This window comes from Nocardioides turkmenicus, from assembly GCF_011045035.1.
GTDB lineage: Bacteria > Actinomycetota > Actinomycetes > Propionibacteriales > Nocardioidaceae > Nocardioides > Nocardioides turkmenicus.
Map to the genome: position 1 here is coordinate 1 of NZ_JAALAA010000017.1, position 112,226 is coordinate 112,226.

The 112,226-nt window shown below is 70.5% G+C and carries 104 protein-coding genes and 1 pseudogene (1 of these 105 running past the window's edge); 46 read left to right on the forward strand and 59 right to left on the reverse strand.

What is annotated here, in order from left to right; genetic code table 11:
• The coding region (locus G5C66_RS18700; RefSeq protein WP_165112449.1) for a 2-oxo acid dehydrogenase subunit E2 at positions 1–781 on the forward strand (781 nt) is incomplete at its 5' end.
• 73 nt (positions 782–854) lie between these two features.
• Here G5C66_RS18700 and G5C66_RS18705 read toward each other — a convergent pair.
• The gene (locus G5C66_RS18705; RefSeq protein WP_165112450.1) at positions 855–1,595 is read right to left on the reverse strand and encodes a LolA-like protein; all 741 of its coding nucleotides are present in this window, start codon (positions 1,593–1,595) and stop codon (positions 855–857) included.
• A 122-nt stretch (positions 1,596–1,717) separates the two neighbouring features.
• On the opposite strand from G5C66_RS18705, the gene lipB reads away from it, so the two are divergent.
• The 3 genes from lipB (at position 1,718) to G5C66_RS18720 (ending at position 4,216) form a co-directional block, all read left to right on the forward strand.
• Entirely contained in the window at positions 1,718–2,455 is a 738-nt protein-coding gene (gene lipB / locus G5C66_RS18710; protein WP_165112451.1) for a lipoyl(octanoyl) transferase LipB, read from the forward strand.
• 78 nt (positions 2,456–2,533) lie between these two features.
• Positions 2,534–3,475: a lipoyl synthase gene (gene lipA / locus G5C66_RS18715; protein ID WP_165112452.1), complete on the forward strand. Its 942-nt coding sequence runs from the start codon at positions 2,534–2,536 to the stop codon at positions 3,473–3,475.
• Positions 3,476–3,505: 30 nt separating this feature from the next.
• Complete coding sequence (locus G5C66_RS18720) at positions 3,506–4,216, forward strand: DUF4191 domain-containing protein (RefSeq protein ID WP_165112453.1); 711 nt, start codon at positions 3,506–3,508, stop codon at positions 4,214–4,216.
• On the opposite strand, the gene G5C66_RS18725 is transcribed toward G5C66_RS18720, so the two are convergent.
• The 3 genes from G5C66_RS18725 to G5C66_RS18735 form a co-directional block, all read right to left on the reverse strand.
• Positions 4,217–5,059 carry a class I SAM-dependent methyltransferase gene (locus G5C66_RS18725; RefSeq protein WP_165112454.1) on the reverse strand — a complete coding sequence of 281 codons (843 nt, stop codon included), beginning with the start codon at positions 5,057–5,059 and terminating at the stop codon, positions 4,217–4,219.
• A gap of 91 nt (positions 5,060–5,150) precedes the next feature.
• Positions 5,151–5,933, reverse strand: a complete 783-nt coding sequence (locus G5C66_RS18730) for an SCO4651 family lipoprotein (RefSeq protein ID WP_165112455.1) — start codon at positions 5,931–5,933, stop codon at positions 5,151–5,153.
• Positions 5,934–5,995: 62 nt separating this feature from the next.
• Positions 5,996–6,469 (reverse strand): RDD family protein, encoded by a 474-nt coding sequence (locus tag G5C66_RS18735; protein ID WP_165112456.1) that lies wholly within the window; start codon positions 6,467–6,469, stop codon positions 5,996–5,998.
• A gap of 212 nt (positions 6,470–6,681) precedes the next feature.
• On the opposite strand from G5C66_RS18735, the gene glnA reads away from it, so the two are divergent.
• The gene (gene glnA, locus G5C66_RS18740) at positions 6,682–8,103 is read left to right on the forward strand and encodes a type I glutamate--ammonia ligase (RefSeq protein WP_165112457.1); all 1,422 of its coding nucleotides are present in this window, start codon (positions 6,682–6,684) and stop codon (positions 8,101–8,103) included.
• Here the strand turns inward: glnA and G5C66_RS27095 are convergent.
• The 3 genes from G5C66_RS27095 to G5C66_RS18755 are packed head-to-tail and all read right to left on the reverse strand — an operon-like array spanning position 7,994 to position 9,430.
• Positions 7,994–8,512 carry a nicotinate-nucleotide diphosphorylase gene (locus G5C66_RS27095; protein WP_420901747.1) on the reverse strand — a complete coding sequence of 173 codons (519 nt, stop codon included), beginning with the start codon at positions 8,510–8,512 and terminating at the stop codon, positions 7,994–7,996. The genes glnA and G5C66_RS27095 overlap by 110 nt on opposite strands.
• 23 nt (positions 8,513–8,535) lie before the next feature.
• Entirely contained in the window at positions 8,536–8,832 is a 297-nt protein-coding gene (locus G5C66_RS18750; protein ID WP_165112458.1) for a DUF1330 domain-containing protein, read from the reverse strand.
• A 34-nt stretch (positions 8,833–8,866) separates the two neighbouring features.
• The gene (locus G5C66_RS18755; RefSeq protein ID WP_165112459.1) at positions 8,867–9,430 is read right to left on the reverse strand and encodes a carboxymuconolactone decarboxylase family protein; all 564 of its coding nucleotides are present in this window, start codon (positions 9,428–9,430) and stop codon (positions 8,867–8,869) included.
• Between the two features lie 103 nt (positions 9,431–9,533).
• Here G5C66_RS18755 and G5C66_RS18760 point away from each other — a divergent pair, with 103 nt between their 5' ends.
• Positions 9,534–9,809: a winged helix-turn-helix transcriptional regulator gene (locus G5C66_RS18760; RefSeq protein ID WP_165112460.1), complete on the forward strand. Its 276-nt coding sequence runs from the start codon at positions 9,534–9,536 to the stop codon at positions 9,807–9,809.
• A gap of 126 nt (positions 9,810–9,935) precedes the next feature.
• The gene (locus G5C66_RS18765) at positions 9,936–10,538 is read left to right on the forward strand and encodes a hypothetical protein (RefSeq protein WP_165112461.1); all 603 of its coding nucleotides are present in this window, start codon (positions 9,936–9,938) and stop codon (positions 10,536–10,538) included.
• Positions 10,539–10,551: 13 nt separating this feature from the next.
• Here the strand turns inward: G5C66_RS18765 and G5C66_RS18770 are convergent, their stop codons facing one another.
• The 3 genes from G5C66_RS18770 to G5C66_RS18780 are packed head-to-tail and all read right to left on the reverse strand — an operon-like array spanning position 10,552 to position 12,697.
• Positions 10,552–11,163 carry a flavodoxin family protein gene (locus G5C66_RS18770; protein ID WP_165112462.1) on the reverse strand — a complete coding sequence of 204 codons (612 nt, stop codon included), beginning with the start codon at positions 11,161–11,163 and terminating at the stop codon, positions 10,552–10,554.
• 29 nt (positions 11,164–11,192) lie between these two features.
• Positions 11,193–11,675, reverse strand: a complete 483-nt coding sequence (locus G5C66_RS18775) for a hypothetical protein (RefSeq protein ID WP_165112463.1) — start codon at positions 11,673–11,675, stop codon at positions 11,193–11,195.
• A 20-nt stretch (positions 11,676–11,695) separates the two neighbouring features.
• Positions 11,696–12,697: an NAD-dependent epimerase/dehydratase family protein gene (locus G5C66_RS18780; RefSeq protein ID WP_165112545.1), complete on the reverse strand. Its 1,002-nt coding sequence runs from the start codon at positions 12,695–12,697 to the stop codon at positions 11,696–11,698.
• A gap of 114 nt (positions 12,698–12,811) precedes the next feature.
• On the opposite strand from G5C66_RS18780, the gene G5C66_RS18785 reads away from it, so the two are divergent.
• Positions 12,812–13,990, forward strand: coding sequence for an alcohol dehydrogenase catalytic domain-containing protein (locus G5C66_RS18785; RefSeq protein WP_165112464.1), 1,179 nt, complete (start codon positions 12,812–12,814; stop codon positions 13,988–13,990).
• Here the strand turns inward: G5C66_RS18785 and G5C66_RS18790 are convergent.
• The 5 genes from G5C66_RS18790 to G5C66_RS18810 all read right to left on the reverse strand — a co-directional run bounded on the left by G5C66_RS18790 (position 13,980) and on the right by G5C66_RS18810 (position 18,794).
• A complete protein-coding gene (locus G5C66_RS18790; protein ID WP_165112465.1) occupies positions 13,980–14,924 on the reverse strand; it encodes an ATP-binding protein in 945 nt (314 codons plus the stop codon). The two genes, G5C66_RS18785 and G5C66_RS18790, sit on opposite strands and share 11 nt — an antisense overlap.
• A 93-nt stretch (positions 14,925–15,017) precedes the next feature.
• The gene (locus G5C66_RS18795) at positions 15,018–15,158 is read right to left on the reverse strand and encodes a hypothetical protein (RefSeq protein WP_165112466.1); all 141 of its coding nucleotides are present in this window, start codon (positions 15,156–15,158) and stop codon (positions 15,018–15,020) included.
• A gap of 56 nt (positions 15,159–15,214) precedes the next feature.
• On the reverse strand, positions 15,215–16,570 hold the full coding sequence (locus tag G5C66_RS18800; protein ID WP_165112467.1) for an NAD(P)/FAD-dependent oxidoreductase: 1,356 nt from the start codon (positions 16,568–16,570) through the stop codon (positions 15,215–15,217).
• The gene (locus G5C66_RS18805; RefSeq protein WP_165112468.1) at positions 16,554–17,303 is read right to left on the reverse strand and encodes a transporter; all 750 of its coding nucleotides are present in this window, start codon (positions 17,301–17,303) and stop codon (positions 16,554–16,556) included. Before G5C66_RS18805 ends, G5C66_RS18800 begins: the two co-directional genes overlap by 17 nt.
• Before the next feature lie 33 nt (positions 17,304–17,336).
• Positions 17,337–18,794 carry an MFS transporter gene (locus G5C66_RS18810; RefSeq protein WP_165112469.1) on the reverse strand — a complete coding sequence of 486 codons (1,458 nt, stop codon included), beginning with the start codon at positions 18,792–18,794 and terminating at the stop codon, positions 17,337–17,339.
• Between the two features lie 193 nt (positions 18,795–18,987).
• On the opposite strand from G5C66_RS18810, the gene G5C66_RS18815 reads away from it, so the two are divergent.
• On the forward strand, positions 18,988–19,596 hold the full coding sequence (locus G5C66_RS18815) for a TetR/AcrR family transcriptional regulator (protein ID WP_165112470.1): 609 nt from the start codon (positions 18,988–18,990) through the stop codon (positions 19,594–19,596).
• An 18-nt stretch (positions 19,597–19,614) separates the two neighbouring features.
• Here the strand turns inward: G5C66_RS18815 and G5C66_RS18820 are convergent, their stop codons facing one another.
• The 6 genes from G5C66_RS18820 to G5C66_RS18850 are packed head-to-tail and all read right to left on the reverse strand — an operon-like array spanning position 19,615 to position 27,374.
• Positions 19,615–21,078 (reverse strand): aldehyde dehydrogenase family protein, encoded by a 1,464-nt coding sequence (locus G5C66_RS18820; protein ID WP_165112471.1) that lies wholly within the window; start codon positions 21,076–21,078, stop codon positions 19,615–19,617.
• Between the two features lie 25 nt (positions 21,079–21,103).
• Complete coding sequence (locus G5C66_RS18825) at positions 21,104–22,204, reverse strand: Zn-dependent alcohol dehydrogenase (RefSeq protein ID WP_165112472.1); 1,101 nt, start codon at positions 22,202–22,204, stop codon at positions 21,104–21,106.
• Positions 22,201–22,971: an enoyl-CoA hydratase/isomerase family protein gene (locus G5C66_RS18830; RefSeq protein WP_165112473.1), complete on the reverse strand. Its 771-nt coding sequence runs from the start codon at positions 22,969–22,971 to the stop codon at positions 22,201–22,203. The genes G5C66_RS18825 and G5C66_RS18830 overlap by 4 nt, the downstream gene beginning before the upstream one ends.
• A gap of 2 nt (positions 22,972–22,973) precedes the next feature.
• Positions 22,974–24,581 carry an AMP-binding protein gene (locus tag G5C66_RS18835; RefSeq protein ID WP_206444299.1) on the reverse strand — a complete coding sequence of 536 codons (1,608 nt, stop codon included), beginning with the start codon at positions 24,579–24,581 and terminating at the stop codon, positions 22,974–22,976.
• Complete coding sequence (locus G5C66_RS25615) at positions 24,578–26,731, reverse strand: gamma-glutamyl-gamma-aminobutyrate hydrolase family protein (RefSeq protein WP_206444300.1); 2,154 nt, start codon at positions 26,729–26,731, stop codon at positions 24,578–24,580. Before G5C66_RS25615 ends, G5C66_RS18835 begins: the two co-directional genes overlap by 4 nt.
• A complete protein-coding gene (locus G5C66_RS18850) occupies positions 26,724–27,374 on the reverse strand; it encodes a hypothetical protein (protein WP_165112474.1) in 651 nt (216 codons plus the stop codon). The genes G5C66_RS25615 and G5C66_RS18850 overlap by 8 nt, the downstream gene beginning before the upstream one ends.
• A 217-nt stretch (positions 27,375–27,591) precedes the next feature.
• Between G5C66_RS18850 and G5C66_RS18855 the strand changes: the two genes are divergently transcribed.
• The 7 genes and pseudogenes from G5C66_RS18855 (at position 27,592) to G5C66_RS18885 (ending at position 37,091) form a co-directional block, all read left to right on the forward strand.
• A complete protein-coding gene (locus G5C66_RS18855) occupies positions 27,592–29,115 on the forward strand; it encodes a flavin-containing monooxygenase (protein WP_165112475.1) in 1,524 nt (507 codons plus the stop codon).
• Positions 29,112–30,173, forward strand: coding sequence for an alpha/beta hydrolase (locus G5C66_RS18860; protein WP_165112476.1), 1,062 nt, complete (start codon positions 29,112–29,114; stop codon positions 30,171–30,173). Before G5C66_RS18855 ends, G5C66_RS18860 begins: the two co-directional genes overlap by 4 nt.
• A gap of 4 nt (positions 30,174–30,177) precedes the next feature.
• On the forward strand, positions 30,178–31,533 hold the full coding sequence (locus tag G5C66_RS18865) for a flavin monoamine oxidase family protein (protein WP_165112477.1): 1,356 nt from the start codon (positions 30,178–30,180) through the stop codon (positions 31,531–31,533).
• Positions 31,534–31,573: 40 nt separating this feature from the next.
• Positions 31,574–32,805 (forward strand): annotated as a pseudogene (locus tag G5C66_RS27100) (acyl-CoA dehydrogenase family protein).
• Entirely contained in the window at positions 32,802–33,656 is an 855-nt protein-coding gene (locus tag G5C66_RS18875) for an SDR family oxidoreductase (RefSeq protein WP_165112478.1), read from the forward strand. Before G5C66_RS27100 ends, G5C66_RS18875 begins: the two are co-directional and overlap by 4 nt.
• Positions 33,650–35,248: a long-chain-fatty-acid--CoA ligase gene (locus G5C66_RS18880; protein ID WP_165112479.1), complete on the forward strand. Its 1,599-nt coding sequence runs from the start codon at positions 33,650–33,652 to the stop codon at positions 35,246–35,248. The genes G5C66_RS18875 and G5C66_RS18880 overlap by 7 nt, the downstream gene beginning before the upstream one ends.
• Before the next feature lie 40 nt (positions 35,249–35,288).
• Positions 35,289–37,091 (forward strand): FAD-dependent oxidoreductase, encoded by a 1,803-nt coding sequence (locus G5C66_RS18885; protein WP_165112480.1) that lies wholly within the window; start codon positions 35,289–35,291, stop codon positions 37,089–37,091.
• A 58-nt stretch (positions 37,092–37,149) separates the two neighbouring features.
• Here G5C66_RS18885 and G5C66_RS18890 read toward each other — a convergent pair whose 3' ends face one another.
• Positions 37,150–37,926, reverse strand: coding sequence for a DinB family protein (locus G5C66_RS18890; protein ID WP_165112481.1), 777 nt, complete (start codon positions 37,924–37,926; stop codon positions 37,150–37,152).
• Positions 37,927–38,254: 328 nt separating this feature from the next.
• On the opposite strand from G5C66_RS18890, the gene G5C66_RS18895 reads away from it, so the two are divergent.
• Both G5C66_RS18895 and G5C66_RS18900 read left to right on the forward strand, forming a co-directional pair.
• Positions 38,255–38,914, forward strand: a complete 660-nt coding sequence (locus tag G5C66_RS18895) for a diguanylate cyclase domain-containing protein (protein WP_165112482.1) — start codon at positions 38,255–38,257, stop codon at positions 38,912–38,914.
• Between the two features lie 47 nt (positions 38,915–38,961).
• Entirely contained in the window at positions 38,962–39,108 is a 147-nt protein-coding gene (locus tag G5C66_RS18900) for a hypothetical protein (protein WP_165112483.1), read from the forward strand.
• A gap of 1 nt (position 39,109) precedes the next feature.
• Here the strand turns inward: G5C66_RS18900 and G5C66_RS18905 are convergent, their stop codons facing one another.
• Positions 39,110–39,568 (reverse strand): peroxiredoxin, encoded by a 459-nt coding sequence (locus G5C66_RS18905; protein WP_165112484.1) that lies wholly within the window; start codon positions 39,566–39,568, stop codon positions 39,110–39,112.
• A 5-nt stretch (positions 39,569–39,573) separates the two neighbouring features.
• The gene (locus G5C66_RS18910) at positions 39,574–40,326 is read right to left on the reverse strand and encodes an IclR family transcriptional regulator (RefSeq protein WP_165112485.1); all 753 of its coding nucleotides are present in this window, start codon (positions 40,324–40,326) and stop codon (positions 39,574–39,576) included.
• A gap of 79 nt (positions 40,327–40,405) precedes the next feature.
• Between G5C66_RS18910 and hutH the strand changes: the two genes are divergently transcribed.
• The 7 genes from hutH to G5C66_RS18945 are packed head-to-tail and all read left to right on the forward strand — an operon-like array spanning position 40,406 to position 50,089.
• Positions 40,406–41,953, forward strand: coding sequence for a histidine ammonia-lyase (gene hutH / locus G5C66_RS18915; RefSeq protein WP_165112486.1), 1,548 nt, complete (start codon positions 40,406–40,408; stop codon positions 41,951–41,953).
• On the forward strand, positions 41,950–43,620 hold the full coding sequence (gene hutU / locus G5C66_RS18920) for a urocanate hydratase (protein ID WP_165112487.1): 1,671 nt from the start codon (positions 41,950–41,952) through the stop codon (positions 43,618–43,620). Before hutH ends, hutU begins: the two co-directional genes overlap by 4 nt.
• 2 nt (positions 43,621–43,622) lie before the next feature.
• Entirely contained in the window at positions 43,623–44,834 is a 1,212-nt protein-coding gene (locus G5C66_RS18925) for an allantoate amidohydrolase (protein WP_338144226.1), read from the forward strand.
• A complete protein-coding gene (locus G5C66_RS18930; RefSeq protein ID WP_165112488.1) occupies positions 44,831–46,132 on the forward strand; it encodes a formimidoylglutamate deiminase in 1,302 nt (433 codons plus the stop codon). The genes G5C66_RS18925 and G5C66_RS18930 overlap by 4 nt, the downstream gene beginning before the upstream one ends.
• Positions 46,129–47,292 (forward strand): imidazolonepropionase, encoded by a 1,164-nt coding sequence (hutI, locus tag G5C66_RS18935; RefSeq protein ID WP_165112489.1) that lies wholly within the window; start codon positions 46,129–46,131, stop codon positions 47,290–47,292. The genes G5C66_RS18930 and hutI overlap by 4 nt, the downstream gene beginning before the upstream one ends.
• 29 nt (positions 47,293–47,321) lie before the next feature.
• A complete protein-coding gene (locus G5C66_RS18940) occupies positions 47,322–48,665 on the forward strand; it encodes an MFS transporter (RefSeq protein ID WP_241248658.1) in 1,344 nt (447 codons plus the stop codon).
• Positions 48,662–50,089, forward strand: a complete 1,428-nt coding sequence (locus G5C66_RS18945) for a pyridoxal phosphate-dependent decarboxylase family protein (protein WP_165112490.1) — start codon at positions 48,662–48,664, stop codon at positions 50,087–50,089. Before G5C66_RS18940 ends, G5C66_RS18945 begins: the two co-directional genes overlap by 4 nt.
• Here G5C66_RS18945 and G5C66_RS18950 read toward each other — a convergent pair.
• Genes G5C66_RS18950 through G5C66_RS18965 form a run of 4 tightly spaced genes read right to left on the reverse strand, consistent with a single transcriptional unit; the run spans position 50,076 to position 52,072 of the window.
• Positions 50,076–50,363, reverse strand: coding sequence for a DUF3618 domain-containing protein (locus tag G5C66_RS18950; RefSeq protein ID WP_165112491.1), 288 nt, complete (start codon positions 50,361–50,363; stop codon positions 50,076–50,078). The two genes, G5C66_RS18945 and G5C66_RS18950, sit on opposite strands and share 14 nt — an antisense overlap.
• A complete protein-coding gene (locus G5C66_RS18955) occupies positions 50,360–50,791 on the reverse strand; it encodes a phage holin family protein (RefSeq protein ID WP_338144227.1) in 432 nt (143 codons plus the stop codon). The genes G5C66_RS18950 and G5C66_RS18955 overlap by 4 nt, the downstream gene beginning before the upstream one ends.
• Complete coding sequence (locus G5C66_RS18960; protein WP_165112492.1) at positions 50,788–51,135, reverse strand: hypothetical protein; 348 nt, start codon at positions 51,133–51,135, stop codon at positions 50,788–50,790. The genes G5C66_RS18955 and G5C66_RS18960 overlap by 4 nt, the downstream gene beginning before the upstream one ends.
• A 58-nt stretch (positions 51,136–51,193) precedes the next feature.
• A complete protein-coding gene (locus tag G5C66_RS18965) occupies positions 51,194–52,072 on the reverse strand; it encodes a MurR/RpiR family transcriptional regulator (protein WP_165112493.1) in 879 nt (292 codons plus the stop codon).
• Positions 52,073–52,216: 144 nt separating this feature from the next.
• Here G5C66_RS18965 and G5C66_RS18970 point away from each other — a divergent pair, with 144 nt between their 5' ends.
• Genes G5C66_RS18970 through G5C66_RS19000 form a run of 7 tightly spaced genes read left to right on the forward strand, consistent with a single transcriptional unit; the run spans position 52,217 to position 60,445 of the window.
• Positions 52,217–53,758 carry an ABC transporter substrate-binding protein gene (locus G5C66_RS18970; RefSeq protein WP_165112494.1) on the forward strand — a complete coding sequence of 514 codons (1,542 nt, stop codon included), beginning with the start codon at positions 52,217–52,219 and terminating at the stop codon, positions 53,756–53,758.
• A complete protein-coding gene (locus G5C66_RS18975) occupies positions 53,737–54,753 on the forward strand; it encodes an ABC transporter permease subunit (protein ID WP_206444303.1) in 1,017 nt (338 codons plus the stop codon). Before G5C66_RS18970 ends, G5C66_RS18975 begins: the two co-directional genes overlap by 22 nt.
• A complete protein-coding gene (locus G5C66_RS18980) occupies positions 54,750–55,634 on the forward strand; it encodes an ABC transporter permease (protein ID WP_206444304.1) in 885 nt (294 codons plus the stop codon). The genes G5C66_RS18975 and G5C66_RS18980 overlap by 4 nt, the downstream gene beginning before the upstream one ends.
• A complete protein-coding gene (murQ, locus tag G5C66_RS18985) occupies positions 55,631–56,548 on the forward strand; it encodes an N-acetylmuramic acid 6-phosphate etherase (protein WP_165112495.1) in 918 nt (305 codons plus the stop codon). Before G5C66_RS18980 ends, murQ begins: the two co-directional genes overlap by 4 nt.
• On the forward strand, positions 56,548–57,717 hold the full coding sequence (locus G5C66_RS18990; RefSeq protein WP_165112496.1) for an anhydro-N-acetylmuramic acid kinase: 1,170 nt from the start codon (positions 56,548–56,550) through the stop codon (positions 57,715–57,717). The genes murQ and G5C66_RS18990 overlap by 1 nt, the downstream gene beginning before the upstream one ends.
• Positions 57,714–58,841 carry a serine hydrolase domain-containing protein gene (locus G5C66_RS18995; RefSeq protein WP_165112497.1) on the forward strand — a complete coding sequence of 376 codons (1,128 nt, stop codon included), beginning with the start codon at positions 57,714–57,716 and terminating at the stop codon, positions 58,839–58,841. Before G5C66_RS18990 ends, G5C66_RS18995 begins: the two co-directional genes overlap by 4 nt.
• A complete protein-coding gene (locus tag G5C66_RS19000; protein ID WP_165112498.1) occupies positions 58,838–60,445 on the forward strand; it encodes a dipeptide ABC transporter ATP-binding protein in 1,608 nt (535 codons plus the stop codon). The genes G5C66_RS18995 and G5C66_RS19000 overlap by 4 nt, the downstream gene beginning before the upstream one ends.
• 6 nt (positions 60,446–60,451) lie before the next feature.
• Here G5C66_RS19000 and G5C66_RS19005 read toward each other — a convergent pair whose 3' ends face one another.
• On the reverse strand, positions 60,452–60,979 hold the full coding sequence (locus G5C66_RS19005) for a GNAT family N-acetyltransferase (protein WP_165112499.1): 528 nt from the start codon (positions 60,977–60,979) through the stop codon (positions 60,452–60,454).
• Positions 60,980–61,043: 64 nt separating this feature from the next.
• Between G5C66_RS19005 and G5C66_RS19010 the strand changes: the two genes are divergently transcribed.
• Positions 61,044–61,514: a winged helix-turn-helix transcriptional regulator gene (locus G5C66_RS19010; RefSeq protein WP_165112500.1), complete on the forward strand. Its 471-nt coding sequence runs from the start codon at positions 61,044–61,046 to the stop codon at positions 61,512–61,514.
• Here the strand turns inward: G5C66_RS19010 and G5C66_RS19015 are convergent.
• Genes G5C66_RS19015 through G5C66_RS19030 form a run of 4 tightly spaced genes read right to left on the reverse strand, consistent with a single transcriptional unit; the run spans position 61,485 to position 67,199 of the window.
• Positions 61,485–62,960 carry a sodium:solute symporter family protein gene (locus tag G5C66_RS19015; protein ID WP_165112501.1) on the reverse strand — a complete coding sequence of 492 codons (1,476 nt, stop codon included), beginning with the start codon at positions 62,958–62,960 and terminating at the stop codon, positions 61,485–61,487. The genes G5C66_RS19010 and G5C66_RS19015 overlap by 30 nt on opposite strands.
• Before the next feature lie 28 nt (positions 62,961–62,988).
• Positions 62,989–64,611: a thiamine pyrophosphate-binding protein gene (locus G5C66_RS19020; RefSeq protein ID WP_206444305.1), complete on the reverse strand. Its 1,623-nt coding sequence runs from the start codon at positions 64,609–64,611 to the stop codon at positions 62,989–62,991.
• Complete coding sequence (gene speB, locus G5C66_RS19025; RefSeq protein WP_165112503.1) at positions 64,611–65,558, reverse strand: agmatinase; 948 nt, start codon at positions 65,556–65,558, stop codon at positions 64,611–64,613. Before speB (G5C66_RS19025) ends, G5C66_RS19020 begins: the two co-directional genes overlap by 1 nt.
• A 57-nt stretch (positions 65,559–65,615) precedes the next feature.
• Complete coding sequence (locus tag G5C66_RS19030; protein WP_338144228.1) at positions 65,616–67,199, reverse strand: purine-cytosine permease family protein; 1,584 nt, start codon at positions 67,197–67,199, stop codon at positions 65,616–65,618.
• A 193-nt stretch (positions 67,200–67,392) separates the two neighbouring features.
• Between G5C66_RS19030 and G5C66_RS19035 the strand changes: the two genes are divergently transcribed.
• On the forward strand, positions 67,393–68,322 hold the full coding sequence (locus G5C66_RS19035) for an Lrp/AsnC family transcriptional regulator (RefSeq protein WP_165112504.1): 930 nt from the start codon (positions 67,393–67,395) through the stop codon (positions 68,320–68,322).
• 31 nt (positions 68,323–68,353) lie between these two features.
• On the opposite strand, the gene G5C66_RS19040 is transcribed toward G5C66_RS19035, so the two are convergent.
• Both G5C66_RS19040 and G5C66_RS19045 read right to left on the reverse strand, forming a co-directional pair.
• Positions 68,354–68,713 (reverse strand): YciI family protein, encoded by a 360-nt coding sequence (locus G5C66_RS19040; RefSeq protein ID WP_165112505.1) that lies wholly within the window; start codon positions 68,711–68,713, stop codon positions 68,354–68,356.
• A gap of 130 nt (positions 68,714–68,843) precedes the next feature.
• Complete coding sequence (locus tag G5C66_RS19045) at positions 68,844–69,740, reverse strand: sulfite exporter TauE/SafE family protein (RefSeq protein ID WP_165112506.1); 897 nt, start codon at positions 69,738–69,740, stop codon at positions 68,844–68,846.
• A 499-nt stretch (positions 69,741–70,239) separates the two neighbouring features.
• Between G5C66_RS19045 and G5C66_RS19050 the strand changes: the two genes are divergently transcribed.
• The 4 genes from G5C66_RS19050 (at position 70,240) to G5C66_RS19065 (ending at position 73,591) form a co-directional block, all read left to right on the forward strand.
• Complete coding sequence (locus G5C66_RS19050) at positions 70,240–71,532, forward strand: HNH endonuclease (RefSeq protein WP_165112507.1); 1,293 nt, start codon at positions 70,240–70,242, stop codon at positions 71,530–71,532.
• A gap of 117 nt (positions 71,533–71,649) precedes the next feature.
• Positions 71,650–71,985, forward strand: a complete 336-nt coding sequence (locus tag G5C66_RS19055) for a DUF1048 domain-containing protein (protein WP_165112508.1) — start codon at positions 71,650–71,652, stop codon at positions 71,983–71,985.
• A gap of 172 nt (positions 71,986–72,157) precedes the next feature.
• Positions 72,158–73,045 carry a bile acid:sodium symporter gene (locus tag G5C66_RS19060; protein WP_165112509.1) on the forward strand — a complete coding sequence of 296 codons (888 nt, stop codon included), beginning with the start codon at positions 72,158–72,160 and terminating at the stop codon, positions 73,043–73,045.
• A gap of 54 nt (positions 73,046–73,099) precedes the next feature.
• Positions 73,100–73,591, forward strand: a complete 492-nt coding sequence (locus G5C66_RS19065) for a hypothetical protein (protein ID WP_165112510.1) — start codon at positions 73,100–73,102, stop codon at positions 73,589–73,591.
• A 13-nt stretch (positions 73,592–73,604) separates the two neighbouring features.
• Here G5C66_RS19065 and G5C66_RS26920 read toward each other — a convergent pair whose 3' ends face one another.
• The 5 genes from G5C66_RS26920 to gabT all read right to left on the reverse strand — a co-directional run bounded on the left by G5C66_RS26920 (position 73,605) and on the right by gabT (position 82,786).
• A complete protein-coding gene (locus G5C66_RS26920) occupies positions 73,605–74,870 on the reverse strand; it encodes a prolyl oligopeptidase family serine peptidase (RefSeq protein ID WP_165112511.1) in 1,266 nt (421 codons plus the stop codon).
• A gap of 222 nt (positions 74,871–75,092) precedes the next feature.
• On the reverse strand, positions 75,093–78,545 hold the full coding sequence (locus tag G5C66_RS19075) for an indolepyruvate ferredoxin oxidoreductase family protein (RefSeq protein ID WP_165112512.1): 3,453 nt from the start codon (positions 78,543–78,545) through the stop codon (positions 75,093–75,095).
• 166 nt (positions 78,546–78,711) lie between these two features.
• On the reverse strand, positions 78,712–80,172 hold the full coding sequence (locus G5C66_RS19080; protein WP_165112554.1) for an NAD-dependent succinate-semialdehyde dehydrogenase: 1,461 nt from the start codon (positions 80,170–80,172) through the stop codon (positions 78,712–78,714).
• A 5-nt stretch (positions 80,173–80,177) separates the two neighbouring features.
• Positions 80,178–81,452, reverse strand: coding sequence for a Glu/Leu/Phe/Val dehydrogenase dimerization domain-containing protein (locus G5C66_RS19085; protein WP_206444306.1), 1,275 nt, complete (start codon positions 81,450–81,452; stop codon positions 80,178–80,180).
• Positions 81,449–82,786 carry a 4-aminobutyrate--2-oxoglutarate transaminase gene (gabT, locus tag G5C66_RS19090; protein ID WP_165112513.1) on the reverse strand — a complete coding sequence of 446 codons (1,338 nt, stop codon included), beginning with the start codon at positions 82,784–82,786 and terminating at the stop codon, positions 81,449–81,451. Before gabT ends, G5C66_RS19085 begins: the two co-directional genes overlap by 4 nt.
• A 71-nt stretch (positions 82,787–82,857) precedes the next feature.
• Here gabT and G5C66_RS19095 point away from each other — a divergent pair, with 71 nt between their 5' ends.
• On the forward strand, positions 82,858–83,748 hold the full coding sequence (locus G5C66_RS19095) for a LysR family transcriptional regulator (RefSeq protein WP_165112556.1): 891 nt from the start codon (positions 82,858–82,860) through the stop codon (positions 83,746–83,748).
• Here the strand turns inward: G5C66_RS19095 and G5C66_RS19100 are convergent.
• From G5C66_RS19100 to G5C66_RS19115, 4 genes are all read right to left on the reverse strand, one after another.
• Positions 83,721–84,317 carry an adenylate kinase gene (locus G5C66_RS19100; RefSeq protein WP_165112514.1) on the reverse strand — a complete coding sequence of 199 codons (597 nt, stop codon included), beginning with the start codon at positions 84,315–84,317 and terminating at the stop codon, positions 83,721–83,723. The two genes, G5C66_RS19095 and G5C66_RS19100, sit on opposite strands and share 28 nt — an antisense overlap.
• A gap of 86 nt (positions 84,318–84,403) precedes the next feature.
• Positions 84,404–85,762, reverse strand: coding sequence for a flavin monoamine oxidase family protein (locus G5C66_RS19105; protein ID WP_165112515.1), 1,359 nt, complete (start codon positions 85,760–85,762; stop codon positions 84,404–84,406).
• A 1-nt stretch (position 85,763) separates the two neighbouring features.
• Positions 85,764–86,816, reverse strand: coding sequence for an agmatinase (speB, locus tag G5C66_RS19110; protein WP_165112516.1), 1,053 nt, complete (start codon positions 86,814–86,816; stop codon positions 85,764–85,766).
• Positions 86,817–86,863: 47 nt separating this feature from the next.
• Positions 86,864–88,249 carry an APC family permease gene (locus tag G5C66_RS19115; protein ID WP_165112517.1) on the reverse strand — a complete coding sequence of 462 codons (1,386 nt, stop codon included), beginning with the start codon at positions 88,247–88,249 and terminating at the stop codon, positions 86,864–86,866.
• A 147-nt stretch (positions 88,250–88,396) separates the two neighbouring features.
• Here G5C66_RS19115 and G5C66_RS19120 point away from each other — a divergent pair, with 147 nt between their 5' ends.
• Complete coding sequence (locus tag G5C66_RS19120; protein ID WP_165112518.1) at positions 88,397–88,993, forward strand: TetR family transcriptional regulator C-terminal domain-containing protein; 597 nt, start codon at positions 88,397–88,399, stop codon at positions 88,991–88,993.
• Between the two features lie 5 nt (positions 88,994–88,998).
• Positions 88,999–90,264 (forward strand): alpha-L-fucosidase, encoded by a 1,266-nt coding sequence (locus G5C66_RS19125; protein WP_165112519.1) that lies wholly within the window; start codon positions 88,999–89,001, stop codon positions 90,262–90,264.
• A gap of 21 nt (positions 90,265–90,285) precedes the next feature.
• On the opposite strand, the gene G5C66_RS19130 is transcribed toward G5C66_RS19125, so the two are convergent.
• The 6 genes from G5C66_RS19130 to G5C66_RS19155 form a co-directional block, all read right to left on the reverse strand.
• Positions 90,286–91,215 carry an ABC transporter substrate-binding protein gene (locus G5C66_RS19130; RefSeq protein ID WP_165112520.1) on the reverse strand — a complete coding sequence of 310 codons (930 nt, stop codon included), beginning with the start codon at positions 91,213–91,215 and terminating at the stop codon, positions 90,286–90,288.
• A 38-nt stretch (positions 91,216–91,253) separates the two neighbouring features.
• Positions 91,254–92,066 carry an ABC transporter ATP-binding protein gene (locus G5C66_RS19135; protein WP_165112521.1) on the reverse strand — a complete coding sequence of 271 codons (813 nt, stop codon included), beginning with the start codon at positions 92,064–92,066 and terminating at the stop codon, positions 91,254–91,256.
• Complete coding sequence (locus G5C66_RS19140) at positions 92,063–93,121, reverse strand: FecCD family ABC transporter permease (protein WP_338144230.1); 1,059 nt, start codon at positions 93,119–93,121, stop codon at positions 92,063–92,065. The genes G5C66_RS19135 and G5C66_RS19140 overlap by 4 nt, the downstream gene beginning before the upstream one ends.
• A complete protein-coding gene (locus G5C66_RS19145; protein ID WP_338144231.1) occupies positions 93,118–94,575 on the reverse strand; it encodes a FecCD family ABC transporter permease in 1,458 nt (485 codons plus the stop codon). The genes G5C66_RS19140 and G5C66_RS19145 overlap by 4 nt, the downstream gene beginning before the upstream one ends.
• A 10-nt stretch (positions 94,576–94,585) precedes the next feature.
• On the reverse strand, positions 94,586–95,551 hold the full coding sequence (locus G5C66_RS19150) for an ABC transporter substrate-binding protein (RefSeq protein ID WP_165112522.1): 966 nt from the start codon (positions 95,549–95,551) through the stop codon (positions 94,586–94,588).
• 85 nt (positions 95,552–95,636) lie between these two features.
• On the reverse strand, positions 95,637–96,128 hold the full coding sequence (locus G5C66_RS19155) for a MarR family winged helix-turn-helix transcriptional regulator (protein WP_338144232.1): 492 nt from the start codon (positions 96,126–96,128) through the stop codon (positions 95,637–95,639).
• 98 nt (positions 96,129–96,226) lie between these two features.
• Between G5C66_RS19155 and G5C66_RS19160 the strand changes: the two genes are divergently transcribed.
• A complete protein-coding gene (locus tag G5C66_RS19160) occupies positions 96,227–97,138 on the forward strand; it encodes a dioxygenase family protein (RefSeq protein ID WP_165112524.1) in 912 nt (303 codons plus the stop codon).
• On the opposite strand, the gene G5C66_RS19165 is transcribed toward G5C66_RS19160, so the two are convergent.
• From G5C66_RS19165 to G5C66_RS19180, 4 genes are all read right to left on the reverse strand, one after another.
• Positions 97,096–98,331: an AGE family epimerase/isomerase gene (locus tag G5C66_RS19165; RefSeq protein WP_165112525.1), complete on the reverse strand. Its 1,236-nt coding sequence runs from the start codon at positions 98,329–98,331 to the stop codon at positions 97,096–97,098. The two genes, G5C66_RS19160 and G5C66_RS19165, sit on opposite strands and share 43 nt — an antisense overlap.
• Positions 98,332–98,349: 18 nt before the next feature.
• On the reverse strand, positions 98,350–99,231 hold the full coding sequence (locus G5C66_RS19170) for a carbohydrate ABC transporter permease (RefSeq protein WP_165112526.1): 882 nt from the start codon (positions 99,229–99,231) through the stop codon (positions 98,350–98,352).
• Positions 99,228–100,166, reverse strand: coding sequence for a carbohydrate ABC transporter permease (locus G5C66_RS19175; protein WP_241248659.1), 939 nt, complete (start codon positions 100,164–100,166; stop codon positions 99,228–99,230). Before G5C66_RS19175 ends, G5C66_RS19170 begins: the two co-directional genes overlap by 4 nt.
• 83 nt (positions 100,167–100,249) lie before the next feature.
• The gene (locus G5C66_RS19180) at positions 100,250–101,521 is read right to left on the reverse strand and encodes an ABC transporter substrate-binding protein (RefSeq protein WP_165112527.1); all 1,272 of its coding nucleotides are present in this window, start codon (positions 101,519–101,521) and stop codon (positions 100,250–100,252) included.
• Between the two features lie 167 nt (positions 101,522–101,688).
• Here G5C66_RS19180 and G5C66_RS19185 point away from each other — a divergent pair, with 167 nt between their 5' ends.
• The 4 genes from G5C66_RS19185 (at position 101,689) to G5C66_RS19200 (ending at position 107,983) form a co-directional block, all read left to right on the forward strand.
• On the forward strand, positions 101,689–102,864 hold the full coding sequence (locus G5C66_RS19185) for an ROK family transcriptional regulator (RefSeq protein WP_165112528.1): 1,176 nt from the start codon (positions 101,689–101,691) through the stop codon (positions 102,862–102,864).
• Positions 102,865–102,887: 23 nt separating this feature from the next.
• The gene (nemA, locus tag G5C66_RS19190) at positions 102,888–103,979 is read left to right on the forward strand and encodes an N-ethylmaleimide reductase (RefSeq protein WP_165112529.1); all 1,092 of its coding nucleotides are present in this window, start codon (positions 102,888–102,890) and stop codon (positions 103,977–103,979) included.
• A 64-nt stretch (positions 103,980–104,043) separates the two neighbouring features.
• The gene (locus tag G5C66_RS19195) at positions 104,044–106,473 is read left to right on the forward strand and encodes a GH92 family glycosyl hydrolase (RefSeq protein WP_165112530.1); all 2,430 of its coding nucleotides are present in this window, start codon (positions 104,044–104,046) and stop codon (positions 106,471–106,473) included.
• A 40-nt stretch (positions 106,474–106,513) separates the two neighbouring features.
• Positions 106,514–107,983: an NCS2 family permease gene (locus G5C66_RS19200; protein WP_165112531.1), complete on the forward strand. Its 1,470-nt coding sequence runs from the start codon at positions 106,514–106,516 to the stop codon at positions 107,981–107,983.
• On the opposite strand, the gene G5C66_RS19205 is transcribed toward G5C66_RS19200, so the two are convergent.
• The 5 genes in view from G5C66_RS19205 to G5C66_RS19225 are tightly spaced (at most 15 nt apart) and all read right to left on the reverse strand, a layout consistent with a single transcriptional unit that may run on beyond the window.
• A complete protein-coding gene (locus G5C66_RS19205; protein WP_165112532.1) occupies positions 107,980–109,014 on the reverse strand; it encodes an Atu2307/SP_0267 family LLM class monooxygenase in 1,035 nt (344 codons plus the stop codon). The genes G5C66_RS19200 and G5C66_RS19205 overlap by 4 nt on opposite strands.
• A gap of 13 nt (positions 109,015–109,027) precedes the next feature.
• Positions 109,028–109,774, reverse strand: a complete 747-nt coding sequence (locus G5C66_RS19210) for an urease accessory protein UreD (protein WP_165112533.1) — start codon at positions 109,772–109,774, stop codon at positions 109,028–109,030.
• Positions 109,755–110,498: an urease accessory protein UreG gene (ureG, locus tag G5C66_RS19215; protein ID WP_165112534.1), complete on the reverse strand. Its 744-nt coding sequence runs from the start codon at positions 110,496–110,498 to the stop codon at positions 109,755–109,757. Before ureG ends, G5C66_RS19210 begins: the two co-directional genes overlap by 20 nt.
• A complete protein-coding gene (locus G5C66_RS19220) occupies positions 110,491–111,153 on the reverse strand; it encodes an urease accessory protein UreF (RefSeq protein ID WP_206444307.1) in 663 nt (220 codons plus the stop codon). The genes ureG and G5C66_RS19220 overlap by 8 nt, the downstream gene beginning before the upstream one ends.
• Positions 111,154–111,168: 15 nt before the next feature.
• Positions 111,169–112,226, reverse strand: partial view of an urease subunit alpha gene (locus tag G5C66_RS19225; protein ID WP_165112535.1) — the 3' portion only. It continues 637 nt past the right edge of the window; only the last 1,058 of its 1,695 coding nucleotides appear in the window; its start codon lies off the right edge, out of view; the stop codon is at positions 111,169–111,171.

The following is a 112,226-nucleotide window of genomic DNA, read 5'->3' on the forward strand; positions in this document are numbered from 1 at the left end:
CGCCGCCCCGGCGGCCGCTGCTCCGGCCCCCGCCTCCGCTCCTGCCGCGGCCCCCGCGGCCCCGTCGCCGCTGCGCGGCACCACCGAGAAGATCTCGCGCCTGCGCAAGGTGATCGCCGAGCGGATGACCGAGTCGCTCCACACCGCGGCGCAGCTGACCCAGGTCATGGAGGTCGATGTCACCAACATCGCCCGCCTCCGTGAGGCCAACAAGGCCGGGTTCCTGCAGCGTGAGGGCGTCAAGCTGACGTACCTGCCGTTCTTCGCCAAGGCCGCCATCGACGCGCTCAAGGTGCACCCGAAGCTCAACGCCGGGATCGACGTCGAGGCCGGCACGGTCACCTACTACGACCGCGAGAACATCGCGTTCGCCGTCGACACCGACCGTGGCCTGCTGACCCCGGTCGTCAAGGACGCCGGCGACCTGTCGATCGCGGGCATCGCGAAGAAGATCGCCGATGTCGCCGACCGCACGCGCAACAACAAGATCACCCCGGACGAGCTCTCCGGTGGCACCTTCACGATCACCAACCTGGGCTCCTTCGGTGCGCTCTTCGACACCCCGATCATCAACCAGCCGCAGGTCGCCATCCTCGGCCCGGGTGCGGTCGTGAAGCGCCCGGTCGTGATCGACGACCCCGACCTGGGCGAGACCATCGCGGTGCGCTACATGGTCAACCTCGCGCTGACCTACGACCACCGCCTGGTCGACGGCGCCGACGCCGGCCGCTTCCTCCAGGACGTCAAGAAGCGCCTCGAGGCCGGTCAGTTCGAAATCTGATGCACAATGAGGGACGCCCCGGAGCCAACCGGCTCCGGGGCGTCTCCCATTTCGACGTACGCGGACGTACGGCTCAGAGGCCTTCCATCAGCTCTTCGGCCTTCGGCTCGGTGACGGTGAGCTCCTCGCCGTGCTTGCTGAAGTCCATCTCGATCTTGTTGTCCTTCCCCATGGCCATGGTCATGCGGATCGGCCGCCCGTCCGCGTCGAACCAGCCGTCGAGAGTGCCGTCGCCCTCGCCGGTGACGTCCTCGTCGACGACGAACGCGTAGTGGGCGAGATCTGCGCCGTCGACCTCCTCCTGACCGACATAGGTGATCGTGTCGTCAGCCACCTCGCCGCTCAGGTCCTCGAACAGGGTGTAGGGGCTCGGCACCAACGCGGAGACCAACCCGCTGAACATGCCGTCGTCCTTCATCCACTCCTTCTCGTCGTCCATCCGCACGTAGGTCGTCTCGCCGATGGTGATGATCTCCATGACGGTCTGGCCCTCGGCCTCGTCCACCGTCAGCTTCGACTGGGAGACCACTGGCTCGCGCTGATAGTCACCGACGCTGGAGGCACTGACACTGGCGCCGTCCTCGACGGCCTCGACGCCCATCTCGACGTGGATCGTCGACATCGAGTCGGCCGCGGTGTCGATGAGCTTCGTCGCCTCGGACTCGGACAGCTTGGCGCCGGCCTCGAACCCCGGCCCCTCGGCGGCAGCATCGGCTGAATCCCCGGTCTCGTCCGAGCTCTCGCCGCACGCGACGAGGGAGAATGTCGCGCTGAGCGCGATCGCGGCCGCCGCGAGTCGGCGACCGTACTTCATGGTGCGCACTGTGTGCCTTTCAGAACCGAACCGATGAAACAGTCGCATTCTGTTCACAGGATCCCTACCCCCGTGGGGATATCGCCAAACCGTGATCAAGAGCCGGGGCGTACGATCTCGGTGTGACTGAGCTGCGCTTCGTTGAGGTCGGGACGATCGACTACCTGGACGCCTGGGAGATGCAGAAGCAGATCCACCAGCGCGTCGTGGACCGCGAGGAGCCCGACACCGTGCTGCTGCTCGAGCACCCGCCGACCTACACCGCCGGGAAGCGTACGAAGCCGGAGGACCGGCCCGCGGATCCCGGCGGGGCGCCGGTGATCGACGTCGACCGCGGCGGCGAGGTGACCTTCCACGGGCCCGGCCAGATCGTCGCCTACCCGATCGTGCGGCTGCCGGAGAAGGTCAAGGTCGTCGACTTCGTACGCCGCCTGGAGCAGGCGATGATCCGCACCTGCGCCGAGTTCGGCGTCACCGCCTACCGGGTCCCCGGCCGCAGCGGCGTGTGGCTGCCCGCGGGCGAGACCCCGGACGGCGTACGCCGCCTGGAGCGCAAGGTCGGGGCGATCGGGCTGCGAGTGAGCCAGCACGTGACGATGCACGGCATCGCGCTCAACTGCGACGTCGACCTGGGGTGGTACGAGCGGTTCGTGCCGTGCGGGATCTCAGACGCCGGGGTGACCACGCTCTCGGTCGAGGCCGGACGCACGATCGGCAGCGCCGAGGCGATGCCGGTGCTCCACGCCCAGATCGCCGAGATGCTCTCCTGGCGCGACTACGACCAGGGGCCGAGCCTCGACCCCAAGCCCGACCCGGCCAAGACTCCGCGGGTCCCGCTGCTCTCCCCGAGCCTCACCTGAGCCGAACCGGAACCGGAGTGACCGTCCAGTAACCGCCTGGCTTCGGGGTTCCGCCCTCCCCCGGCGTAGTCTGGTGGGGTGACTCAAGCTCCTGCCCCAGAAGGTCGCAAGCTCCTCCGCCTCGAGGTCCGTAACGCGCAGACTCCGATCGAACGCAAACCGGAGTGGATCAAGACCAAAGCGAAGATGGGGCCGGAATACAAGGAGCTCACCGCGCTGGTGAAGTCCGAGGGCCTGCACACCGTGTGCCAGGAGGCCGGCTGCCCCAACATCTTCGAGTGCTGGGAGGACCGCGAGGCCACCTTCCTCATCGGTGGCGACCAGTGCACCCGACGCTGCGACTTCTGCCAGATCGACACCGGCAAGCCGACCGACCTCGACCGCGACGAGCCGCGCCGGGTGGCCGAGTCCGTGCAGACCATGGGCCTGAAGTACGCCACGATCACCGGTGTCGCCCGCGACGACCTCGCCGACGGTGGCGCCTGGCTCTACGCCGAGACGGTCAAGCAGATCCACGAGCTCAACCCCGAGACCGGCGTGGAGAACCTCATCCCCGACTTCAACGGCATCCCGGAGCTCCTCCAGGAGGTCTTCGAGTCCCGCCCCGAGGTGCTCGCCCACAACGTCGAGACCGTCCCGCGGATCTTCAAGCGGATCCGTCCGGCCTTCCGCTACGAGCGGAGCCTCGACGTGATCACCCAGGCCCGCGACTTCGGCCTGGTCACCAAGTCCAACCTGATCCTCGGCATGGGCGAGACCCGCGACGAGGTCTCCGAGGCGCTGCGCGACCTGCACGAGGCCGGCTGCGAGCTGATCACCATCACGCAGTACCTGCGCCCGAGCGTGCGTCACCACCCGGTCGAGCGCTGGGTCAAGCCCGAGGAGTTCATCGAGCTCCAGGCCGAGGCCGAGGAGATCGGCTTCTCCGGTGTCATGTCCGGACCGCTCGTTCGTTCGTCCTACCGGGCCGGTCGGCTGTACCGTCAGGCGATCGAGGCGCGTGACGCCTCCGTGGCCTGAGTCCCTGCGTACGAAATCTGAAAGAGGAAGATGTCCCAGACCGATCCGAGCAGCATGAGTCGCCGCCAGCAGATGGTGGAGACCTACAAGCTCACCAAGCAGTCCGACCCCAAGATCGGCCTCATCCTGGCCGCGGTCTTCGTGGTCGTCGCCGCTGTCGCCGGCGTGATCTTCTGGCTCCTGCCCGGTGAGGGCGTCTTCTCCTGGATCTTCACGATCGTCGGTGCCCTGCTGGCCGGTCTCCTCGCCGCCATGGTGGTCTTCTCCCGGCGTGCGCAGAAGGTGATGTACTCCCGGCTCGAGGGCCAGATCGGTGGCGGGTACGCAGCCCTGACCATGCTCCGCCGGGGCTGGACCGTCACCCAGGCCGTCGGCGTCGAGCCGCGCAGCCAGACCCTCGTGCACCGCGTGGTCGGCCCTCCGGGAGTCGTCCTCGTCGGCGAGGGCAACAGCCCGAGCAAGGTCCGTTCGCTGCTGGCGAGCACCAAGCGCAGCCACGCCCGTGTCCTGGGTGAGGTGCCGATCACGACCGTCGTCGCCGGCAACGGCGAGGACGAGGTGCCGCTGCCGCAGCTGACCAAGCACGTCACCAAGCTGGGCCGTCAGGTCGCCGGTCCGGAGATCACCGACATCATCAACCGTCTCAAGGCCGTCGACGCCACCCGCGGCACCATGCCGATCCCGAAGGGGCCCGTCCCGACCTCGATGAAGGGCATGCGCGGCAACCTCCGCGGCCGCTGATCACACCGTACGGCGCGCCCGGATCGCGTAGAGAAGCGGGATCCGGGGCGCCTGCTCGGGCAGCCTGAACCAGCCGTCCTCCCCCACCACCATCGACGGGAACCGGGGCCACGGCAGCCGCTCGTCCTCGCGGACGAGCTCGATCTGCAGGCCCGCGCCCGCGAGAGCGGTGACGACCTCGCCGACCCCGTGACGCCATTCGTACGCCGTCGTGGCGGTGCTCAGCGCCGGGCCGTCGGTGTAGGTGTGGGTCGAGTCCTTCGTGATCGCGCCGCGGCCCGACAGATAGTCGTGGCGCAGCTCCAGGGAGTCCTCGCGGCCCGGCTCCGGCACCTCGCCGAGAGCGTCGAGGAGCGGGTGGAACTCGGCCAGATAGAGGAAACCGCCGGGCTTGAGCAGATCGTGCACGACCCGCGCCCACAGGTCGATGTCGGGCAGGTAGCAGACGGCGCCCTTGCCGGTGTAGACGACGTCGAACCGGTCCGCGCCGAGCACCTCGACGGCGTCGTGGACGTCCGCCTCGTGGTAGTCGACGACCAGCCCGCGCTCGGCGGCGATCCGGCGAGCCGCCGCCACCGCCTCGGCCGAGATGTCCAGCCCGTACGTCACCGCACCCCGCTGCGCGAAGGCGACCGTCTCGGTGCCGAGATGACACTGCAGGTGCACGACCTCGCGCCCGGTCAGGTCGCCGAGATCGGTCCACTCGTAGTCGGCGAACCACGACTCGGCGGGTCGGGACCCGTCGATGCCGTAGAAGGCGCTGGCGACGTGGATCGGAGTGCGCGCGTCCCAGTTGGCTCTGTTGGCCTCGATCTGGCGGGTTGCTTCGGGGTCGAGAGTCATGCGACCACGGTCCCACGAACACTGTGCCCATGAGACGGCAGCAGGGCCGGTCCCCTTGCGGGACCGGCCCTGCTGCGTACGAGTCCGGCTGTCAGCCGGCCATGCTCGGCATGTCGGTGACCTGGTCGGCGGGCGGCGCCTCGATGGTCACCTCCTCGCCGTGCTTGGTGAGCACCATCTCGACAGTGCCCATCTCACCCATGCCGACCTCGGCCTTGCGGAGCAGGCCCTCGCCGTCGACCCAGATGTCCTGCTCGATCGTCTTGGGCAGACCGGTGGCGCTGTCGGAACCGAGGTTCTCGGCGAGAGCCGCGGAGTCGACGGTGAAGCTGTAGTGCTTGGTGTCGGTGCCGTCGAGCTTCTCCTCGCCCTCGAACTTGGAGGACTTGATCGAGTCCTCCATCCCGTCGAAGAACGCGAGCGGGTTGCTCATCGACTCGAGGCTGGTGCCGCCCATCTTGGCGAGCTGGTCGGCGGTCGCGGTCATCCACGAGTCGCCCATCATGCCCTTGATGTAGATCTTCTCGTCGACGAGGATCGTCTCGAGATCCATGTCCATCGAGCCGCCGGTCATCTTCATGGTGGAGTGCTGGGCCGGCGGCTCCTTGCGGATGTCGCCCTCGCCGGTCATCGAGACCGACTGGCCGGAGGCCTTGACGTCCATCTTCGTGGTGAAGTGGGCGGTGTCGATGTCGGTGGCCTTCTTCATGACCTCGGTCATGTCCTCGGCCGAGACCGAGTCTCCCTCGCTGGCACCGCCGGCCCCACCACCGCCACCACAGGCCACCAGGCCCGTGAGCGATACGGCCAGCACGCCGGCCGCAGCGGCACGGCGCCAGAGGCCTCGTGGCCCGAGAGTACGGTTGCGCGTCATTGAGCTTCCCTTCATGTTTCCGCTCCTGCGGCGGACCGCTCCAACCTACCCGCGGAGTGGTCTCAACTCACGCGGCGAAACACGTGTCGATAGGTCTGAAGCGTCACCGTCGCGGTGCCGGCCGCCAGATCGTGCAGCCCGCGCCGGTCCGGGCGGAAGACCAGCGGAGGCACGACGAGGACGACGAGGATCTGACGGGCGATGCTCCGCAGCGGGTCCAACGGACGTACGTCCGGCTCACCCTGGGTCACCCGCACGGTGCGCAGCCGGGTGACGAGCTTGCCGAAGGAACCGCCGCCGAGCGTGGTGAAGACCGCGGTCTGCACGATGAAGACGACCAGGATCCACAGGTTGTCGCTCGGACGTGGGTCGACACCGGCCAGCAGGGACCCGAATGGCAGCGCGCGTACGCCCAGGAAGACCGAGGCCACCAGCGACGACGCGAGCCAGTCGACGAAGAGCGCCAGCACGCGCCGGCCCCAGCTCGCGGTCGGATAAGGCAGAGTAGGCGTCGCAGGGGCGGCGGGACTGGTCACATCGGCAAGCGTAGGCGGCAACGTCTTGAGGGATGAGATCGGGATGGGTGCCGATCAAGTCACACAACCTGTTACATGCCTGAAACATTTGCGACACTCCTGTGCAACCGGCCCTTCGTAATTTTCGGGTCACGGTCGGATCCATCAGGATTCGACCTCGATCGCGAGAGACCTATCTGGCTCTTCCCGCCCGGGTGAGCCAAGGAGGATTGATGTTCAGCACTGACGACGAGCTCTTGAAGTTCATCTCTGACGAGGGAGTCGAGTTCGTCGACATCCGTTTCGTCGACCTGCCCGGCGTTCAGCAGCACTTCACGGTGCCGGTGTCGTCGTTCAACCTGGAGCCGATGGCATTCGACGGTTCGTCGATCCGCGGCTTCCAGGCGATCAACGAGTCCGACATGGCGCTGTACCCGGACGTCACGACTGCGTACATCGACCCGTTCCGCACCGCGAAGACCCTCGCGCTGATGTACTTCGTGCACGACCCGATCACCGGCGAGGCCTACTCGCGCGACCCGCGCAACATCGCGCGCAAGGCGCTGGCGTACCTCGCCTCGACCGGCATCGGCGACACCGCCTTCTTCGCCCCCGAGGCCGAGTTCTTCATCTTCGACAAGGTCGCCTACAACACCTCCGAGGGTGAGTCGTTCTACAAGATCGACTCGGTCGAGGCCTGGTGGAACTCCGGCGCCGACAAGAACCCCGACGGCACCGACAACCTGGGCTACAAGACCCGCTTCAAGGGCGGCTACTTCCCGGTCTCCCCCACCGACCACTTCGCCGACCTGCGCGACGTCATGGTCAAGAACCTCGAGGCCTCCGGCCTGCTCGTCGAGCGCGCCCACCACGAGGTCGGCACCGCCGGCCAGGCCGAGATCAACTACAAGTTCGACACGCTGCTCAAGGCGGCCGACGATGTCATGAAGTTCAAGTACATCGTCAAGAACACCGCCTGGCAGGCCGGCAAGACCGTCACCTTCATGCCGAAGCCCGTCTTCGGCGACAACGGCTCGGGCATGCACGTGCACCAGTCGATCTGGAACGCCGGCGAGCCGCTGTTCTACGACGAGACCGGCTACGGCGGCCTCTCCGACATGGCCCGCTGGTACATCGGCGGCATCCTGAAGCACGCCCCGTCGGTGCTCGCGTTCACCAACCCGACCGTGAACTCCTACCACCGCCTGGTGCCGGGCTTCGAGGCTCCGATCTCGCTGGTCTACTCCTCGCGCAACCGCTCCGCCGCGGTCCGCATCCCGATCACCGGCACCAACCCGAAGGCCAAGCGCGTCGAGACCCGGTTCCCGGACCCGTCCTCGAACCCCTACCTCGCCTTCTCGGCCCTCCTCCTCGCCGGCATCGACGGTATCCAGAACAAGATCGAGCCGCCCGCGCCGATCGACAAGGACATCTACGAGCTTCCGCCGGACGAGATGGCCGAGATCAATCAGGTGCCGACCTCCCTCGGCGCCGTCCTGTCGGCCCTGGAGAACGACCACGACTTCCTCACCGTGGGCGACGTCTTCACCCCCGACCTGATCGAGACCTGGATCGACTACAAGACCAACGACGAGATCCTCCCGATCCAGCTCCGCCCGCACCCGCACGAGTTCGAGCTCTACTACGACATCTGAGCCCAACTCGGAAGAGCGGAAACGCCTTCGGACGACTTCGGTCGTCCGGAGGCGTTTCCTCGTCCGGTCGGTGTTTCGTCAGGTCCAAAGCGGAAGCGCTGTGCGTCAACGCACCGACCGAGATGAGGTCGACACCCGTCTCGGCGATGGCGCGGACGATGTCCAGGCGGACGGTGCCCGAGGCCTCCAGCAAGATACCGGAAGCCTCGGCTTGCTCGGCCCGCATCTTCACGACCACTTCGATGTCGGCCACCGACATGTTGTCGAGCATGATCCAGCAGGCTCCGCCTTCGAGGGCCTCGACGGCCTGCGCCACCGTCTGCACCTCGACATCGGTCTCGACCTTCTTCCCGGATCGCTCCATCCCGCGCCGGACTGCGTCGAGCGCGGCAGTCACGCCGCCCGCCAACCACCGGCTCAGCCTCGCGGCGATCAGCCGAGACCCTCGACGACGCGGAAGTCGCGCTCGAAGCCTTCGGGCAGCTCCGCGAGCGCCTCCTGGTACGACGCGCTTGCACGAGCGGCGACTGCCAGTTCGAAGCTGTCGAACTCGATCACGACGACGCGCTCGGGTATTCCGGCCTCGTGTGCCTCGACTCGGCCGCCGATGCTCGCGAGCACTCGTCCGCCCATGGCCGCGACCGCCCGGCCCGCCAGCTTGTTGTAGTCATCGAGCCTGTCGGGGTCCTCGATGGTGGGATAGACGCTGACCCAGTAGCCCTTGGGCATGAAACCTCCAGTGTTGGGATGAGCCTGAACGAGATCAATGGGCGGAGATCGGCTTGGTGCCAGGCTCGAGGGGCAGGCCGAGCACCCTGACGGCGAACGAGATCGCGTGGTACCAACCACAGACCATGACCAGATCGAGCGCGGCGTCCTCACCGGCGGCAGCAACCAGGCGTGACCAGGTGTCGTCAGAGAGGTCGAAGGTCGCGTGGAGCTCGTCGACGGCGTCGAGCACCGCACGATCGGCACTGCTCCAGCAGCCGTCCGTCGGCCCGCCACGCGCAAGGGAAGCCAGCTGCTCCGCGTCGAGTCCCGCCTTCTCGGCGAAGGTCGCGACATGGACAGCCCACTCGTAGTCGGCACCGCACAGCGCGGTGGTCCGGTCGATGACCAGCTCGCGCTGGCGCACCGTGAGAGCGGAGCGACGGGAGAAGTAGTAGCTCCCCCAGCCGGCGATGGCGCGAGCGCGCTCGGGCCGGCGTGCCCATACCCGGAAGAGCTGGATCGGCGAGTGCCCGAGGAGCTCGAGGGCCTCCCTGGCTTCCTCACCATAGGGCGGCGAGAGCGGATCGATGCGGGGGCGCTTCGATTTCAGAGGCATGCCCAGGACGCTAACATGTGTGCTTCGGAAAGGGAAGCAAATGACAAACCCAACACCACTGCCAGGCCGTCCGGTCCGTGGCTCGCGCACGGGCCGCCCGATCATGGCCATCCTGGACCTCCTGGGCCGACGCTGGGCGATGCGGGTCCTGTGGGAACTGCGTGACGACTCGTCCCCGACCTTCCGCGAGCTCCAACAACGCTGCGACGGAGTCTCCTCGAGCGTCCTGGCAGACAGGCTTCGCGAGCTCGGACAGGCAGACCTCGTCGAGAACACGGGCGAGGGATACGTACTCACCGAACAGGGCAAGACGCTTCGAGAGTCCCTTCTCCAGCTCGACGCCTGGGCCGCCCGCTGGCAGCCCAGGGCGGAGGAGTGACGTCTCGTCAACACGACAGGGGCAGGAAGTACGCATCGGCTGGCTGGAACATCGGCGAGCCAGTGCAACACAAGTCCTCCGTGGCGCGTCATGAGGACACACATCGCCCGGACTCGGAGGGTTCACATGAAGAGGCTCGTCGTCTTCCTTCTCATCGGCGCGCTCGGACCAATGTTGGGGCCGGTCCTCAGCGCCCAGGCGCTGCCGCCCGACCTCGTGTGCGACGGCAGCTACCACCACCGGACGTTCCGCCACGTCGTCATCCCGGACGACGCCCGCTGCGTGATCACCAATTCCAGGATCACCGGCAATGTCCGCACCACCGGTGCACCGAGGGTGGTCAGCATCACCGACACGCACGTCGGCCGGAACATCCACGTCCGCAACGTCGTCGAACGCGTCACCATCGGGGCCGCGGGGTGCCGCGTGGACCCTGTGGCCGGGCGAAACCTCATGGTCCGCAACTCCCGCAACGTGGCGATCTGCGAGATGTCGATCGCCAACAATCTGGTGGTACGCGACAACCGGGGGACCTTGATGGTCCGGGACAACAAGGCGTGCAACAACCTCCGCGTCGTCCGCAATCATGTGCGGTCCCTGCGTGTGCTCAGGAACGCCTACGCCGGCAACTTCTCGGTGGCCCGCAACACCTGGGTCGACCGCCGGATCGTGAGGGACAACGTGGAGCTGCGTCAGAACCCCTCGGCGTGCCGTCGTCGCGCTGGATGATCGAACGCGGTCCTCACTCCCCCGCCGGGTAGGGAGACTCCGCCAGCAGCCCGGCGAGATGAGCGAGGTTGCGGGCCAGGGTCCTGGTCGTGCCCGCGGTCTTGTCGGGGGTGGGCTTCTTGTCCTTGTAGTCCACGGCCTGCATGGCCTCGCCGACCCAGTACGTCGACCCGCCGGCGGGGATGGTGAAGCCGACGTCGTTGAGCGCCTGACAGAGCTCGGCGGTGACGTGGTGGGCGCCGTCCTCGTTGCCGACGACGCCGATCCCGGCCACCTTGTCGTAGGTCAGCATCCGGCCCTGGTCGTCGGTCTCGCTGAGCTCGGCGTCGAGCCGCTCGAACACCATCTTGCACACCGACGACGGCTGGCCGAGCCAGATCGGGGTGACCAGCACGAGCACGTCGGCGTCGAGCACGCGCTCGCGCAGATCCGGCCAGGCGTCACCGTCGCCCTCGTCGGTGCTCACGCCGAAGCGGACGTCGTGGTCGACGACCCGCACCATCTCGCCCTTCACGTCGTGGTCCATCAGCGCCGAGAGGATCTGGGACCCGAGCAGCGCGGAGCTGGACTCGGCGGGCGACGGCTTGAGGGTGCAGTTCAGGATCAGACAGCTCAGTGACGGCATGCCATCAGGTACCCGTGGGCACGCCCCCGTCATGCACCGATGACGGTACGCCCCACCCGCAGGTGGAGGTCCTCGAGCCGGCCGAGCTGGTCGTCGGCGCGCCGGATCAGTTCCTCGAGCTGCTGCCGGTCGATGCGTACGTCGTCCTCGGTGGCGGCGTGCAGGAGCTGCCACCCGGCCCGTTTGGCGGCCACGGCGTCGCGCAGCGCCTCCAGCTCGAACAGGTCCGAGAGCGGCGAGCGGCGCACCACGCGTCCGTTCGGTTTGAACCGGCCGACGAACTCGACGGCCCGCCCGGTCGTGGCGCCGATGCGGGACGGCGTGGCACCGGTCGCCACGATGATCTGCCGCAGCGTCTCCCGGTCCTCGTTCACCTCGGCCGCCAACCGGCGAACCCGGGAGGCCACGTCGGTGTCGGAGTGCGAGCGGCCGACCCGCCTGAACATCGCGACTCCGGCGGTGGCGCCGGCCCAGTGGTGCTGCAGATAGGCGTGCAGCGTCTCGTCGTTCATCGGTGCTCCTTCTCTGGTGGTCAGGGACGTAGCGGCGGTAGGTCGCTGCCGGCCTTCTCCGGGATCCCGGAGATCACCGCCTCGAGGGCCTCCATGGCCGTGTGGCGCGGTCGCCAGTCGAGCTCGAGCTCGGCGCGGGCGGTGGACATGAGCGGCAGCTGCATGACCGCGTCCAGCAGGCTGCCGGGGACCGGCGCCAGTCGGGCGTGCCATGCGGTGTCCAGGCCGTGACGCACGAGGTTCGGCGGGATCTCGACCGTCCGGGCCTCCAGCAGCTCGCCGAGCTCGTCGCGCCCGATGACACCGGGAGCGGCCAGGTTGAACGCGCCCGTCACGTCGGTGGTCGCCGCGGCGGCCAGGGCCCGGCCGACGTCGCCGGCATGCACCGCCTGGAACCGCAGCCCGGCGGGCACCGGCACCATCGGGATCCGTCGGCGGTCCACGAAGGAGGGCCGGAGCAAGGGGCCGCCGAAGATGCGTCGCTGCTCGCTGGCCGCCGAGCGCTGGAAGACGAACGCGGGCCGGACCCGGACCAGGCGGACCTCGGGATGGTCGCCGGCGAAGGCGTCCAGGGCCCGCTCGACGTACGCCTTCTCCCGGCAGTACGCAGCAGACGAGGCCCCATCGGTCTCCCAGGTCTCGTCGACCGGGTCGTCGTGGTCCACCGGCGAGTACGCGGCCACCGACGAGACGCACACGAGCGCCGGAACTCCCGCCCGGGCCACGGCGTCGAGCACCCGCCGCGTGCCCACGGCGTTGGTCGCCCAGGTCTCCTCGGGCCGGTGCGTGGGCTGGAACTTCCAGGCGAGGTGGACGACCGCGTCGGCACCCTCCAGGACCGGCTCCAGGTTGGCGGTGGAGACGTCGGCCTCCCGCCACTCGACGGAGGCGTGCGGGCTGGTGTGCGGACCCCTCGGACCCCGGCGCGCCACGCCCACGACCATGGCGGCACCGTCCGCGGTCAGCGCCCGGATCGTGGCGGTGCCGAGGTTGCCCGACGCACCGATGACGACGACCTTCATGTTGCCCACGCCCTCCCTGATCTGCGTTGTGACCCACCGGTACCCACCTGTGCGCGGCTTGAAGCGCGAGATCCGGGTACCGCAGAGGTGACCCGATCCCGAGGAGGCACATCCATGAAGGCGGTCACCTGGCAAGGCAGGCGCGACATCCGGGTGGAAGAGGTCCCGGACCCGCACATCGTCGATGACGACGACATCATCGTCGAGGTCACCTCGACGGGACTGTGCGGTTCCGACCTCCATCTCTACGAGGTGCTCACCGGCTTCATGACTCCCGGCGACGTGGTCGGGCACGAGCCGATGGGGATCGTCGCGGAGACGGGCCCCGCGGTTCGGGAGCTGAGCGTCGGGGACCGCGTCGTGGTGCCGTTCAACATCAGCTGCGGCACGTGCTGGATGTGTCAGCACCGCCTGCACTCGCAGTGCGAGACCACCCAGAACCGCGACCAGGGCACCGGCGCGAGCCTCTTCGGCTACAGCTCGCTCTACGGCCAGGTGCCCGGCGGGCAGGCGGAGTATCTGCGCGTTCCCTTCGGCAACCAGCTGCCGATCAAGGTGCCGGAGGGCCCGCCCGACGACCGCTTCCTGTTCCTCTCCGACGTCCTGCCGACCGCATGGCAGGCGCTGCAGTACGCCGACCCCGACCCGAAGAGCAACGTGCTGGTCCTCGGGGCCGGCCCCATCGGCGACATGGCGGCCCGCTTCGCGCTCGCCGCCGGCCACCGGGTCATCAGCGTGGATCGTGTGCCCGAGCGCCTCGCCCGGGTGCGGCAGCGCGGCGCCGAGACGATCGCCCTCGAGTCCGGCGACATCGCCGAGCAGGTGCGCGACCTGACCGGCGGCCGCGGCGCGGACGCCGTCATCGACGCTGTCGGCATGGAGGCGCACGGCTCGCCGATCGTCGAGGGTATGACCAAGCTCGTGTCGATGATGCCGGGAGCCGCGGGCCGCGCGGTGATGCAGTCGGCCGGCGTCGACCGGATGGCCGCGCTCACCACCGCCTTCGACGCCGTACGCCGCGGCGGCACCGTCTCGATCGCCGGTGTCTACGGCGGGGCGCTCGACCCGTTCCCGATGATGCAGCTGTTCGACAAGCAGGTCACCATCCGGATGGGGCAGGCCAACGTACGCGCCTGGACCGAGGATCTGCTGCCGTTCCTCGTGGGCGAGGACGACCCGCTCGGCGTCGACTCCTTCGCCAGCCACCACCTCCCCCTGATCGAGGCGCCGGATGCCTACAAGTCGTTCCAGGAGAAGTCCGACGGGATGGTGAAGGTCGTCTTCAACCCCTGAGCCCCGTCAACCATTCGTCGTACGGCACCGGGTCGGCGTCGTTCTCCGCCTGGTCGACGATGCTCTCGGTGAACCAGGTCCGCAGCGACACCATCTCCGGCGTCGAGCGCAGAGTCAGCAGGTGGTGGGTCTCGCCGAGCTCGTCGGCCAGGTTGTCCGCGGCCAGCAGCTCACGGACCACGGGGGCCATCTCGCGCGGGAGAGTCATCTCGATGTCGACGTACTTCAGCCCTGCCGCGGCCGCTTCCATGGCGATCCGACGTCCCATGTGGCGCGCGAACGCCGGCCGGGTCACGAGCCGCTCGATGAGCTCGCCGAGCTCGCGCGGCGGCGTCGGGCCGTCCTCGGAGTCGATCAGCTGGAGCTCGCGGACCAGATCGTCGAGCCGCTGGTCGATCTGGAGCCCGAGGTGCACCGGGCAGCCGGGCAGCCGTACGGTGACCCAGTCGGCGGGCAGGACGGCCGGCTCCGGCATCGCCTGCTCGCCGTACTCCACCGTCGGCGGCCGCACCTCGTGCTCGACCCCGTCCCCGGCGAGCTCGGCCCAGATCCGCCGTCCGTCGGCACGCTCCTCGATCCCCCAGGACTCCGCCAGCACCGAGACGATCGCCAGCCCGCGCCCGGTCATGCCCTGACTCTCGAGCGGAGGCGGGGCGACCGCAGGGAGCGGCACCAGCGCCCCGTCATCCTCGACGCTGAGCCGTACGCCGGGCTCGAGGTCGCTCATCCGGACCTGCATGTAGGGGCTCCCGCTGTGCAGGGCGGAGTTGGCCGCCATCTCGGTGACGCACAGAGCCGCGTCGTCGACGAGATGCGCCCGCCCCCACTCCCGGAGCCCGTCGGTGACGAACCTGCGCGCGCCGGGCACGCTGGCTGTCTCGGCGGAGAAGCGCACGCGCAGCTCGCGACGGCCCTCGTCGGACACGGACATCATGGGGCCAGTCTGCCCCGCGCTCGCCCCGGCCGTCACCGATCGCCGTCACAGCAACGCGCACACCTCGGAGGCGGCACGCTCCCCGTCGCCAGATCATCGCTCCCGCGCCGGCGACCGGCCGCGAGAGGCAAGCACGTCCCTGGCCGCGCCGACCACCCAGCCGATCAGAATGAGGAAGACGGGCGTCAGCATGAGCGCGAGGATCGGGAGGAACGCGGCGAGGAAGCTCTGCATGGTGTCTCCGGGGTGTTGTCGGTGGAGGAAGCCGGCCGGCCTGGTCGCTCTGGCGGTCAGGCCACGGGCAGCGCGCCTCGTCGCGCGTTGCGACGGCTTCCGTTGATGAGGTCGTTGAAGCGGTCGACGGCCCAGATCATGCGCAGCCCGAGACGGCCCATCATCATCGGCGGCGGGAACTTCGGCTTCTCCTGCCACAGCGTCTCCAAGTCCTCGTGCCGCCGGCCGTCGACGATCGCATCGGCGATGAGCGTGCCGACGTACGGCGCCTGGGCGAGTCCGTGCCCGTTGCAGGCGATCGAGTAGTAGATGTCGTCGCCGATCTGCCCGGCGAGCGGGAGCCAGGACGACGTGATCGCGATCCAGCCGCCCCATGCTCGCCGGACCTTGACGTCGGCCAGCGACGGGAAACGGGTGGCGAAGGCGCCGGCCAGCTCCTCGACGAGCCCGGGGTCCGGGGTCTTCTCCGGCGGCAGCGGAAAGCTGGTGCCGCGCTCCAGGCGGCGTACGCCGAACACGATGGTGTTTCGTGGCGTGAGGCGGTAGTTCTCCATGATCGCGTGCTGCGTGACGAGACCCATGCCGCTGGTCCAGCCGAGGGCGGCGATCCGCGCCGGGTCGATCGGCTCGGTCTCCGCCTCGATGACGTAGATCGGCACGGAGAGGTGCTTCGGGGTGATGTCCCACTCCCCAGCAAAGGCATTCGTGGCGAGCACGACCTTGTCGGCATGCACCCTGCCCTGCGGGGTGGTGATCAGGACCCCGGCACCCGTACGCACCACGTCGGTGACCTTCGTCTGCTCGAAGACGCGCGCGGGCGAGTCGAGCAGGACCCGTCGCATGCCGAGGCTGAACTCGCCCGGATTCATCCTTCCCCCGACGACCTCGCGCATGCCGCCGACGAACCCGCGCGGGATCCCCAGCTCCGCGGCTGTGCCGACCTCCACATGGCCGCCGGCCCGGGTGATGATCTTGGCGACCCGCCGCACCCGGCCCATCTGGCCGCGCGAGACCGCGGCGAACGCGTTGCCGGTCGCCTCGTACTCGCAGTCGGTGCCGTTCTTGGCGATGAAGTCCTCGACGTGATGGGCGGCGCGCTCGGCCAACCGCATCATGCCGGGCATCTTCTTGCGCGAGAGCAGGTTGAGCAGCTGGATGTCGCCGCCCGGGGCACCCGCCAGCTGGCCCGCGTTGCGGGAGCTGGAGCCGTGGCCGCAGAACTCGGCCTCGAGCAGGACCACGTCCCGGCCGCGCTCGGCCAGGCGCAGAGCGGTCGACATCCCGTTGATGCCGCCGCCGATGACGGCGACCTGGCACTCCACGTCACCCGCCAGTGCGGGGCGTACGTCCCCGGGCGGGTCGACCCAGCCGCTGAAGGTGGTGTACTCGACGTCGTCAGTGGGCGTGGGCATGGGTCAGCTCCCGGGGGTCGGTCCGCTCGTTGTGCTCGTGCAGTGCGCGGTAGGCGAACAGGTAGATGAACAGCTGGAGGCCCCACACCGTGAGTGCCAGCGCGTAGAACAGCGCACGGTCCTGGAGGGGGTCGACGGAGGCCGGGAACGGGAAGAAGTCGTAGCCCAGGGCGATCCCCGTCCCGGCCAGGCTGACCAGCAGGGTGGCGACCGCGACCTTCGTCGCGCCGATGTCCCACAGCCGCTTCGTGACGTACAGCAGGAAGACCAGCGTCAGCAGGTTGACGACGAGGTAGATCGTCGCCGGGCCGAGGTAGAGGATGTGGTGGCCGGCGTCGTCCACGTGGTCCTGGAACTTCTCCTGGCCGAGGTAGAGGCCGGCGCCCACGGCCAGCGCGAGGATGGCGACGTCGACCAGGATGGTCGACTTGTAGCGGTGGGTCACGGCCAAGAACCCGACGACGAGCAGCAGGGTGATGCCGACCGAGCGCGAGAAGGCGTCGAGAAAGAAGGCGAACGAGTACTGCATGCTGGCCTCGCCGGCCGCCTTGTCCTCGGGGAACCGGAGGGCCCAGATCAGGAAGTTCACGCCGGAGGTGGCGACGATGAACCACTCGATGCCGAGCAGGTAGTTGCCGTACTGCTTGATGAACTTCCAGCCGGCCCAATAGCCGCCGGCGATCATGATCACGTCCCCGACCAGGAACGCCAGGGCGTAGATGTCGTCTCTCATGTCTGTCTTCTCTCCTTCAGGTGGTGGGTGCCGTCAGACCCGCGCGCGCCGGCGCGAGCGGGCGCCCGAGACCAGCACGGTCACGACGACGAGCAGGGCAAGAACTCCGGAGATCCAGTAGCCGGCGCCGTAGAGGCCCTCGGCGGCCACCTCGAGCGTGGTACCCGGCACCGGGACGAGCTCGGCACTGAGGTCCGCGCTGACGAGTGCCGTGCCGAATGCGAAGCCGACCGCCATGAAGGTGCCGGCGACACCGGCGGCCATCCCGGCCTTCTCCTCGGGCACGGCCGCCTGCACCAGCGTGAAGCCGGCGGCGTACCCGATGCTGCAGCCGAGGCCCATGACCGCGGCGCCGACCAGGTAGTGCCACTGCTGGTCGTGCATCATCGCCAGCCAGGCCAGGCCGGCCGCGCTCACCAGGGCGCCCAGGATGAAGACGGGCACGCCGCGACCGTTGGCGACAGGACGGTCGACCACGGCGCCGCCGACCAGGAACGTCACCGCGAAGGGCACCATCAGCCAGCCGGTCTGGAGGGCTGAGAGTCCGAGACCGTACGCGTCGACCGGGCGCAGCGCTTCGGGGATGACCTGCGCGTAGGTGCTGAGAAGGAGCAGGAAGGCCGAGTTCACCGCCGCGAACAGCGCGATGCACAGGCACGAGGCGGTGACCAGCGGCGTACGCATCAACGCCATGTCGAAGACGGCCGTCGACGACCGGCGCTGGGAGCGGGCCCAGGCGACGCCACCGATGGTGCCGACCACCAGCGGGATGAGAGCCGCGTTGCCCCAGACCAGGCCCTGGGTCAGGGTCAGCAGGATCGCCGCCACCCAGCCGACCATCCACACCGTGCCGACCACGCCGATCCGACCGGCGCGCTCGGCCGGCGGGGCGTGCGGCACCAGGACGTACGTCGCGAGGGTGGTTGCCGCGCAGGCGACGGTGAGGATGGCGAAGAAGCTGCGCAGGGACAGGGTCTCGACGATCAGGCCGCCGCCGATCATGCCGATGACGATGCCGGCGCCCGTGGCGATCACCAGCACGGCGACACCGACCGTGATGCCGGACTCGCCAAGGTTGCGCCGGAGGAAGCCCAGCGGCAGCAGCTGGGCCGCGCAGCCGAAGCCCATCAGGGCGCACCCGGCGAGGAGCGTCGGGTAGGAGTCGCCGATCGCCGGGACCGCCGCGCCGACAGTGAGGAAGACGGACGCGGCGACGGAGGCGTTCCGGTCGCCGTACAGGTCGGCGAGCCGCGGCAGCAGGATGAATCCCGCTCCCCCACCGAGGGTCAGGGCGGTGTAGAGCCACGTCGTCTCGGCGACCGTGGCGAGCCCGTACTGCGCCTGGATCACCGGCAGGAGCGGCGGAAGGATGAAGATGACGGCGTTGGTCAGCACGACCATCAGTGCGCCGATGCCGATGAGCGGCCCTCTGCTGCGGTGCTCTGTCCTCGCCCGGCGGGCCGCGCCCGCTTGCTGATTGATCTGTGCCATGAGCTGGTCTCCGATCGGGACGGTCTGATCTGGCTCATACGCTAGGTGGCTGTTAGTCAAATGATCAAGATGTATGACTAAGTTGTTTGGCTAAGTTTTGCTCCTTCAGGGAACCGCCATCGGCGCTGATATAGTCACCGCGACTTAATCAAGCGCCCAACTATGTCGGCGCCGGACGCACCCGGAGGACCTGATGGCACGGATCCCCGTCGCACAGCGACGTCGCGACTTCATCGAGGCGGCCGTCGAGGTCATCGCGGCCCACGGGATCGACGGAGCGACGACGCGCCGGATCGCCGAGCAGGCCAAGGCCAACGTGGCGATGCTGCACTACTGCTACGACTCGAAGGAGGACCTCTTCGCCGACGTCTACACCTTCGTGTCCGGCAAGTACCGCGAGGTCATCGAGGGCAGCGACCCGCACACCACGCTGCGCGACGCGGCGCGACAGATCCTGTACGGCGTCATGGAGTGCTACCTCGAGTCGCCGAGCTTCACCGCCGCGACCTTCGAGCTCGTCAGCTGGGCCCGGCGTCAGCACGGCGACCGCGGCATCGCCGTCTACGACCAGGCCTTCGACACGGTCCGCAAGGCGCTCCGCGAGGCGTCCGCCGGCGACCCGGTCGGACCGGAGGTCATCGACGAGGTCGCCTACGTCCTGGCCACCCTCTCCGACGGGTTCGGCGTCAACTGGCTGACCTACGGCGACGCCACCGTCGCCCGAGCCCAGATGGAGCTCAACTGCTCGGTGCTCGACACCTGGCTCACGACCCGGCTCGCGGCGGCACCGGCCAAGGCCTGAGCGCCGCCGCGCCGGCTCTCACAACGGCAGGTCCGGGGAGTCCACGCCGACGACGCGGTCGCCGCAGAAGACGCGTACGGACTCGGCCGGCCCGTGGCCACCGATGCCGGCCGGGCCCCAGAAGCTCTGAGCCGAGTCGTCGCCGAGATCCGCGACCTTGGCGCCATTGACCCGCACCTCGCCGGCCACGATGCGCGAACCCACCTCGATGGCACGGTCGGTGTCGGTGCCGAAGACGTACGCGTCGAGACCCGACGGATGGGCGTTCGCGATCCGCAGCGCCTCTTCATCCGAGTCCACGGCGTGCAGCGAGACGAGCGGACCGAACAGCTCCGCCGTCGCGCGGTCCGGATCGGCGCCGGAGGCGATGGTCGGCGAGAGGAAGCAGCCGCCCAGCTCGGGGAGCGCAGCCGGCTGGTGGATCGTCGCTCCCAGCTCACGCAGCCCGTCGATGCGGGTCTGGAGCGTCTGGAAGTGCGGTCCGTTGGAGATGGGCCCGACGTGGGTGTCGTCGTCCAGAGAGTGGCCGACACCGAGCTTGGATATCCGCTCGGTCAGTGCGTCGAGCAGGGGGCCGACCTGGCTGCGGTGGGCGAGGATCTTGCCCGGTCCCTCGCACCATTGCCCGTTGAGCTTGGTCATGCCGTCGAGGATGCCGTCGGCGGTGACGTCGACGTCGGCGTCGTCGAGCACGATCACCGGGTTGTTGCCGCCGAGCTCGAGCTGCAGCACCTTGAAGTCCTCCGCCGCTGCACGGGCGATGGCGCGCCCCGCCCCCGGTCCGCCGGTGAACGAGACGATCTTGATCCTCGGGTCGGCGGTCAGTCGCGCGCCGACGTCACCGGCGCCGTGGACCAGCTGCAGCGCACCCGACGGGAGCCCTGCCTCCACGAAGCACTCGACCACGATCTGCGCACTGCCCGGCGCGTGCTCCGAGGGCTTGAGGATCACCGGACATCCGGCCGCGACGGCGCTGACGACCTTGGCGGCCGGGATGAAGCTCGGCCCGTTCCACGGGGTGAGGATCGCCGCCGGCCCCCACGGCACCTTGTAGAGACGTACGTCGCGGCCACCGGCCTCCAGGGCCGTGACCCGCGGGATCTCCCGCAGGTCGGCGGCGGTCGCCCGGATGCGGAAGGGCAGGAACGAGGCGACCGTGCGGGTGGCGCTGATCGGGGTGCCGCTGGTGAGGGCATCCGTACGCGCGATCTCCTCCGTCCGGCTCTCGAGGAGCGCGGCGACGCGCTCGAGCATCTCGGCCCGCTCGTGCCGGGCCTCCTCGTCCCAACGCCCGACGTCGTACGTCTGCTCCGCATGCCGCAGGGCACGCTCGACGTCGTCGGGCGAGGTGGTGACGGTCCGGTGGACCGGCTCGAGGGTGTTGGGGTCGAGGTTCCACGCGTCGTCGACCGTGGCGCACTCGCTCCACTCGTCGGCGATGTAGTCGACCGGCTGGGCGATCGTGATCTCGTTGCTGGACATCAGACTTCCTCTTCGGGTTCGTGGGTCAGGACTGGAGGTCGACGACGATGCGCGTGACGTCCCCGGACCTCATCGCCTCGAAGCCCTCGTTGATCTCGGCGAAGGGGATGACCCGGGTCACCATCTCGTCGAGGAGGAGGCGCCCCTGCTGGTAGAGCCTGGCGAACTGGGCGATGTCCTCGCGCGCCTGGCCCGATCCCATGTAGGAGCCGATGAGGCGCTTCTCGAGGAAGAAGAAGTCGTGCGCAGGGACGCTGATCTCCGAGCCCGCCGACGCGATGCCGACCAGGCAGGCGGTGCCCGTCGGCCGCACCAGGGCCAGGGCGGTCTGTGCCGTACGCGCCGAGCCGACCGCCTCGAAGGCGTAGTCCACCCCGTCACCCAGCAGGCGGTGCAGCTCCTCGACCGTGTCCCCCTCCCCGCCGTTGATGACGTGGGTGGCGCCGTAGGTGCGCGCGGCCTTGAGCCGGTCCTCGTCGAGGTCGATGGCGACGATGGCCGAGGCGCCGGCGAGCCGCGCCCCCTGGATGATGGCCGATCCCACGCCGCCGCAGCCGATCACCGCGACGGTGCTGCCCGGCCGTACCTCGGCGCCGCGGAACACCGCCCCCACGCCCGTGACGATGCAGCAGGAGAGCAGACAGCCGACGTGCAGCGGCACGTCGTCAGGCAGCTTCACCAGCGCGTTCTCGCGCAGGAGGGTGTGTCGGGAGAATGCGCCGACCGCACCGAGCCTGTCGATGGGATCGCCGTCGGTGGTCTGGTAGGCCGACCGCGGACGCTGTCGGATCTCCTGAAGACGCTGGCACTGGGTCGACCTGCCGGCCGAGCAGTTGGCGCACAGGCCGCAGGAGGGGGTCAGCGCCCCGGTCACGCGGTCACCGGGGCTGAGCTGGGTCACCGCAGAGCCGACTGCCTCGACGATGCCGGCCACCTCGTGCCCCACGACGACCGGAAGACGGTCCGGTGGCACGGTGCCGGTCATGTAGTGGAGGTCGCTGTGGCACAGGCCGACGTTGGTGACCGCGACGCGCACCTCGTAGGGCTCCGGGTCGTCCACCCGGATCGTGGTGAGCTCGAGCGGCTCGTTGACGGCGGTCAGAACCGCCGCTTGGGTCTCGATCATGAGGTCGTCTCCTTGTTGGTCCAGAAGCCGGCGACGCCGGCGGTGAGCAGTCCGCTCGCCCAGGCCTCGTGGGCGGCGTGGTCCTCGCGCTCGAAGGCCGCCTCGACCTCCGCGACCAGGGGCCGCAGCAGCGCGAGGTGGAGCGCCGTGGTGTTTCCCTCGGGGGTCCACGCGTGCACGGTGTCGACGGCGCGCTCGAGGAGCTGGTCGGGCTCGACCACCTCGTCGAGCAGGCCGATCCGCAGCGCCTCCGCCGACGGGACCCGCGGGGACCCGAGCACCATGCGCATGGCGTGGTTGCCGACCAGGCGCCGCAGCAGCAGGCTGGTCGCGTTGGAGATGGTGAGGCCGCGAGCGTTCTCCGGCTGGAAGTACTCCGTCGTCGGCGTGCCGATCCGGGCGTCGCAGCACAGCGTGATCTCGGAGGCGCCACCGACGGCGATCCCGTTGACCGCGGCGACCACGGGGACCCGGGTCTGCAGGATCGCGCGCGTGACGTCATGGAAGCTCTCGAACGCCTCGTGGACCTCGGCCTCGGTGGTCGGCGCCTGCTTCAGGTCCTCGCCGGCGGAGAAGGCACGGCCGCGCCCGGTGAGGACGATGCCGCGAACCGTCTCGCCGGTGCCGAGCTCCCGCACCAGCGCCGCCAGGCGCAGCCGCATGGCCACGGTCAGGGCGTTGAGCTTGTCGGGACGGTCGAGCGTGAGCACCGCGACGTCGCGCACGACGGTGACGTCGATGTGGTCCTCACTGGGAGGGATGATCATGATCAGCTCCTCGGTCGGGCGAAGTCGTACGTGATGCCGGGCTCGGCAGCGGCCCGGGCCTCGAGCGCGGGCTTCGAGACCCGCTCGGAGGGGGTGCGCGGGAAGTCGGCGACGAACTCGACGTAGCGGGGCACCTTGAACCGCGCGAGCTGGGCGCCCGCACGCTCGAGGAGGTCCTCGGCGGTGGCCCGGTCCTCCGGCACCCCCTCCCTGAGCTGGACGAAGGCCTTGACCTCCTCGCCCATGACCTCGTCGGGTACGGCGACGACGGCCGCCGCGACGATCCGGTCGTCGCGCTCGAGTGCGGCCTCGACCTCGGCACTGGCGACGTTCTCCCCACCGCGACGCACCATGTCCTTGATCCGGCCGACCAGCTGGATGCCGCCGTCGGGACGGCGGACGACGAGGTCGCCGGTGTGCAGCCAGCCGTCGCGCAGCACGTCGGCGGTGGCGTCGGGTCGGTTCCAGTAGCCCTTCATCATCGGCGCGCCCGAGACGACGAGCTCGCCCGGCTCCCCGGGCGGGACCTCCTCCCCCGGCGCGGCGGGATCCTCGACGCGTACCTGCTTGGACGGCACTGGACTCCCCAGGCTCCCGCTGCCGACGGCGCCGGTGTCGTCGAACGGGCTGAACAGGTCGATCCCCGACTCGGTCATCCCGTAGACCTCGCGCCACGGCGCACCCCACCGCTCCTCGAGCTGTGCGTGGAGCGCGACCGGGATGCCCGAGCAGAGCACCATCCGGAGGTCGTTCTCCCGGTCCTCGGCCACCGGCGGCTGCTTGAACAGCAGGGTGGGCATCGACCCGAGGACGTAGAAGAAGGTCGCCCGATGACGGCGTACGTCGCTCATGAACGTCGACGCGGAGAAGCGGGGCAGGACGACCAGCGGTGCGCCAAGCGTCAGGGCGAGCGCGGTGTTCCACTGCGGGTCCATGTAGGAGAACGGCTGCGAGGTGAGCAGCACGTCCTCGGCCCCGAGCCCCGTGGCAGCGGCGCAGATCCACCCCAGCCGGACCCAGTAGTCGTGGCTGAGCATGCATGCCTTCGGGAAGCCGGTCGTGCCCGAGGTGTACTGCAGGTTCGCGAGGGTCTCCCCCGTGATCGGCACGTCCGGCGGCGTGGCGGGGAACGGCTCCGAACCGTCGTAGGGCACCTCGACGAGACGGACACCGGCCAGGTCGGGCTCGTCCGCCAGCACCTCGGCGACCAGAGCGGAGCGCTCGGAGTCGGTGAAGACGACGCGCGCCCCCGAGTCCTTCAGGACGAAGGCGAGGTCGGCGCGCCGGTAGCCACAGTTGACCGGGACCGCGACCGCGCCGGCCTTCAGCACGGCCAGCCAGGTCACCGGCCAGTGCACGACGTTCGGGAGCATGATCGCGACCCGGTCGCCCGGGCGGATGCCGTCGAGCTCGATCAGCCGATGAGCGAGTCGGGAGGTCCAGCCGTCGATCTCGGCGTAGCTCCACGACCACTCTCCGAAGCGCAGGAACTCCCGATCACCCGAGTCGCGCGCCCGCTGCGTCAGCAGCCGGCTGAGCGTCGGAACGTCGGGATCGTCCTTCATCCGTGCGGCCGCGACGACGGGTCCGGCCGTGACATGCGTGTTCACTGGGGGCTCCTCTGCTCTTGCCCGGCGGGTTCGTGGCTCGCGAGCCGCCGCACCGCCTGTTCCACGACCCACGTCAGCGCCGGGTCGTTGCTCTTCATCCATTCCGGGTGCCACTGGACACCGAGCACCGGGCGTCCCGGCACCTCGATCGACTCGACCACCCCGTCGTCGGTCCGGCCGGTCACGACGACTCCGACACCGCACCGGTCGACGGCCTGGTGGTGCCACGAGTTGGTGGTCGCGTCCTTGCCGAAGAGATCGGCGGCGATCGAGCCCGGGGTGAAGGTGACGAGGTGGTCGACGGTGCCGTCGGTGGGCGCGATCTCCGCCGAGAGGTGACTCACCGGGCCGTCCGGAAGATGCGGCACGAGGGTGCCGCCGAGGGCGACGTTGAGCACCTGCAGTCCACGGCACACGCCGAGCACCGGGATCCCTCGCTCGATCGCCGCCCGGACGAGCGCGATCTCGTACGCGTCCCGCTCGGCGTCGTGCACCATCGGGTTGGTCCGGGGGTCGATGTCGCGCACCACGGAGGTGTCGCCGCCCCAGCGTCCGGGGTGTACGTCCTGGCCGCCGGTGATCACCACGCCCGAGAGCCAGTCGCAGACCGCCGGTGCGTCGGTGTCGTAGGACAGGTGCACCGGCAGCCCGCCGGCCTCGGCGATCCGGGTGGCGAAGTCCGACATGGAGGTGTCGATGCAGCGGTCTCCGTAGCGCGGGTCGGCTCCGTTGAGCACCGACAGCTGGAAACGGCGTCCGGTGATGCCGATCAACGGCCGCATCACCCCGGCCTCCTCCCGCGCGCTCACGGGAACTCGAAGTATCGCTGGGACTCCCACGCGGAGAGCTCGACGAACGGATCGCCACCCTTGGTGTGGAACTCCATCCACTCCCATCGGCGCGAGGCGACCCAGAAGTCCACGAACTCGTCGCCGAGGTACTCCCGCAGCAGCGGGTCGGCGGCGAGGGCGGCCGCGGCCTTCGACATGGTGTCGGGGATCCGCGGGACTCCGCAGCTGTCCGGCAGGCACCAGGCCATGTCGCTGACCTGCGCGGGGGGGCTCGATCCGACGCTCGATGCCGGCCAGGACCCCCGCCAGCACGACGGCGAGCGCGAAGTAGGGGTTCACGTCGGCTCCGGGCAACCGGTACTCCAGGCGGGAGTACTTCGGGTGCCCGGTGATCGCCCGCACCGCGGCGGTCTTGTTGTTCACGCCCCAGCTGACGGTGGTCGGCGGGCCGGTGAGATCGACGAGCCGGCGGTACGAGGTGATCTGCGGCATCACGACGGACGTCGCGCCCGGCATGGTGGCCAGGAGTCCGCCGACCGCGTGGCGCATCAGCTCCGACGGCGCATCCTCGGCGAAGAAGCGGTTCACGCCGTCGCTCTGGAGCGAGACGTTGATGTGCGCGCCCTGGCCGAAGCCGGCGGTGGGCTTGGCCATGAACGACACGGTGTGTCCCAGCTCGTGGGCGACCTCGCGCATCACCTGCCGGGTGCGCGCCCAGCTGTCACCGAGCCGGATCGGGTCGGTCGGCGCGAGGTTGAGCTCGGTCTGACCCGGCGCCGCCTCGTCGGTCCATGCCTCCCAGCCGATGCCGACCTGGTCGAGCCGTTCGACGACCGCCTCCATGTAGGCGACCCAGTCGCCCGACCGGGCGAGGTGGTACGTCGCCCCGGTGCTGCCGCCGAGCGGCGTGAGGTCGCGGTAGCCGCGCGCACGCGCCTCCTGCACCGACTCCTCGAAGAGGGTCGCCTCGATCTCGACGGCGACGGTCGCGGCGTAGCCGAGATCGGCGAGGCGGGCGACCAGCTTCCGCACGAGGTTGCGCGGACAGATCGGCACCGGGGTGCCGTCCTTGAGCCAGTAGTCGCCGATCACCGAGTCCAGACCGGGCTTCCACTCCACCAGGGTCGACATGTCCGGGACCATCTGGATGTCGTAGATGTTGCCCCGCCAGTCCGGGAAGGCGTCGCCGAGAACGATCTCGTTGTTGAGGTCGATGGCGAACAGGATGTCGGCGAAGGCGAACCCTGCTTCCTTGCCGGCCTCGAACTTCGTGGACGACACGTTCTTGCCGAGGAGGCTGCCCTCGTGGTTCGTGGCCTCGAGGCGTACGGCCTTGCGGGCGTGTGCGAGCTCAGACATCGAAGCGGACCCTCCAGGAGGCTGCCGTCATCACGGACAGCTGGGACAAGGTGCCCTGGACCTGCACGCCGGCGGCCAGGGAGGCGAGGAAGTCGTCGGCACCGCTGAAGACGCCGGCGAGGATGCCGGCGGGACCAGCGACCAGATAGCTCGTCGGCCCGTCGCCGAAGCGGCCGTGCTCGGTCCCGTCGGACCCCTCGGCGTCCACGACGAGGACGTCAGGGATGCCCGGGATGTCCCGGGTGACCTCCCAGAACCGGGCCGCCGCCTCGCGCCAGCCGGGCACGGGCGGGCACAGCGCCCGTAGGACGGCGGCCGACAGCTCGGTATTGCCGGTCGGCTCCTCGGTGGGGGCGAAACGGGCGTTGAGGTCGACCACGACGGTCGCGTCGGACTCGGCGAGAGCCCCGGCGGCGACCTCCACGATTCCGGGCGCGAAGACGAGCGTGGCCACCTGCGGGGTGTCGTGCGAACGAACGATCACGGTGCCGGCAAGACCCGCCGTTGCATCCGGGATGCGGGCCGGTGCGTCCCGCAGCGTCCGTGCGAGGAGACGGACGATCGGGATCGGGTCGTCCTCGACGGCGATGCTGGCCGCCCCGAGGCGCGCCGGCGGCGCCTCGATCGTCGTGCTCTCGGTCATTCCTCGGCCCTCCGGGTGGGGTTCTGGTCGAACTTAGTCATTTGACTCGATCGTTTGACCAACGATGGTGCGACGCAGATCACGCCTTGTCAACCACCTCGCCCAGATCCGCGGGATCGCCGAGACAACTCACGGACGCCTCTTGACGCGCCGTGACACCTGTCACACACTTAGTCATCCGACCCAATCAAATGACTAACTTCCTAGGAAGTGCAGCATGAACCAGACCATCGCTACGGAGCACGCCGACATCGTCGTGATCGGCGCCGGCCTCTCCGGCATCGGTGCGGCGAAGTACCTGAAGGACGACTTCCCCGACAAGAAGATCCTGTTGCTGGAGTCCCGTGACTCGATCGGTGGCACCTGGGACCTGTTCAAGTACCCGGGCATCCGCTCCGACGACGCCGTGCACCACTACGGCTTCGCGTTCAAGCCGTGGCTGCACGAGGACGCGATCGCCGAGGGCCACCTGATCATGGACTACCTGCACGAGACTCTGACCGAGTTCGGCCTCGATGAGATCCTGCGCCTGCGGCACCGGGTCACCGCCGCCGACTGGTCCAGCGAGGACGCGCAGTGGACGCTGCAGGTCACCATCACCGACGAGCAGGGCAACGAGACCCACCGTGTCATCCGCACCAGCTTCGTCTTCAGCAGCACCGGCTACTACCGATACGACGAGGGCTACGAGCCGCGGTTCGAAGGTCGTGAGGACTTCCAGGGCGACATCCTGCACCCGCAGCACTGGCCTGAGGGCTACGACTACAGCGGCAAGCGCGTCGTGATCATCGGCAGCGGCGCGACCGCCGTGACCATGCTCCCCGCGATGCTCAAGGGCGACGGCGCGGCAGCCCACGTCACGATGCTGCAGCGGACCCCGAGCTATATCGCCTCGATCCCCCGGGTGGACAAGGTCGCCCAGGTGCTGATGAAGGTCTTCGGCATCGAGCGCGGCTATGCCCTGACGCGACACAAGAACATCTGGCGCGACCACTTCCTGGTGACGGTCCTGAGCAGGTTCCCCAGGTTCGGGCGCTGGCTCGTACGCAGCATGACGGTGAAGGAGCTGCCCAAGGGCTTCGACGTCGACGCCCACTTCTCGCCGCCGTACAACCCCTGGGACCAGCGCCTGTGCGCCACCCCGGACGGCGACTTCTTCCAGGCGATCCGCGAGGGCAGCGCCGACGTGGTGACCGGCCGGATCGAGCGCTTCACCGAGGACGGCATCCAGCTGGTGTCGGGCCAGCACCTGGAGGCCGACATCATCGTCACCGCGACGGGCCTGGCCATGCAGATGCTGGGTGGCATCGAGCCCACCGTCGACGGCACCCCCGTCAAGGTCTCCGACTCCGTGCTCTACCGCGGCGCCCTGATCTCCGGCGTACCCAACTGGGCGCTGATGATCGGCTTCACCAAGGCGACCTGGACCCTACGGATCCGCAACGTGACCCGCCTCGCCGCGGAGGTGATCCGCGAGATGGACCGCCGGGGCTGCGACGTCGCGCTGCCCGTCGCGCCGGAGGGCATGCCCACCGCGGACCTGTTCGACCTCTCGGCGGGATACATGCAGCGCGCCAAGGACGTGCTCCCCCGCCAGGGCACCGGCCTCCCGTGGCAGATGCACACGACCTTCGTCAGGGACAACCGGCTCTTCAAGGGACGGCTCATCCATGACGACATCAAGTTCTCGAAGCGAACCCGCAGCCCGGAGCGGGTCACGAGCGTGGAAGCGGTGTCATGAGCGAACAGCACTTCACCCTCGGTCAGCGCTTCCAGCGAGCGCTCCTGATCTTCCTGAGCCGCCTGCCCGCAGGCCTGCAGCGCCTGCTGGCGCGACCGGCGACGAACACGGCCGGCGACACCATGGCGCCCGACGTCGCGCTGCTGATGAAGCTCGGCGCGTCCGGGCCCGACTACAGCGACCTGCCGCCCGCGGAGGCGCGGGCCACGACGGAGCGCGACCTGCTCCTCTTCGCCTCGCGGATCGAGCCCTGCGCCGTGGAGGAGGAGATCGTCGTCTCGGACGAGGTTCAGCTCACCCGTTACAGCGACGGCGCCCCGTCGCACGGGTTGATCCTGTTCTTCCACGGCGGCGGCTTCGTGATCGGCAGCCGCGCGAGCTACACCGCGCCGGCGCGCATGATTGCGCAGGGCACGGGGGCCGACGTCGTCTCGGTCGAGTACCGCCTGGCGCCGGAAGCCCCGTTCCCGGCTGCCCAGGACGACGCTGTCACCGCCTGGCGCTACGTCGTCGAGCACGCCGCAGGCTGGGGCGTGGACCCGCACCGCATCGTCGTCGCGGGAGAGAGCGCCGGCGGCAACATCGCCGCCGTCCTGTGCCAGCAGGTGCGGGGCGAGGACGTGCAGCCGATGCTCCAGGTGCTGATCCAGCCGGTGACCGACCTGGTCGAGCACCGGCCTTCCCAGGACGAGTTCGCAGCGTCGCCCGCGCTGTCGGCCAAGCAGGTCGCCTGGTTCGTCCGCAACTATCTGCCGGAGGGAACCGATCCGGCGGACCCGCGCGTCTCGCCGTACCGGGCCTCCGGCCTGGCCGGACTTCCGCCGGCGATCGTCAACCTGGCTGGGTTCGACCCGCTCCACGACGACGGGCTCGCCTACGCGACCGCGCTGCTCGAGGCGGGCGTTCCCGCTCAGGTGGACCGCGAGCCCGGCCTGGTCCACGGCTACCTGTCCTACACCGCGGTCAGCCCGAGCTGCCGGGCGGGCACCGAGCGCCTCGTCGCGTCGATCTCCGCAGCGCTCGACCGCACCGTGCACGCCGCTACGAAGGCGAGCTGACGACATGACCACATCACCCGAGCTCCGCGCGGAGACCCGCGAGGTCGTCGTCATCGGTGCCGGCATGGCCGGCCTGATGGCTGCGACCACTCTCGCCGACCGCGACGTCGTCGTGCTCGAGGCTTCCGACCGTACGGGCGGGCGCGTCGACACCGTCCGCAGGGGCGACTACTGGATCAACGTCGGCACCCAGTTCACCGAGGGCACCGGCCCCTTGATCGACGCCCTCCACCGTCACCGGGTCCCGCTCGGCACCCTCGAGGGCAAGTCGGTCGCGCTCGCCCTGGGCGGCAAGCAGGTCGACACGTCGAACCCGTTCGCCCTGATGTTCCGGTCGAAGATGACCTGGCGGGACCGCTACGGGCTGGCCGTCGTCGGCGCCCGCATCCTCGCGAACGTGCCGTTCCTCGAGATGAGCGAGGACAACCGCTGGGCCAACCGCGTCCGCGCCGCGCTGGACCGCCGGCGCGCCGACTTCGTCCTGAAGGGCGTCTCCTCCGAGCTCACCCGCGAGATGGTGCGGTCCTGGTCGGGCCAGTGGATGGGCTGCGAGCCCGAGGAGACCGCCGCTCGGCAGTTCGTCTTCTCCATGGGCATCCTGCTCACCGACCCCGAGAAGGTCCCGAACCTGACGCTTCCGAAGGGCGGCAACCAGACGCTGACCGACATCCTGACCGAGGACCTCGGCGACAGGATCCGACTCGGCTCGCCCGTGAACACGGTGGAGTGGACCGACGACGGCGTGGTCGTCGACTACCAGGACGCCGCCGGGCCCGCTCGTGTGAAGGCACGCCGGGCGATCGTCGCGGTGCCCGCGGACGTCGCGGTCAAGATCATGCCCGGGCTGCCGGCGGCGTACCGGACGGCGTTCGAGTCCATCCACTACGGCCGCTACGTGGTGGTGGGCTTCTTCACCCACGAGGAGGGCAAGCCTCAGCGCTGGGACGACTTCCTCGCGGTCTCGACCCCGGGCCGCTCGTTCCAGGCGATCTTCAACCACGCCGCGGCCGTACGGCGCGGGGACGTCCGCAAGCCCGGCGGAGCGCTGGCGTGCTTCGCGGGCGGTGCCGAGGCCGACAGGCTCTTCGAGCTCACCGACGAGGAGATCGTCGCGCGGTTCACCGCGGACCTTCTCGACGTCTACCCCGAGCTCGAGGGCAAGGTCGACGCGGGCATCCTCCGTCGGCACCCCCGGGTCGTGCCGTTCTGGGGACCCGGCGGCCGCGCATCGCTGGAGACCCTCCAGCAGAACCTCGGACCCGTCCATCTCGCCGGCGACTACGCCCTCGACATGCCGTCACTGGCCGACGCCGCCGCGTCGGGCGAGCAGGCCGCTCGCCAGGTGCTGGCGAGCCTCTAGACGACCTCCACCCCATCTCCGACGACACCGAAAGACGATGATGCCTACCACCCAGAACCCCACCCGACAGGCTGACCGGCTCTACCACGACCTGCTCTCCCCCGCCGAGACCCTCGAGGTCCGCGACCGCGTGCGGAAGATCGCCGCTGATGTGGTGGCGCCCGCCGCGCGTCAGATCGCCAACGGCGACGAGCGCGTCGACGGCTTCCCCCGCGAGGTCTTCGACGGCCTCGCCGCGGCTGACCTCTTCCGGGTGCCCTTCTCCGCCGAGGTCGGCGGCGAGGGCCTGGAGCACCCGGTCACCGCCACAGCGGTGGCGATCGAGGAGCTCGCCTACCACTCCAGCAGCATCGCGGCCGTCTTCGACGTCCACTGCATCCTCGCCGGCAACGTGCTGACCCACGGCACGGAACCCCAGCAGCAGCGGTGGCTGCGGCAGGTGGCCGACGGCAGCCTGGTCGGCGCCTTCGCGACCACCGAGCCGGAGGCCTCCTCCGACCTGAGCCCGCAGGCGGTGCAGACCGTCGCGGTCAGGCACGGCGACACCTGGGTGCTCAACGGTCGCAAGCGCTGGATCTCCAACTCTCCGGTCGCCGGGTTCATCGTCACCCTCGCCCGCACCGAGGACCGACTGTCGATGTTCATCGTGGACACCTCTATGCCGGGCGTACGGGTGGGTGAGCCGGACCAGAAGATGGGCAACCGTGGCCAGCTGACCGCCGACGTCTGGTTCGAGGACGTCGAGCTGACCGACGCCGACCTGCTCGGCGGCGTACCCGGCCAGGGCCTCCGCCACGCGCTCGCCACCCTCACCCTCGGCCGCATCGGCATCGCTGCAGCCGGTGTCGGGATGGCACAGGCAGCGTTCGACCACGCCGTGGGGCACCTCAAGTCCCGGAAGGCGTTCGGCCGTACGCTGGGCGCCAACCAGCACTGGCAGTTCCTGATGGCCGAGCGTGCCACCGAGATCGAGAACGCGCGCACCCTCTCCTCAAGGCCGCGCTGCGCCGGGACGCCGGAGAGATCTTCCCCGAGCCGGAGGCCTCGATGGCCAAGTTCTACGGCAGCAGGCTCGCGGTCGACATGGCCCGCGACGCCATCCAGGCCTTCGGCGGCCTCGGCTTCGCCCGCGAGCTCAGCGCCGACGGGACGCCGGGACCGGTCGAGGCGATCTACCGCGACAGCAAGATCGGCGAGATCTACGAGGGCACCAACGAGATCCTCAAGTGGGTCGTCGCCCGCACCATCTTCGGCAAGGAGATCACCGGATGAGCCTCGCCGGACGCACCATCCTCATGTCGGGCGGCAGCCGCGGCATCGGCCTGGCGATCGCCGTCGCCGCCGCCCGACGCGGCGCCAACGTCGTCCTGCTCGCCAAGACCGACACCCCCGATCCTCGCTTGTCCGGGACCATCCACACCGCCGCCGCGGAGATCGAGGCCGCCGGCGGCGGCGCGCTCGCCGTCGTGGGCGACGTACGCGACGAGCGATCGGTCGAGGGAGCCGTCGAGAAGGCCGTGGCGAGGTTCGGCGGCATCGACATCGTGGTCAACAACGCCTCCGCACTTGCCGTCGACGGCACAGACACGCTGCCCATGAAGCGGTTCGACCTGATGACCGACATCCAGCTGCGCGGCACCTACCTGCTGACCAGCAAGGCCCTGCCGTACCTGCGCAAGGGGACCAACCCGCACATCCTCTCGCTCAGCCCGCCGCTCAACCTCTCCCCCGCCTGGCTCGGCGCCCACCCGGCGTACACGATGGCCAAGTACGGGATGACGCTGCTGACGCTCGGGTGGGCGGCGGAGCTCGCGGAGGACGGCGTGGCCGCCAACTGCCTGTGGCCAGAGACCTACATCGCCACCGATGCCGTACGGAACATCCTCGGCGGCGACGCCGCCCTGGAGCGGTCGCGCTCGCCTCAGATCGTCGCGGATGCGGCCGTGACGATCCTCGAGCGGCCGGCCCCCGAGTGCTCGGGCAACACCTTCCTCGATGTCGAGGTGCTCCGCGACGCCGGGGTCACCGACCTGTCGTCGTACGGCGGGACCGGAGACCTCGAGTACGACATCTTCATCGACCCACCGACACCATCTCGACCCACCGAGGAAACACCATGCTGAACCTGTCGACCCTGCTCGAGGAATCGGCCCGCACGTATCCCGACCGCGACGCCCTGGTCCTGGGCCCAACCCGTCTGACCTACAGCCAAGTGGACGCCGCGGCGAACCAGGTTGCGAACCTGCTCGTGGATCGCGGGATCGAGCCCGGCGACAAGGTCGCCCTGATGTGTCCCAACCTGCCGTACTTCTCGATCGTCTACTACGGCATCCTCATGGCGGGCGCCGTCGTCGTCCCGCTGAACGTGCTGCTCAAGGCGCGTGAGGTCGCCTACCACCTCGACGACTCCGACGCGAAGGCGCTGTTCGCCTTCGAAGGCACTCCGGAGCTGCCCATCGGCACTGAGGCCAAGACCGGCTTCGACCGGGTCGACGCCTGCCGAGAGCTGTTCGTCATCACCGCCGATCCAGCCACACCCTCGCCGATCGCGGACACCGAGACCTTCGCGCAGGCCGTCGCCGGCCAGCCGACCTCGTTCGAGACCGTCGCCACCGACGCGGACGACACCGCGGTGATCCTCTATACCTCCGGCACGACCGGACAGCCCAAGGGCGCCGAGCTGCGCCACCGCAACATGCGCGACAACGCGCTGGCCACCAAGGCGCTGTTCGGCTGCGACGAGACCAGGCCGGACACCTACCTGTGCGTGCTGCCGCTGTTCCACTCCTTCGGCCAGACGGTCATCCAGAACGGCGGCTTCGCCTTCGGCGGAACCGTGGTCGTGCTGCCCCGGTTCGAGCCGGGTCCGGTGATCGAGACGATGCTGAAGGAGTCGGTGACCGTCTTCGCAGGAGTGCCGACGATGTACTGGGGTCTGCTCGGCGCGCTCGAGAACGGCACCGAGGTGGAGACGTTGGCGAAGAACCTGCGGATGGCGATCTCCGGGGGCGCAGCGCTTCCGGTCGAGATCCATCGCGAGGTCGAGAAACGGCTCGGCGTCACGATCGCCGAGGGGTACGGCCTGTCCGAGACCTCCCCGGTGGCATCGTTCGCTCCGTACGGCGAACCGCCACGTCCCGGCTCGATCGGCACGCCGATCCCCGGCGTCTCGATGAAGCTGATCGACCCTGCCTCCTGGTCGGAGATCGAGTGGTCGGCCGACGCGATCGGCGAGATCGCCATCAAGGGTCACAACGTGATGAAGGGCTACTACCGACGCGAGAAGGCGACCGCCGAGGTGATCGACGCCGACGGCTGGTTCCGCACCGGCGACCTCGCCCGACGTGACGCCGACGGCTTCTACTACATCGTCGACAGGTCCAAGGACCTCATCATCAGGGGCGGCTTCAACGTGTATCCCCGTGAGGTCGAGGAGGTCCTCGTGACACACCCGGACGTGAGCCTGGCGGCCGTCGTCGGCGTACCGCACGAGAGTCACGGTGAGGAGATCAAGGCGTTCGTGATCCTCGAGCCTGGATCGACCCTGGCCACGGCCGACCTCGTCGCCTGGGCCAAGACCAAGATGGCATCGTACAAGTATCCGCGTCTCGTCGAGTTCGTGGCCAGCCTGCCGATGACCGCCACCGGCAAGATCCTCAAGCGCGAGCTGACGAGGACGAGCACGACCGCCGCGGCCACGCCTTCGCACGGATGAGCATCCAGACAGGCGCGAGCCGTAGGCGAGGGAGAGTCCGATGAGAGGGAATCAGCCTGTGGCCGCTGGCCAGCACATCCTCGTCGAGGCCGAGGAGTTCGACGACTTCGGTGGGTGGACGCTGGACTCCCAGTTCGAGATGGAGATGGGGTCGCCGTACCTTCTCGCTCACGGTCTGGGTGAACCGGTCGCCGAGGCCACCACGACGATCGACGTCGAGCAGGCCGGCTCCTATCGCGTATGGGTGCGTGCCAAGGATTGGGTGCCATCCCATCATCCCGGCCGGTTCGCCGTCTCGATCAACGGCGAGCGGCTGCCCATCGAGTTCGGCGCGAACGGAAGCGACTGGAGCTGGGAGGACGCCGGCCGGATCGACCTGGCCGGCGGCCGAGCCACGATCACTCTCACCGATCTGACCGGTTTCGACGGTCGCTGTGATGCCATCTACCTGACCACCAGCGACACCGAGCCACCCAACGGGATCGATCCCGACTCCCGTGCCTGGAGACGCCGGCTCCGCGGGCTGCCGGACCGTCCGGTCGACGGCGGATCCTTCGACCTGGTGGTCGCCGGCGGTGGCGTCACCGGCGCCGCTGCCGCACTCGCAGCCGGACGTCTCGGTCTGACGGTCGCCCTGATCCAGAACCGCCCGGTCCTGGGCGGCAACGCGAGCACCGAGATCGGACTCACCCCCCGAGGAGAGACCGGTCGCCTCATCAAGGCACTGTCCGCGCGGTCCGAGGACGGCGAGCTCGTCGCCCTCGGGCTCCTGCATGCAGAGCCGACCGTGTCGGTGTTTCTCGAGCACCAGGTCTTCGACGTCGTGCTCGATGGCAGGCGCATCGTCGCGGTCGATGCTCGCGAGGCCCGCTCCGGCCGTGAGACGCGGTTCGGTGGCGAGGTGTTCATCGACTGCACCGGGACCGCGATCCTCGGCCTGCTCGCCGGGGCCCGGACCATGTTCGGATACGAGAGCCGAGCCGAGTACGACGAGCCGCTCGCGCCGGAGCAACCTGTCGCGTCGCACCACGGAAACACCCTGTTCTTCAGGACCCGGGACACGGACCACCCAACAGATTTCCCTGACGTTCCATGGGCAGTCGAGGTGGCCAAGGACTACGCCGACCTGGGCGGACAGCTCCAACGCCCCGGCATCGACAACGTCGCGGGACCGATCGCCGGGCCGGCCCGAACCCCGGACCCGAGCATCCGACGACGCATGCTCAAGCCGTTGACCCACTTCTGGGAGTACGGTCACGACCTCGACCCGTACACCCACGCCGAACACATCCGTGACCACCTCCTGCGGGCGGTCTACGGGACGTTCTCCAACGTCAAGACCCTCGAACCCGAGACCTATGCGAACCTCGCGCTCGACTGGGTTGCGTTCGTCCCGGGGCAAGGCGAGTTCCGTCGGTACCGGGGCGCCTACGTCCTGACCGAGAACGACATCCGGGAGCACCGCAGGTTCGAGGACACCGTCGCCTGGAACTCCGGTGCCTTCTGCCTGCACTACCCAGGGCACGAGAAGTACGACTTCCGTCTTCGGGACTGGAAGTGGGACACCCGCGACGACAAGCCGTTCGAGGTGCCTTTCCGGTGCCTCTACTCGGCCGATCTCGACAACCTCATGATGGCCGGCAAGCACATCAGCGTGACCCACGTCGCCGGGTCGGTCACCAAGTTCATGGGCAATGGTGGCCAGCACGCGATCGCCACGGCGGCCGCAGGCAAGATCTGTCTCCAGTACGACGTCACGCCAAGTCAGATCTGCGACAACCACCTGGGGGAGCTCCAGAAGACGGTCGAGAAGCTCGGTGGGGCGGTCGGACATCCCGTCTGACCGCAGCCCGCTATCTCCGACGAAGGAGCCACAGTGCGGCGTCCCCGACCACGACGGCCTAGGGAGACCGTGACTCCAGGATCGCGAGGTCGCGCTCGGCGTACGTCCGGTGCCACCATTCCTCGTTGAGCACGATCGAGAGGCACTCCTTCACCGTGAACGGACGCGGCGGAGGCCAGCCCGCCTCCTCCGGCGGGACCGTCTCGGCGGCGAGCGCCTCCTCGGTGAGGCCCTCGACCACGCGGCGTACCACCGCCTGACGAGCGCGGCGCAGCTCCAGGACCTCGTCGAGGGAGGGCCGGACGGAGCGGTCGCGCGGGAAGCCCTTGTCGTCGGGAGCCTCGTCCCACGGCAGGTCGAGTGGGTGCCACGGCGCGGGGTCGCCGCCGATCGCGCAGTGGACCCACGAGGCAGTCGCGAACGAGAGATGGCGCAGTGTCTCGATGAACGACCACTCTCCGTCGACCTGCTCGTGGAGCAGCGCCGGGTCCAGGCGCCGGGCGCGGTCGAGGGTGCCGTCCCAGAGCTGCTCCAGCAGGTTCCACGCCTCGGCGAAGCCGGCCGGATCGTCTGGCCGCATCTTCGCCAGGTCGGGCTCGCGGCGCATCAGCTCCTGCGCGACGTAGTCCGTCACGTCGACGCCGTTGATCCGCACGTCCTTGATCTCGCCACTGATATCGACGTCGTAGAGCTCGACACCGGTCATCTTCACGTGGTGCAGGTCGGTGCCACGGATCGTCACGTTGCTGAGCGAGGCCGCCCGGAAGGTCGACCCGCTGAGGTCCGTCCAGTCGAAGGTCGAGCCGCTCAGGTCCTCCTTGCCGAACTCAGCCACGGCGCATCTCCGCATGTCCTGTAGGAAGCGGTTCGGTCGCGTCCATCGTCGTCACGGCTCGATGGTAGGCCCGGTTCCGGACGAAACCGCTCCGGAACCGGTCGCATCCGAGCTCGTCGCCCGGGCCAAGGACCGAATTCTCCCAGGGCACCAACGCGACTGCAACGACATCGAAACCATGCTCCAACGCGGCCCCAACCATTGCTGCCGCCCTGACTGAAGCGCGCCAAGTACGGCGTACTCATCGGTACGCTGCGACGTCGGCAGGCGGGTGATGGAGTGCCCGGCGAGGCCGGTCCTGACAACGGCGCGCGAGGGATGATGTCCAGTGGCAAGGCTCGCGATCGCCTTGCTCGCAGCGGCGGCCAACGGCGCTCTGGGCTACGGATTCTGGCAGAGACATCGCCGACAACTCGCGGTGCGCAGGATGAACGAGGCCCGGGCATGGGCTCAAGAACTCCAAGTCGAAGTCAGCAAGCTCAAGAGGCAGGTCGACGCGTCGAACCATGACAGCCTCACGGGTGTCTTGACGCGCGACCGGTGGGAGTCGGAAGCCGCCGTCCTGCTGACCAATGGGCGGGCGCAAGCGGTGCTCTGGATCGACCTCGATCGGTTCAAAGACGTGAACTCGACCTTTGGGCATCTCGCCGGGAACACCGCGCTCGCTGAGATCGGCAAGCGCCTACGCACTCGGAACGACGGCAGCCTCGCGGGGCGCTTCGGCGGTGATGAGTTCGTCGTCGTTCTCCCCCGTCGACCGTCGGACGTGCAGCTCCATGAGCTGGCGGAGCTCCTGGGCGAGCCGATCACCGTCACAACCCCCCTGGACCAGACTCCGAAGACGGTATCCCTGACGGCATCGATCGGTGTCGCGGTGTGGTCCTCGGCGACGCCACCTGACCTGCCGCAACTGCTCGATCTCTCAGACCTAGCCATGCACCAGGCCAAGAAAGCGGGCAACGGCATGGCGATGATCCGTGAGTCCTGATCTGTGCCAGGCGCGGCGCGAATTGAGGTTGCCGAGGATTCTCAGCCTTGACAATCGATCACGTCGAGATCTTCCGGATCATGGCTGATCCGGCCACTGGCCGAGCAGTGCGAGCCGCTGCGGAGGCGGCGCTCGAAGACGGGTCGGACACGCCGATCAGATACTTCATCGACGTCGGGCACTACGAGGTGTAGCTCACGCGCGGAGCGCGGCGAGGGCCTCGTCGGCGTGGATCTCGGCCTTGAGCATGCCCTCGACGACGGCCTTGATCCGGCCGTCGGCACCGATGGCGAAGGTCGTACGCTGCAGCGGTCCGAGCTTGCCGAGGATGCTCGGCTTCACGCGGTAGAGGGCGGCGACGGACCCGGAGGGATCGGACAGGACCGGGTAGTCGAGGTCGTGGTTGGCGGCGAAGCCGGCCTGCTTCTCCACGCTGTCCTTGCTGATCCCGAGCCGCTGGGCGCCGATGGCCCCGAACTCGCCCGCGAGGTCGCGGAAGTGACAGGCCTCCTTCGTGCACACCGGGGTCTCGGCCGCCGGGTAGAAGAAGAGCACCACCGGACCCTTCTCCAGCAGCGAGGAGAGGACGACTGACGTGCCGTCCTGGGCGGGGAGCGTGAAGTCGGGCGCGACGGCACCGGTCTCGAGCGGCATGGCGTTCAACCTACCCGGCGGGCACCGAGGCGCTGGCTCAGCAGGTCGGCGCAATGCCTCAGCGCGGCGGCGGGAGGCACCGGGTCCTCGGCGGCGTACGTCACCGCGATCGCGGCCACCGGGTGCCCGTTGTGGTCGAGGACCGGCACCGCGACGCTCGAGAGACCGAGGGTGACCTCGCCGGCCTCGGTCGCGTAGCCGAGCCGGCGGGCCTCGGCGAGCGTCGCCTTCAGAGCGGTCGGTGACTGCGGGCCGATCCCGGTGCGGTCGGTGAACGCCGCCCGGTCGGGGTAGAGCGCACGGACCTGGCCGTTCGGGAGGCTGGCCATGATGGCGCGGCCGCTGGCGGTCAGGTGGGCGGGCAGGCGTACGCCGACGTCGGTGACCAACGGCGGCCGGCCGGGCGCCCGCTCCTCCACGATGTAGAGGACGTCGCGGCCGTGCAGCACGGCCAGGTGCGCGCTCTGACCGAGCCGGTCCACGAGCTGGGCGAGCGGCCGGCGGGCGATGCGCTGCAACGGCGCCTGGCGCGAGTAGCCGCTGCCCACCTCGAAGGCGCTGACCCCCAGACCGTAGCGACGTTCGTCGACGAGATGCACGACGAACCCCTCCTCGATCATCGCGTTCACGAGGTGGTACGTCGTGCTCCGCGGCAGCTCGCAGGCGCGCATGATCGCCTCGACCGGCACGGGGTCCGCCTGCGAGGAGAGGAAGCGCAGCACGCGGAGTGCCCGGGTGGCGGCAGGTACCTGGCTCATGGCCCAAGAGTCTCAGATCCGAGACAGAAGGGTCGCTACGGCCATGGCGAACCGGGCATGTCTCGACTCAAATGGAGGCATGGGAGAACATGTAGTTGTCGGAGTCGGACCGGTGTCGATGGCAGATGTCGTCAGCGTGGCCCGCAGGAACGCGGCGGTGACCTTGAGTGCCGAGGCCCTGGCCGCCATCGATGCCGCGCGAGAGGTCGTCGACTCCCTCGCCGCGGCCACGACGCCGTCCTACGGCGTCTCGACGGGATTCGGCGCGCTCGCCACTCGGCACATCCCGCAGGAGCTGCGGGCACAGCTGCAGCGCTCCCTGGTCCGCTCGCACGCCGCCGGCTCGGGCCCCGAGGTCGAGCGCGAGGTCGTCCGGGCCCTGATGCTGCTGCGCCTGTCCACCCTCGCGACCGGCCACACCGGCGTACGCCGCGAGACGGCGCTGCTGATGGCCGACCTGCTCACCCACGGCATCACTCCGGTCGTGCACGAGTACGGCTCGCTCGGCTGCTCCGGCGACCTCGCTCCTCTGGCCCACTGTGCTCTGGCGCTGATGGGCGAGGGCCCGGTACGCACCGCCGACGGCGAGCTGACCGACGCCGCCACCGCGCTGGCCGCCGCCGGCCTCAGCCCGGTCGAGCTGCACGAGAAGGAGGGCCTGGCGCTCATCAACGGCACCGACGGCATGCTCGGCATGCTGGTGCTCGCGATCAACGACCTGACCGACCTGCTCCAGGTCGCCGACGTCTCCGCCGCGATGTCGGTCGAGGCCCAGCTCGGCACCGATCGGGTCTTCGCCCCCGAGCTCCAAGCCATCCGTCCGCACCCCGGCCAGGCAGCGTCCGCGGCCAACCTGACCGCGATCCTGCGTGACTCCGGCGTCGTCGCCTCCCACCGCGGCCCCGACTGCAACCGGGTCCAGGACGCGTACTCGTTGCGCTGCTCGCCGCAGGTGCACGGCGGCGTCCGCGACACCGTCGCCCATGCGGTCGCCGTCGCCACCCGCGAGCTCGCCTCGGCCGTCGACAACCCCGTCGTCCTCGCCGACGAGAACCGCGTCGAGTCCAACGGCAACTTCCACGGCGCGCCGGTCGCCTACGTCCTCGACTTCCTCGCGATCGTCACCGCCGACCTCGCCTCGATCTCGGAGCGTCGTACGGACCGCTTCCTCGACAAGGCACGCAACCACGGCCTGCCTCCGTTCCTGGCCGACGATCCCGGCGTCGACTCGGGCCTGATGATCGCCCAGTACACCCAGGCCGCGATCGTCTCCGAGCTCAAGCGCCTCGCCAACCCGGCCAGCGTCGACTCCATCCCCAGCAGCGCGATGCAGGAGGACCACGTCTCGATGGGCTGGTCGGCGGCGCGCAAGCTGCGCAGGGCCGTCGACGGCCTGACCCGCGTGCTGGCCATCGAGCTGATGACCGCCGCCCGTGCCCTCGACCTGCGCGCCCCGCTCGAGCCCAGCCCGGCCACCGGCGCCGTCGTGGCGCTGCTGCGCAACCACGGCGTCGGTGGCCCCGGCACCGACCGTTTCCTCGCCCCCGAGATCGACGCCGCCTACCAGCTCGTCTCCGACCGGTCCGTCACCCGGACGGTCGCGAGCGTGATCGGAGAACTCGCATGACCGACCAGAGCACGAACCCCCGCCTGCCCATCCACGCCGCTCACGGCACCGAGCTGACCGCGAAGTCGTGGCAGACCGAGGCGCCGCTGCGGATGCTGATGAACAACCTCGACCCCGAGAACGCCGAGCGCCCCGAGGACCTCGTCGTCTACGGCGGCACCGGCAAGGCCGCACGCAGCTGGGAGGCGTACGACGCCCTCGTCCGCACCCTGCGCGAGCTCGAGGACGACGAGACCATGCTGGTCCAGAGCGGCAAGCCGGTCGGCGTGTGGAAGACCAACAAGTGGGCTCCACGCGTGCTCATCGCCAACTCCAACCTGGTCGGCGACTGGGCCAACTGGGAGGAGTTCCGCCGCTTGGAGGAGATGGGCCTGACGATGTACGGCCAGATGACGGCCGGCTCGTGGATCTACATCGGCACGCAGGGCATCCTGCAGGGCACCTTCGAGACCTTCGCCGCGGTCGCGGACAAGCGCTTCGGTGGCACCCTCGCCGGCACGATCACCCTGACCGCCGGGCTCGGCGGCATGGGCGGCGCCCAGCCGCTCGCCGTCACCATGAACGACGGTGTCGCGATCTGCGTCGACGTCGACCAGAGCCGGATCGCCCGCCGTCTCGAGCACCGCTACCTCGACGTCCAGGCCGACTCGCTGGAGCACGCGCTGGAGCTGGCGGTCCAGGCCCGTGATGAACGGCGTGGCCTGTCGATCGGCCTGCTCGGCAATGCCGCCGAGATCTTCCCGCGGTTGCTGGAGATGAACGCCCCGATCGACGTCGTCACCGACCAGACCTCGGCGCACGACCCGCTGTCCTACCTGCCCGCCGGGGTGCCCTTCGAGGAGTGGCACCAGCGCGCCGAGGCCGACCCGGCCGGGTTCACCAAGGATGCGCAGGCCTCGATGGCCGCCCACGTCCGGGCGATGGTGGAGTTCCAGGACGCCGGCGCCGAGGTGTTCGACTACGGCAACTCGATCCGCGACGAGGCGCGCAAGGGCGGCTACGACCGGGCCTTCGAGTTCCCGGGGTTCGTGCCGGCGTACATCCGGCCGCTGTTCTGCGAGGGCAAGGGCCCGTTCCGCTGGGCCGCGCTCTCCGGCGACCCGGCCGACATCGCCGCCACGGACCGCGCCATCCTGGAGCTGTTCCCCGAGAACGAGCGGCTCCACAAGTGGATCACCATGGCGCAGGAGCGGGTCCACTACCAGGGCCTCCCGGCGCGGATCTGCTGGCTCGGCTACAAGGAGCGCCACCTGGCCGGCCTGAAGTTCAACGAGATGGTCAAGAGCGGCGAGCTCAAGGCACCCGTCGTGATCGGCCGCGACCACCTCGACTGCGGCTCGGTCGCGTCGCCGTACCGCGAGACGGAGGCCATGCTCGACGGCTCCGACGCGATCGCGGACTGGCCGCTGCTCAACGCGATGACCGCGGTCGCCTCCGGCGCCACCTGGGTGTCGCTGCACCACGGCGGCGGGGTCGGCATGGGTCGCTCGATCCACGCCGGCCAGGTGTGCGTCGCCGACGGCACCGAGCTGGCCGCCGCGAAGATCGAGGCCGTGCTGACCAACGACCCCGGCATGGGCATCATCCGCCACGTCGACGCGGGCTACGACCGTGCCGTCGAGGTCGCCGCCGAGCGCGGCGTACGCATTCCGATGCAGGAGGGCTGATCGTGACCCAGGTTGCCGACTTCGAGCAGATGTGGCGCGACCTCGTGCCCATCGGCCGCTCGGCGTCCACCGGCGGCTACTTCCGCCAGCCCTGGCACGCGGCCGAGCTCGAGCTCCGCGCGTGGTTCCGCGAAGCCGCCACCACGCGCGGGCTCGAGGTCGAGGGGGACCCGTTCGGCAACCTGGTCGCCTGGTGGGGGCCGGCGGCGGACTTCGCCGCGACCGGCAAGGTGCTGACCGGCTCCCACCTCGACTCCGTCCTCGACGGCGGTGCGTACGACGGACCGCTCGGTGTCGTCTCCTCCTTCGCCGCGCTCGACCTGATGCGCGAGCGCGGCGTGGAGCCGGCCCGCCGGCTCGGCATCGCCGCCTTCGTGGAGGAGGAGGGGTCCCGCTTCGGCCGGGCCTGCCTCGGTTCCCGTCTCGCTGTCGGCGCCACCACGTGGGAGGTGGCGCGCGAGCTCGTCGACCGTGACGGCGTACGTCTCGGCGACGTCATCGAAGGGGGCGAGTCCACGATGCTCGACGGCGTGGGCACCTACGTCGAGCTGCACGTCGAGCAGGGCCGGGGCCTGATCGACCTCGACGCCCCGGTCGGCGTGCACGACGCGATCTGGCCGCACGGCCGCTACCGCTACGACATCGCCGGCCGCGCCGACCACGCGGGCACCACCCGGATGGAGGACCGCGCCGACCCGATGCTCACCTACGCGCTGACGGCGCTCGCCGCGAACGAGCAGGCGCGCGTGCAGGGCCAGCGTGCCACCTTCGGCCGGATCGACGTACGTCCCAACGGCACCAACGCGGTGCCGTCCCATGTCACCGGGTGGCTCGACGCCCGGGCCGAGTCCGACGCCGCCCTCGCCGCACTGGTGGAGGAGGTCGAACGCCGGGCCACCGCGTACGCCGAGCGCGACGGCACCTCCGTCACCGTCACCGCCGAGTCGGTCAGCGGTGAGGTCGCCTTCGACGCCGCCCTCCGCGACGCCCTCGCTCGACGCATGGGAGACGTCCCGGTCCTGCCGACGCAGGCCGGGCACGATGCCGGCATCCTGCAGAGCGTCGGCATCCCCACCGCCATGCTGTTCGTCCGCAACCCGTCGGGCGTCTCGCACTCACCGTACGAGACCGCGGAGACGGCCGACTGTCTCACCGGCGTCGAGGCGCTCGCCGACGCGCTGACCGGCTTGGTGACCGGGGAGGTGGTCGTGTGACCACCTATCTCCTCGAGCACGCCTGGGTCGACGGACGGGTCCAGGACGCGGTCGGGATCGAGGTCGAGGACGGCCGGATCACCGCGGTCGAACCGAACGCCGACCACGGCGGAGTCCGGCTGCGCGGGCTCACGCTGCCCGGCTTCGCCAACACCCACAGCCATGCCTTCCACCGGGCGCTGCGCGGGCGCACCCAGACCGACCGCGGCACATTCTGGACCTGGCGCGAGCAGATGTACGCCGTCGCCGGCCGCCTGGACCCGGACACCTACTACCAGCTCGCCAAGGCGACCTACACCGAGATGGTCGCGGCCGGCTACACCTCGGTCGGCGAGTTCCACTACCTCCACCACCAGCCGGACGGGACGCCGTACGCCGACCCGAACGCGATGGGCAACGCACTGCTCGCCGCGGCGCACGATGCTGGGATCCGGATCACGCTGCTCGACACGCTCTACCTGTCCAGCGGCTTCGGCGCCGCACCGGAGGGCGTGCAGCGGCGCTTCAGCGACGGCACCGCCGAGGCGTGGCAGGAGCGGGTCTCCGCGCTCTCTCCGGACACCGGCGCCTTGATCGGGGTCGCCGCGCACTCGGTGCGCGCGGTCCCGGCCGACGCACTGAAGGCGTTCACGCCGTACGTCGAGAGCGGAGCGCCCGTCCACGTGCACCTGTCCGAGCAGGTCAAGGAGAACGCCGACTGCGTGGCCGTGCACGGCGTCACGCCGACCCGGCTGCTCGCCGACCACGACTTCCTCGGCCCGATGACCAGCGCGGTCCACGCCACCCACCTCTCCGACGAGGACATCCGGCTGCTGGGCGAGGCGGGCGTGTTCGCGTCGTTCTGCCCGACCACCGAACGCGATCTCGGCGACGGCATCGGCCCGGCCCGCGCGCTGCAGCAGGCCGGATCGACCCTGACCCTGGGCTCCGACAGCCATGCGGTCATCGACGCGTTCGAGGAGATGCGTGCGGTCGAGATGGACGAGCGTCTCGCCACCCAGGCACGTGGCCACTGGACCGCCGCCGAGCTCCTCCTGGCCGGCACCGCCCACGGCCACCGCAGCCTCGGCTTCGCCGACGCGGGCTCGATCGCGGTCGGCCAGCGAGCCGATCTGGTCACCATCGACCTCGCCTCGCCGCGTACAGCCGGCACCGGTGGGGACGAGCACACCGCCGTCTTCGCGGCCGGCGGAGCCGACGTCACCCACGTCGTCGTCGACGGCCGAGTGGTGTTCGAGGGAGACCACGGCAGCGTCGGACGCGCCCTGAGCACAGCGATCGAAGGGATCTGGACATGAGCACGCTCATCACCAACATCGGCGAGCTGGTCACCAACGACCCGGACGCCTCCGACCTGCTCGGCATCCGCACCGATGCGGCGGTCGTCGTCGAGGACGACCGAGTCGCGTGGGTCGGCGACGCGTCGGCCGCCCCCGCGGCCGACACCGTCGTCGACGCCGCCGGGAGGGCCGTGCTGCCCGGGTTCGTCGACAGCCACAGCCACCTCGCCTTCGCGGGCGACCGGTCGGCCGAGTTCCGCGCGCGAATGACCGGCGAGCCCTACACCGCGGGCGGCATCCGCACCACCGTCGCGGCGACCCGGGCCGCGAGCGACGACGACCTCCGTGCCGGCATCGGCCGACTCGTCGGGGAGATGCGCGCGCAGGGCACGACGACGGTCGAGATCAAGTCCGGCTACGGCCTGAACGTCGAGGACGAGGCCCGCTCGCTGCGTCTTGCCCGGGAGGCCACCTCCGAGACCACCTTCCTGGGTGCGCACGTCGTGCCACCCGAGTTCGCCGACGACCCGGCCGGCTACGTCGGCCTGGTCACCGGCCCCATGCTCGAGGCCGCGGCCCCGTACGCCCGCTGGATCGACGCCTTCTGCGAGCGGGGCGCCTTCGACGCCGACCAGGCTCGCGAGGTGCTCACCGCCGGCGCCGCGGCCGGGCTCCGCGGGCGGCTGCACGCCAACCAGCTCGGCAAGGGCCCCGGCGTACAGCTGGCAGCGGAGCTCGGTCTGATCGCGGTCGACCACTGCACCTACCTCAGCGACGAGGACGTCGACGCGCTGCGCGACTCCGGCACGATCGCGACGCTGCTCCCGGGCGTCGAGTTCTCCACCCGCCAGCCCTATCCCGACGCCCGCCGGCTGATCGACGCGGGGGTTCGGGTGGCCATCGCCTCCGACTGCAACCCCGGCTCCTGCTTCACCAGCTCGATGCCGTTCTGCGTCGCCCTCGCCGTACGCGAGATGCGGATGACCCCCGCCGAGGCGGTTCACGCCGCGACCGCCGGCGGGGCCGCCGCGCTCGACCGCGCCGACGTCGGCCGCATCGTCCCCGGCTCCCGTGCCGACCTGGTCCTCCTCCGCGCCCCCAGCCACGTCCACCTGGCCTACCGCCCGGGCGTGCCGCTCGTCGAGGAGGTCTGGGTCTCCGCCGAACCGCGGGACTGATCGGGGCCGCACCTGGCACCATGGCGGGCATGTCCGCCAGCCCGACCCTCCCGCTCGGGGTGCGTATCGGCTACGGCTCCGGGTCCGTGGCCACCGGGACGTTCGGCACGATCCCGGGCCTGATGCTGCTCCCCTATCTGACCGACAGCGTCGGGATCGCCGCGCTGGCGGCGGGGTTCATCGTGTTCGCGCCGAAGGCGTGGGACGTCGTGCTCAACCCGATCGCCGGCCGGATCAGCGACCGGACGGTGGACCCGCGCGGCCCGCGCCGACCGTGGCTGCGCCGGGCCGGCCTCACGCTGGCGGTGACGTTCGCGCTGCTGTTCGCGGCGCCGTCGATGACGACCTGGGTCGAGGCGCTGTGGGTGCTGGTCCTGTTCCTGAGCTGCGCGACGGCGTACGCCTTCTTCCAGGTCCCCTACGTGGCGATGCCGGCCGAGCTGACCGAGTCGTACGACGAGCGCACCCGGCTGATGACGTGGCGGGTCGCGATCCTGGCCCTGACGATCCTGCTCGCCGGCGCCACCGCGCCGATGATCCGCGACGCCGTCGGCGGCCGGGACGGCTACCGCGTGATGGGCGTGGTGATGGCGGTGCTCATCCTGGCCGGGGTGCTCAGCGCGTACGCCGGCACCCGCCGGGCGCCCGTCCACACAGTCCAGCCGGGCGCGGGCGGGTTGCGCGACCAGCTCCGGATCGTCGCGGCGGCGCCCGACTTCCGCCGGCTGCTGATCACGTTCGTGATCCAGGCCGTCGCCTTCGGCGCGATGCTGGCCGGGGTCGACTACCTGGCGACCGACGTGCTCGGCCGCGCAGGCGCGGCGACGGTGCTGTTCGTCTGCTTCGTCGGCCCCGCGCTGCTGCTCACCCCCACGTGGGCGGCACTCGGGGCGAGGATCGGCAAGAAGGCCGGGTACACCGCCGCCTCCCTCGTCCTCGCCGTCGGCGCGCTTCTCGCCGCAACCGCCCAGATCGCACCGGCCGCTCTGGTCTATGCCGCGGTGGTCCTGGTCGGGGTCGGCTATGCCGGCTGCCAGGTCTTCCCGATGGCGATGCTCCCCGACGCGGCCGCCGTCGACGCCCGGCGCAGCGGCTCGAGCCGGATCGGCGTCTACACCGGCGTCTGGACCGCCGGCGAGACGCTCGGGCTGGCGCTCGGTCCCGGTGTCTTCGCCGTGGTGCTCGCGCTCGGTGGCTACCGCTCCTCGACCGGGAGCGACGTCCTCCAGCCCGACTCCGCACTGACCGCGATCACGCTCGGCTTCTCGGTGCTGCCGGCGTGCTTGGTCGTCCTCAGCCTGCTCTGGCTGCGGGGTTACTCGCTCACCGCCGACGACGTGGACGGCGACATGGAAGGAACCGTGCCCGCATGACCGACGCCCTGACCCAGCTGCGCGCGATGCAGTCCGCCGACCTGCCGGTGCACGGCGGCCGCACGCTCGCCTACGTCTACGACTCCGGCCTGCCCGACATCGACCGGATCGGCCGGGAGGCGGTGGCGGCGTACGCCGGCTCCAACGGCCTGGACCCGACCGCGTTCCCGAGCCTGCTCCGGATGGAGACCGAGGTGGTCGGCACGGCCGCCGACCTGCTCGACGCACCCGAGACGGTGGTCGGCACGGTCACCTCCGGGGGCACCGAGTCGGTGCTGCTGGCGGTGCAGACCGCGCGCGACTCGAGGCCTGGGATCGAGCGCCCCCGGATGGTGCTGCCGGCGACCGCGCACGCCGCCTTCCACAAGGCGGCGCACTACTTCGGGGTCGAGCCGGTGCTGGTGCCGGTCGGGCCCGACTTCCGGGCGGATCCGGCGGCGATGGCCGCGGCGATGGACGACCGCACCGTGCTGGTGGTCGCCTCGGCCCCGTCCTACGCGCACGGGGTCGTCGACCCGGTCACCGCGATCGCGGCCGCCGCGGCCGAGCGCGGGATCCGCTGTCACGTCGACGCCTGCATCGGCGGGTGGGTGCTGCCCTATGCGGCGCGGCTGGGGCGGGACGTACCGGCCTGGACGTTCGCGGTCGAGGGGGTCACCTCGATCTCGGTCGACCTCCACAAGTACGCCTACGCCCCGAAGGGCACCTCGATCCTCCTGCACCGGACCCCTGAGCTGCGGCGGCCGCAGTTCTTCGCCTCGGCCGCATGGCCCGGCTACACCATGCTCAACTCCACGATGCAGTCGACGAAGTCAGGCGGGCCGCTGGCCGGCGCCTGGGCGGTGATGCGCTCCCTGGGCGACGCCGGCTACGAGCGGCTGGCCCGCGATGTCTTCGAGGCCGTCGACCTGATCCGCGCCGGCATCGGGAAGATGCCCGAGATCGACGTCGTCAGCACCCCCGACTCCACGTTGATCGCCCTCACCACCGACGGCAGCTGCGACCCGTTCACGGTCTGCGACGAGATGGCCGCCCGTGGCTGGTACGTCCAGCCGCAGATGTCCTACGCCGGGTCCCCCGCCACGATCCACGTGTCGGTGAGCGCCGCGACCCGTCCTCACGTCGAGGAACTGCTCGAGGCTCTGGGCAAGGCGGTCGCGGCAGCCGTGGCCACCGGTCCCGTCGCCGTCGACCCCGGCGTCGCGGCCTTCATCGCGGAGCTCGACCCGCTCGCCCTCTCCGACGACGACTTCGACGGCCTGCTGCTCGCCGCCGGGCTCATCGGCGCCTACGGGCGGGAGGGCCTCGCGCTCCCGCAGCGGATGGCCGAGGTCAATGCCATGCTCGACCTGGCCACCCCTGCAATGCGCGAGGCCCTGCTCGTCGCCTTCCTGGACCGGCTGACCCGGCCTACGCGGTCTTGAGCCGACGCTTCCTCCGGACCAGCATCAGGATCGCGCCGACCACGATCGCGGCGACGATGCCGCCTCGGATCTGCACGTCCCGGGACCGGGCCGCCATCTGCGTACGCTCCTTGACCTCGTGGGCCTTCTCCTTCCCACGCGTCTTCACGTCCAGACGCGCGGCGAGCTCGTCGAGGGTGTCGGCCATCTCGTGACGGGTGGTGTCGAGGTCGGCCTCGACGTCGGCGAGGCTGTGGCCACCTGCCTCGACCGGTCGGGTGGTGTTGTGCGTCATGGCGTCCTCCTCACGATGCGGTCCTCGGCGTGACGGTGGTGCTTGACAGCCTCCATGTCGCGCTTGATGTTCGCGGTGGCGCGCTCGGGCTTCATCGGCACTCCCTCGGAGACCTGCTTCTTCCCGAACAGGGCGATGCCGCCGGCGATCAGCAGGAGGACGACTCCGACCAGCAGCGCGGCCAGCCAGGCGTCCATGACGAGCGCCAGCGCGAGGATCGCCGTGGCGATCAGGGCCCCGACACCGTAGAGCGCCACCAGGCCGGCGGCGCCGAACGCCCCGGCCCCCTTGCCGGTGTGCTTGGCCTTCTCGGTCAGCTCCAGTCGGGCGAGCTCGAGCTCGCCTCGGACGAGGCTCGACATCTCCGTCGAGAGACGCGAGACCAGCTCACCCATCGATGCGTCGGTCTGGTGGTGGTGGAGCGTCACGACTCCCACCCCCGCGGCATGTCGGTCACCGGGTCCGTGGTGGTCGGCCGCGGACCGCTCGGCGTCGTCTGCGGATACGGCGTCGGCGAGGCCGGCGCAGCCGGCTCCGTCGGCGAGGTGGACCGCGCGGTGTCGCCCGGCATCTTGTCCTGGACGGTGTGCTTCGCGCTCGCCGCCTTCTCCTTGGCCACGAACCCCGCGCGGTGTGCCTTGTCCTGCACCCGCGGGTCGTGCCACAGCTTCTGTGCCTTGGCAGCGATGGCGTCGTAGCGCTCGCGGCCAGCGCGCGCGCCGAGAACGTAGCCGATGCCGAAGGCAGTCATCAACGCTGATTTCTTGAACATGTGCTCCTCCTCATCGCTGTACGTCAGGCCGGTACCCAGACGGCGAGGAGATAGACGGTCAGGCCCGGGACCGGTTGACGCGCCGGGACGCGACGGCGTCCAGGGTCGCGCCCAGCGCAGCGGTGACATCGTCGGGGTTCTCGTGGGCGACAGCGAGGAAGATGGCGTCGACGATCATCAGCTGAGCCATCCGGCTGGACATGGCGCCGTAGCGGAACCGGGTCTCCCGGGCGACGGTGGTCAGGGTGGCGTCGGCGACCTCGGCGAGTGGTGACCGGGGAAAGTTGGTGACGGCGACGGTGAAGGCGCCCCGGCCGGCGGCGATGCGCAGCGCCGAGATCGCCTCCTCGGTCTCGCCGGAGTGCGAGAACGCGACCGCGACCGCGTCCGGCGGAAGCACGGCTGCGCTGGTGAGTGCCAGGTGCGCGTCGGCCCAGGCGTTGACCTGGTAACCGATCCGGCGCAGCTTCTGCTGGAGGTCCTGTGCGGCGAGACCGCTGGAGGCCGACCCGTAGGCGTCCACCACCGAGGCGTTGGTGATCGCCGCGACGACCCGGTCGAGCTGGTCGAGATCGAGCCGGTCCGCGGTCTCCTCGACCGCTCGCGCCTCCTGGTAGGCGAGCTTGCGTACGACGTCGCGCGTCGTGTCGGCCGGGTCGATGTCACCCTCGGAGACGCCGAACTCGACCCGGCGGCCGGACTCGTTCGCACCGGCTCGCGCGAGGGCCAGGCGAAAGGCCGAGTAGCCGGCGAAACCCAGGTTGCGGCACAGCCTCGTGACGGTGGCGGTCGACGTCTCGTGCCGGGCGGCGAGCTCGGTGATCGTCAGCGCGGCGGCGACGCCCGGGTCGGCCAGGGCCGCCTCCGCGAGCCGACGCTCGCTCGGCCGCAGTCCGGGCAGGGCCTGCCGCAGGCGTACCAGGATGTCCTCGGTCATCGTCTCCCCGCTCAGCCCTGCGATGTCATTAATTACCCCTTACGGGGTTACATGGGAAACATTTTGTCATACGATCGACAGATCCGCGGGCGACACCGCAGCAGGCAGACGCCCGACCTCTTGGCCCCACCCCTAGGAGGATCCGTGAGTACGCAGCGACGACACGGAATTCGCACCATCGCGACGGGCACCGTCGCGATCACCCTGCTCGCGGCCGGGCTCGCCGCCTGCGGTGGCGAGAGCTCCACCGCCGACCCCGACGGCACCCTGGTCTTCGGCATCTCCGCCGACCCGGCGCAGATGATCCCGTGGACGGCGACGTCCACCCAGTCGATCCAGGTGCTGTCCCAGATCTACAGCCCGATCCTCAACACCGACGCCGAAGGCGTCCCGGAGGCGGGTCTCGCGGAGCTGCCGACGGTCTCCGAGGACGGGAAGACGTACACCTTCACGCTCCAGGACGGTGTCACCTTCTCCGACGGGTCCGCGCTGGACTCTGCGGACGTGAAGCACACCTACGAGACGATCATCGACCCCGCCTCGAGCGCGAGCTCGGCGTCCTACTTCGCCTCCGTGGCCGGCATCGAGGCACCCGACCCGCAGACGGTCGTGGTGACCCTGAAGCAGCCCGACGCGTCCTTCGTGTCCGGGTTGACCGCGGTGAACACCGCGATCGTGCCCTCCGACGCGGACCCGAAGAGCCTGGAGTCGAAGCCGATCGGCTCGGGGCCCTACCAGTTCAAGAGTCGTACGCCGAACGAGTCGATCACGCTCACCCGCAACGACGACTACTTCGCCGGCGAGCCGGGTGCGAGGACGGTCGAGTTCCGCGTCATCCCCGACGAGCAGTCGATGGTGTCCTCGCTCAAGACGGGCGCGGTCGACGTGGCGATCTTCGACAACCCGGTGACCGCGAAGACCGCGACCTCGGGACAGACCACCAGCACCACGGTCGACTCGCTCTCCTACCACGTGCTGCAACTGCGGGCGTCGTCGCCGACGCTGAAGGACGTCAACGCCCGGCTCGCGATCCAGTGCGCCATCTCGCGCGAGGACGTCATCGAGTCCGCGGCCCTCGGGTCGGGCAAGCCGACCGGGCCGATCACCTCGCCGGAATACCGCTCGGACCCCGAGGCCCAGCCCTGCCCCGAGCAGGACCTCGACAAGGCGAAGGACTACCTGGCCAAGGCGGGCAAGCCGAACGGGTTCACGCTGAACCTGATGACCTCCCAGGGCCTCTACTCGACCGCGGTGGACGAGGCCCAGAACATCCAGGCACAGCTCGGGAAGGTGGGCATCAAGGTCAACGTCGAGGCGCTGGACTCCAACGCCTACGTCGAGCGGTGGCTGGCCGCCGACTTCGACGCCGCGATCGCGATGAACGGCGGCAGCTCGGACCCGAACACGATGTACGGCCGCTACTTCACCAAGGCGGGCAGCTTCAACAAGGTCGCCGGCTACAGCTCCCCGGAGCTCGACAAGCTCTTCGCCGAGGGCATCGCCACCACCGACACCGACGCCCGAGCGCCGATCTACGAGGAGATCTCGCAGCATCTGGTCGACCAGGCGGTCTGGGTCTGGCTGTTCACCCCCGAGATGTACGTCGTGGCCAACAAGGGAGTGAAGGGGCTCGAGGAACGCACCGACGCCTCGATCTCGACGCTGTGGAAGGCCTCGGTCTCCTGAGCGCCGCCACCGGTCTGAGCCACCGGGTCGGCGCACTCGGGCGCCACCCGGCGGCGCGCCGCGTCGGCGAGGCGGTGCTGACCCTCATCGGTGTCTCGCTGTTCACGTTCGTGCTGCTGCGGGTCGTCCCCGGGGACCAGATCACCGCGGCGTACGGGACGGCCGCAGGCGACCTCTCGCCCGAGCAGCTGGAGGTCCTGGAGTCCTACTACGGCCTCGACGAGCCGCTGGTGTCCCAGTACTTCGGCTGGCTCGGCGGCGTGCTCACCGGAAACCTGGGGATCTCGGCGACCTCGCATCTCAGCGTGCTGTCGATGACCGCCCAGGCGCTGCCGATCACCGTCGAGCTCGCCGTGCTCGCGATCGGCATCGGCCTCCTCCTCGGCGTACCCGGCGGAATGCTGGCGGCGAGCCGACCCGGACGGGCGCGCGACCAGATCAGCCAGCTGACCAGCCTGGTCGCGCTCTCGGTGCCGTCGTTCCTGCTCGCCGCCGCGGTGTCGAGCTGGCTGGTCGACACCGTCGGCTGGTATCCCAACGGCGAGGGGTTCCGCACGCTGGCCGAAGACCCGGCGCTCAACCTCCAGCAGATGCTGCTGCCGTCGCTCGTGCTCGGGATCAGCATCGCCCCGCCGATCCTGCAGACGACGCGCGCCGCGATCCTCAGCGTCCGCTCCGAGGACTACATCCGGACCGCCCGCGCCAAAGGCGTGCCCGACCGCCGGCTGCAGGTGCGCCACATCCTGCGCAACGCGCTCATCCCGGTGGTGACCATGAGCGGCCTGCAGTTCGGCTTCCTGCTCGGCGGCGCGCTCGTCGCCGAGCAGATCTTCGCGATCCCCGGCATCGGGCGGCAGGTGCTCCTCGGACTGGAGCAGAAGGAGTACGCCGTGGTGCAGTCGACCGTGCTGGTGATCGCGGCGATGTTCGTGCTGGTCAATCTCGTCACCGACCTCCTCTACCGTCTCGTCGACCCCAGGATCCGGGCATCATGAGCGCCGCTGCCGACATGCACGAGACACCCGAGGTCGCGCCGACGCGGGCCTCCGGCCGCTGGGTCAACGCCTTCCGTACGCCGGGCGGGATCGTCGGCCTCACCCTGATGGCGCTCGTGGCCGTGCTCGCGATCGTGGGTGCGACCGGGATCGGGCCGGATCCGTCGGCCCAGGACGTACGGGAGTCCCTTCAGGGGCCGAACGGGAGCCACTGGTTCGGGACGGACCAGTTCGGCCGGGACATCTTCGCGCGGGTCTGCTCCGGTCTGGCCAACTCGATGCGGATCGCGCTGGTCTCGGTGACCGCGGCCGCGCTCGGCGGGGTGCTGCTCGGGATCCTGGCCGGCTACTTCCAAGGGGTCGTCGACCGGGTGGTCGGGGTCATCACCAACGTGCTGTTCGCCTTCCCCTCGCTGCTGCTCGCGCTAGCGCTCGCCGCCACCCTGCGGCGCAGCTGGCTGACCGTGGCGATCGCGATCGCGGTGGTCTACCTGCCGATCTTCGCTCGGGTGGCCCGTGGACCGGTGCTCACCCTGCGCAACGCCGAGTACGTCCTCGCCGCGACCGCCATCGGCCGCAGCCGGCTCTCCACCCTCTTCGCCCACGTGCTGCCGAACATCCTCGGCATCCTGGTCGTGCAGGTCACCCTGTCGCTGTCGTGGGCGATCCTGACCGAGGCAGCGCTCAGCTTCCTCGGTTTCGGCACTCCTCCCCCCGCGGCGTCGCTCGGCGGCATGGTCTACGCGGCGCAGACGCTGACCAGCGTCGCTCCGTGGATGCTCTACGCGCCCGGTGCCGCACTGATCCTGGCCGTGGTCGGCCTGAACCTGCTCGGCGACGGCCTCCGGGCCGCGCTCGACCCACGAGGAGGCGGCCGATGAATGCCGATGACGCATCGACGCTCGACGGACTCACCACAGAGGCGTCGAACCCCACCGGCGGACCCGGGATCGACCAGCTCTCGGTCGCCGACCTGGTCGCGCTCATGAACGCGCGCGACGCGACGATCGCCGATGCCGTACGCTCCGCGCTCCCTGCCATCGCCGCCGCCGTCACTGCTGCGACCGAGCGGATGCGGGAGGGCGGCAGGCTGATCTATGTCGGAGCCGGCACCTCGGGCCGGCTCGGGGTGCTCGATGCCTCCGAGGTGCCGCCGACCTTCGGAGTCGAGGACGTCGTGGTCGGGGTGATGGCCGGAGGCCCGGCAGCGCTCCTGGATGCGGCCGAGGGCGTCGAGGACGACAGCGAGGCCGGCGCCGCGGATCTGGCGGCTCTCGGCATCGGGCCGCTCGACACGGTCGTGGGGATCGCCTCCAGCGGACGTACGCCGTACGTCCTGGGCGCCGTCGAGCACGCGGCAGCAGCTGGGGCTCTCACCGTCGGGCTCTCGTGCAACCTCGGCTCGCCACTGGCACGGGTCGCCTCCCACGGCATCGAGGTGCCGGTCGGCGCCGAGATCGTCTCGGGGTCGACCCGGCTCGGCGCCGGCACCGCGACCAAGATGGTGCTCAACATGTTCTCCACCGCCACCATGGTGCAGCTCGGCAGGACGTACGGATCGCTGATGGTGGACATGAGAGCCAGCAACGCCAAGCTGCGCCATCGCGCGGTCCGCATCGTCACCGAGGCCACCGGCGTCGACGCCGCGGCCGCGACCGCAGCACTGGACGCGGCGGGGTGGCACGCCAAGCTGGCGATCGCGACGCTGCTCACCGGCCTCTCCCCCGCCGAGGCGTCGCTGGCGCTGGACCGGGCCGGCGGCCGGCTCCGGACGGTCCTCGAGGAGCGTGGCTGATGCGCGTGCTCGGGATGATCTCCGGAACCTCTCACGACGGGATCGACGTCGCGGTCGTCGACTTCGACCACGATCTCGCCGGAGACGCTCTGGGGGCGCGGATCGTGCACCGCAGCTCGGTGCCCTACGCGTCCGGCCTGCGCCACCGGATCATCGAGGCGCTGCCCCCGGCGCCGGTCGGCTTCGACGTCGTCTGCGAGCTCGACACCGAGATCGGGCAGGCGTTCGCTGCGGCCGCGAAGCAGGCGATCGAGGACACCGGTGGTGTCGACGTCGTCTGCACCCACGGACAGACCGTCTTCCACTGGGTCGAGGGCGGTCGCGCGCTCGGCACGCTCCAGCTCGGGCAGCCCGCCTGGATCGCCGAGGCGACCGGCGCGACCGTCGTCTCCGACGTACGCGCCGCCGACATCGCCGCGGGCGGGCAGGGCGCGCCGTTGGTGCCGCTGCTCGACGTCCGGCTGCTGGCGTCCGCGACCCAGGACGGGGCCGTCGCCGCGGCGCTCAACCTCGGCGGTATCGCCAACGTCACGGTGTGCCGCCCGGAGGCCGACCCTGTGGCCTGGGACATCGGGCCTGCGAACGCGCTCGTCGACGCGGTCGTCACCGACGCACCCGGGGGCGCCACCTTCGACCGCGACGGCGAGCTCGCTGCCAGGGGCACGGCCGTCCCGATGCTGCTCGAGGCGCTGCTGGACTCGCCCTACTTCACCCAGCCGGCGCCGAAGAGCACCGGCAAGGAGCTGTTCAACCTGGGCTTCGTACGTTCCGCGCTCGCCCGCGCCGGTGTGGAGCCGTCGCTTCCCGACCTCGTCGCCACCCTCACCGAGCTGAGCGCCGTCTCCGTGTCCGACGCGGTCCGTGATGCCGGCGTCGAGGTCCTGGTGGCCTCCGGCGGCGGCGTACGCAACCCGGTGCTGATGCGACGGCTCGGCGAGCTCCTGCCGGGCGTGCGGATCGTCACCAGCGACGCACTCGGCGTCCCGTCGGACCACAAGGAGGCCGTCGCGTTCGCACTCATCGGGTGGGCCACCGTCCACGGCCTTCCCGGCAACGTGGCCAGCTGCACCGGAGCGGCCGGGCCGCGCGTACTCGGCCGGATCAGCCATGCCAGCCCACCGCCACCCCCGATCGCCTCCTGGCCCGAGACGCTGGTGTTCGAACGATGACCCAGCCCCTTCAGGCGTACGTCGACCGCCTCCTGACCCTCGGCAGCAACGGCAACCACCCGGCAGGGAGCGTGATCGGGGTGCGCACCCCGGACGGGTCGGAGGTCGCCGCCGCCGGCTGGGCGCAGCTGCCCTCGGCAGCAGGTCCGGGGGTGCCGATGCGACCCGACCACCTCCTCGACCTCGCCTCGGTCACCAAGCTCGCCGCGACCACCGCGATCACCATGCGGCTGGTCGCCTCCGACGAGCTGCGGCTGCGCGATCCCGTGCACCGACACCTGCCGTCGTTCGGCCGGGACGGCAAGGACCAGGCGACCGTCGAGCAGTTGCTGACCCACACCGCCGGCCTGCAGCCGTGGTGGCCCCTCTACGCCGCCACTCGACGGCGCGAGGACGCGATCCAGCTGGTCCAGGAGCTTCCGCTGGCCTACCGGCCGGGAACGGGCTGGTCCTACTCCGATCTGGGCATGATCCTCCTCGGTGCGGTGATCGAGCAGATCACCACGCTCCGGTTGGACCGCGCCTACGACCAGCTCGTGGCCGCACCCCTGGGACTCTCCGCCCGCTTCGGGCCGGTCGCTTCCGAGCTCGCCGCGACCAGCGCGGACGGCGACGGCTACGAGCACGCCATGCTCGCCACCGACGAGCCCTATCCCCTCGGGATCCGACCGAGCCGTTTCGACGGATGGCGCGACCACCACCTCCGCGGCGAGGTCGACGACGGCAACGCCGCCCACGTCCTCGACGGCGTCGCCGGTCACGCCGGGCTCTTCGCCACCGTCGAGGACCTGCTGAGGTACGGAGCGGCCCTGTGCGACGGCACGTTCGTGCCGCGCGAGGTGCTCGACCGCTTCGCGACGCCACATGCCGAGCACCCCGACCAGGCTCTGGGCGCGTTCCTCGGCCACTGCGGCGAGGTCACCTACCTGCAGCATCCCGGCTTCACCGGCACCTACCTCGCCATCGCCCCCGCCACCGGTGTCGTCGTCGCCGGTGGCGCCACCCGGTTGCACGGTCCGCTCGGACCGATCGACCGCACTCCCACCCGGCTCCCCGATGTCGTGTCCGGTGGCGACATCATCTCCGTGCTGCTCGAGGCGGCCGACCTGTTGGAGGACCGATGAGTCCCGTCCTGTCCGTGAGCGGCCTCTCGGTCACCTTCGACACCAGTCGTGGGCCGGTCCAGGCGCTCCATGACGTCTCCCTCGACCTCGTCGCCGGCGAGACCGTCGCGGTCGTCGGCGAGTCCGGCTCGGGCAAGTCCACGCTCGCCTCGTGCGTCAACCGCCTGCTCGCCGAGAACGGCCGGATCACCGGCGGCACGATCCGGCTCGGCGACCACGACATCACCCGGACGTCCGAGGCGGCGATGACCGCCATCCGTGGTCGGCGCATCGGCCTGGTGCCGCAGGATCCGATGACCAACCTGAACCCGGTGATGACGGTCGGCGCCCAGATCGCCGAGGCGCTCGAGGTCCACGGGCTCGCCTCCGGGCAGACCGCCCGTGCACGTGCCATCGAGCTGCTCGGCCATGCCGGCATCGACCGGCCCGTCGCCCGCTACAGGCAGTACCCGCACGAGTTCTCGGGCGGGATGCGGCAGCGCGTGCTCATCGCGATGGCGCTCGCCTGCCGTCCCGAGGTCCTCCTCGCCGACGAGCCCACCTCCGCCCTCGACGTCACGGTGCAGCGTCGCGTCCTCGATCAGATGACGGCGCTCACCACCGAGCTCGGCACCGCCGTGCTCCTCATCACCCACGACCTGGCCCTGGCCGCCGAGCGTGCCGACCGGGTCGTCGTCATGCACCGCGGCCGGGTGGTGGAGAGCGGTGACGCGGCCACGCTCATCGCCGCCCCGCAGCACGAGTACACCCAGCGGCTGCTCGCCGCCGCACCGGCGATGTCCGACACCAAGGTCGCCCCGGCGGCCACCGACGAGGAGCCCGAGACCCTGCTGGAGATCACCGGCGCCGTACGCCGCTACCGGCTCCGCGGCCAGCGCGAGCACCTGCGCGCGGTCGACGGGGTCGCCCTGACCATCCCACGGGGACGTACGGTGGCCATCGTCGGTGAGTCGGGGTCGGGCAAGTCGACCGCCGCGCGCCTCGCTCTCCGTCTCGAACGGTCCGACGCCGGCTCGATCCGCTTCCGGGGCACCGAGGTCGGCGGCCTCCGAGGGAAGGAGCTCCTCGCCTACCGGCGTGCCGTCCAGCCGGTCTTCCAGAATCCGTACGCCTCGCTCGACCCGCGCTACACCATCGCCCAGGTCATCGAGGAGCCGCTGCGGGTCCACCGCATCGGCGACGCCGCGACCCGCCGCAAGGCGGTGGTCGACCTGCTCGACCGGGTGGCGCTGCCCGCCGCGTACGCCCACCGGCGCCCGCACGAGCTCTCCGGCGGCCAGCGGCAACGTGTCGCGATCGCGCGTGCGCTCGCCCTCGACCCCGAGCTCGTGGTCATGGATGAGGCCGTGAGCGCCCTCGACGTCCTCGTGCAGGAGCAGATCCTCGACCTGATGGTCTCGCTGCAGCGCGACCAGGGGCTCTCCTACCTCTTCATCAGCCACGACCTCGCCGTCGTCCAGCTCGTCGCCCACCACGTCTACGTCATGCAGTCCGGCAAGATCGTCGAGGACGGCGCCCCCGCCACCGTGTTCCGCTCCGCGCAGCACCCGTCTACCCAGCAGCTCGTCGCGGCGGTTCCACAGCCGCGGCGGCAGCCGTCCTGACCCTGGTCAGGACGCGATCACGGTCGGGTGTCCCTCGGGGCGCACCCACCGGCCGCGTACGCGGACGACGGTCCCACCGGGTTGCAGCGATCCAGGGCCGAGGAGCGACTGCACGAGATCGAGCATCCGCAGGTTGTCGGACTGCACCTCGCCGGTGAGGACGTGGATGCCGCGGTGACCCGCCAGAGAGGCCAGCTCGCGCAGCATCCGCGCTCCCAGGCCGCGGCCCTGCCAGGCGTCCTCCACGAGAACCGCCACCTCCGCGGCGCCCGGCTCGTCCGCACAGCGGTGATAGCGGGCCACGGCGATCACCTCTCCCCCGGCGACCGCGACCAGGGCGTCGTGGTCGAGGTGGTCGACGTCGACGAGGTAGCGACGGAGCTTGAGCGAGAGTCGCTTGATCGGGGCGTGGAACCGCCGGTAGATGGTCTCCTCCGACAGCCGCGCCCACATCCGCTCGAAGGCGGCCAGGTCGTCGGGCCGCACCGGCCGAGTGGCGACCGCCGGGAGCACGACAAGACGTTCTGAGTTCATATTTCGAACTCTCCGCCCGACCTGCTGAGTTCGTCAAACGAATTCAGCGTCGTACCCTGGTCTCGTGATCACCGACGAGATCGACCGCACCCGATGCTCCGTCGCCGGCACCCTGGCGGTGGTCGGCGAGAAGTGGAGCCTGCTCGTGCTCCGGGAGGCCTTCCTGGGCGTACGCAGGTTCGCCGACTTCCAGCAGAACCTCGACGTCTCGCGCGCGGTGCTCACCGACCGGCTGAACACCTTCGTCGACCAGGGCGTCCTCGTCCGGGCGCCCTACCACGCCGAGGGCCAGCGGCAGCGCCACGAGTACCAGCTGACCCAGAAGGGCCTCGACCTCTACCCCGCGCTGGTCGCGCTGATGGAGTGGGGCGACCGCTATCTCGCCGACGGGCGCGGGTCGGCCCTCGCGCTGGAGCACCGCGACTGCGGAGGCGAGGTGCACCTGTCTCTGACCTGCGAGGAGGGCCACTTCCTCAGCGGCCCACGAGAGGTCCGACCCGTCCCGCTACCTGCCGCTTCCCTCCAGGACGGCTGACTCCGGCGCGTCCTCCGCGAGCCGGCTGGTCCACTCCCGCATCACCGCGGGGTCGGTCGGCCGGGTGAGCAGGCTGACCAGGACGTACGCCACGGCGCTGACGACGAGGCCCGCGTAGACGGGCTCGTTGGCGAGCACGTCACCGACGACCGCCATGGTGCCGAGCGTGGCAACGGTTCCGGCGGCCATCGCGACCACCGCACCCACACCGGTCGCGCGGCGCCACACGAACCCGCCCAGGATCGGCACGAGCAGGCCGCCGACGAGGATGTCGTAGGCGATGGTCAGTGCGGAGACGACGTCGCTGAGCAGGGAGGCGATTACCACGACGGCGATGCCGATCGCGACGACGTAGATCCGGTTGGAGCGTACGTCGTGCTCCGGGTTCTCCGCCTCGTCCTGGACGGGTGCCGGCGTACGCCCCACCAGCCGGGCCAGCAGCGGCTGCACGTCCGTGCGGGCCACCGTCGCCGTCGCGATCAGGGCACCCGAGGCGGTCGACATCATCGCGGCCACCGCGGCCGCGAGCACAAGACCGCTGATCCCGGCCGGGAGGATCGACTCGGCGATGGTGGCGTAGACGTCGTTGCGGTCCTCGACGGTGACGAAGGTCGACGCCGCAGCACCGATCAGTGCACCTGCCACGCCGTAGACCAGGCAGTAGACGCCGGAAGCGGTGCCGCCCCAACGAGCCACCTGCGGAGAGCGGGCGGTGAAGACCCGCTGCCAGATGTCCTGCCCGATCAGCATGCCGAAGGTGTAGACGACGATGTAGGTGATGACGGTGCCGGTGCCGATCGCACCCAGGTCGAAGACCGAGTCCGCGGCGCGCGCCTTGATCCCGTCCAGGCCGCCGGCGTGGCTCCAGGTGAAGGGCAGGAGCAGGAGGAAGATGCCGACGGTCTGCAGGATGAACTGCACCATGTCCGTCAGAGTGATCGACCACATCCCGCCGATGGTCGAGTAGATCACCACGATCACGCCGCCGATCAGGACAGAGACGACGCGGTCGGTGCCGAAGAGGACGTTGAAGACCGTCGCGTACGCCATCGTGGAGGTGACCGCGAGCATCAGCGTGTAGGCGACCATGACCAGGCCCGAGGCGGCGGTGGCTCCGACGCCGTAGCGCAGCTCCAGCATCTGGGCCACGGTGAAGATCCGCAGCCGCTGGATGCGGCCGGCGAAGAACAGGCTCAGCGCGAGCACGCCGAGGGCGATCGCGGCGACCAGCCACGCCCCGGAGATGCCGTACTCGTAGCCGAGCGCGACGCCGCCGACGGTCGAGGCGCCGCCGAGGACGAGGGCCGACATGGTGCCGGTGTAGAGCACCGGACCGAGCCGGCGGCCCGCGACGAGGAAGTCGGAGCTGTCGCTGGTGCGGGTCTTGCCCCACCAGCCGAAGGCGACCATGGCGGCGAGATAGATGACGATGATGGTGAGATCCATGAGGGGGCTCCCGGTCAGGTGGGCGGGGTCAGCTGAGGGCGAACATGCGGAGGGTTGTCGGAAGAACCACCACGGCGGGTCCGCCGGTGGTGAAGGTGCCGGCGACGATCTCGCCGACGGTCTCCGGCGTCGAGGCACGGACGGGGATGCCGAACGCCTCGGCGAGGCGGACGAAGTCCGGCCGGGCGAGCTCGGTGGCGGTGGCCTCGCCGAACGCGCCGGTCATGTACTCGCGCAGGATCCCGTAGCCGCCGTCGTCGATCACCAGCCAGGTGACGTCGGCGTCGTGCTGGCGGGCGGTGGCGAGCTCGGCGATGGAGTACATCGCGCCGCCGTCCCCGGAGACCGCGAACGTACGCCGCCCGGACCCGACGGCGGCGCCGATCGCCGCGGGGAAGCCGAGCCCGAGGCCTCCGGAGGCCTGGGCCGTGTGGAAGCCGCCGGAGCGCGGGTCCCAGGCCGACCATGCCCAGTACGCAGCGATGGTCATGTCCCAGAACGTGTCCGCGTCGTCGGGCACCGCCGCGCGCAGGTCGGCGAGCAGCCGCTGCTCGGCGGCGAGGTCCTGCTCGTCGAGCCGCTTGTGGACGCGGGTACGCAGGTCGCGGGCGACGTCGGCGCCGGTCCGCCTGCTCGCGGACCGTGGGCCGACCTCGCTGAGCGCCTCGGCGAGGTCACCCAGGGCCGCGGCGGCGTCGGCGTGAACACCCACGACGTCGTGGTTGGAGCCGAGCACCCGGGCCTCGGCGTCGACCTGGATCACCCGGCCGCGCGGGGCGAAGGTGCCGTAGTTGCTGGTCACCTCGCCGAACGAGGTGCCGATCGCGAGCAGGACGTCGGCGTCCTCGAGCAGGTCGGTGGTGTGCCGGTCCTCGATCCACGCCCCGGCGCTCAGCGGGTGCGCGAGCGGGATCGAGCCGTTGCCTCCGGAGGTCGAGACCACCGGTGCGTCGAGGATCTCCGCCACGGCGACCATGGCTTCCGGGGCACCGGCGGAGCGGCGTACGCCTCCTCCGGCGAGGACCACCGGACGCTCGGCGGCAGCGAGCTGCCGGGCGACCTCGGCGGTGACCTCCGGCCGGGGCCGCCGGGGTGCGCGCACCGGCGCGGCCAGCGACGTCACCGGCGGCACGGCGACCTCCTCGAGGAGGACGTCCTGCGGGATCTCGACCCAGACCGGACCGGCCGGCGCCTCCTGGGCGGTGGCCCAGGCGTCGGCGAGGACACCCGGGATGGCGGCCGCGTCCCGCACGACGGCGGTCGACTTGGTGACGTTGCGAGCGCTGGCCTGCTGGTCGTCGAGCTGGTGCAGGTAGCCCTTGCGGGCCCCGCCGAGGCCGTCGCGCGGGATCTGGCTGGTGATCATCAGGACCGGGACGCACGCGGCGTACGCCTCCTGGAGCGCACCCAGCGCGGTGAGCGCTCCCGGCCCGGTGGAGCAGAAGACCACTCCGACCTGGCCGGTCGTCCGGGCGTACCCGTCGGCGGCGAAGACCGAGTTGTTCTCCACCCGCGAGGAGACGAAGCTCAGGTCGCTGCGGCGGATGGCGTCGAAGAGGCCGAGGGCGTGCTGGCCCGGGATCCCGAACACGTGGGTCGCGCCGAGCGCCGTGAGGCTCTCGACGGTGACGTCGCCGCCGTTGCGCTTCATCACGCCTGCTCCGCGTGCCGCATCGCGAGCAGCGAGACCAGGTCGTAGGCCACGTGCGAGGCGGCGACGCCGGTCAGCTGCGCATGGTCGTACGCCGGGGCGACCTCGACCACGTCGGCGCCGATCAGGTTCAGGCCGGCGAAGCCACGCAGGATCTCCAGCAGCTCCCGGGAGGTGAGCCCGCCGGCCTCGGGGGTGCCGGTGCCGGGCGCGTGCGCGGGGTCGAGGACGTCGATGTCGACCGAGACGTAGACCGGGCGGTTGCCGACCCGCTGCCGGAGCTTGTCGACGACCTCGTCGACGCCCTGCCGGAAGACGTCGGAGGAGGTGACGATGCCGAAGCCGAAGCGGCGGTCGTCCTCGAGGTCCTTCTTGCCGTAGAGCGGGCCGCGGGTGCCGACGTGGCTCAGCGCCTCGGTGTCGAGGATGCCCTCCTCGACCGCGCGCCGGAACGGCGTGCCGTGGGTGTACTCGGCGCCGAAGTACGTGTCCCAGGTGTCCAGATGGGCGTCGAAGTGGATCAGCGCGACCGGGCCGTGCTGCTCGGCGGCGGCCCGCAGCAGCGGCAGCGCGATGGTGTGGTCACCGCCGATCGTCACCAGCCGGGCGCCGTCGGCGGTCAGGTCGAGCGCCGAGGCGTGCACGGTGTCGATCGCCTCGTCGATGTGGAACGGGTTGGCCGCGATGTCACCGGCGTCGACCACCTGGGCCGAGGCGAACGGGGAGACGTCCAGCGCCGGGTTGTACGGGCGCAGCAGGCGCGAGGACTCCCGCACGTGCGCCGGGCCGAACCGGGCACCCGGCCGGTAGGAGACGCCGGTGTCGAACGGAACCCCGACGACCGCGATGTCGGCGTGCTCCACCTGGTCGAGGCGGGGCAGCCGCGCGAACGTCGCGAAGCCGGCGTAGCGGGGGTTCTTGGAGGCGTCGATGGGCCCGATGGGCATGAGGTGGTTCTCCTTGGTGGTGCGGATGGTGCGAGGTGGTGCGGAGGTGGTGCGGGGTCAGCCGACGACGGTGGCCGCGGCCGCGGGCCCGTCGTCGACGGAGGTCACCGGGGTGTTCGCCGGCGGAGCGGTCGGCACGAGCCGGGCTCCCTCGGGGCCGTAGGCGTCGCGCGGCTCGGGGAAGGCGAAGAGCAGGCCGAGGTAGAGCAGCGCGCCGAGCCCCATCCCGAGCGGGATCGAGACGTCGACGCCGCCGGGGACGAGCGATGCGAGCGGGCCGACGAACTGGCCGGGCAGGTTCACGAAGGTGAGAGCGACGGCGGCCGCGATCAGCCAGGCGGCCAGGCCGCGCCAGTTCCAGCCGTGGGCGAACCAGTAGCGGCCCCCGCGCTGGCGGCGGTTGAAGACCTGCAGCGAGTCGGAGTCGTACCAGCCGCGCCGGACGTACCAGCCGATCGTCATGACCATCATCCAGGGCACGGTGCAGCTGATGATGAGCACGGCGAAGGCGGAGATGCTGGAGACGACGTCGAAGACGAACCGGCCGATGAAGATGACGCCGATCGCGAAGATGCCGATGAGCACCGTCGACTGCACCCGGTTGAAGCGCGGGAAGACGCTGGAGAAGTCGAGCCCGGTGCCGTAGAGCGCGGTGGTGCCGGTCGACATCCCGCCGATGAGCGCGATCAGGGCGACCGGCGCGAAGTACCAGCCCGGCGCGATCGCGAGCAGCCCCGAGGCGTACGCGCCGGTCTCGAAGATCTCCGGCTCGCGGGTCGCGATGATCGTCATGGTGACCAGGCCGAAGCAGAACGGTACGAGGGTGGCGACCTGCGCCAGGAACGCGGCGGCCATCGAGGAGCGTCCCGCGGTCTCCCGCGGGATGTAGCGGGCCCAGTCGCCCAGGAACGCGCCGAAGCTGACCGGGTTGGACATCACGATCAGCGCCGACCCGACGAGGGCGGCCCAGAAGCCGGGCTGGCCGAACGCCTCCCAGCCGGAGCCGAACGCACCTGCGTAGCCGGGGTCGAAGTCGCCGGCGAAGGCGACGATCCCGAGCAGGAAGAGCAGGGTCGCGGCAATGACGGCGATCTTGTTGACCAGCAGCATGAACCGGAAGCCGTAGATGCACACGATCAGCACGAGCACCGCGAACAGGCCGTAGGCCAGCGCCAGCGTCAGGTCGCTCTCCGGCAGCCCGACCGCGCGGTGGGCGCCGCCGACGAGCACGTCGCCGGAGCTCCACACCGAGATCGAGAAGAACGCGAGGGCGGTGAGCAGGGAGAGGAACGAGCCGACGATGCGGCCGTGCACGCCGAGATGGGCCGAGGAGCTGACCGAGTTGCTGGTGCCGTTGCGCGGGCCGAACAGGGCCATCGGGGCGAGGACCAAGGCACCGAGCAGCAGCCCGAGGAGCGTGGCCAGCAGCCCGTGGGCGAAGGAGAGTCCGAACAGGATCGGGAAGCTGCCGAGCACCACGGTCGCGATGGTGTTGGCGCCACCGAAGGTGAGCCGGAACAGGTCGAGCGGCCGGGCGCTGCGCTCGGGGTCGGGGATCGGCTCGACGCCGTGCTGCTCGACCTCGGTGACCTTGGGCGGCTGGGGCTGAGCTGACGGGACGGTGATCGGTTCGGTGGACACCGGGCCTCCTGGGTCTGTGGGTCGGCCGAGATCTGCGTCACTCTAAGAGCACCCTGAACAAGCCCGCAATCGTTTCGTTCTTAACTTGGGCGTAATAACTGTCGATATGCCTGCCAGCGGCGAACGATCCGTCATAATGGCACCTCATTCGCGGATCACAGGATCGATACGTCCCAGGAGACAGACCCAAAAAATGTCGAACCAATTCACCCCTGGCGTCCTCGATGGCATCGATGAGGCGATCCTTCTCCTGCTGGAGCAGGACGGCAGACTGACGCATCGCGAGATCGCCGCCGAGGTCGGCCTCTCCCGATCAGCGGCGGCGACCCGGGTCCAGCGGCTGCTGGCCGAGGGGCACATCGACATCCGGGGCGTCGTCCATCCGGCGGTCCTCGGCCACGACGTGCTCGCCCACGTCTCGGTCACCGTGAACGGCTCGGCGACCCACGTCGCTCAGGCGGCCGCGGCGCGCGAGGACACCACCCTGGTCTCGATGACCAGCGGTCACCACGCTCTGGTGCTGGAACTGCGGGCGAAGGACATCGTCCGGATCGACGACGCCCTCGCCGAGGTGCGCGCGATCAACGGCATCGTCACCACCGAGACCCTGCTCTACACCGAGGTGATCCGCGACGTGGCCGCCCCGGTCGGCCCCGCGCCCGCCGCCGGGTCGCTCGACGAGACCGACTATGCGCTGCTGCGCGCGCTGCAGGCGAACGGCCGGGCGTCGTACGTGGACCTCGCCGCGAGCGTGGGCCTCTCCCCCGCCGGCACCCGCCGCCGGGTGGTCCGGCTGCTCGACGGCAACGTCGTCCGCGTCGGCGCGGTCGTGCGCCACTCGGGTCGGGAGCGGCGTACGGCGACCGGGATCGGGCTCCGTCTCGACGGCGCCGCCCACCGCCCGATCGCCGAGCAGCTCGCCACCCTCCCGTCGGTCACCTTCGTCGCCCGCACCCTGGGGCGCTACGACGCCCTGCTCACCGTCAACACCGCCACCTCCGGCGACCTCGTCGACGTCCTCGACCACATCCGCGAGCTGGACGGCGTCCGCGAGGCCGAGACCTGGAGCCACCTCCGGTTCGTCAAGGAGACGTACGCGTCCCTGCACCTCGGCGGCGCCTGAGCGCCCGCCGAGGCATCGCCCTCGCCGACGTCTAGTCGCCCTCGGAGACCTGGCGCAAGGTGGCGACGATCTTGCACTCCGGCCAGTACGTCGCGTGCAGCTGCGCGAACTCCCTCTGCGCGGCGATCGCCTCATCGAGCGTGTCGTAGCGGGTCAGCGCCCAGCCGCCGACAACCTCCTTGGCCTCGGCGTACGGACCGTCGACCCGGGTGACCTCGCCCTTGTCCACCACGAAGTTGACCGCGTCCTCGCTGCCGAAGAGACCGCCGCCGTCGAGGAAGTGCCCTGCCGCCGCCAGCTCGCCGACGTAGTCGCCCATCGCCTTGTAGAGAGCCTCCGGTGCCGGGGCGTTTCCCTCTTCCATCTTCACGAAACCCATGAAACGCGGCATGATGTGCTCCTCAGTTCGGGGCCACCGCTGCTCGGTGGCCGACACATGTGCGTCGAACCACATCGTTCTCCTTCGACATCGACATCGGAAGATCTTTCCACCGGCCACGAGGTCGCCGGCATGTCGACGCTCAGGCGTTGGCGGCCTCGGACTCGGGCGTCGGCTCCTGCGCCGGGGCGATCTTGCCGCCGGCCTTGCGCACCGCGATGGCGACGATGACGGCGGCGACGGCGAAGAGCAGGCCGTAGGCGCCGACCGACTCGGCGTCGAAGTCGCGCAGCAGCGTACGTCCGTTGGTGATCAGGATGATGCTGCCGACGAGACCGCCCAGGACCGGCAGCGAGAGGTGCTTGACGAGGTAGGCGGCGAACGGGGCGGCGATCACGCCACCGATGAGGAGGCCGGCGATGACGCGCCAGTCGAGCGCCTCGCCGGCCAGGCCGACCAGGAAGCCGACGCTCGCGGAGAGGGTGGTGACGAACTCGGCGGTGGAGACCGAGCCGATCACCTTGCGCGGGTGCAGGGTGCCGCTGGAGATCAGGGTCGGCGTGGTCACCGGACCCCAGCCGCCGCCACCGGTGGCGTCGATGAAGCCGCCGAACAGGCCCAGCGGAGCGAGGAGCCCGAGCCCCGGGCGACGGCCCGGGATGAAGACCGGCGGCTTGCCGAAGACGAAGCGGGCGATGATGTAGACACCCAGGAGGAGCAGGAGGCCCGCCACCCACGGCGTGGCGCTCTCGGTGGAGATGCTGGAGAGCACGGTCGCGCCGGCGAAGGCGCCGATGCCGCCCGGCACCGCGATCTTCGCCACGACCTTCCAGTCGACGTTACCGAGCCGCCAGTGGGACACGCCCGAGGCGAACGTCGTGCCCACCTCGGCCAGGTGCACCGATGCCGAGGCCACCGCCGGTGCCACCCCGGTGGCGACCAGGAGCGTGCTCGAGGTGACGCCGTAGGCCATCCCCAGCGACCCGTCGACAGCTTGGGCCGCGAGACCGACGAGCGCGAAGACGATCAGCCGCTCCATGCGAACCTCCTGTGTGGGATCGAAGACCGTGAGATAGTCATGTAACTCGATTTACTATAAAAGATCGAATCAACGGAGTCAGTTCGGTGTCTCGGGGAGCAGGACGATATGCCCGCCGACCCGCTCCCCCGCTGGTCGCGCATCCCCGCTGGTCGAGCCGCCGGAGCCGCTAGGCGGAGGCGTGTCGAGACCAACACATTTCTCTTCTCGGGAAACCTCGGTCTGGCGACTGTGTTTTCGTTTCAGGGTTCGCCGCCGACCCGTTCTTTGAGTGTTTCTCGATCAGCCGCCGCGTCAAGGACGCCCTTCGGGCGCCGCTTCGCGGTGGCCTTCGGCCATCCTTGACCCGCCACCTGATCGAGAAAGATTTCGCCTGTATCGGGGCGGCGGCGACAGAGTGGCGCAGCACTCATGTGCCTTTTTCGCTGACTGCGTAACATGGGGCTGACCAGCATAAATGAGTCGCGTCATGTTGCTGGTTTCGCATATAATGAGACGCATGTACGAGACCATCGACCGCCTCCTCGACGGACCACCGCCCGGTGCGTCCGAGGGCGAGTTGGTCGACTGGATCACCCGTCTCGAAGCGGCGAAGTGTCGGGCTGAGGCTGTTCAGGCAGAAGCAGCGGTACGACTCGAGGAAGCCGCCTGGGCCCGCCAGGCCGAGGCCGGCGTTCCGGCCCGGAAACTCGGCGAGGGCGTCGGTTCGCAGGTGGCGTTGGCGCGGCGGGTCTCCCCGGCGAAGGGTGCCAAGCTGCTCGGGCTGGCCAAGATCCTCCTCACCGAGATGCCCCACACCTTCGGGTTGATGAAGGCCGGATTGCTCTCGCAGTGGCAGGCCACCATCCTCGCCCGCGAAACCGCCTGCCTCTCCCTCGAAGACCGCCGCGTTATTGACCAGCAGCTCTGCGCCACCGGACCCGAGGGGGAGCCCGCGAAGGCGGTCTCGATGGGGCTACGCCAGCTCGAGAACGCCGCCAAGAAGCTCGCCATCACCCTCGACCAAGAATCCGTCGTCGCACGCGCCGCCAACGCCGCCAAGGACCGCCGGGTCAGTCTGCGGCCGGCACCGGACACCATGACCTGGCTCGGCGCCCTCCTGCCGGTCAAAGACGGCGTCGCCGTGTTCGCAGCCCTGGACCAGGCCGCCAAGACCGCTGCCGCCGCTGGTGACGAGCGGACCCGGGGTCAGGTCATGGCCGACACCCTCGTCGACCGGGTCACCGGCCGTGAGGCCGGCGTCAATCCCCGGATCGAGGTCAAGATCGTGATGACCGCCGACACCCTCACCAACGACAATGACCAGCCCGCGATGGTCGAGGGCTACGGCCCCGTCCCCGCCGCCTGGGCACGCGACGCCCTCAACGATGCCGAGGTGTTCGTCCGTCGCTTGTTCACCGACCCGGTCGGGCAGTTGGTCGCGATGGAGTCACGCTCCCGCAAGGCACCCGACGGGCTGGCCGAGTTCATCACCGCCCGTGACGGTGGGATCTGCCGCACCGTCGGCTGTGACGCCCCGATCCGCAACATCGACCACGTCGAACGCCACGCCGACGGCGGCGCCACCAACGCTGCGAACCTTCAAGGTTTGTGCGAGCGCTGCAACCAGGCGAAAGAGGCCCTCGGCTGGCGGGCCAGGCCAGGACCCGATGGCTCCATCGTCACCATCACACCCACCGGCCACGCCTACACCAGCCCGCCACCCGACACCTGGCGCCCAGATCCGCCACCGCTCTCTCCGGGAGAGTTCGCGCTGCGCGACCTACTCCTCGACCACCGCCTCGCGGCCTGACCCAGCGCCGAGGGACTTTCTTCGGATCAGTGCTTGACCTTGACGCTACGTCAGGCCTGCACGCTTCTTCCACAGCCCCAAACAAGGGGCCCGAACCACCGAAGAAGGAGCAACGACATGAACAACATCCTCACCCGCCTCATCGGCGACAAGAAGGACTGGAAGCGCATGGAAGCCCGCGCCAACGAACTCCCCGCCGACTACCGCACCGTCTACACAGAGATGAAGAACTACATGTGGCGCTTCACCACCAGCGACGGCATGGACATCGTCGACATCCTCCGCGACATCCTCGACCTCTTCGAGACCGAAGCCGCCACCGACCGCAACGTCATCGACCTCACCGGCCCCGACCTCGCCGCCTTCTGCGACGCCCGACTGCCCGAGCAGCACGACGCCTACCGCGACAAGCTTCGGAACAACCTCAACGAGGTCGCCCACAAGCTCGTCTGATCCCGGCGATGCTCAGTGTCACGTCCCCTGCTGCGAGCCGACAAGGCCCTCGCGGCAGGGGACACGGGCATTTGTGCGAATAAGGCTGTACCGCCACCCCTGCTCATGGTCCACTGTGACGCACGTCTCTTTGGCCGATCGCGGCGGCCGTCCCGCACATCGGAGGAACACAGTGAACGACTCGGTCCTGCTCTCGGTCGGCCTCCCCATCGCGCTGGCGATCATCATGTTCGGGCTGGGCCTGAGTCTGACGCCGGGAGACTTCCGCCGGGTCGTACGCACTCCTCGAGCGGTCTTCGTCGCGCTCACGCTCCAGATCCTGGTGCTGCCGGCGATCGCGTTCGTACTGGTGCTGGTCGCGGACGTGGATCCGCTGATCGCTGTCGGGGTCATGCTGCTGGCCGCCTCCCCCGGCGGGACCACGGCGAACCTGTTCAGCCACCTGTTCCGTGGTGACGTCGCCCTCAACGTCACGCTGACCGCCGTCAACTCGGTGCTCGCAGCCGTCTCGATCCCGCTGATCACGAACGCGGCGATCGGCTACTTCGACGCCGGGGACACCTTGGGCCTGCAGTTCGGCAAGGTCGTCCAGGTCATCGCGATCGTGCTGGTTCCGGTGGGGATCGGGATGCTGGTGCGGCAGCGGTCCGCCACGTTCGCGGCCCGGGCGGACCGTCCGGTCCGGATCTTCTCGATCGTGGTGCTGGTCATGGTCTCGGTCGGCGCGATCCTCGGGGAGCGGGAGAACCTCGCAGACTACCTCCGCGAGATCGGCGTGGTCGTCACGCTGTTCTGCTGCGCCAGCCTCTGCCTGGGCTACCTCGGCGCCCGGGTGTTCCGGCTCGGCGAGAAGCAGGCGATCGCCACCTCGATGGAGGTCGGGATCCACAACACCACCATCGCCCTCACCATCGCGCTCAGCGTGCTCGACAACACGACGGTGGCCATTCCGGCCGCGGTCTACAGCATCGTGATGTACGTCCTCGCGACCGCCTTCGGCTTCCTCATCACCCGGTCGCGCGCGACCCGGCCCGCCGAGCCTCACGACGTCACGACCTGACGATCCCTCCTCCGCTAGGTTGCGTCTCAGTCACCCGTCGATGAGGAGTCTCAGATGCCCACACCCGCCCTGCGTTCGGTTCAGATGCTGGCGCTCGCCTTCATGAGCATGATCGTGGTGCTGGGGTTGGTCGTCTATCTCAGCGTCCCCGACGCCGACCTGGCGCTGCCCTCGACGTACGTCATCGGCGGTCAGGTCGTGGCCGGCGTCGTCATCGCCCTGATCCTGTCGGCGATCGGGTTCCGGGTCGCTCCGGTCACGCCGGGGACCGACCCGGAGAAGGCGAAGGGCGAGGCGCTGCAGAAGCACCAGATGTCGATGATCCTCCGCCTCGTGCTCAGCGAAGTGGTCGCGCTCGTCTCCCTCGCCCTGGCCTTCGTGTTCACCGAGGGCCAGGTGATGACGTACGTCATCGGCGGGGCCATCTCGCTGGCGCTGATGGCCTTCTTCGCCTACCCCTCGGCCGGCAACATCCGCCGGGTAGAGGCCAGCCTCGACAGCGCAGGGGCGCAGTCGAGGCTGGCAGAGGCGTTCGGCGTGCTCTAGACGACGCAGCCGGTCACCGCTTCGTCGTCGCCATCCACTCCCAGATGCTCCGGCCGTCGTGGCTCGGGTCGTTGCGCGCGACGTAGATCCACGACCAGTGGCCGGGGTAGGTGCTGCCGTCCCAGGTGACCCTGTCGTAGAGGCTCATGATCGATCCGTCGATCCGCTCGTGGGCATAGACGGTGTTCGCCTGCGAGTCCAGCGTGGTGTCATCGGCGGAGGCGACCAACCAGGTCGGTGTCGTCATCGCCTCGAGCTGGGCGTCGGAGATGAAGTAGGTGCTCGACCCGTCGCGCGCACCGATGCCACAGCAGATCGGCGTCGAGGTCGCGAACACGTCCGGATGCTCGGCGACCATCTTGAGCGACATGTAGCCGCCGTTGGAGCAGCCGACCACGTGGATCCGTCGCCGGTCGATCCGGCGGGTCGCGACGACCTCCTCGATCGCTTCCATGACCAGCGGCGCGAATCGGTCACCGTCCAGCATCCAGGCGGACGTCGACTGAGGCGCGAGCACGTACGCTCCACCGAAGTGAGCCTGCGCCTCCGGCGTGGCGAAGCCGAGCGCACCCCGGTTGGCACGCAGCTGCGTCTCGTTGTCGTAGTAGTCGTAGCCGTCGGCGAGCAGACCGCCCTCGCCGCCTCCGTGCAGCCAGACGACGAGCGCCGCACCGTCGGGGCCGCCGACCCCGGCGGGCGAGAACAACCGGTAGTTCAGCCCGGACGCGGTCGCGTGATGCTCGAACGCGTCGACCTCCGGGTCGGACAGCCGGCCCTGCCGGAAGGAGCCGATGACGATCCGACCGCTCCCCGCGGCGCCCTGCAGAGGCTCGACCTGGGTGACGGTGTAGTCGAGGTCCAGGAGGACGTTTCGTCCGTAGGCCCCCATATAGCTCAGCGTGCCCCCGCCGGCGACGCCCCAGCCGTGCTCGAGCTCCAGGGTGACCTCGTCGCGGCGGGACCAGCCCGCAGCGCTGACCCTCCGATCCTGCTCGTAGGCGACCTCGCCGGTCAGCGGGTTGGTGGCCGCGACGTACACCGCGAAGGTGTTCGCCGTGAGCGACGACCGCTCGGCACGGGCCAAGGCGGCCGACGAGATCCGCAGCGACGTCACCTGCTCGCCGCCGTCGAGCACCTCGGCGACCGGCGTCACCCAGGCCCCGCCCCCGGCGCTCGAGGCGTTCACGGCGGCGCTGGCCGCGGGCGTGCCCAGCAGTGCCGAGGCCCCGGCTGCGGCACCGGAGACGAGAACAGAACGGCGGGTGATCGAGGTGCGCACAGGAGCTCCTTCGGCAGGGACCGAGCATGCGATGTGAACGACATCACATCGGCACTGGACGCTAGTGACCTGCCGATGTGAACGTCAACATTTTCGTGCCGGTCAGAGGTCCGCGCGCCTCCTTCGGCAGGCCTGCGTCTCGGCCGGCAACATCCGCCGGACAGACGCCAGCCTCGACAGCGCAGGAGCGCGGTCGAGGCTGGCTGAGGCGTTCGATGTGCTCTAGACCGTCAGGTCGATCCCCTCGGCGGCAAGCGCCTCGCGGTAGGCCTCGACGTTGCGCATCTTCACGTTCTCGTAGCCCCGCACCATGTCCGGGAGCTCCGCGAGACGTACGGCCCGGGCGTAGGACTCCTCGGTGAGCTCCTCAGCGAGCGAGCCGACGAGCTCGGTGTAGTGCGCAAGGAGCGCGCGCTCGGTGCGGCGTACGTGGGCACGACCGAACGGATCGAAGGCAGTGCCGCGCAGGAACTTCAGCGTCGCCAGCAGGCGGAGCATGAAGTGGGAGCGCGGGCCGAAGGTCATCTTGCGACCCTTCAGGATCGCCCCGAACGCCGGCGGGGAGAGCTTGAAGCTGATCTTGCCCTGGACCTCGGCACGGACACCGTCGAGAGCTGCCGGGGCGGTGAGCAGCCGGGCGACCTCGTACTCGTCCTTGTAGGCGGTGAGCTTGAACAGGTAGCGGGCGACCGCCTCGGAGAAGCGGGTCTCGTCGGTGACCGCGCGCTCGGCGTTCCAGATCCGGTCGACGACCTCGACGTAGCGGCGGGCGGTCTGCTGGTTCTGGAAGGCGACGAGCTTCGGGGCGCGGAACTCGGCCAGGCGGCGTACCTCCCCGTCGAAATTCGCCTCGTCCAGAGCCGGGACGGCGATCTCCTCCACCGGCGCGGTGGCGGTGCCGGTGACCTTGGCGAACTCCTCCGGCGCGGCGACCGAGGCACGCCCCCAGCGGAACGCGGCGACGTTGGCGCTGACCGCGACGCCGTTGATGCCGATGGCCTCCTCGATGGCCTCGGCCGGGATCGGGAGGGCGCCGGCCTGGTAGGCGGCGCCGACCAGCAGGAAGTTGGCCGCGGCGGTGTTGCCGAAGAGGGTGTCCGCGGCGGAGAGCGCGTCGAAGGCCCGCAGCGAGGAGGTCGCCCCGTTCACCCGGGTGAGCAGCTCGTCGTCGGCCGGGTAGGCGATGTCCTTGTCGTAGACCATCGGACCGGTCGGCGTCTTCGACGTCGACACGACGGCGCGGGTGCGCGCCGGGTCGCCGTAGGCGAGGTTCTTGCCCTCGGCCAGGGTGAGCAGGTCGAAGCCGAGCAGGGCGTCGGCCGAACCCGGGGTGACCCGGTTGGAGGGATCGATCGTGCCCGGGCCGAACCGCAGGTGACCGGTCACCGGACCGGCCTTCTGGCTCATCCCGACCTGGTCGAGCGACTCGACGCCGTAGCCGGCGCGGAGCGCGGCGGTCGCGAGCACCTGGTTGACGGTGACGATGCCGGTGCCGCCGATGCCGGCCATGAAGACGCCGTAGGTGCGGTCCAGCTCGTCGTAGCCCGGGTCGGCGACCTTCGGCGGCTCGGGGGTCGCCTTCCTCGCGGTCTTGACCTTCGGGTCGGTCTCGACGGCCATGAACGAGGGGCACTCGCCCTCGACGCAGGTGTAGTCGGTGTTGCACGAGGTCTGGTCGATGCGGGTCTTGCGGCCCAGCTCGGTCTCGACCGGCTGCACGGAGAGGCAGTTGGACTTCACGCCGCAGTCGCCGCAGCCCTCGCAGACGGCCTCGTTGATCACGATCCGGGTGTTACGCGGCTCGAGCTTGCCGCGCTTGCGCTGGCGGCGCGCGTCGGCGGCGCAGTGCTGGTCGTAGATCAGCACGGTCACGCCCTCGATCTCACGCAGCTCCCGCTGGGCCTCGTCGAGACGGTCGCGGTGCCACAGACGTACGCCGGCGGGGAAGCTGGCACGACGGTAGCGCTTGGGCTCGTCGGCGACCACGATGATCGCCTTGACGCCCTCGTTCATCAGCTTGTGGGTCAGCTGCGCCATCTCGACCTCGCCCTGCCGCTTCTGGGCACCGGTCATCGCGACGACGTCGTTGTGGAGCAGCTTGTAGGTGATGTTGACGCCCGCCGCGACGCACGCCTGGATCGCCAGCTGGGCGGAGTGGAAGAAGGTGCCGTCGCCGACGTTCTGGAACGTGTGGCCGGCGTGGCTGTAGGGCGCCTGGCCGATCCACTGCGAGCCCTCGCCACCCATCTGGGTGATGCCGACGACCGCACTGTCCTCCCGCTGCGAGGCGGTGACCAGGGTGTGGCAGCCGATGCCGCCGCCGCCCAGGCTCCCGTCCGGGAGCGCCGTCGAGCGGTTGTGGGGGCAGCCGGAGCAGAAGTACGGCGTGCGCGAGGTCGACAGCAGCGGCAGGTCGATCCGGGCCGGGCCGGCGGGCTTGAGGTCGGCGTAGCCCTTCAGCGCACGGCGCAGCGGCGCGAGCAGGCGGCCGGCGGTGAGCTCGCCGTCGAGCGGCACCAGCGGGACACCGGCGCGGTCCTTCTTGCCGACGATGACCGGGGCGGAGGGCTCGCCGTAGAGGATCTCGCGGATGCCCTGCTCGATGAAGGAGGTCTTGTCCTCGACGACGACGATCTCGTCGAGGCCCTCGGCGAAGGTCGAGACGATGGTCGGCTCGACCGGCCACATCATGCCCAGCCGCAGCACCCGGATGCCGGCGGCCATCAGGTCGTCGTGGTCGAGGCCGAGGTCCTTGAGGCCCTGGCGCATCGAGTCGTAGCAGGAGCCGGAGGCGACGATGCCGACCTTGGCGTTCGGCGCCTTGACCTCGATCCGGTTGAGGTGGTTCTCGGCGGCGTACGCCTTCACGACGTTCATCCGCGGGCCGTAGAGCTTCGCCTCGGCACCCACGATCCGGTCGGGGAAGAGCTCGATCTTGGTCGGCTCGTAGGTGTAGGGCACGCCCTCCCACTCGGTCTTCGGCATCACCGGGTCGAGGACTCCGATCTCCGGGTTGACCACCCAGGCGCCGTCGGCGACGTCGGCGACGATCTTGAGCGCGACCACGCAGCCGGAGGCGCGGGAGAGGGCGATGCCCTCCATGCCGTACTCGACGATCTCGGAGGCGTTGCGCGGGAACAGCACCGGGATGCCGAGGGAGGCCAGGGTGCGCTCGGAGACCGCGGGAACCGTGGAGGATTTCGCGGCCGGGTCGTCGCCGACCAGCATCAGCATGCCGCCCTGGGGGTGGGCACCGTACATGTTGGCGTGACGCATCGCGTCCAAGGCGCGGTCGACACCGGGGCCCTTGCCGTACCAGACGCCGGTGACACCGTCGTAGCGCTCGGTGTCGAGGGTGACCGCCGACTGCGAGCCCCACACGGCGGTCGCGGCGAGCTCCTCGTTGAGGCCCGGCACCACGGTGATGTCGGCGTCGGCCATCTCCTTCGGCAGCCCCAGCAGGAGCTGGTCGAGACCACCGAGCGGGCTGCCCGGGTAACCGGAGATGAAGGTGCCGGTCCGCAGGCCGCGGCGCTGGTCCAGGGCTCGCTGCTCGACGAGCATCCGCGCGATCGCCTGGATCCCGGTCAGCAGCACGGGGCCGGCTCCGACGCGGTAGCGATCGGCCAGGTCGTAGGCCTCGAACGATGTCCCAGGCTCGAACACTGCGGTCATAGGGGTGACTCCTCAATCTGCCGGGCGGCACTGGTGGTCCGTCTGGAGTATTTGCCGGGACCGCCGGGGTGAGGCTGTCCCGAGGAACCACCCGCATGGTGTGCGGGTGGCCTGGGTCACATCATCATGGATAGGGCCTACGTGATGCCAATCACCAGAGCCGCCGTCACCAGGCGACGCTGAGGTACTGCGTCTCGAGGTACTCCTCCAGGCCGGCCCGCGCACCCTCGCGCCCGATGCCGCTCTGCTTCACGCCACCGAACGGCGCCGACGGGTCGGAGACGAGCCCACGGTTGACGCCCACCATCCCGGCGTCGATGCGCTCGGCCAGGCGCAGCGCCTCGCCCATCTCGCCGAAGACGTACGCCGCGAGGCCGAACTCGGTGTCGTTGACCGCGGCGAGCATCTCCTCGATGTCGTCCCAGACCACGATCGGGGCCACCGGGCCGAAGATCTCCTCGCGCAGCAGCGGCGAGTCGGCCGGTACGCCGGTGAGGACCGTCGGCGGGTAGAAGTAGCCCTCCGAGGCGGGGACCTCGGCGCGGTGGGCGATCACGGCGCCCGCGGCCACGGCGTCGTCGACGAGGCCGGTGACGGTGGCGTACGCCTTGGCGGAGATGAGCGGGCCGATGTCGCTGCCCTGGTCGGCGGGGCCGACCTTCAGCGCCTCGACGGCGGCACCGAGACGCTTGGTGAACTCCGAAGCGACGTCGGCGTGGACGTAGATCCGGTTGGCCGCGGTGCAGGCCTGTCCCCCGTTGCGGAACTTGGCGACCATCGCCCCCTCGACCGCCGCCTCGACGTCCGCGGAGGACGTCACCACGAACGGCGCGTTGCCACCGAGCTCCATCGAGGTGTTCACGACCCGGTCGGCGGCCTGGCGCAGCAGGATCCGGCCGACGCCGGTCGAGCCGGTGAAGGAGATCTTGCGGACCCGCGGGTCGGCGAGCCAGGTGCTGACGATGCCGGCGGCGTCCTGCCCGGGGACGACATTGACGACGCCGTCGGGCACGCCCGCCTCGGCCATCAGCCGGGCGATCGCGAGCGCCGTCAGCGGCGTCTCGGAGGCCGGCTTGAGCACGACCGTGCAGCCGGCCGCGAGGGCCGGGGCGATCTTGCGGGTCGCCATCGCGGCCGGGAAGTTCCACGGCGTCACGAGCGCGGCCACGCCGACCGGCTTGTGGGTGACGATGGTGCGGGTGCCGCCGGCCGGCGACGATCCGAAGTCGCCGTGCGGGCGCACGGCCTCCTCGGCGTACCAGCGGAAGAACTCGGCGGCGTAGCCGACCTCGCCGCGGGCGTCGGTGAGGGACTTGCCGTTCTCGAGCGCGATCAGGGCGGCGAGCTCGTCGGCGTCGCGCAGCATGAGGTCACGTACGCGGGTGAGCAGCTCGCTGCGGGTCCGCGGCGGCAGCGCCGACCATGCCGGGAGCGCCGCGGCGGCCGCGTCGACGGCCGCGGTCGCGTCCGCGGTGGTGCCGTCGGCGACGTCGGCGACGACCTCACGGGTGGCGGGGTTCTCCACGGTGAAGACGCCGGCAGCGCCCGGGGTCCAGCGGCCGCCGACGAGGACACCGTTGGCCGCGTCGAGCGCGTCGAGGTAGGTGGTGTCGGGGCGGGTGGTCAGGTCGGTCACGGGTAGAGGCCTCTCACTTCGTGGGCTCGGTAGACGCGCTCGACGGCCATGCAGGTGGCCGCCAGGCGCAGGGACAGCTGGTTGTCGGTGGCGTAGGCGAGAACGTCGTTCCAGGCACGGATCATCCGCTCGACGAGTCGCTCGTCGACCTCGGCCTCGCTCCACCAGTAGGACTGGTTGGCCTGGACCCACTCGAAGTAGGACACGACCACGCCGCCCGCGTTGGCGAGGATGTCGGGGACGACGAGCACGCCGTTCGCGGCCAGCACCTCGTCGGCAGCGGTGGTCACCGGGCCGTTGGCGCCCTCGGCGACGACCCGGGCACGCACCCGGGCGGCGTTGCCGGCGTGGATGACGCCCTCGACCGCGGCCGGGACGATCAGGTCGACGTCGGCGGTGAGCACCTCGTCGCTCTCGACCGGGGTGCCGCCGGGGAAGCCCACGACGCTGCCGGTCGCGTCGACGTGCGCCTCGAGGGCCTCGACGTCGAGCCCGTCGGGGTGGTGCACGGCACCGTTGACGTCGCTGACCGCGAGCACCCGGACGCCCTCGCGGGCCAGGAAGCGCGCGGCCCCACGGCCGACCTTGCCGAAGCCCTGAACGGCGGCGGTGGCGCCCTCGGGGTCGATCCCGACGTGACGCAGCGCCTCGACGGCGACCGCCACCACGCCGCGCGAGGTGGAGCCGGCCCGGCCCTGCGACCCGCCGACCGAGATCGGCTTGCCGGTCACCACACCGAGGACGGTGTGGCCGCGACCGACCGAGTAGGTGTCCATCATCCAGGCCATGGTCTGCTCGTCCGTGCCGACGTCGGGGGCCGGGATGTCCTGGTTGGGCCCGATCAGGGGCGCGATCTCGGAGGTGTAGCGCCGGGTGATCCGCTCGAGCTCGGCCGTGCTGTAGCCGCGCGGGTCGACGCGTACGCCGCCCTTCGCCCCGCCGTAGGGGACGTCGAGCAGCGCGCACTTCCAGGTCATCCACATCGCCAGCGCGCGGACCTCGTCCAGGTCGACGCGGGCGTCGAAGCGTACGCCGCCCTTGCCGGGGCCGCGCGAGTAGTTGTGCTGCACGCGGTAGCCGCGCAGCACCTCCACCGAGCCGTCGTCGCGGCGCAGCGGGATGCTGACGCTCACCTCCCGGCGGGGCTCGGCCAGCATCGCGTGTACGTCGGGCGAGAGGCCCAGCACGCCGACGGCCTGGGCGAGCTGCGCGCGGGCGTCGTCGAGGACGCTGGTCTCGGTCGACACCGGCCGCTCGAGCGTGGCGGTCACGACGCCTGCTCCAGACCCGCCGCGAGGACGTCCAGGGCGTCGTCGAGCAGCTCGTCCGAGATGCTCAGCGGCGGCAGGAAGCGGATGACGTTGCCCCAGGTGCCGCAGGTCAGGGTGAGGACACCCTGGCTGTGGGCGTAGGCGGCAACGGCCTTGGCGACCGCACCGTCGGGGTTGCCGGTGGCCGGGTCGACGAACTCGGCGGCGATCATCGCACCCCGGCCGCGTACGTCGCCGATGCGCGGGTCGCTCTTCTGCAGCTCACGGAGCCTTCCCAGCAGCCGCGTCTCGATCTCGCGGGCCCGGGTGAGCAGGTCCTCGGTCTCGATGGTCTCGATCACGGCCAGCGCGGCGGCGCAGGCGAGCGGGTTGCCGCCGTAGGTGCCGCCGAGGCCGCCGGGGTGGACGGCGTCCATGACGTCGGCGCGGCCGGTGACCGCGGAGAGCGGCAGGCCGCCGGCGATGCCCTTGGCGCTGACCACGAGGTCGGGGACGACGCCGTCGTGCTCGACGGCGAACCAGGTGCCGGTGCGGCCGAAGCCGGACTGCACCTCGTCGGCCACGAAGATCACGTCGTTGGCGCGGCACCACTCCGCCAGCGCGGCGAGGAAGCCGGGGGCCGGGACGATGAAGCCGCCCTCACCCTGGATCGGCTCGATCACGATGGCGGCGAGGTTCTCGGCGCCGACCTGGGTCTCGATCTGGGAGGTCGCCCGGGCCGCCGCCAGCTTGCCGTCGATCTCGTCGGCGTCGCGGAACGGGTAGGACATCGGGGCCCGGTAGACCTCGCCGGCGAACGGCCCGAAGCCGTGCTTGTAGGGCATGTTCTTCGCCGTCATGGCCATGGTGAGGTTGGTGCGGCCGTGGTAGGCGTGGTCGAAGACGACCACCGCGTCCTTGCCGGTGAACGAGCGGGCGATCTTGACCGCGTTCTCGACGGCCTCGGAGCCGGAGTTGAACAGCGCGGTGCGCTTCTCGTGGTCGCCGGGGGTGAGCCGGGCGAGCTGCTCGGCGACGGCCACGTAGCCCTCGTAGGGGGTGACCATGAAGCAGGTGTGGGTGAAGGCGGCGACCTGCTCGGAGACCGCGTCGACCACCTTGGCGGCGCTGGAGCCGACGGTGGTCACCGCGATCCCGGAGCCGAGGTCGATGAAGCGGTTGCCGTCGATGTCCTCGACGATCCCGCCGGCCGCGCGGGCGGCGAAGACGGGCAGGGTGGTGGCCACGCCCTGGCTCACGGCCGCGACCTTGCGGCGCATGAGCTCCTGGGAGCGCGGGCCGGGAAGCGGCGTACGCAGGAGGCGGGACTGTTCGAGGGTCGTGAGCTCGGTCATGGGATCAGCATGGGGCTCAGCGACACATGTCGTCCAAGACCTTTTGACTACTACAATCATGTCTCGTGAGCATGGATCTGCGCCTGCTGCGCTACTTCGTCGCGACCGCCGACGCGGGCTCCGCGACCCGCGCCGCGGAGGTGCTGCACGTGACCCAGCCGGTGCTGTCGCGGCAGCTGCGCCAGCTCGAGGCCAACCTGGGTGTGCCGCTGTTCGCCCGGGAGGGTCGACGGCTGCGGCTGACCCGGACGGCCGAGGAGCTCCTCCCCCGCGCCCGCGACCTGCTCGCGCACGCGGACGACCTCGAGCGTGCCGTCGGCGTGCTCGCCTCCGGCCGGCTTGACGAGCTGCATCTGGCGGTGCCGGCCACGACGCTCACCGACGTGCTCGCGCCGTTCCTGGCGACGCTGCAGCCGGACGACCCGGTCGCGAAGGTACGCGAGCTCGACCCGCGCGGCGCGGTCGCCGCGGTCCGCGCCGGCGCCGACCTGGCGATCGTCACCCGGCCGCCGGGCCGGTCCCTGGCCTCGCGCGCCCTCGCGGTGCTGCCCGTCTGGGCCTATGTCCGGGCCGACGACCCGTGGGCGGGACGGGGGTCGGTGGACGTACGCGACCTGGTGACGCGGCCGCTCGTGCTGCTCACCGAGGACCTGCGGCCGCGTCCGCTCCTGGACACAGCGGTCGAGGACGCCGCCGTGGGCTACGGCGACGTCCTCGAGGTGTCCAACGCCCAGGTCGCGCAGGCGCTCGCGGCCTCGGGCCGCGGGATCGCGGTCGTCTCGGACGACCCGCGCTTCGGCCTGGTGCCGCTGCACATCGAGGCACCGTCGGGGCTGGTGCGGATCAGGCTGTACGCGGCGTGGGACCCGCAGCACCACGCCGCCGAGGCGCTCGCCGCCCTGGCCGAGCGCCTCTCCGCCTTCTGCGTCGAGCGCTACGGCGCCGAGGTCGCCGCCCGCTGAGCGGGCACGGAGCCCAGCACGGTCAGGATCCGTTCGGTGACCTCCTCGACCGAGCCGAGGCCGTCCACCGTGGTGAGCAGACCACGCTCGGCGTAGCGGTCGGCGAGCGGGCCGGTCTCGGCGGCGTACACCTCGAGCCGGCGACGGATGACCGGCTCGGTGTCGTCAGCGCGACCCTGGTCCCGGGACCGGGCCAGCAGCCGGCTCACCAGCTCGTCGGTGTCCGCCTCGAGCAGGACCACCGCGTCGAGCCCGGCTCCGGCGAGCGCCAGGATCGCGTCGAGCTCGTCGACCTGCTGGGGCGTACGCGGGTAGCCGTCGAGGAGGAAGCCGCCCGCGCAGTCACCGGCGGCGAGCCGGTCGGCGACCATCGCGTTGGTGACCTCGTCCGGCACGTACTCGCCTGCGTCCATGTAGGCCTGTGCCGCCACCCCCAGCTCGGTCTGCTGGGCGACGTTGGCCCGGAAGATGTCGCCGGTCGAGATCGCCGGCACGGCGAAGCACTGGGCGATGACGGCGGCCTGGGTGCCCTTGCCGGCACCGGGCGGTCCCATGAGGAGGAGGCGCATACGAGTCGTGGACCTTTCTCGAGGTTGGCGCGCTCATCCCCACGATGAGCGCGCCCGGTGTCACGCTAGTCCTCGCTCCGCTGCGATCACGTTGCAACCGTGAGGATGCGCCGCGCGATCTCGTCGCCGACGCGTACGGCGCCGTCGACGTGCTGGAAGCCGTGGCCCGCCACGTCGCTGCTGCCGAACTCGATCGGTCCGAGCGGCTCGCGCAGCACCGCACCCCAGCGGGTCAGCCCGCCGAGGTCGAAGCTCGTCCCGTACGCACCGCCGGTCAGCTCCTGGTGCTGCCAGTCGCTCTCGACGTAGGTGAGCGGCTCGAGCGCCGCCTCTCCGAAGTACGCCGCCAGCGACTCGAGCACCCGACCCCGCCGCTCCTCGTCGGAGAGCCGGCCGACGGCGTCGGCGCGCTCGTCGGAGACGAAGCCGACCAGGGTGCCGCGCTGCTCGCCCTCGGGGGTGTTGTCGTAGACCTCGTGGACGAGCTGCCAGGGGGCGAAGCCGGTGCCGCTGAGGCCGTCGGCGCGCCAGAAGGGCGTGGCGTACTGCGCCTGGACCTTGATGACCAGGCCGAACGACTGGTGCTCACGGGCGATCCGGTGCTCGGCGGGGAGCTCGGGGCTGAACCGAATCCGCTTGACCAGGGTCGGCGGCACCGCGAGGACGAGCCGGCGAGCGGCGTGGATCTCGGTGCCGACGTGGACGACGGCGCCGTCCTCGTCCCACTCGATGTGGGTGACGTCCTGGCCGAGGCGTACCCGGTCACCGAGACGCGCGGCCAGGGTCAGCGGCACCCGCTGCAAGCCGCCGACGACGCGGCGGTCGAGGATCACGTCGGCGTCGACGAGGTTGCTGAACGACCCGGCACTGGCGGCCATCTGCACCGCCTGGAGGGCGGAGAAGGCGTGGGCAGGTTTGGTCAGCATCGCCGGCCCGATGTAGAGGGCGACGTTGTCGACGGCGACCGGGTCGTCGCACTGCGCCTCCAGCCAGGCCCGGAACGAGACGCTGTCGAGGTGGTCGGCGTCCTCGAGCTCCCACGGCCGGGCCGGATCCATCGCCGCGGCCAGCTCGTCGAGCGTCTTGGTCAGCTGGGCGATCGCGGCCGAGGTGGACTCCCCGACCGGGAGCTCGTCGCCGAAGCGGTGCACGGCCCCGGTCTTGTCGACGTAGAGGGACTCGCCCTCGCGGAAGCGCGGGTAGGTCGGCAGCCCGAGCTCGTCGAGGATCCCGATCAGGGCGTCCTGGTCCGGCGAGACCCACTGGCCACCGATCTCGAAGTCGGACTCGGCTCCGGGCGCACCGTGCGCCTCGGTGCGCAGCCGGCCGCCGACGCGGTCGCGCGCCTCCAGAACGAGCACGTCCTGGCCGGCCTGCGCGAGCCGCCAGGCCGCGGTCAGGCCGGTCACGCCGGCGCCGACCACGATCACGTCATGGGTGGTCATGTCAGTTCTCCTGGTTGTCGGTGTGGGTGGGCCGCTGGTCCGGGCGCTGGGCGAGCAGCGGGAGGCTCGGGTCCCAGCGGGTCCCGTCGGCCTGGTCGCGCTTGCGGCGGGCGATGCCCGAGAGCGCCTCGAGGACGACTCGGTTGGCGAGGAACGAGGTGATGTCGGCGTGGTCGTAGGGCGGGGAGACCTCGACGACGTCGATGCCGACGACGGGCAGCTCGTAGGCGATCCGGCGGACCGCGTCGAGCAGCTGGCGGGCGGTCAGACCACCCGGCTCCGGGGTGCCGGTGCCGGGGGCGTGGCCGGGATCGCAGACGTCGATGTCGACCGAGAGGAAGACGCCGTCGCACTCGTCGGTGGCGATGGTGAAGGCCTCGGTGAGGCACTCCTCCAGGCCACGGTGCACGATCTCGGTCATCTCGTAGGACCGCATGCCCTGCTCGGCCATCCAGTCCAGCGTCTCGGGCTCGGGCCAGTAGCCACGCAGGCCCATCTGCAGGAATCGGTCGCCGCGCAGCGCGCCGGACTCGATGAGCCGGCGCATCGGCTGACCGTGGCCGATCAGCGAGCCGAACTCGATGTCCCCGGTGTCGGCGTGGGCGTCGAAGTGGATCATCGAGACCCGTCCCTGACCGATGTGCTGGGCGACGCCGGCGGCGTCAGGCCAGGCGATGGTGTGGTCGCCACCCAGCACCAGCGGGATGGCGCCGTTGCTCGTCACGGCGTGGACGGCCTCCTGCAGGTCGCGCACCGATCGCTCGGCGTCGCCGGAGAACATCTCCACGTCCCCCGCGTCCAGCACGCGGATGTCCTGCAGTGCGTCGACCCGCATCGCCAGCGACGGCCGCGAGCCGTCGTGCGCCAGATAGCACGTCTGCCGGATGAACTGCGGGCCGAAGCGGGTGCCCGACCGGTGCGACGTACCTCCGTCGAAGGGGGCGCCGAGGATGACGACGTCGGCACCCTCGTACGTCGCGGGGTCGGCCCAGTCACACCGGTCGACACCCAGGAAGGTGATGTCGGGGCCGAACTGGGTTCCGTAGCGAGCCATGGCGTTCTTCTCTCTCGTTTGGATTCGTCGGGTTCAGATGGATGTGCTCAGTCCTCGGTCGGGTCGACGACGAGGAACCGCTCGCCGGGTCGGCGGGCGAGGTAGACGTAGTAGTAGGCGAGGGCGGCGACCACGATCCCGGCCGTGATCAGGATGTCCGTGCGGGCGGAGCCGGCCAGCGCGTAGCCGATCGCGCCGATCACGACCAGCGGCGGCAGCGGCCACAGCGGCATCCGCCAGCCCTCGGCGGGCGCCTGACGACGGGCGCGGAGCGAGGCGATGGCGACGACGACGTACATCGTGGAGATGACCACCGAGGTCACGCCGAGCAGCGCCTCGATCTCGACGGCACCGGCGAGGATCGCGCCGGGGATGCCGATGACGAGGGTGGCCAGCCACGGGGTGGCGTAGCGGGGGTGGAGCTTGGTGAGCACGGCGTTGACCGGCGTGGGCCAGGAGCGGTCGCGCGCGGAGGCGTAGACGACGCGGGCGTTCTGCAGCACCATCACGATGACGGCGTTGAGGATCGCGATCGCGATGGCGACGTTCACGGCGACGGCGACGCGCTCGCCGCCCCAGGCCGCGACCCACATCGAGAAGTTGCCCGAGGCGAGGTCGTTGAGGTCGTCGACCGCCAGGACGGTGGTGATGGTGGGGACGAGGATGACCAGGCCGCCCAGGCCGAGGGTCCAGAAGACGACGCGGGCGACGTTGCGACGCGGGTCGACGATCTCCTCGGAGAGGTAGACGGTGGTGCCGAAGCCGCTGACCAGGAACGTGCTGACCGCCAGGCCGGAGATGAGGATCGCCAGGGTGAACGGCTCCAGGCCGTTCTCGCCGATGACGTGCGGGGTGACCAGCTCACCGGGGCCGCGCTGGACGTGCCCGAGCCCGAGCACGGTGACCACGATGGCGGCGACGATCTCGAGCGCGAGGAAGGTGCCGGTGACGACCGCGTTGGCCTTGATGTTGAGGATCGCGGTGGCGGTCGAGAGGAGCATCACGATCGCGCCGGTCGCGGCACGCGGCAGCTCCACCAGGTCGGCCAGGTAGTCGGCGGTGCCGAGGGCGAAGATCGGCGGGATGAGCCACAGCAGCACGCCCGCCAGGGAGAACGTCAGCCAGCCCATGGACTTGCCGAGCGTCTGGGTGACCATCGCGTACTCACCGCCGGAGCTGGCGGTGCGGGTGCCGAGCTCGGCGTAGCAGGCGGCGATCGCGACCGAGACCGCGAAGCCGGCCACGACGGCCAGCACGGCGCCGCTCCCCTGGGTCGCGAACAGCTCCGGGACGATGATGAACAGGCTCGAGGCGGGGGTGATGCACGAGAGCACCAGCAGAACCGCAGCACCGGGTCCGAGCACCCGCGCGAGCCGGCGCCGCTCGTGCGCCGGCGTCACCTCTTCCGGGCTCACCTGCATGGATTCGATCATCGCGGTTCTCCTTGTGGGATGAGGGTACAGCGAGTTTTGAACGCCGTACAAAACTTTGAACGGTATTCAAAGTGACCGAGATCACCGCTAGAGTCAAGGGGTGGGACCGAAGATTTCACCCCGCGAGCACAAGGAGACACTGTCGAGGTGACGCGCACACGCTCCAACAGACGCCTGGAACGACCACGCGAGCAGGTGCTCGCGACAACCCTCGAGATGGTGGCCGAGGAGGGGCTCGCCAAGGTCACGATGGCCTCGCTCGCCGCCCGGCTCGGCACCAGCGGCGGCCACCTCCTCTACTACTTCGGCACCCGCAACGGGCTGCTCCTGGAGACCCTGCGCTGGAGCGAGAACGAGTACGCCGCGCAACGCGCCCCGATCCTGGAGAAGGTGGAGAAGGACCGGTCCGGGGGCGTCGACGCGCTGCTGTCCTTCGTCGACGTCTACCTCGCGCTCGACGAGCGCGACCCGCGCTGGCTCCTCTGGCTCGAGCTGTGGGCGCGCGCGCCGTACGACGCCGAGCTCGCCGCCGCGCAGCGCGCGATGGACGACGAGTGGCACGCCGACCTGGTCCGGCTCCTTGCCGCCGCCCTTCCCGAGGTCCCCGACCGCGAAGCCGTCTCCGAGCGGCTGCGGGCGATGTGGGACGGCTTCAGCATCGGCATCGTCACCGGCGGCGGCACCACGCTGCGCGAGCGCGCCCTCGAGCACACCCGCGCCGCGGTCGCGGCCCACACCGGGTGACGAGCATGACGATCGCACCCTGGTTCCCGGAGGCGAAGCTGGGCATCTTCGTCCACTGGGGCATCTACAGCGTCGACGGAGTGGCCGAGTCCTGGTCCTTCTACGACGGCCGGGTCCCCTACCCCGACTACATGTCCCAGATCGACCGCTTCACCGCCTCGGCGTTCGACGCCGACGCCTGGGCGGAGCTCTTCGAGCGAGCCGGGGCGACCTACGCGGTGCTCACCGCCAAGCACCACGACGGCGTCGCCCTCTACGACACCGACGCGAACGATCTGTCCGTCGTCAGGCGGGCGCCGGCCGGCCGCGACCTCGTCGCCGAGTTCGTCACGGCCGTACGCCGCCGGGGGCTCAAGGTCGGCCTCTACTTCTCCCACCTGGACTGGTCGCACCCCGACTACGCGACCGTGCGGCCGGCCGTGCAGCACCCGGTCGTGCAGGACAACCCCTACGCCGTCCCGCGTCCGGGCGCGGAGGAGCCCGAGCGCTGGGAGCGCTACCTGGAGTTCCACCGCGCCCAGATCCGGGAGCTGGTGACCCGCTTCGCCCCGGACCTGCTCTGGTTCGACGGCGAGTGGGAGCGCGACGAGCGGCAGTGGCGGATGCGCGAGCTGCGGGCGGAGCTGCGCGAGCTCGCCCCGGAGATGGTCGTCAACGGCCGGATGCTCGGCCACGGCGACTACGTGACGCCGGAACAGGGCGTTCCGGTGGAGCCGCCGGAGGGCCCGTGGGAGCTCTGCCTGACCATCAACGACTCCTGGGGCTGGCAGCCGCAGGACGACAACCACAAGTCACCGCGGCAGATCGTGCGCACCTTCGTCGAGACGATCGGCGGTGGCGGCAACCTGCTGCTCGACGTCGGCCCGCGCGAGGACGGCACCATCACGCCCGAGCAGACCGAGCGTCTCGAGGCGCTCGGAGCCTGGGTCTCGCGCCACTCCCCCGCGGTCCGCGGCATCCGCCGCGGCCTCCCGCACGGTCACTTCTACGGTCCGACCGCCGTCTCCGACGACGGCCGGACCCTGTTCCTCTACGTCCTCGACCGGCCCAACGACTACGTCGTGGTCCGGGGCCTGCGCAACCAGGTCCTCAAGGCGTACGTCCTCGGGACCGGCACCGAACTCGAGCACCAGCGCGTCGGCGGCCTCCACGAGGTTCCCGGCTGGGAGTACGTGTTCACCACGGATGACGACCTCGACCCGCTGTGCACCGTGATCGCTCTCGACCTCGACGGCGAGGTGTCGCTGTACCGGCCGCACGAGAACGACTGAGGACGATCGGGACAGCTGAGCTCAGCTCAGCTCCTTCTCGAACTGCGCGAGGATCTGCTGTGCGGCCTGGATGCCGATGCCGCTGAGCAGGTCGTCGTTGATGTCGTGGACCTGACCGGCCTCGACCGCGGGGATGCGCTTCCACAGCGGGCCGCCGAGCACCTTGGCCTTGTCGGTGTCGCCCTCGGGGCCGTAGGTGCTGACGTAGACGAAGTCGGCGTCGGCCGTGGTGATCTGCTCGGGCGAGACCTCGAGGTAGGTGTCCTCGCCCACGGCCTGCTCGGGGACGCTCAGGCCCATGTCGTCGAGGATGACGCCGCTGAACGACTTGTCGGAGTAGAGCCGGATCTGACCGGGCAGGAAGCGGACGATCGAGAGGGTCTTGCCGGCTCCGACGGTCTTGCCGAGGGCGGCCGCGTCACTCTCGAAGTCGGCGAGCATCTTCTTCGCCTCGGCGGTCTTGTTGAGCGCGTCGGCGTAGAGCAGGAAGTTGTCCTTCCAGGTGTCGCCGAGGTCGGGCGCGAGCACGGTCGGGGCGATCTCGTTCAGCTGCTCGTAGATCGCCTCGTGACGTACGGTGCTGGAGAGGATGAGGTCGGGGTCGAGCGCCGCGATCTTCTCCAGGTTGGGCTCGGAGATGGTGCCCACCTCCTCGATCCCCTCGGTCTGGTCGCCGAGGTAGCTGAGGAAGTCGGTGGCCACGTCGACGCGTACGGCACCGACCGGCTTCACGCCGAGGGCGAGCGCGTCGTCGAGCTCGCCGGTGTCGAGGACCACGACCCGCTTCGGGGCGACGGGCACCTCGGCCACACCCTTGGCGTGCTTGACCTCGCGGGTCTCGGCGGTGGCCTCCGAGCCCGAGGAGCTGCCGCCACAGGCGGTGAGGACGAGGGCGGCGGCGAGCAGGGCAGCGACGCCGGACAGGTGCTTGCGCACGATGGTTCCTTTCATGGTGGAGTTCCCCCGGACTCCCGGGGCCGTACAGCGCTTCAGTGCTGGACGGTGGGCGCCGAGCGGCGTACACCGATCGGCACGATCATCGGCCGGCCCGAGACCGGGTCGACGAGCACCTGGCTGTCGAGGCCGAAGACGTCGCGGAGCAGGTCCGCGGTGATGAGCTCGTCGGGCGGACCGGCAGTGACGATGCGACCCTCGCGCATCACGATCAGGTGGTCGCTGTAGCGCACCGCCAGGTTGAGGTCGTGGAGGACCATCACGATGGTGCGGTCCAGGTCGGCGTGGAGCTTGTCAACGAGGTCGAGCACCTCGACCTGATGCGCCAGATCGAGGTACGTCGTCGGCTCGTCGAGCAGCAGGATGTCGGTCTCCTGCGCCAGCGCCATCGAGATCCACGCCCGCTGGCGCTGACCGCCCGAGAGCTCGTCGACGGGGCGGGCGGCGAGCTCGTGCATCCCGGTCAGCCGCAGCGCCGCCTCGACCTCGGTCTCGTCGTCGCTGGACCACTGCCGCAGCCACGACTGGTGCGGGTGGCGGCCCTTGGCCACCAGGTCGGCGACGGTCAGGCCCTCAGGCGCGGTCGGCGACTGCGGCAGCATGCCGAGCACCTTCGCCACCTCACGCGTACGCATCGAGGTGATCGCCTTGCCGTCGAGCAGCACCTGCCCGGAGCTGGGCTTGAGCAGCCGCGCGACCGCCCGCAGGAAGGTCGACTTGCCGCAGCCGTTGGGGCCGATGATCGTGGTGACCTTGCCCGACGGGATCTCGGTGGTCAGGCCGTCGACGACGACCCGGTCGCCGTAGCCGAGCACCAGGTCCTCGGCGGTGATCTGGTGCTCGCTCATCGTGACAGCCTCCGGTTGGTGCGGATGATCAGATACATCAGGAAGGGGCCTCCGATGGCGGTGGTGACGATCCCGACCGGGAGCTCGACGGGTAGGAGCACGCGCGCGACGTAGTCGCTGCCCACGACCAGGGCGGCACCGGTGAGCGCCGAGGCGAGCAGCGGCGGCCCGGAGGTGCGGGCGATCCGGAGCGCGACCTGCGGGGCGACGAAGGCGATGAACCCGATCGGGCCGGCCGCGGTGACGCACATGGCGGCCAGCAGGACCGAGGCGACCAGCAGGACGGACTGGCTGAGCTGCACCCGCACCCCGAGCGCACGGGCGGTGTCGTCGCCGAGCTTGAGCGCGGAGAGCTGGAAGGTCGAGGCCAGGGCGACCGCGCCGATGGCTCCGAGGGCGATCGCGGCGGGAACGGCGTCGCTCCACCCCCGGCCGTTGAGCGACCCGTTGAGCCACACGGTCGCCTCCTGGGCGTCCCAGATCTCACCGACGACGAGCATCCAGTTGGTCAGCGCGAGGAGGATGCCGTTGACGGCGACCCCGATCAGGACGAGCCGGAACCCCTCGATCCCGCGGCGCCAGGCGAGCAGGTAGATCACCACGCCGGCCAGCAGGCCGCCCACCATGGCCGCCGCCGGCACGCCGATGGCGCCGCCGACGAAGGCGGTGCCGCCGAAGACGATCACCGCGACCGCGCCCGCGCTGGCGCCGGCGGTGATGCCGAGCAGGTCGGGGCTGGCGAGCGGATTGCGGGTGATCGACTGCCAGATCGCTCCCGACATGCCGAAGCCGGCGCCCACCAGGAGGCCGACCACGGAGCGTGGCAGGCGGAGGTCCCAGACGATGAAGTGCTCGGCGTCGGTCCCGCCGCCGAGGATCACCGCGGCGACGTCGGGCACGCTGATCGGGTAGTCACCGCGACCGACGTTGAGGCACACCAGCAGGAAGACCAGCACCAGCAGAGCGACGTCGACCACGACCAGGCGCGGACGCCAGACCAGCGTCAGCGGTCCTCGCCCGAAGCGCGGGCGGCCGGGCACGAGCGTCGTCGTCACAGGGTCACCAGCTTCCGGCGGCGTACGAGGGCGATGAAGAAGGGCGAGCCCACCAGGGCGAGCACGATGCCGACCTGGAGCTCCCCCGGGCGCGCCGCGACGCGGCCGAGGATGTCGCAGGTCAGGAGCATGATGGCGCCGATCAGCGCGGAGCACGGCAGCAGCCACCGGTAGTCGGGCCCGGTGAACGCTCGCGCGATGTGGGGTACGGCGAGGCCGATGAAGGCGATCGGGCCGCAGGCCGCGGTCGCGGCGCCGGCGAGCAGGGTGAGCGCGGTGATGCCGACGGTGCGGTTCAGCGCCACGCTCGTACCGAGCGAGCGGGCGACCTCCTCGCCGAGGCTGAGGATGTTCAGACCGGGAGCGTTGACCATGGCCAGCACGGTGCCGAGAGCGAAGAACGGCAGCAACGGCAGCAGGATCTCGAGCCCCCGTCCGGCGACGGAGCCGACGACCCAGAAGCGGTAGGCGTCCAGCGTGGTCTGGTCGAGGAGCACCACCGCCGAGGTGACGGCCGAGAGGAACGCCGCCACCGCCGCCCCGCCGAGGACGAGGCAGACCGGTGAGGGGCTGCTGCTCCCGACCGACGCGAGACCGAAGACCACGAGGCTGGTGACCAGCGCCCCGGCGAGGGCGAACCAGATGTAACCGACCGCGCTCGTCACCCCGAGGAACGTGATCGCCAGGACCACCGCGCAGGCGGCGCCCGCGCTGACGCCGAGGATGCCGGGGTCGGCGAGCGGGTTGCGCGTGTGTCCTTGGATGAGCCCGCCGGCCAGGCCGAGGGCGATGCCGGTGACGAGACCGAGGAGGGTCCGGGGCGTACGCAGGTCGCGGACGATCAGGTCGGCCTCGGTCGGGGTCGTGTCGTAGGGCGGCACGATCCCGTGCCAGATCTCGCCGAAGCTCAACGGCCGCGAGCCCACCGCCACGCTGGCCACGAGCAGGACGACCAGGAGGACGAGCAGCGCGAGGAGGCCGGCGACCCGGCGCAGCCGCAGCTGCGCCGGGGTGAGGTCGACCTCGATCGCGGCGAAGCCCTCGTCGATGGCGGTGACCCGGCGCACGACCTGTCGCGGCGCGAACAGCAGGCTGCGGCGTACGCCGAGGGGGCGGCCGTCGGGACCTCGGGCGACCAGCCCGAGCCAGGTCAGCCCGGTGGACGCGCCGCGCCGGCCCTGGGCGAAGCCACGGTTCCACACGAGGACGGCCACCGCGACGGCGAGCGCGAAGCCGCCGAAGACGACCCGGTCCGCGGTGCCGCCGCCGTTCGCGTCGCGCAGCGAGTGCACGACGAGCGCGCCGACGGCGAGCGGCAGCACCACCAGGGCCAGATCCACGATCGCCGCGGCCGCACGGAGTCCGAGAGGCGCCGGGCCGCGCGGGACCTGCACCCGGGTGTGGTCCGCGCGCGCCGAGACGGCCTCGCCCGAGGCGAGGTCACTGAGTCGCACGTCGTACCCGTCAGCCCTGCTCGAGGACCTGAGCGGCCTCGAGCTGGTCGGCGTAACCACGGAAGACCTCGGCGTAGGCCTGGTAGCTGTAGGGCGCGGCGGGATACCAGAGGTCCTGCTGACCGGCGGCGACAGCGGGCAGCCGCTTGAAGATGTCCTTCGTCCTCAGCTCCTCGAGGCCGCCGGGGTCGCGGGCGTCGACGAGGAGAACGTCGGCGTGGTACTTGCTGATGTTCTCCAGGCTGACCGGCTCGAAGATGCCCTGCTCGTCGGGGGTCACCTTCGGGAACTTCACGCCGAGCTCGGCGAGGTAGGCGAGGTCGGGGTGCTCGGGCGCGTTGGCGAAGTAGATCTCCTCGCCGTAGGTCGACGCCGCGACCACGGTCAGGTCGGGGTTCTTCTCCACCACGGCCTCGATCCGCGCGACGGCGTCCTCGAACTCGGCCTTGGCCTCGTCGGTCTCCGGGTCGGCCCCGAGGTCCTCGGCGAGCGTCTGGAACGCCTCGATCTGCTCGGTCACCGAGAGCCCGGTCAGCGGCATGGCGAGGGTGGGAGCCAGCTTGTCGACCTGCTTCTCGACCTCGCCGGCGTACCAGAGGGTCTTTCCGTCGAAGGTCATGTCGATCAGCAGGTCGGGGTTCATCGCGGCGTACTCCTCGACGTTGAACTCGCCCCAGGCCTTGCCCAGGACCTTCGTCTCGGAGACGTCGAGGTTGCCGGTCAGGTAGTTCGGCGGCTCGGGCAGGTCGCCGTAGACGCCGTCGACCTTGAAGCCGTTGTCCCACAGCGCGGCCGCGGCGCTCGCCTGGGCGACGACGGTCTCGGGGGTGCCGTCGACCTCGATCGTCTTGCCGCGGGCGTCCTCGTGCACGAAGCCGGATCCGGCGCCGTCCTCCCCGTCGGAGGCCTCGGTGGAGGCACCACAGGCGACGAGAGCAAGGGAGGCGGCGGCTACGGCGGCCGTGATGGGGGCCATGCGGAAACGACGGTTCACGACTGTTCCTTCAGGTGCGGCACGGGTCAGCGGCCGGCGCCGAGCCGCCAACCTAGGTTAGGGTAACCTAAACCGAACCGGGGTCCAGTGGCGGTCTCTTCACACCGGTCGGGTCGAGCCGCTCGAGCATGGTGCCGGCGATCTCGGCGAGCTGGTCGACCTGCTCGGGGCTCAGCGAGTCGAAGACATACTCCCGCACCGCGTCGACATGACCGGGGGCCGAGGCGACCATCTTCTCGTGGCCCGCCTCCGTGAGACGTACGTTGGTCGCGCGGCGGTCGCCCGGGCAGGTGTGCCGCTCGATGAGGCCGCGGTCGGCCAGACGCTTGACGACGTTGGAGAGCCGGGGAAGCGTCGCGTTGGTGTAGCCCGCCAGCTCGGTCATCCGCAGGGTCCGCTCGGGAGCCTCGGAGAGCATCGCCAGGACCCCGTAGTCGAAGTGGGTCAGCCCCGCGTCGCGGCGCAGCTGGGAGTCGAGAGCACCCGGGAGCAGCTCGAGGACGGCGATCAGGCGCACCCATGCTGCCCGCTCCGCCGGCGACAGCCAGTTGCCCTCCACGCTCACGGAGTCTGCCGCAGAAAGTTGTCCGGAACAAACAGCGAACGCCTAGAGTTAGTTCAAGCAACAACTATTGCGCCCAGCCGCAGGAGACCGCCATGACCACCGCACCCGAGAGCACGACCGCCGCCGCGGACGCCCGCCTCCCCGAGACACATCCGTTCACCCAGCACCTGCGCGCTGTCCGGGCCCGCGAGGCGACCGACCCGCACCGGGTCTGGACACCTGCCGACGGGCCGCTGCCGAGCCTCTACCTGTCCCACGGCGGCGGCCCGCTGCCGCTGCAGAGCCCCGAGTGGCTCGACCCGCTGTATGCCTGGGCCCGCTCGCTGCCCCGGCCGAAGGCCATCCTGGTCATCTCGGCGCACTGGGAGTCGGCGCCGCTCTCGATCAGCGCGACCCGCCCCGACGAGCTGGTCTACGACTTCGGTGGCTTCGACCCGATCTACCACTCGGTGCGCTACGACACCCCGGATGCGAGCGAGCTCGCCCGCACCACCGCGGCGCTGATGCCCGACACCGAGTCCGCCCACCAGCACACCCGCCGCGGCCTCGACCACGGCGCCTGGGTGCCGCTGAAGATCATGTACCCCGCCGCCGACATCCCGGTCGTCCAGCTCTCGCTGCCCACCGAGGACCCCGACAAGCTGCTGGCCCTCGGCGAGCGCCTGCGGCCGCTGCGCGAGGAGGGCGTGCTCGTGGTCGGCTCGGGCCACATGACCCACGGGCTGCCGTTCATCACCCGCGAGATGATGACCGAGAACAAGCCGGCCGGCTGGTCGGCCGACTTCGACTCCTGGGCCGCGGATGCCCTGGACCGCGGCGACGTCGCCGAGCTGGCCCGGTTCCGCACCGCCGCGCCCGGCATGCCGTACGCCCATCCGACCGTGGAGCACTTCACCCCGCTCTTCGTCACCCTGGGCGCGGCGACCGACCCGACGGCTCCGGTCACCACGACCCTGGACGGCTACGGCCTGGGGCTCTCCCGACGCTCGTTCCAGGCGGCCTGACCCGGACCGGCCGCGGCGAGCTGCACCGAGAGCACCGGGGCCAGCGGCATCCGGGCGAGCAGCAGAGCCTGGTAGGCGTGGTAGACGTCCGGCTTGCCGTGCCAGATCACGTGCGAGGGCCGGTTGTGCTCGTCCAGCTCGTGGTGCCAGCTGCCGAGCTCGCGGTCGACGAGGTGGGCCTCGATGTAGTCCTCGAACCGCTGGCGCCACTCGTCGTAGGCCGCCTCGCCGGTGCGGGTGTACAGCGCGCCGGCCGCGGCGAGCGCCTCCGCGGCCACCCAGTGCAGCCGCAGCCGGGTGACCGGGGTGCCGTCCCAGGCGGTGGTGTAGACGAAGCCGGTCTCGCCGTCGGCGGACCAGCCGACCTCGACCGCGCGCTCGAAGAGTGCCCGGGCGTCCTCGACCAGCCACGTCGGCGCCTCGTCCAGGCAGGCGTCGAGATGCAGCAGCAGCCGCGACCACTCCAGCAGGTGTCCGGGCGTGCACCCGTAGGGGCGGAACGGGTCGCCGGGACGGTCGGCGTTGTAGTCGAGCACGGGCGACCAGTCCAGGTCGAAGTGCTCGGGCAGGTCGTAGCCGTGCGAGCGGGCGACACCGTGGATCAGGTGCTCCGCGATCGCCAGCGCCCGGCGGTGCCAGGCGGCGTCGCCGGTGACGTCGCCGGCGGCCAGGAACGCCTCGACCGTGTGCATGCTGGAGTTGGCCCCGCGGTAGGCCTCGCCGGAGCGAAGATCCCGCTCGAGGCTGTCGACCACCCGGCCGGAGTCGTCGAGGAAGTGCTGCTGCATCACGCCCAGCGCCTCGTCGAGCAGCGCGTCCGCGCCTGGCACACCGGCCGCGACACCGCTGGTCGCGGCCAGGACGACGAAGGCGTGGGCGTACGCCTCCTTGAGGGTGCCGACCGGCTCCCCCTCCCCCGACACCGAGGCGAACCAGCCGCCGAACTCGACGTCGCACAGCGCTCCCGACAGCGCCCGGACGCCGTGAGCCGCGAGCTCGGCGGCGCCCTCGATGTCTCCGCGCAGGTGGGCGAGCGCGAAGACATGGGTCATCCGGGCGGTGATCCAGGTGTGCACCGGCTCCGCAGGGTCCGGGCGGCCGGACTCGTCCAGCCACCAGAACCCGGCGGCCGAGGCCGCCGACGCCCGGGCGAACCCGGCCAGCCGGCGGCACTCGGCATCCGTGTCCATCATCGATCCATCATCGGCTGGTCATCCCTTGACCGAGCCGGCCATCAGCCCGCCGACGAAGTAGCGGCCGAGCAGGATGTAGATGATCAGCGTCGGGACGGACGCGATCAGCGCGCCCGCCATGCTGGCGGAGTAGTCCTGCAGCTGACCGCTCGCCAGGAAGTTGAGCGCGATCGTCACCGGCCCGTTGCGCGAGGTCGAGAAGAACAGCGCGAATAGGTAGTCGTTCCAGGCCGAGGTGAACTGCCACATCAGCACCACCACGAACGCCGGTGCCGAGATCGGCAGGATGATCGAGCCGTACGTCCGGAGCATGCCGGCGCCGTCGACCCGAGCCGCCTCGACGAGCTCGACCGGGACGCCCGCGTAGTAGTTGCGGAAGATCAGCGTCGTGATCGGCAGGCCGTAGACCACGTGCAGCACGATCAGGCTCGGCACGCCCGAGGGGACGCCGAGGTTGCTCATCAGCTGGACCAGCGGCACCATCACCGCCTGGTAGGGGATGAACATCCCGAACAGGATCAGCGTGAACACCACATCGGCGCCCGGGAAGCGCCACTTGGAGAGCACGAACCCGTTCATCGACCCGAGCACCGAGGAGATGATCGAGGCCGGGATGACCATCGCGAACGTACGCCCCAGCGCCGGCCCGAGCTGCTCCCAGGCGCGCGACCAGCCGGCCGTCTCCCAGGACTCGGGAAGCTTCCAGGCGTTGGCCGGGGTCGCGTCGCCGAGCCCCTTGAAGCTGGTCACGAACAGGACGTACGCCGGGAGCAGGATGACCAGGGCGAAGAGGATCAGCAGGACGTACTTGACGGTGCGCCAGACGCCGCGCGAGCGCTCGCCCGGGATCCTGGTCGCGACGGCTGCCGGGATGGCGTCGGTCGTCACATCGGTGGTCATCGGCGACGCTCCTGACGGTAGGTGGAGACGAGGTAGGGGACGATCAGGATCGCCACGATGACGAGCAGGATCGTCCCGATGGCGGCCGACTTGGCATAGTCGCCACGGGTGAACTCGATCCACATCTGGGTGGCGGGCACCTGGGTCGTGTAGTTCGTCTGTCCGGCGATGGCCATGATCAGGTCGAAGACCTTCAGCGACATGTGGCCGATGATGATGATCGCGGAGAGTGCGACCGGGCTCAGCTGCGGGAAGAGGACGTGGCGGTAGAGCTGCCACTCCGAGGCCCCGTCCATCCGGGCCGCCTCGCGCAGCTCCTCGGGGATCCCGCGGAAGCCGGCCAGGAAGAGCGCCATCACGTAGCCGCTGAGCTGCCAGATGGCGGGGACGGCGATCGCCAGGATGCCCCAGCGCTCGTTGGTCCACCACGGGTTCTGCAGGAAGTCGAGGTGGAGCGTCCCGAAGAGCCGGTTCAGGCCGGAGGCGCGGTCACCTTCGGCGTTGTTGAGCAGCCAGCGCCACACCACACCGGAGGCGACGAACGAGACCGCCATCGGGAACAGGTAGATGGCCCGGAACAGCGACTCGCCGCGGGCCTTGCGCTCCAGCAGCCACGCCCACAGGAACCCCAGGCACAGCGTGCCGACGAGGAACGTCGCGGTGTAGAGCAGGAGGTTGCGCAGCGAGTAGATGAAGTCGTCGTCGGTGAACAGGTCGCGGTAGTTCTCCAGACCCGCGAAGCCCTGGGACGGCCCGATGTTGTGCCGGTCCTGCAGGGAGGTGTGGATGTTGGACCCGATGAGGCCGTAGACGAAGACGCCGATGACGATGACGGTCGGCAGGATCAGGAGCACCGGGGCGACCCACCCGTGGCCGCCGATACGGCCCCTGGCCCGTCTGGGTCGCCTGGCGGTGCTGGGCACCGTGGAGGACATGTGTCCGTCCTTTCACAAAGGGCGGCCGAGGGGCTGCGACCCATGGGGGCGGCCGCAGTCCCTCGGCCCAGAAGAGGATTCGCTTACTCGGGCTTGTTGTCCTCGGCGGCCTCGACGAGGCCCTCCTGGAGCTCGGCGACGTCGTTGTTGCTGCCGAACTTCGCGACCGCGGCGGTGATGTCGGTCAGCCAGTTGACCGAGGTCGCGGCGCCGTGGGCGAGCGAGGAGACGATCTCGTCCTCGCTCCACGACTTGATCGCGGTCTGCTGGTACTCACCGAAGTCGGCGGTGTCGGCCGTGGTGCTGGCCGGGATCGAGCCCTTCGCCTTGTTGAAGGCGACCTGGCCCTCGTCGCTCGCGATGGTCTCGAGCCAGGCCTCGGTGCCGGCGGCGTTGGGGCCGTCGACCGGCATCGTGAACGAGTCGGCGAGGAAGTCGAAGACGCCCTCGGTGCCCGGGACCGGGACCGCGGTGTAGTCGGTGTTGAGCTTCTTCTTCTGCTCCTGGAAGGCCGCCTCGGCCCAGTCACCCATGACGTTGTACGCAGCCTGGCCGTCGATCACCAGCTGGGTCGCGTCCGGCCAGTCGAGACCCTGACGGTCGGTGTTGGTCAGCGAGAGGAGCGTGCTGTAGTCCTCCAGCGCGGCCTTGACCTCGCTGCCGCCCCAGTCGGTCGTGCCGTCCCAGAGGCCGTTGTACGCCTCGGCGCCCAGATCGGCGAGGAGCACGGTCTCGAGGAGGTGGACCTGGGTCCAGTCGGTCGCGATCGAGAGCGGGATGATGCCCTTGGCCTTGATCGCCTTCAGGTCGGCGATCCAGGCGTCGAGCGAGTCGTAGGTCTTGTTGGCCTCGATGCCGGCCTTCTTCAGGACGGCCGGGTTGGCCCACATCACGTTGGCGCGGTGGATGTTCGAGGGGACGGAGTAGATGCCTCCGTCCTGCTTCAGCCGCTCGAGAAGACCCTCGGGGAAGCGCTCGTTCCAGCCCTTCTCCTCGTAGAGGTCGGTGAGGTCCTCGATCTGGCCGGCGTTGATGTAGTCGGTCAGCTCGGCACCCGCGTGCGCCTGGAAGGTGGCCGGCGGCTCACCGTTCTGCAGGCGGGACTGGAGCACGTTCTTCGCGTCGCTGCCGGCACCACCGGCGACGGCGCCGTTGACGAACTTCAGGTCGGGGTTCTGCTCGTCGAAGACCTTGACCAAGGCGTCGAGCCCGGCCTTCTCACTACCTTCGGCCCACCAGGTGAAGACCTCCACCTCATCGGTGCTGCCGCTCTCGCTCTCGCCCCCGCAAGCGGAGACCGCCAGCAGGCTCAGGGCGGCCAGGCCGGCGGCCAGGGCCTTTCGCGTTGCGTTCATCTTTGTCCTCCGGTTGCGCGACCGCTACGTCGGTATGTGATCTGGGTTACTCGCGGTCGCGTGCCGGGACAACGTACGCCTCTCCATTCTGTCGAGTCAACGCATAACGCAGGACGTTTTCAACCTGAGATCTGTCGTAAATCGACATAATCCCCTACAGTCACGGCATGACCACTCCGGAGTCGCGGCTGCGCGTCGCCAACCGTGCCCAGGTGCTGGACCTCCTGGGCCGCTCGGCGCCGGTCAGCCGTGCCGAGCTAGCCCAGCGCACCGGACTCTCCCGCAGCACCGTGTCGAGCATCGTCCAGGAGCTGCTCGCCTCCGAGCAGATCGTCGAGACCACCGGCGACACCCTGGCCCGCGGCGGCGGCCGCCCGCCCTCGCTCCTCACCATCAGCGGCTCCCCGGGCACCCTCATCGGCGTCGACATCGGCCACCGCCACGTCCGCGTCGCGGTCGCCGACCTCGCGGCCAAGCCGCTCGTCGAGCGGGAGATCCGGCTCGACGTCGACAACTCCGCCGTCGAGACGATCGACCGGGCCGCTGCGCTCGTGCGCGAGTGCCTGACCGAGGCCGGCATCGACCCGAGGACCGACCGGGTCCTCGGCGTCGGCATGGGCATCCCCGGCCCCGTCGACCCCCACAGCGGCATCGTCGTCTCCCCCATCCTCGGCAACTGGATGGACCTCGCCCCCGGCGAGGAGCTCGCCCGCCGCATCGGCCTGCCCGTCCAGATCGAGAACGACGCCAACCTCGGCGCGCTCGCCGAGATCGAGTACGGCGCGGCCCGCGACATCGACGACGTCATCTACGTCAAGGCCTCCAGCGGCATCGGCGCCGGCCTGGTCCTCGCCGGCAAGCTCTACCGGGGCATCACCGGCATCGCCGGCGAGATCGGCCACGTACGTTTCGAGGACAACGGCCCGATCTGCCGGTGCGGCAACCGCGGCTGCCTGGAGAAGGCGTTCGGCGGCTCCCGCCTGGTCGAGCTGCTGCAGCCGGCCTACGACGAGACGCTCAGCGTCGAGCGGCTGCTCGAGCTCGCCCAGGAGGGCGACATCCGGGTCAACCGGATCCTCGACGACGCCGGCCGTGCCGTCGGGCGGGTGCTCGCCGATCTCTGCAACCACCTCAACCCGGCCCTGATCGTGGTGGGTGACACGATGCGCCACTCGGAGTCGTTCGTCCTCGGGATCAAGGACTCCATCGACCGCTTCACCCAGCCCGACACCGCCGCGGCGCTCGACGTGGTGCCGAGCGAGCTCGGCGACAAGGCCGGTGTCATGGGAGCGCTGGTGATCGCCGGTTCGGCGACCTCGGCGCAGCCGCCGGGAACAATATGAGCAACCGCTCAGTTCAGCGCCACATGACCTCACTCTTCTCGCCCGTGAGCCTGGGTTCGACAACCCTCCCCAACCGCGTCCTGATGGCGCCGCTGACCCGGATGCGCGCCAGCCAGCCCGGCGACGTACCCAACCCGCTGATGGCCGACTACTACCGGCAGCGCGCCTCGGCAGGGCTGATCATCTCCGAGGGCACCCAGGTCTCGCCGCAGGGCAAGGGCTACATGGACACCCCGGGCATCTACTCCGCCGAGCAGGTCGAGGGCTGGCGTCACGTCACCGACGCCGTCCACGAGGCGGGCGGCCGGATCGCGGCACAGCTGTGGCACACCGGCCGGGTCTCCCACGAGTCGTTCCACGACGGTGACCTCCCGGTCAGCGCCTCCGCGCTCCCGTACCGCAACCGCACGACCGTACGCGGCGAGGACGGCACCCCGACGCGCGTCAGCTGCCCCACGCCCCGCGCCCTGGAGACCGCCGAGATCGCGGGCCTGATCGACGACTACCGCCGCGCGACCCGCAACGCCCGCGAGGCCGGCTTCGACCTGGTCGAGATCCACGCCGCTCACGGCTACCTGCTCCACCAGTTCGCCAGCGCCAGCAGCAACGAGCGCACCGACTCCTACGGCGGCTCCCTGGTGAACCGCGCCCGGCTCGTCCTCGAGGTCCTCGACGCGGTCATCGACGAGTGGGACGCCGAGCACGTCGCCATCCGGATCTCGCCGATCGGTCCCTTCAACGGCCTCGAGGACCCCGAGGGCGCCGAAATGGGCCTCCACCTCGCCGCCGAGATCGGCAAGCGCGGCATCGCCTTCCTCCACCTCTCCGAGCCCGACTGGGCCGGCGGCCCGGAGCTGACCGACGACTACCGCAAGCAGCTGCGCGCCGCCCACCCCGGCCCGATCGTGGCCGCCGGCGCCTACACCACGGAGAAGGCGGCCCGCCTGCTCGAGGCCGACCTGATCGACGCGGCCGCGTTCGGGCGTACGTTCATCGCCAACCCGGACCTGCCGCGGCGCCTGGCGGAGAGCCTCCCCCTCAACGAGCCCGACCTGGCGACCTTCTACGGCGGCGGCGAGGCCGGCTACACCGACTACCCCGAGTGGACCGCCTGAGTTCAACTCTCTCTCACCTGAAACCCGCACGGCGGAGGGCCTACTTCTGGAATCGTCCTCCGCCATGCGGGTTCTCGCGACTTGTGCCCTGTCCCTCGCGCTGCTCGGCGGCGCGCTCACCTCGCTCACCGCGGCGCAGGCCGCCGCGCCGCCCGCCGGTGACCCGGTGGCGCTCGTCGACCCGCTGATCGGCTCGTCGAACGGCGGCAACACCTACCCCGGAGCCGTACGTCCCTTCGGGATGATCTCGTTCAGCCCGACCTCCACCGCGGGCGACCAGACCAACACCGCCGCGTCGAACGGCTACTCCTACGACACCACCCGGCTGCGCGGCTTCTCGCTCACCCACGTCAACGGCGCGGGCTGCCACCCGGGCGCCGCCGGGGACGTGCCGATCTTCCCGCACACCGCGGCGATGACCGGGTCGCCGACCGCGGACGTCACCGATGCGACGTACGCCTCGAACTTCAGCCACGCCGACGAGCTGGCCGAGCCGGGGCACTACCGGCTGGGCCTGGCCAACGGTGCCGAGGTCGACACCGCGGTGACGACCCGGGCGGCGGTCAGCGAGCTGACCTTCCCGGCCGACAAGCCGGCCAACCTGCTCTTCCGCACCTCCAACTCGCTCAACGGCAGCGAGGCCGCGGTGACGCGGATCGACGAGGCGAAGCGGACGGTGAGCGGCTCGGTGCTCACGGGCGCGTTCTGCGGCCGGCGCGGCAACGGCGGCGGGAGCAACAAGCGCTCCTACTACCGGCTCTACTTCACCGCGCAGTTCGACCGCGGCTTCTCCGGCCACGGAACCTGGGTCAACGGCGAGCTCCAGCCGGGCAGCACCGAGGCGCGCGGCGGCGAGGGCTACGAGACCGGCGCGGCCCGCCAGGGGCAGGGCTCGGGCGGCTACGTCTCCTTCGATCCGAGCCGCGACCAGAGCGTGCGGATGCGGATCGGGATCTCCTACACCAGCCAGTCGGCAGCCGAGGCCAACCTGGCCGCCGAGATCGGGAGGCGCGACACCGTGGCGACGGTCGCCTCGGACGCTCGCGCGGAGTGGCGCGACGCGCTCTCCTCGATCGAGGTCGCCGGCGGCACCGCGGAGGAGCAGACGGCGTTCTACACCGGCCTCTACCACTCCTACCTGCAGCCCAACGTGATCTCCGACGTCGCCGGCACCTACTGGGGCAGCGACCAGGAGGTGCACCGGATCGAGCGCGGTCAGCAGGCGCAGTACGGAAACTTCTCCGGCTGGGACCAGTACCGCGCCCACACCCAGCTGCTCGCGCTCCTGGAGCCGCGCGTGGCCGGCGACTTCGCCCGCTCGCTGCACGCCTACTCCCGCCAGCACGGCGGCGTCTGGGACCGCTGGGTCCATCTCAGCGGCTGGACGCACGTGATGACCGGCGACCCCTCTGCCCCGACCCTCGCCGGGTTCTACGCGCTCGGCGTGCGCAACTTCGACGCCGCCGGCGCCTACCGGTCGCTGGTCCACCAGGCGACGGTGCCGCACCCCGACGGGCTGTCCAGCTACGGCTGCCCGGGACAGTGCATCGGCCAGCGACCGAACCTGGCCGACTACCTCGCCAAGGGGTACGCACCCCAGGACACCTGCCGCTGCTGGGGCGGCGCGGCCGAGACCCTCGAGGACTCCGTCGCCGACTACTCGCTCGCCGACTGGGGCCGCCGCCTCGGTGCCTCGTCCACCGAGACCGACGCGCTGATGGAGCGGGCCGGCTGGTGGCAGCACACCTTCAACCCCGCCGCCACCGACCCCGCCACCGGGACCACCGGCTACCAGCAGGCCCGCAACGCCGACGGGAGCTGGGTCGCCGGCTTCAGCCCGTCGACGCAGACCGGCTTCGCGCAAGGGAGCAGCGCGACGTACACCTGGATGGTGCCGCACGACGTCGCCCGGTTGGCCGAGGCCGTCGGTGGGCGCGAGCGGGCGATCCAGCGGCTGGACGCGTTCTTCCACAAGGCCGACGGCTCCTGGCAGTACACCGGCGGCGACGCGCTGCGCTACGACCCCACCAACGAGCCCGGCATCCACGTCCCGTGGATGTACAACGCTCTCGGCGCACCCTGGAAAACCCAGGAGACGGTCCGCGCGATGGCATCACTGGCATATGGGACCGGGCCGCGCGGCCTGCCCGGCAACGACGACCTCGGCACCATGTCGGCGTGGTACGTCTTCTCGACGATGGGCATCTACCCGCAGGACCCCGCCCGCGCCGAGATGCTGCTCTCCAGCCCCGTCTTCGAGCGCGTCATCATCCACCGCGGCAACGGCGTCGACATCGTCATCGAGTCACCGCAGGCGAGCCCCGAGAACGTCTACGTCCAGTCGGTCACCCTCGACGGCACGGCACGCACCCAGTCATGGCTGCCCGAGTCGGTGATGACCCGCGGCGGCGCCGTCCGCATCGACGTCGGCGCCGAGCCCAACCGCTCCTGGGGCACCGCCGAGGCCGACCTGCCGGTCCACCACACCGACTGACCAGCGCCCTTCGCCGAGCACACGCCCCGCATCTGCGAAGATGCGGGGCGTGAGCACTTCGACCCCGGCACGTCCCCATGCTCTTGACCGGTTCTTCCAGATCAGCGCACGCGGCTCCACGGTCGGACGCGAGGTCCGCGGTGGCGTGGTCACCTTCTTCACGATGGCCTACATCGTCGCCCTGAACCCCCTGATCCTCGGTTTCGCGGAGGACGTGAACGGCGACCTCCTCGGCGGCTCCAGCGGCGAGAACCTGGCCGCGATCGCGGCCGGCACGGCGCTGGTGGCCGGCGTGATGACGATCCTGATGGGTCTCGTCGCCAACTACCCGCTGGCGCTGGCGACCGGCCTCGGGCTCAACGCGTTCGTGGCGTTCTCGATCGCGAGCCAGATGACCTGGGCCGACGCCATGGGACTGGTGGTGATCGAGGGTCTGGTGATCCTCGTGCTGGTGCTCACCGGGTTCCGTGAGGCCGTCTTCCACGCGGTCCCGCGCGAGCTCAAGACCGCGATCTCGGTCGGTATCGGCCTGTTCATCGCGGTGATCGGCTTCGTCGACGCCGGATTCGTACGCCGCATCCCCGACGCCGCGAACACGACCGTCCCCGTGCAGCTGGGCCCGACCGGGCAGCTCGCGGGCTGGCCGGTGCTGGTCTTCGTGATCGGTCTCGCCCTGGTCATCACGCTGTGGGTGCGCAAGGTGCGCGGCGCGATCCTGATCTCCATCGCGGTCACCACGGTGCTCGCGATCATCGTCGAGGCCATCGCCGACCTCGGCGCGGGCGGCGCGAAGAACCCGACCGGCTGGGCGCTGAACGTGCCGGCCATGCCCGACAAGATCGTCGACTGGCCCTCGTTCGCGACGCTGGGCGAGTTCAACCTGCTCGGCTCGTTCCAGAACGTCGGCATCGTGACCGCGATCCTGCTGATCTTCACGCTGATGCTCGCCGACTTCTTCGACACCATGGGCACGATGACCGCGATCGGCTCCGAGGCCGGGCTGCTGCGCGAGGACGGCACCCCGCCGCGTACGCGCTCGATCCTGGTCGTCGACTCGCTGGCTGCTGCCGCCGGTGGTGCCGGTGGCGTCTCGTCCAACACATCCTACGTCGAGTCGGCCTCGGGTGTCGGCGAGGGCGCCCGGACCGGTCTGGCCGCGGTGGTCACCGGTGTGCTGTTCCTGCTCACCACGTTCCTGGCGCCGCTGGTCACCGTGATCCCGTCGGAGGCGGCCGTGCCCGCGCTGGTGCTGGTCGGTTTCCTGATGATGCAGCAGGTCAAGGACATCAACTGGGCCGATCCGGACATCGCCATCCCGGCGTTCCTGACGATCGCGCTGATGCCCTTCACTTACTCGATCTCGGTCGGCATCGGCGCCGGGTTCCTGGCGTACGTGCTCATCAAGATCGTCCGCGGCAAGGCCAGGTCCGTCCACCCGCTGATGTGGCTGGTCGCGGTCATGTTCGCCGTCTACTTCGCGATCCACCCGATCTCGAGCTGGCTGCGCTAACGAGCTGGGCTGAGCATGTCCTTGACGAGCGGCACGACCTGGGTGCCGTAGAGCTCGATCGAGCCCATCAGGTCCTCGTGGCGCACCCGGCCCTGGTCGTACTTGAGGTCGAACCGGTCGACGCCGAGCACCTTGATCGTGCTGGCGAGCTTCCGGGCGACGGTCTCGGGCGAGCCGACGTAGAGGGACCCTCCCTCGATCTCGCGCTCGAAGTCGCCGGGGCGCGGCGGCGGCCAGCCGCGCTCGCGGCCGATCTGGGTGCGCATGGCCAGCCAGCCCTCGTAGACCGTCTCCCGGGCCTGCTCGTCGGTCTTGGCGACGAAGCCGGGTGAGTGGACGGCGACCCGCTTCCGCGTCACCCCGAACTCGTCCTGGGCGCGCTCGAAGAGGTCGATGTAGGGCGCGAACCGGTCGGCGGGCCCGCCGATGATGGCGAGGAAGAGGCCGAATCCGTGGCGGGCGGTGCGTACGACCGACTCCGGGCTGCCGCCGACGCCGACCCACGCGGTCAGGCCGTTCTCGGTGCGCGGGAAGACCTCCTGGTCGGTGAGCGCCGCGCGGGTGCGGCCCTCCCAGGTGACCTTCTCCTCCTTCAGCAGCGCGGCCAGCAGGTCGAGACGCTCCTCGAAGAGCTCCTCGTAGTCGGCGAGGTCGAAGCCGAACAGCGGGAACGACTCGGTGAACGAGCCGCGACCGGCCACGATCTCCGCACGGCCCCGCGAGACCGCGTCGAGGGTGGCGAACCGCTCGAAGACCCGCACCGGGTCGTCGGAGCTGAGCACGGTCACCGCGGAGCCGAGGCGGAGACGCTCGGTGCGGGAGGCGACCGCGGCGAGCACCATCTCCGGGCTGGAGACGGCGAAGTCGCGGCGGTGGTGCTCGCCCACGCCGAAGAAGTCGAGCCCGACCTGGTCGGCCAGCACGCCCTCCTCGACGATGTCGCGGATCACCTGCGCGTGGTGCTGCGGCTTGCCCTCGGCGTCGCGGGTGACCCCGCCGAAGGTGTCCAGGCCGAACTCGATGTCAGTCACGCCCGTTGAAACCTCAACCAGTCGTGACGCATTCCCAGGGCTGTCTCGGGATCTCGTGGGCCTCGCCGGCGAGGTGGCGCCACAGCGTGCCGCCGCGCTCCAGGTCGAGCCGACCGTCCGGGCAGGCATCGGGCGGTACGTCGCACCCGAGCGCGGTGACCGACCCGAGCACCCGGTGCGGGCCGAGGAGTCCGGGAGCCAGCGAGCCAGCGTCCAGGTCGAGGGACTCGACCAGGAGCGGGCGGCCGTCGTGGTCGTGAGCCTCCCAGGTGGTGCGGGCTCGGCCGGGGCGCTCGCCGTGGCGGCCGAGGACCAGGGTCTCGCGCAGGGCGAGCCTCGAGCCGGGCGCCATGGCGATCCGGGTGTCGCGGGTGACGTCGGCGCCGGCGGAGACGACGAACGGCTCACCGGCCCAGACCAGGGTGGCTCCTGCCGCCAGGTCGATCGTGACCGACCAGGTCGCCCGCCCGCCGTCCATGTCGTAGGCGACCGTGCCTCCCGGCTCGACCAGGGTCAGGCTCGCGCCCTCCCCCACCTCGACGGCGACGCCGATCCGGTCGCCGGCCAGCAGCATCGCGCCGTCGGGGACCAGCGAGATCCGCGCCGAGCGGGTGTCGCTGGCGAGCAGCATCGGCCGCAGCGCGGGTGCCGTCGACGGTCCGGCGACGTCGGTCTCGACGCGCACCCGGGTGCCGTCGACGGCGCCGACCCGGACCCGGGTCAGGGATCCGGTGGCCAGCTCAGGCGTGCTGGTGGCCATGAACATGCTCAGCCTCGTGGTCGTGGGTGTGGCTGGTCCCGTCGGCGTGGAAGTGCGGCGCCATCGGCCCGGGGTCCGCGGGGACGAGGGAGCCGCCGCGGTGCCGGGCCAGCTCGGACCTCACCCAGGTGATCAGCGCCTCCACGGAGGACGGGTCGGTGCGCGAGAGCGCGATCACCGGGCGGCCCTCACGCACCGACCCCGCGTCGGAGACCATCGCGGCCGGGTCGACACCGACGTACGGGGCGAGGTCGGTCTTGTTGACCACCAGCAGGTCCGCACGCTCGATGCCGGGGCCGCCCTTGCGGGCCACGTCGCCGCCGCCGGCGACGTCGATCAGGAAGATCTGGGTGTCGACCAGCGCCGGGGAGAACGTCGCGGTGAGGTTGTCGCCGCCCGACTCGACCAGCACCACGTCCAGCGGCGCGAACTCCTCCTCGAGCTCCTCGACGGCGATCAGGTTGGCGGTGACGTCGTCGCGGATGGCGGTGTGGGGACACGCGCCGGTCTCGACCGCCCGGATGCGGGCCGGGTCGAGCACCCCGGCGGAGCGGAGGAAGCGGGCGTCCTCGTCGGTGTAGATGTCGTTGGTGACCACGCCGATCTCGAGGTCGGCGGCCAGCTCGCGGCACAGCAGCGCGATGAGCGAGCTCTTGCCGGTGCCGACGGGTCCGCACACCCCGATGCGCAGTCCCCTGCCGTTCGTCGTCGTGTTTTCAGGCACTGAACAACCTCCTGGTCGTACGGGCGTGGGCCTGAGCCCACAGGTCTAGTTGGGGCGCGCTGGGCGCGGGGATCTGGTCGGGGTCGGTCAGTGAGGCGACCTCGGTGGCGACCCGCTCGACCTCCGGGAGCAGGTCGCGGACCCACGAGGTGGTGTCGAGCGGGTCGAGGGGCAGCAGCTTGAGGGCTGCCGAGGCGACGGTCTGCAGGTCGTCGTACGCCACCAGCCGGCCCAGCGAGGCGGGCGCGAGGCCGCCGGTGGCGGCCGCCGCTGCCAGGACGAGCGGTCGGCAGGGACGCTCGAGGGCGGCGACCTCGGCGACGTGCCCCGAGTCCGGGAACAGCCTCTTGACCAGCCGCAACAGCGCCCGACCAAGGGTGCGGGAGGTGTCCCGCATCGGGGCCGACGGGGTGCGCGCCGCCCACGCGTCGACGACGGTCGGGAGCGGCAGGCCGGCACGCAGCCGGTGCAGCGCCACGACCGCCGTGCCCGCCTCGACCCGCACCACGCTGGCCAGGCGGGAGCGCATGAAGACGGGGACCTGCTCGGCGGCCAGGCCGGAGCGTACGGCTGCCTCCAGCTGGCCGGACTGGGTGTGACCGGCGACCGGGAGACGGGCGTCGGCCAGCAGCATCATGAGCAGCTCTTCGGACATCGGGCTCAGAGCCGCTCAGAACATCGAGTAGAGCTGCGTCAGCGGCAGCTCGGTGGCGGGCGCGGGCTCGATGAGCTCGCCGTCGACGTGGATGCGGAAGGTCTCGGGCTCGATCCGGATGTCCGGAGTCGCGGAGTTGTTGACCATCTGCGCCTTTCCGATCTCCCGGGTCGGCTCGATGCCGACCAGGCGGCGACGCAGGCCGAGACGCTCGGCCAGGCCGGCGGCGAGGGCCGCCGGGGCGACGAACGACACCGCGTGGTCCGCGCCCGGCCCCACCAGGGTCGGCCTCATCAGCACCGGCTGCGGGGTCGGGATCGAGGCGTTCGGGTCGCCGAGGGCGCCCCAGACCAGGGTCCCGGCCTTCATCACGACCTCCGGGCGGATGCCGAAGAACCGCGGGTCCCACAGGACGAGGTCGGCCATCTTGCCGGGCTCCACGGAGCCGACCTCGGCGGCGATGCCGTGAGCGATGGCGGGGTTGATCGTGTACTTCGCGACGTACCGCTTCGCGCGGATGTTGTCCGCCGCTCCACCCAGCGAGCCGAGCCGGGCCTTCATCGCGTGGGCGACCTGCCAGGTGCGGCAGACGACCTCGCCGATGCGGCCCATCGCCTGGGCGTCGGAGGAGGTGATCGACAGCGCGCCGAGGTCGTGGAGCACGTCCTCGGCGGCGATCGTGGTCGCCCGGATGCGCGACTCGGCGAAGGCCAGGTCCTCAGGCACCCGCGGGTTGAGGTGGTGGCAGACCATCAGCATGTCGAGGTGCTCGGCGACGGTGTTGACGGTGTGCGGCAGGGTCGGGTTGGTGGAGCCGGGGATGACGTACGGCAGGGAGGCGACCGAGAGGATGTCGGGCGCGTGCCCTCCCCCGGCGCCCTCGGCGTGGAAGGCGTGGATCGAGCGGCCGGCGATCGCGGAGACGGTCGACTCCAGGTAGCCCGCCTCGTTGAGGGAGTCTGAGTGCAGCGTCACCTGCAGGCCGTGCTCGTCGGCCGCCTTGAGGGCGGCGTCGATCGCTGCCGGGGTCGAGCCCCAGTCCTCGTGGACCTTGTAGGCGGCAGCCCCGGCCA

What these genes read in the sequence shown, in the direction of transcription:
- G5C66_RS18705 (WP_165112450.1), bottom strand. Translation starts at nt 1,595, where the DNA reads ATGAAGTACGGTCGCCGACTCGCGGCGGCCGCGATCGCGCTCAGCGCG.
- G5C66_RS18720 (WP_165112453.1), top strand. Translation starts at nt 3,506, where the DNA reads ATGTCCCAGACCGATCCGAGCAGCATGAGTCGCCGCCAGCAGATGGTG.
- G5C66_RS18725 (WP_165112454.1), bottom strand. Translation starts at nt 5,059, where the DNA reads ATGACTCTCGACCCCGAAGCAACCCGCCAGATCGAGGCCAACAGAGCC.
- G5C66_RS18730 (WP_165112455.1), bottom strand. Translation starts at nt 5,933, where the DNA reads ATGACGCGCAACCGTACTCTCGGGCCACGAGGCCTCTGGCGCCGTGCC.
- glnA (WP_165112457.1), top strand. Translation starts at nt 6,682, where the DNA reads ATGTTCAGCACTGACGACGAGCTCTTGAAGTTCATCTCTGACGAGGGA.
- G5C66_RS18750 (WP_165112458.1), bottom strand. Translation starts at nt 8,832, where the DNA reads ATGCCCAAGGGCTACTGGGTCAGCGTCTATCCCACCATCGAGGACCCC.
- G5C66_RS18755 (WP_165112459.1), bottom strand. Translation starts at nt 9,430, where the DNA reads ATGCCTCTGAAATCGAAGCGCCCCCGCATCGATCCGCTCTCGCCGCCC.
- G5C66_RS18760 (WP_165112460.1), top strand. Translation starts at nt 9,534, where the DNA reads ATGGCCATCCTGGACCTCCTGGGCCGACGCTGGGCGATGCGGGTCCTG.
- G5C66_RS18765 (WP_165112461.1), top strand. Translation starts at nt 9,936, where the DNA reads ATGAAGAGGCTCGTCGTCTTCCTTCTCATCGGCGCGCTCGGACCAATG.
- G5C66_RS18770 (WP_165112462.1), bottom strand. Translation starts at nt 11,163, where the DNA reads ATGCCGTCACTGAGCTGTCTGATCCTGAACTGCACCCTCAAGCCGTCG.
- G5C66_RS18775 (WP_165112463.1), bottom strand. Translation starts at nt 11,675, where the DNA reads ATGAACGACGAGACGCTGCACGCCTATCTGCAGCACCACTGGGCCGGC.
- G5C66_RS18780 (WP_165112545.1), bottom strand. Translation starts at nt 12,697, where the DNA reads ATGAAGGTCGTCGTCATCGGTGCGTCGGGCAACCTCGGCACCGCCACG.
- G5C66_RS18785 (WP_165112464.1), top strand. Translation starts at nt 12,812, where the DNA reads ATGAAGGCGGTCACCTGGCAAGGCAGGCGCGACATCCGGGTGGAAGAG.
- G5C66_RS18790 (WP_165112465.1), bottom strand. Translation starts at nt 14,924, where the DNA reads ATGATGTCCGTGTCCGACGAGGGCCGTCGCGAGCTGCGCGTGCGCTTC.
- G5C66_RS18795 (WP_165112466.1), bottom strand. Translation starts at nt 15,158, where the DNA reads ATGCAGAGCTTCCTCGCCGCGTTCCTCCCGATCCTCGCGCTCATGCTG.
- G5C66_RS18800 (WP_165112467.1), bottom strand. Translation starts at nt 16,570, where the DNA reads ATGCCCACGCCCACTGACGACGTCGAGTACACCACCTTCAGCGGCTGG.
- G5C66_RS18805 (WP_165112468.1), bottom strand. Translation starts at nt 17,303, where the DNA reads ATGAGAGACGACATCTACGCCCTGGCGTTCCTGGTCGGGGACGTGATC.
- G5C66_RS18810 (WP_165112469.1), bottom strand. Translation starts at nt 18,794, where the DNA reads ATGGCACAGATCAATCAGCAAGCGGGCGCGGCCCGCCGGGCGAGGACA.
- G5C66_RS18815 (WP_165112470.1), top strand. Translation starts at nt 18,988, where the DNA reads ATGGCACGGATCCCCGTCGCACAGCGACGTCGCGACTTCATCGAGGCG.
- G5C66_RS18820 (WP_165112471.1), bottom strand. Translation starts at nt 21,078, where the DNA reads ATGTCCAGCAACGAGATCACGATCGCCCAGCCGGTCGACTACATCGCC.
- G5C66_RS18825 (WP_165112472.1), bottom strand. Translation starts at nt 22,204, where the DNA reads ATGATCGAGACCCAAGCGGCGGTTCTGACCGCCGTCAACGAGCCGCTC.
- G5C66_RS18830 (WP_165112473.1), bottom strand. Translation starts at nt 22,971, where the DNA reads ATGATCATCCCTCCCAGTGAGGACCACATCGACGTCACCGTCGTGCGC.
- G5C66_RS25615 (WP_206444300.1), bottom strand. Translation starts at nt 26,731, where the DNA reads ATGTCTGAGCTCGCACACGCCCGCAAGGCCGTACGCCTCGAGGCCACG.
- G5C66_RS18850 (WP_165112474.1), bottom strand. Translation starts at nt 27,374, where the DNA reads ATGACCGAGAGCACGACGATCGAGGCGCCGCCGGCGCGCCTCGGGGCG.
- G5C66_RS18855 (WP_165112475.1), top strand. Translation starts at nt 27,592, where the DNA reads ATGAACCAGACCATCGCTACGGAGCACGCCGACATCGTCGTGATCGGC.
- G5C66_RS18860 (WP_165112476.1), top strand. Translation starts at nt 29,112, where the DNA reads ATGAGCGAACAGCACTTCACCCTCGGTCAGCGCTTCCAGCGAGCGCTC.
- G5C66_RS18865 (WP_165112477.1), top strand. Translation starts at nt 30,178, where the DNA reads ATGACCACATCACCCGAGCTCCGCGCGGAGACCCGCGAGGTCGTCGTC.
- G5C66_RS18875 (WP_165112478.1), top strand. Translation starts at nt 32,802, where the DNA reads ATGAGCCTCGCCGGACGCACCATCCTCATGTCGGGCGGCAGCCGCGGC.
- G5C66_RS18880 (WP_165112479.1), top strand. Translation starts at nt 33,650, where the DNA reads ATGCTGAACCTGTCGACCCTGCTCGAGGAATCGGCCCGCACGTATCCC.
- G5C66_RS18885 (WP_165112480.1), top strand. Translation starts at nt 35,289, where the DNA reads ATGAGAGGGAATCAGCCTGTGGCCGCTGGCCAGCACATCCTCGTCGAG.
- G5C66_RS18905 (WP_165112484.1), bottom strand. Translation starts at nt 39,568, where the DNA reads ATGCCGCTCGAGACCGGTGCCGTCGCGCCCGACTTCACGCTCCCCGCC.
- G5C66_RS18910 (WP_165112485.1), bottom strand. Translation starts at nt 40,326, where the DNA reads ATGAGCCAGGTACCTGCCGCCACCCGGGCACTCCGCGTGCTGCGCTTC.
- hutH (WP_165112486.1), top strand. Translation starts at nt 40,406, where the DNA reads ATGGGAGAACATGTAGTTGTCGGAGTCGGACCGGTGTCGATGGCAGAT.
- hutU (WP_165112487.1), top strand. Translation starts at nt 41,950, where the DNA reads ATGACCGACCAGAGCACGAACCCCCGCCTGCCCATCCACGCCGCTCAC.
- hutI (WP_165112489.1), top strand. Translation starts at nt 46,129, where the DNA reads ATGAGCACGCTCATCACCAACATCGGCGAGCTGGTCACCAACGACCCG.
- G5C66_RS18940 (WP_241248658.1), top strand. Translation starts at nt 47,322, where the DNA reads ATGTCCGCCAGCCCGACCCTCCCGCTCGGGGTGCGTATCGGCTACGGC.
- G5C66_RS18945 (WP_165112490.1), top strand. Translation starts at nt 48,662, where the DNA reads ATGACCGACGCCCTGACCCAGCTGCGCGCGATGCAGTCCGCCGACCTG.
- G5C66_RS18950 (WP_165112491.1), bottom strand. Translation starts at nt 50,363, where the DNA reads ATGACGCACAACACCACCCGACCGGTCGAGGCAGGTGGCCACAGCCTC.
- G5C66_RS18960 (WP_165112492.1), bottom strand. Translation starts at nt 51,135, where the DNA reads ATGTTCAAGAAATCAGCGTTGATGACTGCCTTCGGCATCGGCTACGTT.
- G5C66_RS18965 (WP_165112493.1), bottom strand. Translation starts at nt 52,072, where the DNA reads ATGACCGAGGACATCCTGGTACGCCTGCGGCAGGCCCTGCCCGGACTG.
- G5C66_RS18980 (WP_206444304.1), top strand. Translation starts at nt 54,750, where the DNA reads ATGAGCGCCGCTGCCGACATGCACGAGACACCCGAGGTCGCGCCGACG.
- murQ (WP_165112495.1), top strand. Translation starts at nt 55,631, where the DNA reads ATGAATGCCGATGACGCATCGACGCTCGACGGACTCACCACAGAGGCG.
- G5C66_RS18990 (WP_165112496.1), top strand. Translation starts at nt 56,548, where the DNA reads ATGCGCGTGCTCGGGATGATCTCCGGAACCTCTCACGACGGGATCGAC.
- G5C66_RS18995 (WP_165112497.1), top strand. Translation starts at nt 57,714, where the DNA reads ATGACCCAGCCCCTTCAGGCGTACGTCGACCGCCTCCTGACCCTCGGC.
- G5C66_RS19000 (WP_165112498.1), top strand. Translation starts at nt 58,838, where the DNA reads ATGAGTCCCGTCCTGTCCGTGAGCGGCCTCTCGGTCACCTTCGACACC.
- G5C66_RS19005 (WP_165112499.1), bottom strand. Translation starts at nt 60,979, where the DNA reads ATGAACTCAGAACGTCTTGTCGTGCTCCCGGCGGTCGCCACTCGGCCG.
- G5C66_RS19015 (WP_165112501.1), bottom strand. Translation starts at nt 62,960, where the DNA reads ATGGATCTCACCATCATCGTCATCTATCTCGCCGCCATGGTCGCCTTC.
- G5C66_RS19020 (WP_206444305.1), bottom strand. Translation starts at nt 64,611, where the DNA reads ATGAAGCGCAACGGCGGCGACGTCACCGTCGAGAGCCTCACGGCGCTC.
- speB (WP_165112503.1), bottom strand. Translation starts at nt 65,558, where the DNA reads ATGCCCATCGGGCCCATCGACGCCTCCAAGAACCCCCGCTACGCCGGC.
- G5C66_RS19035 (WP_165112504.1), top strand. Translation starts at nt 67,393, where the DNA reads ATGTCGAACCAATTCACCCCTGGCGTCCTCGATGGCATCGATGAGGCG.
- G5C66_RS19040 (WP_165112505.1), bottom strand. Translation starts at nt 68,713, where the DNA reads ATGCCGCGTTTCATGGGTTTCGTGAAGATGGAAGAGGGAAACGCCCCG.
- G5C66_RS19045 (WP_165112506.1), bottom strand. Translation starts at nt 69,740, where the DNA reads ATGGAGCGGCTGATCGTCTTCGCGCTCGTCGGTCTCGCGGCCCAAGCT.
- G5C66_RS19050 (WP_165112507.1), top strand. Translation starts at nt 70,240, where the DNA reads ATGTACGAGACCATCGACCGCCTCCTCGACGGACCACCGCCCGGTGCG.
- G5C66_RS19055 (WP_165112508.1), top strand. Translation starts at nt 71,650, where the DNA reads ATGAACAACATCCTCACCCGCCTCATCGGCGACAAGAAGGACTGGAAG.
- G5C66_RS19065 (WP_165112510.1), top strand. Translation starts at nt 73,100, where the DNA reads ATGCCCACACCCGCCCTGCGTTCGGTTCAGATGCTGGCGCTCGCCTTC.
- G5C66_RS19075 (WP_165112512.1), bottom strand. Translation starts at nt 78,545, where the DNA reads ATGACCGCAGTGTTCGAGCCTGGGACATCGTTCGAGGCCTACGACCTG.
- gabT (WP_165112513.1), bottom strand. Translation starts at nt 82,786, where the DNA reads ATGACCGAGCTCACGACCCTCGAACAGTCCCGCCTCCTGCGTACGCCG.
- G5C66_RS19095 (WP_165112556.1), top strand. Translation starts at nt 82,858, where the DNA reads ATGGATCTGCGCCTGCTGCGCTACTTCGTCGCGACCGCCGACGCGGGC.
- G5C66_RS19100 (WP_165112514.1), bottom strand. Translation starts at nt 84,317, where the DNA reads ATGCGCCTCCTCCTCATGGGACCGCCCGGTGCCGGCAAGGGCACCCAG.
- G5C66_RS19105 (WP_165112515.1), bottom strand. Translation starts at nt 85,762, where the DNA reads ATGACCACCCATGACGTGATCGTGGTCGGCGCCGGCGTGACCGGCCTG.
- speB (WP_165112516.1), bottom strand. Translation starts at nt 86,816, where the DNA reads ATGGCTCGCTACGGAACCCAGTTCGGCCCCGACATCACCTTCCTGGGT.
- G5C66_RS19115 (WP_165112517.1), bottom strand. Translation starts at nt 88,249, where the DNA reads ATGATCGAATCCATGCAGGTGAGCCCGGAAGAGGTGACGCCGGCGCAC.
- G5C66_RS19125 (WP_165112519.1), top strand. Translation starts at nt 88,999, where the DNA reads ATGACGATCGCACCCTGGTTCCCGGAGGCGAAGCTGGGCATCTTCGTC.
- G5C66_RS19130 (WP_165112520.1), bottom strand. Translation starts at nt 91,215, where the DNA reads ATGAAAGGAACCATCGTGCGCAAGCACCTGTCCGGCGTCGCTGCCCTG.
- G5C66_RS19135 (WP_165112521.1), bottom strand. Translation starts at nt 92,066, where the DNA reads ATGAGCGAGCACCAGATCACCGCCGAGGACCTGGTGCTCGGCTACGGC.
- G5C66_RS19150 (WP_165112522.1), bottom strand. Translation starts at nt 95,551, where the DNA reads ATGGCCCCCATCACGGCCGCCGTAGCCGCCGCCTCCCTTGCTCTCGTC.
- G5C66_RS19160 (WP_165112524.1), top strand. Translation starts at nt 96,227, where the DNA reads ATGACCACCGCACCCGAGAGCACGACCGCCGCCGCGGACGCCCGCCTC.
- G5C66_RS19165 (WP_165112525.1), bottom strand. Translation starts at nt 98,331, where the DNA reads ATGATGGACACGGATGCCGAGTGCCGCCGGCTGGCCGGGTTCGCCCGG.
- G5C66_RS19170 (WP_165112526.1), bottom strand. Translation starts at nt 99,231, where the DNA reads ATGACCACCGATGTGACGACCGACGCCATCCCGGCAGCCGTCGCGACC.
- G5C66_RS19175 (WP_241248659.1), bottom strand. Translation starts at nt 100,166, where the DNA reads ATGTCCTCCACGGTGCCCAGCACCGCCAGGCGACCCAGACGGGCCAGG.
- G5C66_RS19180 (WP_165112527.1), bottom strand. Translation starts at nt 101,521, where the DNA reads ATGAACGCAACGCGAAAGGCCCTGGCCGCCGGCCTGGCCGCCCTGAGC.
- G5C66_RS19185 (WP_165112528.1), top strand. Translation starts at nt 101,689, where the DNA reads ATGACCACTCCGGAGTCGCGGCTGCGCGTCGCCAACCGTGCCCAGGTG.
- nemA (WP_165112529.1), top strand. Translation starts at nt 102,888, where the DNA reads ATGACCTCACTCTTCTCGCCCGTGAGCCTGGGTTCGACAACCCTCCCC.
- G5C66_RS19195 (WP_165112530.1), top strand. Translation starts at nt 104,044, where the DNA reads ATGCGGGTTCTCGCGACTTGTGCCCTGTCCCTCGCGCTGCTCGGCGGC.
- G5C66_RS19200 (WP_165112531.1), top strand. Translation starts at nt 106,514, where the DNA reads ATGCGGGGCGTGAGCACTTCGACCCCGGCACGTCCCCATGCTCTTGAC.
- G5C66_RS19210 (WP_165112533.1), bottom strand. Translation starts at nt 109,774, where the DNA reads ATGGCCACCAGCACGCCTGAGCTGGCCACCGGATCCCTGACCCGGGTC.
- G5C66_RS19220 (WP_206444307.1), bottom strand. Translation starts at nt 111,153, where the DNA reads ATGTCCGAAGAGCTGCTCATGATGCTGCTGGCCGACGCCCGTCTCCCG.